At 59.9% G+C, this 115343-nt stretch carries 97 protein-coding genes and 1 tRNA gene (2 of these 98 cut by a window edge); 32 read left to right on the top strand and 66 right to left on the bottom strand.

The window, feature by feature from the left end; all coding sequences use genetic code 11:
* The 8 genes from BUA94_RS00735 to BUA94_RS00700 form a co-directional block, all read right to left on the bottom strand.
* A protein-coding gene (locus BUA94_RS00735; RefSeq protein WP_073007514.1) for an ABC transporter ATP-binding protein crosses the window boundary here: on the bottom strand, nucleotides 1-345 show its start. Its footprint begins 1290 nt before the window's first position; only the first 345 of its 1635 coding nucleotides appear in the window; the start codon lies at nucleotides 343-345; the stop codon falls past the left edge of the window.
* A gap of 18 nt (nucleotides 346-363) precedes the next feature.
* Entirely contained in the window at nucleotides 364-810 is a 447-nt protein-coding gene (locus BUA94_RS00730) for a type II toxin-antitoxin system VapC family toxin (protein ID WP_073007511.1), read from the bottom strand.
* Nucleotides 811-812: 2 nt separating this feature from the next.
* Nucleotides 813-1049 (bottom strand): hypothetical protein, encoded by a 237-nt coding sequence (locus BUA94_RS00725; protein WP_073010586.1) that lies wholly within the window; start codon nucleotides 1047-1049, stop codon nucleotides 813-815.
* 32 nt (nucleotides 1050-1081) lie between these two features.
* The gene (locus BUA94_RS00720; protein WP_073007506.1) at nucleotides 1082-2224 is read right to left on the bottom strand and encodes an ABC transporter permease; all 1143 of its coding nucleotides are present in this window, start codon (nucleotides 2222-2224) and stop codon (nucleotides 1082-1084) included.
* A 2-nt stretch (nucleotides 2225-2226) separates the two neighbouring features.
* Complete coding sequence (locus BUA94_RS00715; protein WP_073007502.1) at nucleotides 2227-3348, bottom strand: microcin C ABC transporter permease YejB; 1122 nt, start codon at nucleotides 3346-3348, stop codon at nucleotides 2227-2229.
* Between the two features lie 36 nt (nucleotides 3349-3384).
* Nucleotides 3385-5262: an extracellular solute-binding protein gene (locus BUA94_RS00710; protein WP_073007499.1), complete on the bottom strand. Its 1878-nt coding sequence runs from the start codon at nucleotides 5260-5262 to the stop codon at nucleotides 3385-3387.
* On the bottom strand, nucleotides 5259-7139 hold the full coding sequence (locus BUA94_RS00705) for an extracellular solute-binding protein (RefSeq protein ID WP_235860436.1): 1881 nt from the start codon (nucleotides 7137-7139) through the stop codon (nucleotides 5259-5261). Before BUA94_RS00705 ends, BUA94_RS00710 begins: the two co-directional genes overlap by 4 nt.
* Nucleotides 7140-7423: 284 nt before the next feature.
* Nucleotides 7424-8110, bottom strand: coding sequence for a c-type cytochrome (locus BUA94_RS00700; protein ID WP_073007491.1), 687 nt, complete (start codon nucleotides 8108-8110; stop codon nucleotides 7424-7426).
* Nucleotides 8111-8306: 196 nt separating this feature from the next.
* Between BUA94_RS00700 and BUA94_RS00695 the strand changes: the two genes are divergently transcribed.
* The 3 genes from BUA94_RS00695 to BUA94_RS00685 are packed head-to-tail and all read left to right on the top strand — an operon-like array spanning nucleotide 8307 to nucleotide 11016.
* Nucleotides 8307-9044, top strand: coding sequence for a 3-deoxy-manno-octulosonate cytidylyltransferase (locus BUA94_RS00695; protein WP_073007487.1), 738 nt, complete (start codon nucleotides 8307-8309; stop codon nucleotides 9042-9044).
* Between the two features lie 42 nt (nucleotides 9045-9086).
* Complete coding sequence (locus BUA94_RS00690) at nucleotides 9087-9977, top strand: prephenate dehydratase (RefSeq protein ID WP_073007484.1); 891 nt, start codon at nucleotides 9087-9089, stop codon at nucleotides 9975-9977.
* A gap of 37 nt (nucleotides 9978-10014) precedes the next feature.
* Nucleotides 10015-11016 carry an adenosine kinase gene (locus BUA94_RS00685; RefSeq protein WP_073007478.1) on the top strand — a complete coding sequence of 334 codons (1002 nt, stop codon included), beginning with the start codon at nucleotides 10015-10017 and terminating at the stop codon, nucleotides 11014-11016.
* A 60-nt stretch (nucleotides 11017-11076) separates the two neighbouring features.
* Here BUA94_RS00685 and BUA94_RS00680 read toward each other — a convergent pair whose 3' ends face one another.
* On the bottom strand, nucleotides 11077-11547 hold the full coding sequence (locus BUA94_RS00680) for an Lrp/AsnC family transcriptional regulator (protein WP_073007475.1): 471 nt from the start codon (nucleotides 11545-11547) through the stop codon (nucleotides 11077-11079).
* A 140-nt stretch (nucleotides 11548-11687) separates the two neighbouring features.
* On the opposite strand from BUA94_RS00680, the gene BUA94_RS00675 reads away from it, so the two are divergent.
* A complete protein-coding gene (locus tag BUA94_RS00675) occupies nucleotides 11688-12101 on the top strand; it encodes a DUF2000 domain-containing protein (protein ID WP_073007470.1) in 414 nt (137 codons plus the stop codon).
* A gap of 57 nt (nucleotides 12102-12158) precedes the next feature.
* On the opposite strand, the gene BUA94_RS00670 is transcribed toward BUA94_RS00675, so the two are convergent.
* From BUA94_RS00670 to pap, 5 genes are all read right to left on the bottom strand, one after another.
* A complete protein-coding gene (locus BUA94_RS00670) occupies nucleotides 12159-12779 on the bottom strand; it encodes a 2,3-bisphosphoglycerate-dependent phosphoglycerate mutase (RefSeq protein WP_073007465.1) in 621 nt (206 codons plus the stop codon).
* Nucleotides 12780-12804: 25 nt separating this feature from the next.
* Nucleotides 12805-13617, bottom strand: coding sequence for a 4-hydroxy-tetrahydrodipicolinate reductase (gene dapB / locus BUA94_RS00665; RefSeq protein WP_073007463.1), 813 nt, complete (start codon nucleotides 13615-13617; stop codon nucleotides 12805-12807).
* Between the two features lie 160 nt (nucleotides 13618-13777).
* Nucleotides 13778-15904 (bottom strand): polyribonucleotide nucleotidyltransferase, encoded by a 2127-nt coding sequence (gene pnp, locus BUA94_RS00660; RefSeq protein WP_073010583.1) that lies wholly within the window; start codon nucleotides 15902-15904, stop codon nucleotides 13778-13780.
* Between the two features lie 245 nt (nucleotides 15905-16149).
* Nucleotides 16150-16419, bottom strand: coding sequence for a 30S ribosomal protein S15 (gene rpsO, locus BUA94_RS00655; RefSeq protein ID WP_073007461.1), 270 nt, complete (start codon nucleotides 16417-16419; stop codon nucleotides 16150-16152).
* A 278-nt stretch (nucleotides 16420-16697) separates the two neighbouring features.
* A complete protein-coding gene (gene pap, locus BUA94_RS00650) occupies nucleotides 16698-18164 on the bottom strand; it encodes a polyphosphate:AMP phosphotransferase (RefSeq protein ID WP_073007459.1) in 1467 nt (488 codons plus the stop codon).
* A gap of 273 nt (nucleotides 18165-18437) precedes the next feature.
* Between pap and BUA94_RS00645 the strand changes: the two genes are divergently transcribed.
* The 9 genes from BUA94_RS00645 to BUA94_RS00605 all read left to right on the top strand — a co-directional run bounded on the left by BUA94_RS00645 (nucleotide 18438) and on the right by BUA94_RS00605 (nucleotide 26720).
* Nucleotides 18438-20489 carry a bifunctional DedA family/phosphatase PAP2 family protein gene (locus tag BUA94_RS00645; protein ID WP_073007457.1) on the top strand — a complete coding sequence of 684 codons (2052 nt, stop codon included), beginning with the start codon at nucleotides 18438-18440 and terminating at the stop codon, nucleotides 20487-20489.
* A 189-nt stretch (nucleotides 20490-20678) separates the two neighbouring features.
* Nucleotides 20679-21107: a YeeE/YedE family protein gene (locus tag BUA94_RS00640; RefSeq protein ID WP_073007456.1), complete on the top strand. Its 429-nt coding sequence runs from the start codon at nucleotides 20679-20681 to the stop codon at nucleotides 21105-21107.
* A 3-nt stretch (nucleotides 21108-21110) separates the two neighbouring features.
* On the top strand, nucleotides 21111-21575 hold the full coding sequence (locus tag BUA94_RS00635; protein WP_073007454.1) for a DUF6691 family protein: 465 nt from the start codon (nucleotides 21111-21113) through the stop codon (nucleotides 21573-21575).
* A gap of 36 nt (nucleotides 21576-21611) precedes the next feature.
* The gene (locus tag BUA94_RS00630) at nucleotides 21612-22505 is read left to right on the top strand and encodes an MBL fold metallo-hydrolase (RefSeq protein WP_073007453.1); all 894 of its coding nucleotides are present in this window, start codon (nucleotides 21612-21614) and stop codon (nucleotides 22503-22505) included.
* 34 nt (nucleotides 22506-22539) lie between these two features.
* Nucleotides 22540-22956 carry a protein tyrosine phosphatase family protein gene (locus tag BUA94_RS00625; RefSeq protein WP_073007451.1) on the top strand — a complete coding sequence of 139 codons (417 nt, stop codon included), beginning with the start codon at nucleotides 22540-22542 and terminating at the stop codon, nucleotides 22954-22956.
* 68 nt (nucleotides 22957-23024) lie between these two features.
* Nucleotides 23025-24809 (top strand): SulP family inorganic anion transporter, encoded by a 1785-nt coding sequence (locus BUA94_RS00620; RefSeq protein ID WP_073007449.1) that lies wholly within the window; start codon nucleotides 23025-23027, stop codon nucleotides 24807-24809.
* A 66-nt stretch (nucleotides 24810-24875) separates the two neighbouring features.
* On the top strand, nucleotides 24876-25946 hold the full coding sequence (locus BUA94_RS00615; RefSeq protein WP_084081639.1) for a hypothetical protein: 1071 nt from the start codon (nucleotides 24876-24878) through the stop codon (nucleotides 25944-25946).
* Nucleotides 25947-26000: 54 nt separating this feature from the next.
* Nucleotides 26001-26510 carry an MmcB family DNA repair protein gene (locus tag BUA94_RS00610; RefSeq protein WP_073007447.1) on the top strand — a complete coding sequence of 170 codons (510 nt, stop codon included), beginning with the start codon at nucleotides 26001-26003 and terminating at the stop codon, nucleotides 26508-26510.
* A 69-nt stretch (nucleotides 26511-26579) separates the two neighbouring features.
* Nucleotides 26580-26720: a DUF2256 domain-containing protein gene (locus BUA94_RS00605; protein WP_073007444.1), complete on the top strand. Its 141-nt coding sequence runs from the start codon at nucleotides 26580-26582 to the stop codon at nucleotides 26718-26720.
* Nucleotides 26721-26723: 3 nt separating this feature from the next.
* Here the strand turns inward: BUA94_RS00605 and truB are convergent, their stop codons facing one another.
* The 27 genes from truB to dnaK all read right to left on the bottom strand — a co-directional run bounded on the left by truB (nucleotide 26724) and on the right by dnaK (nucleotide 55123).
* Nucleotides 26724-27665, bottom strand: a complete 942-nt coding sequence (gene truB / locus BUA94_RS00600) for a tRNA pseudouridine(55) synthase TruB (RefSeq protein WP_073007440.1) — start codon at nucleotides 27663-27665, stop codon at nucleotides 26724-26726.
* Nucleotides 27666-27744: 79 nt separating this feature from the next.
* Nucleotides 27745-28182 carry a 30S ribosome-binding factor RbfA gene (gene rbfA, locus BUA94_RS00595; protein ID WP_073007437.1) on the bottom strand — a complete coding sequence of 146 codons (438 nt, stop codon included), beginning with the start codon at nucleotides 28180-28182 and terminating at the stop codon, nucleotides 27745-27747.
* Between the two features lie 134 nt (nucleotides 28183-28316).
* The gene (gene infB, locus BUA94_RS00590) at nucleotides 28317-30992 is read right to left on the bottom strand and encodes a translation initiation factor IF-2 (RefSeq protein ID WP_073007434.1); all 2676 of its coding nucleotides are present in this window, start codon (nucleotides 30990-30992) and stop codon (nucleotides 28317-28319) included.
* Between the two features lie 7 nt (nucleotides 30993-30999).
* Nucleotides 31000-31653 carry an RNA-binding protein gene (locus BUA94_RS00585; RefSeq protein ID WP_073007432.1) on the bottom strand — a complete coding sequence of 218 codons (654 nt, stop codon included), beginning with the start codon at nucleotides 31651-31653 and terminating at the stop codon, nucleotides 31000-31002.
* 36 nt (nucleotides 31654-31689) lie between these two features.
* Entirely contained in the window at nucleotides 31690-33330 is a 1641-nt protein-coding gene (gene nusA / locus BUA94_RS00580; protein WP_073007429.1) for a transcription termination factor NusA, read from the bottom strand.
* 69 nt (nucleotides 33331-33399) lie between these two features.
* A complete protein-coding gene (gene rimP / locus BUA94_RS00575; protein WP_073007426.1) occupies nucleotides 33400-33990 on the bottom strand; it encodes a ribosome maturation factor RimP in 591 nt (196 codons plus the stop codon).
* Nucleotides 33991-34238: 248 nt separating this feature from the next.
* A complete protein-coding gene (gene trmB, locus BUA94_RS00570; RefSeq protein ID WP_073010577.1) occupies nucleotides 34239-34925 on the bottom strand; it encodes a tRNA (guanine(46)-N(7))-methyltransferase TrmB in 687 nt (228 codons plus the stop codon).
* A 71-nt stretch (nucleotides 34926-34996) separates the two neighbouring features.
* Nucleotides 34997-36169, bottom strand: a complete 1173-nt coding sequence (gene metK, locus BUA94_RS00565) for a methionine adenosyltransferase (RefSeq protein WP_073007423.1) — start codon at nucleotides 36167-36169, stop codon at nucleotides 34997-34999.
* Between the two features lie 111 nt (nucleotides 36170-36280).
* Nucleotides 36281-36685 carry a helix-turn-helix domain-containing protein gene (locus BUA94_RS00560; RefSeq protein WP_073007420.1) on the bottom strand — a complete coding sequence of 135 codons (405 nt, stop codon included), beginning with the start codon at nucleotides 36683-36685 and terminating at the stop codon, nucleotides 36281-36283.
* Nucleotides 36686-37132: 447 nt separating this feature from the next.
* Nucleotides 37133-38641 carry an apolipoprotein N-acyltransferase gene (gene lnt, locus BUA94_RS00555; RefSeq protein WP_208979930.1) on the bottom strand — a complete coding sequence of 503 codons (1509 nt, stop codon included), beginning with the start codon at nucleotides 38639-38641 and terminating at the stop codon, nucleotides 37133-37135.
* Between the two features lie 189 nt (nucleotides 38642-38830).
* Nucleotides 38831-39943, bottom strand: coding sequence for a hemolysin family protein (locus tag BUA94_RS00550; RefSeq protein ID WP_139250971.1), 1113 nt, complete (start codon nucleotides 39941-39943; stop codon nucleotides 38831-38833).
* Nucleotides 39944-40000: 57 nt separating this feature from the next.
* The gene (gene ybeY / locus BUA94_RS00545) at nucleotides 40001-40534 is read right to left on the bottom strand and encodes an rRNA maturation RNase YbeY (RefSeq protein WP_073007412.1); all 534 of its coding nucleotides are present in this window, start codon (nucleotides 40532-40534) and stop codon (nucleotides 40001-40003) included.
* Nucleotides 40531-41661 carry a PhoH family protein gene (locus BUA94_RS00540; RefSeq protein WP_235860435.1) on the bottom strand — a complete coding sequence of 377 codons (1131 nt, stop codon included), beginning with the start codon at nucleotides 41659-41661 and terminating at the stop codon, nucleotides 40531-40533. The genes ybeY and BUA94_RS00540 overlap by 4 nt, the downstream gene beginning before the upstream one ends.
* Nucleotides 41658-43133: a tRNA (N6-isopentenyl adenosine(37)-C2)-methylthiotransferase MiaB gene (gene miaB, locus BUA94_RS00535; RefSeq protein WP_073007410.1), complete on the bottom strand. Its 1476-nt coding sequence runs from the start codon at nucleotides 43131-43133 to the stop codon at nucleotides 41658-41660. The genes BUA94_RS00540 and miaB overlap by 4 nt, the downstream gene beginning before the upstream one ends.
* Nucleotides 43134-43365: 232 nt before the next feature.
* On the bottom strand, nucleotides 43366-44145 hold the full coding sequence (locus tag BUA94_RS00530; RefSeq protein ID WP_328586257.1) for a lyso-ornithine lipid O-acyltransferase: 780 nt from the start codon (nucleotides 44143-44145) through the stop codon (nucleotides 43366-43368).
* Entirely contained in the window at nucleotides 44129-44584 is a 456-nt protein-coding gene (locus BUA94_RS00525; protein ID WP_073007404.1) for a Fur family transcriptional regulator, read from the bottom strand. Before BUA94_RS00525 ends, BUA94_RS00530 begins: the two co-directional genes overlap by 17 nt.
* Nucleotides 44585-44637: 53 nt before the next feature.
* The gene (locus BUA94_RS00520) at nucleotides 44638-45126 is read right to left on the bottom strand and encodes a GNAT family N-acetyltransferase (protein WP_073007402.1); all 489 of its coding nucleotides are present in this window, start codon (nucleotides 45124-45126) and stop codon (nucleotides 44638-44640) included.
* Complete coding sequence (gene tsaB, locus BUA94_RS00515) at nucleotides 45123-45800, bottom strand: tRNA (adenosine(37)-N6)-threonylcarbamoyltransferase complex dimerization subunit type 1 TsaB (protein WP_073010572.1); 678 nt, start codon at nucleotides 45798-45800, stop codon at nucleotides 45123-45125. The genes BUA94_RS00520 and tsaB overlap by 4 nt, the downstream gene beginning before the upstream one ends.
* Nucleotides 45801-45953: 153 nt before the next feature.
* A complete protein-coding gene (locus tag BUA94_RS00510; protein ID WP_073007399.1) occupies nucleotides 45954-46511 on the bottom strand; it encodes a NifU family protein in 558 nt (185 codons plus the stop codon).
* Nucleotides 46512-46748: 237 nt separating this feature from the next.
* Nucleotides 46749-47243, bottom strand: coding sequence for a universal stress protein (locus BUA94_RS00505; RefSeq protein ID WP_073007396.1), 495 nt, complete (start codon nucleotides 47241-47243; stop codon nucleotides 46749-46751).
* A gap of 124 nt (nucleotides 47244-47367) precedes the next feature.
* Entirely contained in the window at nucleotides 47368-48672 is a 1305-nt protein-coding gene (gene hslU, locus BUA94_RS00500; RefSeq protein ID WP_073007393.1) for an ATP-dependent protease ATPase subunit HslU, read from the bottom strand.
* 21 nt (nucleotides 48673-48693) lie between these two features.
* Nucleotides 48694-49779, bottom strand: coding sequence for a hypothetical protein (locus BUA94_RS00495; protein WP_073007389.1), 1086 nt, complete (start codon nucleotides 49777-49779; stop codon nucleotides 48694-48696).
* A 34-nt stretch (nucleotides 49780-49813) separates the two neighbouring features.
* Nucleotides 49814-50371, bottom strand: a complete 558-nt coding sequence (gene hslV, locus BUA94_RS00490) for an ATP-dependent protease subunit HslV (protein ID WP_073007386.1) — start codon at nucleotides 50369-50371, stop codon at nucleotides 49814-49816.
* 133 nt (nucleotides 50372-50504) lie between these two features.
* Nucleotides 50505-51092, bottom strand: a complete 588-nt coding sequence (locus BUA94_RS00485; RefSeq protein WP_073007384.1) for an NADPH-dependent FMN reductase — start codon at nucleotides 51090-51092, stop codon at nucleotides 50505-50507.
* Nucleotides 51093-51144: 52 nt separating this feature from the next.
* On the bottom strand, nucleotides 51145-51774 hold the full coding sequence (locus BUA94_RS00480; RefSeq protein WP_084081638.1) for a class I SAM-dependent methyltransferase: 630 nt from the start codon (nucleotides 51772-51774) through the stop codon (nucleotides 51145-51147).
* Between the two features lie 73 nt (nucleotides 51775-51847).
* A complete protein-coding gene (gene dnaJ / locus BUA94_RS00475) occupies nucleotides 51848-52978 on the bottom strand; it encodes a molecular chaperone DnaJ (protein ID WP_073007381.1) in 1131 nt (376 codons plus the stop codon).
* Nucleotides 52979-53209: 231 nt separating this feature from the next.
* The gene (dnaK, locus tag BUA94_RS00470; protein ID WP_073007379.1) at nucleotides 53210-55123 is read right to left on the bottom strand and encodes a molecular chaperone DnaK; all 1914 of its coding nucleotides are present in this window, start codon (nucleotides 55121-55123) and stop codon (nucleotides 53210-53212) included.
* Between the two features lie 251 nt (nucleotides 55124-55374).
* On the opposite strand from dnaK, the gene BUA94_RS00465 reads away from it, so the two are divergent.
* Nucleotides 55375-55995: an alpha-ketoglutarate-dependent dioxygenase AlkB family protein gene (locus BUA94_RS00465; protein WP_073007376.1), complete on the top strand. Its 621-nt coding sequence runs from the start codon at nucleotides 55375-55377 to the stop codon at nucleotides 55993-55995.
* 205 nt (nucleotides 55996-56200) lie between these two features.
* On the opposite strand, the gene ubiB is transcribed toward BUA94_RS00465, so the two are convergent.
* Together ubiB and ubiE are read right to left on the bottom strand one after the other, a co-directional pair.
* Nucleotides 56201-57784, bottom strand: a complete 1584-nt coding sequence (gene ubiB / locus BUA94_RS00460) for a 2-polyprenylphenol 6-hydroxylase (RefSeq protein WP_073007373.1) — start codon at nucleotides 57782-57784, stop codon at nucleotides 56201-56203.
* Between the two features lie 3 nt (nucleotides 57785-57787).
* Complete coding sequence (gene ubiE, locus BUA94_RS00455) at nucleotides 57788-58591, bottom strand: bifunctional demethylmenaquinone methyltransferase/2-methoxy-6-polyprenyl-1,4-benzoquinol methylase UbiE (protein ID WP_073010566.1); 804 nt, start codon at nucleotides 58589-58591, stop codon at nucleotides 57788-57790.
* 239 nt (nucleotides 58592-58830) lie between these two features.
* On the opposite strand from ubiE, the gene mutM reads away from it, so the two are divergent.
* The 3 genes from mutM (at nucleotide 58831) to BUA94_RS00440 (ending at nucleotide 62921) form a co-directional block, all read left to right on the top strand.
* Nucleotides 58831-59724 carry a bifunctional DNA-formamidopyrimidine glycosylase/DNA-(apurinic or apyrimidinic site) lyase gene (gene mutM, locus BUA94_RS00450; protein ID WP_073007370.1) on the top strand — a complete coding sequence of 298 codons (894 nt, stop codon included), beginning with the start codon at nucleotides 58831-58833 and terminating at the stop codon, nucleotides 59722-59724.
* 114 nt (nucleotides 59725-59838) lie between these two features.
* Entirely contained in the window at nucleotides 59839-60612 is a 774-nt protein-coding gene (locus BUA94_RS00445) for an enoyl-CoA hydratase (RefSeq protein WP_073007368.1), read from the top strand.
* Nucleotides 60613-60902: 290 nt separating this feature from the next.
* Complete coding sequence (locus BUA94_RS00440; RefSeq protein ID WP_073007365.1) at nucleotides 60903-62921, top strand: EAL domain-containing protein; 2019 nt, start codon at nucleotides 60903-60905, stop codon at nucleotides 62919-62921.
* Nucleotides 62922-63003: 82 nt separating this feature from the next.
* On the opposite strand, the gene gyrB is transcribed toward BUA94_RS00440, so the two are convergent.
* Nucleotides 63004-65436 carry a DNA topoisomerase (ATP-hydrolyzing) subunit B gene (gene gyrB / locus BUA94_RS00435; RefSeq protein WP_073007362.1) on the bottom strand — a complete coding sequence of 811 codons (2433 nt, stop codon included), beginning with the start codon at nucleotides 65434-65436 and terminating at the stop codon, nucleotides 63004-63006.
* A 263-nt stretch (nucleotides 65437-65699) separates the two neighbouring features.
* Between gyrB and BUA94_RS00430 the strand changes: the two genes are divergently transcribed.
* Nucleotides 65700-65879 carry a hypothetical protein gene (locus BUA94_RS00430; protein WP_073007359.1) on the top strand — a complete coding sequence of 60 codons (180 nt, stop codon included), beginning with the start codon at nucleotides 65700-65702 and terminating at the stop codon, nucleotides 65877-65879.
* A gap of 16 nt (nucleotides 65880-65895) precedes the next feature.
* Here BUA94_RS00430 and recF read toward each other — a convergent pair whose 3' ends face one another.
* The 5 genes from recF to rpsT form a co-directional block, all read right to left on the bottom strand.
* Nucleotides 65896-67038 carry a DNA replication/repair protein RecF gene (gene recF, locus BUA94_RS00425; RefSeq protein WP_073007355.1) on the bottom strand — a complete coding sequence of 381 codons (1143 nt, stop codon included), beginning with the start codon at nucleotides 67036-67038 and terminating at the stop codon, nucleotides 65896-65898.
* A gap of 94 nt (nucleotides 67039-67132) precedes the next feature.
* Complete coding sequence (gene dnaN, locus BUA94_RS00420) at nucleotides 67133-68251, bottom strand: DNA polymerase III subunit beta (RefSeq protein ID WP_073007352.1); 1119 nt, start codon at nucleotides 68249-68251, stop codon at nucleotides 67133-67135.
* 178 nt (nucleotides 68252-68429) lie between these two features.
* Complete coding sequence (dnaA, locus tag BUA94_RS00415; protein ID WP_073007349.1) at nucleotides 68430-69911, bottom strand: chromosomal replication initiator protein DnaA; 1482 nt, start codon at nucleotides 69909-69911, stop codon at nucleotides 68430-68432.
* Between the two features lie 149 nt (nucleotides 69912-70060).
* On the bottom strand, nucleotides 70061-70501 hold the full coding sequence (locus BUA94_RS00410) for a rhodanese-like domain-containing protein (protein ID WP_073007346.1): 441 nt from the start codon (nucleotides 70499-70501) through the stop codon (nucleotides 70061-70063).
* 644 nt (nucleotides 70502-71145) lie between these two features.
* Nucleotides 71146-71412 (bottom strand): 30S ribosomal protein S20, encoded by a 267-nt coding sequence (rpsT, locus tag BUA94_RS00405; protein ID WP_073007343.1) that lies wholly within the window; start codon nucleotides 71410-71412, stop codon nucleotides 71146-71148.
* A gap of 875 nt (nucleotides 71413-72287) precedes the next feature.
* Here rpsT and BUA94_RS00400 point away from each other — a divergent pair.
* The 6 genes from BUA94_RS00400 to BUA94_RS00375 all read left to right on the top strand — a co-directional run bounded on the left by BUA94_RS00400 (nucleotide 72288) and on the right by BUA94_RS00375 (nucleotide 77288).
* Nucleotides 72288-72364 (top strand) — tRNA-Arg (locus tag BUA94_RS00400).
* 370 nt (nucleotides 72365-72734) lie between these two features.
* Nucleotides 72735-73760: an ABC transporter permease gene (locus BUA94_RS00395; RefSeq protein WP_073007340.1), complete on the top strand. Its 1026-nt coding sequence runs from the start codon at nucleotides 72735-72737 to the stop codon at nucleotides 73758-73760.
* 2 nt (nucleotides 73761-73762) lie between these two features.
* Nucleotides 73763-74665, top strand: a complete 903-nt coding sequence (locus BUA94_RS00390; protein WP_073010563.1) for an ABC transporter permease — start codon at nucleotides 73763-73765, stop codon at nucleotides 74663-74665.
* A 4-nt stretch (nucleotides 74666-74669) separates the two neighbouring features.
* Nucleotides 74670-75527 (top strand): ABC transporter ATP-binding protein, encoded by an 858-nt coding sequence (locus BUA94_RS00385; RefSeq protein ID WP_073007336.1) that lies wholly within the window; start codon nucleotides 74670-74672, stop codon nucleotides 75525-75527.
* Entirely contained in the window at nucleotides 75524-76270 is a 747-nt protein-coding gene (locus BUA94_RS00380; RefSeq protein WP_073007333.1) for an ABC transporter ATP-binding protein, read from the top strand. Before BUA94_RS00385 ends, BUA94_RS00380 begins: the two co-directional genes overlap by 4 nt.
* Nucleotides 76254-77288: a dienelactone hydrolase family protein gene (locus tag BUA94_RS00375; protein WP_139250970.1), complete on the top strand. Its 1035-nt coding sequence runs from the start codon at nucleotides 76254-76256 to the stop codon at nucleotides 77286-77288. The genes BUA94_RS00380 and BUA94_RS00375 overlap by 17 nt, the downstream gene beginning before the upstream one ends.
* Before the next feature lie 628 nt (nucleotides 77289-77916).
* On the opposite strand, the gene BUA94_RS00370 is transcribed toward BUA94_RS00375, so the two are convergent.
* The 4 genes from BUA94_RS00370 to BUA94_RS00355 all read right to left on the bottom strand — a co-directional run bounded on the left by BUA94_RS00370 (nucleotide 77917) and on the right by BUA94_RS00355 (nucleotide 82812).
* Complete coding sequence (locus BUA94_RS00370; RefSeq protein ID WP_073007326.1) at nucleotides 77917-79089, bottom strand: ankyrin repeat domain-containing protein; 1173 nt, start codon at nucleotides 79087-79089, stop codon at nucleotides 77917-77919.
* A 56-nt stretch (nucleotides 79090-79145) separates the two neighbouring features.
* Entirely contained in the window at nucleotides 79146-79445 is a 300-nt protein-coding gene (locus tag BUA94_RS00365) for a hypothetical protein (RefSeq protein ID WP_073007323.1), read from the bottom strand.
* Between the two features lie 507 nt (nucleotides 79446-79952).
* Nucleotides 79953-81560, bottom strand: a complete 1608-nt coding sequence (locus BUA94_RS00360; RefSeq protein WP_073007320.1) for an ABC transporter substrate-binding protein — start codon at nucleotides 81558-81560, stop codon at nucleotides 79953-79955.
* Between the two features lie 103 nt (nucleotides 81561-81663).
* Nucleotides 81664-82812 (bottom strand): mandelate racemase family protein, encoded by a 1149-nt coding sequence (locus BUA94_RS00355; protein WP_073007317.1) that lies wholly within the window; start codon nucleotides 82810-82812, stop codon nucleotides 81664-81666.
* 214 nt (nucleotides 82813-83026) lie between these two features.
* Between BUA94_RS00355 and BUA94_RS00350 the strand changes: the two genes are divergently transcribed.
* The gene (locus tag BUA94_RS00350) at nucleotides 83027-83767 is read left to right on the top strand and encodes a FadR/GntR family transcriptional regulator (protein ID WP_235860434.1); all 741 of its coding nucleotides are present in this window, start codon (nucleotides 83027-83029) and stop codon (nucleotides 83765-83767) included.
* Between the two features lie 302 nt (nucleotides 83768-84069).
* Here BUA94_RS00350 and BUA94_RS00345 read toward each other — a convergent pair whose 3' ends face one another.
* A complete protein-coding gene (locus BUA94_RS00345; protein ID WP_073007313.1) occupies nucleotides 84070-84762 on the bottom strand; it encodes a FadR/GntR family transcriptional regulator in 693 nt (230 codons plus the stop codon).
* Nucleotides 84763-85058: 296 nt separating this feature from the next.
* On the bottom strand, nucleotides 85059-86240 hold the full coding sequence (locus BUA94_RS00340) for an MFS transporter (protein WP_073007310.1): 1182 nt from the start codon (nucleotides 86238-86240) through the stop codon (nucleotides 85059-85061).
* 336 nt (nucleotides 86241-86576) lie between these two features.
* On the opposite strand from BUA94_RS00340, the gene BUA94_RS00335 reads away from it, so the two are divergent.
* Entirely contained in the window at nucleotides 86577-87485 is a 909-nt protein-coding gene (locus BUA94_RS00335) for a LysR family transcriptional regulator (protein WP_073007308.1), read from the top strand.
* 82 nt (nucleotides 87486-87567) lie between these two features.
* Here the strand turns inward: BUA94_RS00335 and BUA94_RS00330 are convergent, their stop codons facing one another.
* From BUA94_RS00330 to BUA94_RS00300, 7 genes are all read right to left on the bottom strand, one after another.
* On the bottom strand, nucleotides 87568-91644 hold the full coding sequence (locus BUA94_RS00330; protein ID WP_073007304.1) for a M10 family metallopeptidase C-terminal domain-containing protein: 4077 nt from the start codon (nucleotides 91642-91644) through the stop codon (nucleotides 87568-87570).
* A 56-nt stretch (nucleotides 91645-91700) separates the two neighbouring features.
* Nucleotides 91701-92201 (bottom strand): hypothetical protein, encoded by a 501-nt coding sequence (locus BUA94_RS00325; protein WP_073007301.1) that lies wholly within the window; start codon nucleotides 92199-92201, stop codon nucleotides 91701-91703.
* A gap of 253 nt (nucleotides 92202-92454) precedes the next feature.
* Entirely contained in the window at nucleotides 92455-93771 is a 1317-nt protein-coding gene (locus BUA94_RS00320; RefSeq protein ID WP_073007299.1) for an HlyD family type I secretion periplasmic adaptor subunit, read from the bottom strand.
* A gap of 2 nt (nucleotides 93772-93773) precedes the next feature.
* On the bottom strand, nucleotides 93774-95480 hold the full coding sequence (locus BUA94_RS00315) for a type I secretion system permease/ATPase (RefSeq protein WP_073007295.1): 1707 nt from the start codon (nucleotides 95478-95480) through the stop codon (nucleotides 93774-93776).
* Between the two features lie 236 nt (nucleotides 95481-95716).
* A complete protein-coding gene (locus BUA94_RS00310) occupies nucleotides 95717-96478 on the bottom strand; it encodes a peptidoglycan-binding domain-containing protein (RefSeq protein ID WP_073007293.1) in 762 nt (253 codons plus the stop codon).
* Nucleotides 96475-101430 carry a CHAT domain-containing protein gene (locus BUA94_RS00305; RefSeq protein ID WP_084081637.1) on the bottom strand — a complete coding sequence of 1652 codons (4956 nt, stop codon included), beginning with the start codon at nucleotides 101428-101430 and terminating at the stop codon, nucleotides 96475-96477. The genes BUA94_RS00310 and BUA94_RS00305 overlap by 4 nt, the downstream gene beginning before the upstream one ends.
* A 32-nt stretch (nucleotides 101431-101462) precedes the next feature.
* The gene (locus BUA94_RS00300; RefSeq protein ID WP_073007288.1) at nucleotides 101463-102092 is read right to left on the bottom strand and encodes an OmpA family protein; all 630 of its coding nucleotides are present in this window, start codon (nucleotides 102090-102092) and stop codon (nucleotides 101463-101465) included.
* A gap of 426 nt (nucleotides 102093-102518) precedes the next feature.
* Here BUA94_RS00300 and BUA94_RS00295 point away from each other — a divergent pair, with 426 nt between their 5' ends.
* The 3 genes from BUA94_RS00295 to BUA94_RS00285 all read left to right on the top strand — a co-directional run bounded on the left by BUA94_RS00295 (nucleotide 102519) and on the right by BUA94_RS00285 (nucleotide 108198).
* Entirely contained in the window at nucleotides 102519-103775 is a 1257-nt protein-coding gene (locus BUA94_RS00295) for a ferredoxin reductase family protein (protein WP_235860433.1), read from the top strand.
* 110 nt (nucleotides 103776-103885) lie between these two features.
* Nucleotides 103886-107059 (top strand): c-type cytochrome, encoded by a 3174-nt coding sequence (locus BUA94_RS00290; RefSeq protein ID WP_139250969.1) that lies wholly within the window; start codon nucleotides 103886-103888, stop codon nucleotides 107057-107059.
* A 167-nt stretch (nucleotides 107060-107226) separates the two neighbouring features.
* Nucleotides 107227-108198, top strand: a complete 972-nt coding sequence (locus tag BUA94_RS00285; protein ID WP_073007282.1) for a siderophore-interacting protein — start codon at nucleotides 107227-107229, stop codon at nucleotides 108196-108198.
* A 70-nt stretch (nucleotides 108199-108268) separates the two neighbouring features.
* Here BUA94_RS00285 and BUA94_RS00280 read toward each other — a convergent pair whose 3' ends face one another.
* Nucleotides 108269-110362, bottom strand: a complete 2094-nt coding sequence (locus BUA94_RS00280; RefSeq protein ID WP_073010555.1) for a TonB-dependent siderophore receptor — start codon at nucleotides 110360-110362, stop codon at nucleotides 108269-108271.
* A gap of 469 nt (nucleotides 110363-110831) precedes the next feature.
* Between BUA94_RS00280 and BUA94_RS00275 the strand changes: the two genes are divergently transcribed.
* Genes BUA94_RS00275 through BUA94_RS00265 form a run of 3 tightly spaced genes read left to right on the top strand, consistent with a single transcriptional unit; the run spans nucleotide 110832 to nucleotide 113151 of the window.
* On the top strand, nucleotides 110832-111029 hold the full coding sequence (locus tag BUA94_RS00275; RefSeq protein WP_073007280.1) for a hypothetical protein: 198 nt from the start codon (nucleotides 110832-110834) through the stop codon (nucleotides 111027-111029).
* A gap of 50 nt (nucleotides 111030-111079) precedes the next feature.
* Entirely contained in the window at nucleotides 111080-112165 is a 1086-nt protein-coding gene (locus BUA94_RS00270; RefSeq protein ID WP_073007277.1) for a glycosyltransferase family 4 protein, read from the top strand.
* 32 nt (nucleotides 112166-112197) lie between these two features.
* Nucleotides 112198-113151 (top strand): glycosyltransferase family 2 protein, encoded by a 954-nt coding sequence (locus tag BUA94_RS00265; RefSeq protein ID WP_073007273.1) that lies wholly within the window; start codon nucleotides 112198-112200, stop codon nucleotides 113149-113151.
* Between the two features lie 18 nt (nucleotides 113152-113169).
* Here the strand turns inward: BUA94_RS00265 and BUA94_RS00260 are convergent, their stop codons facing one another.
* The 3 genes from BUA94_RS00260 to yegS form a co-directional block, all read right to left on the bottom strand.
* A complete protein-coding gene (locus BUA94_RS00260) occupies nucleotides 113170-114057 on the bottom strand; it encodes an alpha-1,2-fucosyltransferase (RefSeq protein ID WP_175557965.1) in 888 nt (295 codons plus the stop codon).
* Nucleotides 114058-114114: 57 nt separating this feature from the next.
* A complete protein-coding gene (locus BUA94_RS00255) occupies nucleotides 114115-115089 on the bottom strand; it encodes a glycosyltransferase family 10 domain-containing protein (protein WP_139250967.1) in 975 nt (324 codons plus the stop codon).
* A 207-nt stretch (nucleotides 115090-115296) separates the two neighbouring features.
* Nucleotides 115297-115343, bottom strand: the final stretch of a protein-coding gene (gene yegS, locus BUA94_RS00250) for a lipid kinase YegS (RefSeq protein ID WP_073007265.1). The gene runs 871 nt beyond the window's last position; 47 of the gene's 918 nt are visible here — the last part of the coding sequence; its start codon lies off the right edge, out of view; the stop codon is at nucleotides 115297-115299.

Raw genomic sequence — 115343 nt, 5'->3', positions numbered from 1 at the left:
CTGCCGCTCGACCGTGTGCAGCGGGTTCAGCGATGTCATCGGCTCCTGGAAGATCATCGAGATCTCGTTGCCGCGCACTTTCCTGAGAGCCGGTTCGGCCGCAGACAGAAGATCCTGGCCCTTGAACAGGATCTTGCCGGACGGGTGGGACGCCGCCGGATAGGGCAGCAGCTTCAGCACCGACAAGGCAGAAACGGACTTGCCCGACCCGCTCTCGCCGACAAGCGCAACGGTTTCGCCCTTGTTGATCGAAAAGGAAATGCCATCGACGGCAAGGCTCGTCCGCTCGCCCTGGGAAAAGGCGACCGAGAGGTTCTGAACATCAAGGAGCGGCGTTTCTTTCATTTGAGAGCTAGGCTCCTTTCAAAGGCCGAACGGAAGCGTTTCCGTGAGGCCACATTTTTCTAGAGGTGCCGGCACGTCGATCATGCGGTCATCCGAAACAAAGTAATCCGCTTTCACACGAATGGCTGTTGCCAGGTGAAGCCGGTCCGGCAGCCTGACCTTCGCAGATTGAGATCCAGAGAGGTCAGCTGCTAGATACATGTCGTCCCTCACCAATGGCACCAGTTCGACCAGATGCCGTGAAACCATCAAGTCCAGATACTGTTCCTTCAAAAGTTGCGGCAACTGACGCTGACTGCCGCCGCCGCTCAGAACTTCTGCAAGTGCCAGTTCACTCGTCACCGCTGAAAGCGTTCCATCCTCAACCGCAAAGAAAAGCCGGCGGGCAGTATCAGCGCGAACATCGTCTGCCGCGCCTTGCAATGCCAGAATGAACACATTCGTATCCAGATACAGGCGCACCATGATCAGTTAGACGGCCAGCTATCGCGCTGCCCCCGAAGGTCCTGTTCGATTTCGCTTGCGGACTTCCTGAAATCTCCTGGAACTGATGCAAAAAGCTCCCGAAGACCGCCAGCTAAAGCGGCCTGTTCCGGGCTGGTTGTTTCCAGCGTCACCTTGACCATCGTGCCGTCAGGAATGCCCGCGCGCAAATCTGCGGGCAGTTTCTCTGCCGGATACTGCTGAATAACGACCTTGTTCATCAGAAGCTCCTTCGGCTCAGATCTGCATTCTATCACGAATAGCTCTTGCGCGGATCGAAGGCGTCGCGGACGGCTTCGCCGATGAAGATGAGCAGGCTCAGCATCAGGGAAATGACGATAAATCCGGTGATGCCCAGCCAGGGAGCCTGAAGGTTGTTCTTGCCCTGTGCCAGAAGCTCGCCAAGGGACGCGGAACCCGGAGGCAGGCCGAAGCCGAGGAAGTCCAGCGCCGTCAGGGTGGACAGCGAGCCATTGAGGATGAAGGGCATGAAGGTGAGCGTCGCCACCATGGCATTTGGCAGGAGATGCCGCCACATGATCACCCGGTTGGAAACCCCAAGCGCCTTGGCCGCAGCGATATATTCGAAATTCCGGCCACGCAGGAATTCCGCGCGCACGACCCCGACGAGCGCCACCCAGGAGAAGGCCAGCAGAATGCTGAACAGCACCCAGAAGCCGGGCGAGAGCACGGAGGAAACGATCAGGATCAGATAGAGCGTCGGCATGGCGGTCCAGATCTCGATGAACCGCTGGAACAGGAGATCCGCCCAGCCGCCATAATAGCCCTGCACGGCGCCAGCAGCGATGCCGATCACGGAGGAGGCGATGGTCATGGCCAGACCGAACAGCACTGAGATGCGGAAGCCGTAGACCAGACGGGCGACCACATCGCGGCCCTGGTCGTCGGTACCGAGCCAGTTCCAGTTGCCCAGAACGCAGTTCGGATCCTCGACCCCGAGCGGATAGCGGGAGCAGCGCTGCTCCTTGTCCATCATCCAGGACGGGGGCGCAGGCGCAGGCACCGGGATCTCGTTATTCACCGTGCGGTAGGAATAGCGGATCAGCGGCCAGATCATCCAGCCATTGGCATTGATCTCTTCCTGAATGAACGGATCGCGATAGTCGGTGACGGCCAGGAAGCCGCCAAACTTCTCTTCCGGGTAGTCCACCAGAACAGGGGCCAGAATCTCGCCCTTGTAGGACACGAGAAGGGGCCGGTCGTTGGTCAGAAGCTCGGCGAACAGGGTCACGAAGAACAGCACAAGGAAGATCCGGAAGGACCAGTATCCACGCCGGTTGGCCTTGAAGTTCGCCAGCCGCCGCTGGTTCACAGGAGACAGGCGGCGCTTGGCCGGCGCGGCGGTTCCTGCGGTCATGGTTGCGTTGTTGTCCATGATCAGACCTCCCGGCTTTCAAAATCGATCCGCGGATCGATCCAGGTGTAGGTCAGGTCGGAAAGAAGGTTCACCAGCAGGCCCATGAGCGAGAAGATATAGAGCGTTGCGAAGACCACCGCATAGTCGCGGTTAATGACAGACTCGAAACCGAGCAGGCCAAGGCCGTCGAGAGAGAAGATCGTTTCGATCAGGAGTGACCCGGCAAAGAAGGAAGAGATGAACGCCCCCGGGAATCCGGCCACAACGATCAGCATGGCATTCCGGAAGACGTGGCCATAGAGCACCTTGCGTTCAGTCAGGCCCTTTGCCCGGGCAGTGATCACATACTGCTTGCGGATCTCGTCCAGGAACGAGTTCTTGGTCAAAAGCGTGGTGGTCGCAAAGGCGGAGAGAACCATCGCGGTCAAGGGCAGGGCCAGGTGCCAGAAATAGTCCAGAATCCGTGCCGGCCAGGAAAGCTGTTCCCAATTCTCGGAAGTCAGGCCCCGCAGCGGGAAGAAATCCCAGAAAGACCCGCCAGCAAAGAGCACGATCAAAAGAATGGCAAAGAGGAAGCTCGGGATGGCATAGGCGACGATGATGACACCGGAACTCCAGACGTCGAACTTAGATCCATCCGAAACGGCCTTGCGAATGCCGAGCGGGATCGAGATCGAATAGGAAATCAGCGTCATCCAGAGCCCGAGCGAGATGGACACAGGCATTTTCTCGCCAATCAGATCGATGATGCTGACATCCCGGAAATAGCTGTTGCCGAAGTCGAACCGCGCATAGTTCCACAGCATCGACAGGAAGCGCTCAACCGGCGGCTTGTCGAAGCCGAACTGCTTTTCCAGCTGGCGGATGAACTCCGGATCAAGTCCCTGGGCGCCGCGATACTTGCTGTTGATGCTGTCCGTTCCCGTACCCATTCCCTGGGATTCGGCCCCGCCGCCTCCGCCGAAATCGGAGCCGCCGCCGCTGATGCGGGCGGTTGCAGAAACATCATTGCCCGAGAGCTGGGCAATCACCCGCTCCACCGGTCCGCCCGGGGCGAACTGGATGACGAAGAAATTGATCGCCATGATCCCGACAAGGGTCGGGATCATCAGGAGCAGTCGGCGGAAAATATAGGCGCCCATGAAGTGTTTTTGCCTTTCTTATCGCCCCGTATCAGATCAACCGGCTTTGCCGGCCTTTTCCGCCTTGGCCTGATCGAACCACCAGGTGGTCTCGATCGGGAAATCGTAATGCGGAGGCTTGTCCGGATACCCGAAGATGTCCCAGATAGCCACGGTGTGGACAGGTTTGTACCACTGAGGAATCCAGTAGTGGCCGGAGCGCAGGACACGGTCGAGCGCATGAGCCGCCGTATTCATCTCCTCGCGGCTCTTGGCGGTGACCGCCTTGTCCACCAGCTCATCGATCACCGGATCCGAAATGCCGGAAAGATTCCGGCTGCCTTTTCGTTCCGCCGCACTTGAAACCCAGGTTTCCCGGGAATCATCGCTCAAGGTCGCCGAGAGCGAATAACGGCGGCTGGTCACGTCAAAATCGAAATCATTCAGTCGGGACTGGAACTGCGCCGCATCAACAACGCGGAAGGTTGCCTGCACTCCGAGAAGCTTCAGATTGTTGATGAAAGGCAGGACGATCCGTTCAAACGACGGGGAATCGCCCAGGATTTCCATCGTGAAGGGCTTGCCCTCCGGATCCAGCAGTCCCGAGCCCTCACGCTTGCAGCCGGCTTCCTGCAGAAGCTGCGAAGCCCGCCGCAGAAGTTTGCGATCTGATCCCGTACCATCAGAGACCGGCTGAAGGATTGCCTCCCCGAACACCGTGTCCGGCACCTTGCCGCGATAGGGTTCAAGCAGCGCCAGTTCCTCTGGCCCAGGAGTGCCTGTGGCCATCATTTCCGAATTCTGGAAATAGGACTGGGTGCGCGAATAGAGCCCGTAGAACAGGGACCGGTTTGACCATTCAAAGTCAAACGCGAACCCAAGCGCCTGACGGATCCTCGGATCGGAGAACCGTTTGCGGCGGGTGTTGAAGAACCAGCCCTGAGCGCCTGACGGCCGGTTGTCCGGGAACTCCTTCTGCACCACACGGCCATCCTGGATGGCCGGAAAATTATACTCGGTTGACCAGATCTTGGAGCTGAACTCTTCCTGGAAGGTGATGTTGCCCTTTTTGAAAGATTCGAAGGACACCTGATAATCGCGGAAGAATTCGAGCCGGATCACATCGAAATTGTTGGAGCCGCGCATGACCGGCAAGTCATTGGCCCAATAGTCCTTGACCCGATCATACTCGACAAACCGCCCGACCTCGTGCTTTCCGACCTTATAGGGACCGGAGGACAGCGGCGGCGTCAGTGTCGACTGCTTGAAATCATAGGCAGTGTAGTAGCGCTTGGACAGGATCGGCAGGCTCGATGCGATGAACATCGGCAGCTGCTTCGTATGCTTGTCGCTGAGGTGGATCGCGACTTGCGTCTCGCTCAAGGCTTCTGCGGAGTTGAACTGGGTGATGGCCTGGGTGATCTGCGGATGGCCATCCGCCTTCAGGGTGTTGAAGCTGAAGGCAACGTCTTCTGCAGTCAGCTTGGAACCGTCATGGAACCGGGCCTCAGGCCGCAGATTGAAGATATAGGTGTTGCCGCCCTCCGCAATCTCGACGCTTTCGGCGACAAGCCCGTAAATCGCATCAGGCTCGTCCAATGCGCGCACCATGAGCGTGTCAAAGCACAGCTCCATTCTGGGCGGCGCATCGCCCTTCAACACGAAACTGTTGAAGGTATTGAAGGTGTTCGGGTTCTGATTGAAGCCCCAGGACGGCGCCTTGAAGCTGAACCTGCCGCCTTTCGGCGCAGCCGGATTGATATAGTCGAAATGCTGGAAGGTCGCAGGATACTTCAGCTCGCCAAAGACTGACAAGCCGTGAACCGGACCGGAGGGCTCGGCCGCAAACAGCTTGCGGGGCAGAGCGACCGCAGCAAGAACGGCTGCGGACCCCAGAAGAACCTGCCGGCGGCTGGCGCGAAACGAACCCGTCATTTTGCGACTCCCGTCTTGGCCGCCTTGGCCTGATCGTACCACCAGATGGTCGGGAACCCGTAGGTGAACTCGGGGATCTTTTCCGGATGACCGAACCGGTCCCACCGGGCAGTCCGGTCCACGTCCAGATACCATTGCGGAATGACGAAGTTATGGGCCAGAAGCACCCGGTCCAGAGCCCGAGTTGCCGCCACCAGCGTCTCGCGGTCTGAAGCATAGACGACTTTCTGGATCAGGGCATCGACGCCCGGATCCTTGATGCCGGCGTAGTTCTGCGACTGTTCCTTTTCGGCAGATTCAGAACCCCAGTAGTTTCTCTGCTCGTTGCCCGGCGACAGGGACTCCGGCCACGCCATGGTGATCATATCGTAATCGCGCGAGCGGACCCGGTTGATATACTGCGGTGTGTCCAGAACCCGGAAGCTCATGTCGATGCCGATCAGCTTCAGATTGTTCGCGAAGGGCAGCACATAGCGTTCCGAGCTCGGATCGGCAGCGATATATTCGATCTTGAACGGTTCGCCCGTCTTCTCGCTCACCAGCTTGCCATTCTGCAGCTTGTAGCCGGCAGAGGTCAGAAGCTTCAGCGCCTCGCGCAGATTGGTCCGCTGCTTTTGGGGATCCCCGCCCACCGGGTTGGTGTACTCGGTGGTAAAGACCTCTGGCGGCACCTGATCACGCACGCTTTCCAGGATCTCCAGCTCCTTGCCCTGAGGCAGACCGGAAGATGCGAGTTCGGTGCCGGAAAAGTACGAGTTGATGCGCTTGTACTGGTCGAAGAAGATCGTCCGGTTCGCGCTTTCAAAGTCGAAGGCATAGTTCAGAGCCAGGCGAACACGCGGGTCCTGGAATTTCTCGCGCCGCAGGTTCGGCACGAAAGCCTGCATGAGGCCAGAGCCGTGATCCGGGAATTTTTCCAGGATGATACGACCCTCCTTCACGGCTGGCACGTCATATCCCGTGGCCCAGTTCTTGGCCGAGTTTTCTGCCCGGAAGTCGAACTGGTCCCCCTTGAAGGCCTCCAGCAGGACCACGCTGTCGCGGAAGGAATCAAAGCGGATCTCGTCGAAATTGTTGGTGCCGACCCGGATCGGCAGATCCGCTCCCCAATAGTCCTTCACCCGCTCATAGGATACACGGCGGCTCGGATCAAAGCTCTTGATCTTGTAGGGGCCGGAGCCAAGCGGCGGCTCAAGGGTCGACTGACCGATGTCGCGCTTCTTGCCTTTCGCATCCGTGCCTTCCCACCAGTGCTTCGGCAGCACCTGGATCTGGCTCATGATATGCGGCAGCTCCCGATTGCCCGGAGCATCGAACTCGAAACGCACAACGCCGTCCGGCAGCGCCTTGGCCGAGGTCACGTTGTGATAGTAGAACTTGTACTGCGGGCTGAGTTCGACGGCCTTTTCAAAGGACCAGACCACGTCCTCCGTGGTCACCGGCTGGCCATCATGCCATTTGGCCTTGGGGTTCATGCGGTACTCGACCCAGGAGAAATCATCCGGGTAGCGCATTGCCTCGGCCAGAGCACCGTAGCTTCCGCTGATGTCATATTCATCCAGCGCCGGTTCCATCAGCTGTTCATAGATCAGGCCGACGCCAGGTGCCGGATCGCCCTTGGGCAGAATGGGATTGAACGTGTCGAAGCCGCCCATCGTGGACAGGCGCACCAGACCACCCTTCGGAGCATCCGGGTTCACATAATCGAAATGGGTCACTTCCGGGCCATAGCGCGGCTCACCGGTCAAGGCCGTCGCGTGCCGCCATTGCGGCTCGTCTGCGAGGCTGGCTTTGCTTTCAAGACAGATTCCGGATCCGGCAAGCAATCCAAATACGAGGGTCGCCGCGATCGGTTTCCGCATCCAGCCTAAAGCCATAGTTACCTCCAAATCGGATCCAGGACTTGAACCGGCACATCCTGCACCAAGCGCAAATCAATTGCGGAATAGTATGGGACACAGAGGTCCCCCGTCACCTGCTCAAAGCCCAGATGACAGAAATTTAACCGTTCACCCAACGGTTTGCCTTCCTTGACCACGCAAAGACGTCAAAGGAAGGGTGAAACATCGGCAATTTTCAGCACACCGCCCCTGGATCAAAAAGAAAAGGGCCGCACCCGAAGGCACGGCCCTTGTTTGTCGTTTTGTGACCGATCAGCTGATCAGTTGGCCGAAGGTGCCGGGGTCGTTTCGGCAGGTGCAGCCTCTGCAGGCGCAGCTTCAGCCGGAGCAGCCTCTGCCGGTGCGGCTTCAGCGGGTGCAGCTTCAGCCGGAGCAGCTTCAGCAGGCGCCTCAGCAGCCGGAAGCGGAGCCGGATTGTCGGACAGAGTGCGGAGATAGGCGATGATGTCAGCGCGCTCTTCCGGCTTACGCAGACCGGCAAAGCCCATGATCGTGCCCTTCACATACTCCTTCGGGGAGGTCAGGAAGTGATCCAGCTCGTCGTAGGTCCATTCTGGATTGGCGGCGCCAAACTCGGTCATAGCGCTGGAATAGGAGAAGCCTTCATGAGAACCGGGCTTGCGGCCGATCAGGCCCCAGAGATCCGGACCGACTCTGTTCTCGCCACCCTTTGTGAAAACATGGCAAGAAGAGCACTTCTTGGCAACCTTTTCACCGGCAGCAGCATCTGCAGATGCCAGACGAACTGCAATCGGCTCGACGGTTGCTTCGGCAGGGGCCTCTCCTGCCCCACCTTCGCCACCGGCGTCTGCGACTACGATTTCATAGCCGGGCTGACCAGGAGGGTTCGTGTCGAAAATAATGTCCGATACAATTCCCACCCCCATCGTCAGGAGGAGAACCATCAGGATCGCACCAGCGATCTTGTTCAGCGTGAAGGAATCCATTCTCTCCGGCTCCAAGCTAATACGCGTCCGGGTCCGCAACGCGTGCCACGGACCCATTAAGCTTCCAGATTTTGGCCGGAACCTACAAATTTTTTGACGTCGCTGTCCATAGGTATAAAAGAGCTGCGGCTAAGACATTTGGACACAGAGGTGAAAAACCTGTGTTTTAGCCGTCCTGAGGTACCGGAGATTTTCCTTGCAGAACGCCCTTGTCGTCATTCCAGCCCGGCTCGAAGCATCTCGCCTTCCTGGCAAGCCGCTCGCGGATATTGGCGGAAAACCAATGATTGTCCGCGTCTTAGAGCAGGCTCAGAACGCCAGGCTCGGCCGCGTCGTGGTGGCTTGCGATCACAAAGACATCGCCCGTGCGGTTGAAAACCACGGCGGCGAAGCGGTGATGACAAGGACGGACCATCAATCCGGCTCAGACCGCATTCATGAGGCGACAAATCTGGTGGATCCCAACAGAAACCATCAGATTGTGCTCAATCTCCAGGGCGACGTGCCCTTGATCGAACCGGAAGCGATTCGCGCGGCCTTCGCACCTCTTGCTGATCCTGCCGTTGAAATTGGCACCATTATGACCGAGATCCGGGATCCCCGGTTCCGCGATGATCCGAGTTTCGTGAAGGCCGTTGCAACACCCAACGGCAATGGCGCGTTCCGCGCCCTCTACTTTACCAGGGCGACGGCCCCCACCGGGGACGGACCGCTCTTCCAGCACATCGGCGTCTATGCTTACCGCCGCAGCGCCCTGGACCGGTTCGTATCCCTTAAGCCGTCGCCGCTTGAGATCCGCGAAAAGCTGGAGCAGCTCCGTGCGCTTGAAGCCGGCATGCGGATCGATATCAGTGCCATCGACAGCGCACCGATGGACGTCAACACTCCGGAAGATCTGGAGCGCGCACGCGCTGCCATCGCCGGACAGTCCTGAAATCAGCAGGCCACAAGCACGCCTGCCAGATCCGAGTTCGATATGACCGACCGCAAGAAAATCGTATTCCAGGGTGAAACCGGGGCCAATTCCCATATGGCCTGCCGCAATGTCTATCCCGACTACCAGGCCATCCCCTGCCCGACCTTTGAAGACTGCTTCCAGGCCCTTGAGTCCGGTGAAGCCGATCTGGGCATGATCCCGGTGGAAAACTCTGTCGCAGGCCGCGTAGCGGACATCCATCACCTGCTCCCGAAGTCCAGCCTGCACATCATCGGCGAATATTTCCTGCCGATCCGCTTTCAGCTGATGGCTCCGAAGGGCGCGACGCTTGAAGGCCTGAAGAGTGTGCAGAGCCACATCATGGCCCTCGGCCAATGCCGCAAGATCATCCGCGAACTGGGTCTGGCTCCGCTCGTCGGCGCTGATACCGCCGGTTCTGCCCGCCAGATCGCTGAAAAGGGCGATCTCAGCGCTGCTGCCCTTGCTCCGGAGATGGCCGCAGACATCTACGGCCTCGACATCCTGCGCCGGAACGTGGAAGACGCGGAGCACAACACCACCCGCTTCCTGATCCTGTCGCCGGAAGATCTTCCGGCCGCCAACGCGGGCCAGCCGATCATCTCGACCTTTGTCTTCCGCGTCCGCAACGTGCCGGCTGCGCTCTACAAGGCGCTTGGCGGCTTCGCCACCAACGGCGTGAACATGACCAAGCTGGAATCCTACCAGCTGGAAGGCCAGTTCTTCGCCTCCATGTTCTACGCGGACATCGAAGGCCACCCGGACGACAAGTCCGTCGCCCTGGCGCTGGAGGAACTGAAGTTCTATTGCGCCGAGTTCAAGATGCTCGGCGTCTATTGCGCCAATCCCTTCCGGGAAAAGATCCGGGAACCGGAGGCCAACCGCGCCCTCCGTCCGACCCCGGCCCTTTGACCGCCTGACACTTGCGTAACGCAGCCAAGAGAGACACATGACCGACATCCGCTTCGACGCCCTTTGCATCGGCAACGCCATCTGTGACGTGTTTGCCCATGTGGAAGAGGACTTCCTTGCCCGGGAAAATCTGGTGAAGGGCGCCATGCGCCTGATCGACACGGATGAAGCCATCCGGCTTTACGACCGGATGGGGCAGACAGTGCGGATCTCTGGCGGCAGCGCAGGCAACACGGCTGCGGGCATCGCCTCTCTTGGCGGTGCCCCAGCCTATTTCGGCAAGGTCGCCGTGGATGAACTGGGCGACAGCTTCGCCCACGACATGCGCAAGACAGGCGTTCACTTCGAAACCTCCCGCCTGATCGACAAGGACCCGACCGCCCGCTCGATGATCCTGATCACTCCGGACGGCGAGCGCACCATGAACACCTATCTGGGGGCCTGCGTGCACCTGGGGCCCGTCGACGTGGATGCGGACGTGGTCAAGGCCTCTGCCGTGACCTACATGGAAGGCTATCTCTGGGATCCGGAAGAAGCCAAGAAGGCCTTTCTTGAAGCGGCGTCCATCGCCCACGCGGCAGGCCGCAAGGTTGCGATTTCCCTATCGGACTCTTTCTGCGTCGACCGGTATCGCAGCGAGTTCCTGAAGCTCATCTCGGACGGCGTCGTCGATATCGTCTTTGCCAACGAACACGAACTGAAGGCGCTTTACCAGACGGCCGACATCGACACTGCCGTTGCCGCCGCAAAGGACAACGGCGCCCTCACCGCGCTGACCCTTGGTGAAAAAGGCGCGATGGCGATTTCAGCAGAAGGCATCTTCAAGGCCGATGCCCAGCAGGTGGATGCTGTCGTCGACCTGACCGGCGCCGGCGACCTCTTTGCCGCAGGCTTCCTCTTCGGCTTTGCCCGGGACTACGATCTGAAGACCTCACTTGAACTCGGCTGCCTGTGCGCCAGCAACGTCATCGGCCACGTGGGCGCCCGCCCGGAAAAGCCGCTGAAGCATCTGGCTTCCCAGCACGGCTTCGAGATCTGAACCGGCCGTACTTGACCTTCAAAGCCGCGTCCGGTGCCCCGGGCGCGGCTTTTTCATGGGCTAACCGCCAAGGCCAACCGGGAAGCCCTGAAACGGCTTCAATTCCTTGAGCACAAAAGTGGTCTGCATCTCCTTGATACCCGGCAAGCGGCGGATCACCGACATGGCAAAATCCGAATAGCTGTCGAGATCCCGAGCCACCACCTGCACCAGAAAATCAGCATCTCCCGCAATGCTATAGCAGGCGACAACCTCTTCAAGCTCCAGGATCTTTCGCGAGAACTCGTCCGCCTCGCTTTCACTGTGGCTATCGATCTTCACCCGTATGAAGGCCAGAACACCAAGGCCGATCTGTTTGCGGTCCAGGCAAGCGCGGTAGTCCTGAATGATGCCTGTCTCTTCCAGCTGGCGAACACGGCGCCAGCAGGGCGATGTAGAAAGACCGACCTTGTCCGCCAAGGCCTGATTGGTCAGACGCCCGTCCTCTTGCAGGGACCTGAGAATACGAAGATCGGAAGCATCAAGCTCCATTTTGGAAGTTCCCACCTATTGAGAAAATCATTGAGGTAGATCCTACCTACAATCGCAGATTAGATGGGTAAATAGGCATGAATGACCATTCACGCTGGAATAGCTTCATCGGGATATCAATCATCCCCGCGAGGTTACATATGACCCAGGATCTGCGCATCGCCATCATCGTCAATCCGGATCTGGCCCTTGGCGCACTGGCTAATACAGCCGCAGCAATTTCTGTTGGCATTGGCGCAAGAATGCCGGAGTTCGGCAACCGACAGCTCACAGACGGCGAAGGCAGAACGATCAGCATTTCATCCAACCACCCCGTCCCCATGTTGCAAGCGGACGAGACCACGCTGACAGAGCTGCTTTTGAAGGCCGTGACCAGCGGCGAGGGCACTGTTGTGCCTTTCCCGCGATTTGCCCGGTCTCTTCATGCCTATAGCGATTATGAAGCACAATTCCCTGCTAAGGACCTTGCCCATGAGCCCTTGGACGGTCTGGGCTTTGCCGGACCGTCCAAATGGGTCCGTTCCCTAACAGGTAGCCTCAAGCTGCTGCGCTGAAACGCAAAAAGGCGCCCATAGAGGCGCCTTTTCAATTCCTTGACCTTTACTGGACGATCAGTCCGCGAGATCCTGAACGCTGATCACGCTGCCGTCTTCGGCAAGGCGGTAGACCACCGGCGCGCCGGTGCCCAGTTCACGCTTGAGGATCTGCTCGGGCGTCAGGTTTTCCAGTTCCATGATCAGGGCGCGCAGGGAGTTGCCATGGGCTGCCACGATGATGCTCTTGCCGCCCAGAACCTGGGGCAGGATTTCCTTATGGTAGTACGGCAGAACGCGCTCAGCGGTCATCTTGAGGCTTTCACCACCCGGAGGCGGAACGTCGAAGGACCGGCGCCAGATATGGACCTGCTCTTCGCCGAACTTCTCGCGCGCCTCGTCCTTGTTCATGCCGGTGATGTCACCATAGTCACGCTCGTTCAGCGCCTGGTTCTTCACCGTCTCGAGACCATCCTGACCGATCTCGGAAAGGATCAGCTCAAGAGTCTTCTGGGCACGCGTCAGATCAGACGTGAAAGCAAGGTCGAACTTCAGCTTGAGATCGCGAAGCTGTTCACCCGCCTTCTTGGCTTCGGCCACGCCCTGTTCAGTCAGGTTGGGGTTCTTCCAGCCCGTGAACAGGTTCTTCAAATTCCATTCACTCTGACCGTGGCGGACGAGCACCAGAATGCGTTCCATGGTCGTACTCCTTGACGATGGGAGGTCAATCACTGAGGCCGAGGACATCGGCCATTGAATAGAAACCGGGCTTCTTCTCGAAGGCCCAGAGCGCGGCCTTGACCGCCCCCTTGGCAAAGAGCTGCCGGTCTTCGGCATGGTGGGACAGCGTCAGCCGTTCGCTGTCGCTGGCAAAGATCACGGAATGCTCACCGATCACGGACCCGCCGCGCAGGGTGGCAAAGCCGATGTCACCTTGCGTGCGGGCACCGGTGATGCCATCGCGCGCGCGAACAGAATGCTCTTCAAGGGAAATGCCGCGCCCCTTGGCTGCGGCCTCTCCCAACATCAGGGCGGTGCCAGATGGAGCGTCAACCTTGTGCTTGTGGTGCATCTCGAGCACTTCGATATCGAAGTCCGCATCAAGAGCCTTCGCCGCCTGCTTGACCAGCGCGGCCAGAAGATTGACGCCAAGGCTCATATTGCCGGACTTGACGATACGGGCGTGGCGGGCGGCAGCAAGAAGCGGTTCATCCTCGCCCTGCGCCCAACCGGTCGTGCCGATGACATGGACAATGCGGGCCTGTGCTGCGAGTTCCGCAAACCAGAGACTTGCCTTGGGCGCTGTAAAGTCCAGAACACCATCGGCTGCCGCAAAGGCGGTCAGGGCGTCGGAAGTGACCGGAACGCCCAGCTCGCCGCATCCGGCGAGTTCACCGGCATCTTTGCCCAGGAATTCGGAACCTTCCCGTTCGATTGCCGCACTCACGCGGGCACCAGAGGATTCGGTCACGGCCCGGACAAGTGCCCGGCCCATCCGGCCTGCTGCTCCCACGACGACAAGGCGCATTTCGCTCATCGGTATTCCTCGTTCCAGTCTGCATCCGGGGTATAGCAGCTTCACCAGCCTTGGCAAATGAACCAATTCGAATGCAGACCGCAACCAACATAAAAACGGGGCGGCCCGCCGTGCGAACCGCCCCATTTCCTATTCAATCATCCGGTCGGGACAGAAGATCTCAGTCTTCTTCCTTTTCCTTCTCGATTTCCTTGCCGGTCTCCTGGTCAACGACCTTCATGGACAGGCGGACCTTGCCGCGCTCGTCGAAGCCCATGAGCTTGACCCAGACCTTGTCGCCTTCCTTGATGACGTCGGTCACCTTGGCAACCTTCTTGGGAGCGAGCTGGGAGATGTGGACCAGACCGTCCTTGGCACCGAAGAAGTTCACGAAGGCGCCGAAATCAACGCACTTCACGACCGTACCTTCGTAGATCATGCCAACTTCCGGCTCGGCTGCGATGGAGTTGATCCAGTTCACAGCGGCCTTGATGGCCTTGCCGTCGGAAGACGCGATCTTGACGGTGCCGTCGTCCTCGATGTTCACCTTGGCGCCGGTCTTTTCCACGATTTCGCGGATGACCTTGCCGCCGGAACCGATGACTTCACGGATCTTGTCGACCGGGATCTTCATCACTTCGATACGCGGAGCGTGTTCGCCAAGCTCGGAACGAGCCGTGGTGATCGCCTTGGCCATTTCACCGAGGATGTGGATACGGCCGTCCTTGGCCTGACCCAGAGCGACCTTCATGATCTCTTCGGTGATACCGTCGATCTTGATGTCCATCTGCAGCGCGGTGATGCCGTTTTCGGAACCAGCCACCTTGAAGTCCATGTCGCCGAGGTGATCTTCATCACCCAGGATGTCGGACAGGACTGCGAACTTGTCGCCTTCCTTGATCAGGCCCATGGCGATACCAGCCACCGGAGCCTTCAGCGGAACGCCTGCATCCATCAGGGACAGGGAGGTGCCGCAAACGGTCGCCATGGAGGACGAACCGTTGGATTCGGTGATTTCGGAGACAACGCGCAGGGTATACGGGAAGTCGTGCTTGGCCGGCAGCATCGGGTTGATGGCGCGCCATGCAAGCTTGCCGTGACCGATTTCGCGGCGTCCCGGGGAGCCCATGCGGCCCGTTTCACCGACCGAGTAGGGCGGGAAGTTGTAGTGCAGCATGAAATGGGACTTGTAGGTGCCTTCCAGCGCATCAACGAACTGCTCGTCTTCGCCGGTGCCGAGGGTGGCAACAACGAGACCCTGGGTTTCACCACGGGTGAACAGGGAAGAGCCGTGCGCGCGCGGCAGGATGCCGACTTCCGACACGATCGGGCGGACGGTGGACAGGTCACGGCCGTCGATACGGGTGCTGGTCTCGATGATAGCGCCGCGAACGATCTCGGCTTCGAGCTTCTTGAACAGCTCGCCAACAACGGTGCCTTCCGGAGCAGCGTCACCAGCGTTGGTGATGACTGCTTCGACAACCTTGGCCTTGGCCGCGTCGACTGCGTTCTTGCGCTCGGTCTTTGCGGTGATCTTGTAGGCAGCCTTCAGATCGTCGGCAGCAATGCCCTTGATCTGCTCGAACAGAGCGGAGTGATCCGGAACGTTCAGCTCGCGCGGTTCCTTGGCAGCGGTTTCAGCCAGCTTGATGATCGCATCGATCACCGGCTGGAAACCACGATGGCCGAACATCACGGCGCCGAGCATGGTGTCTTCGTCGAGTTCCTTTGCTTCGGACTCAACCATCAGAACCGCATCAGCGGTACCGGCAACAACCAGATCCAGAGAGGATTCGGACATGTCGTCGACGAGCGGGTTCAGGACGTATTCGCCGTTGATGAAGCCAACGCGTGCGCCGCCGATCGGGCCCATGAACGGAACGCCGGACAGGGTCAGGGCAGCCGAGGAGGCAACCATGGCGAGGATGTCCGGAGCGTTTTCCATGTCGTGGGACAGAACGGTGATCACCACCTGGGTGTCGTTCTTGTAGCCATCGGCAAACAGCGGGCGGATCGGACGGTCGATCAGACGCGAGGTCAGGGTTTCGTGCTCGCTCGGACGGCCTTCACGCTTGAAGTAGCCACCCGGGATCTTGCCGGCTGCGAAAGCCTTTTCCTGGTAATTCACGGTCAGCGGGAAGAAATCCTGGCCCGGCTTCGGAGCCTTGGCAGACACGACGGTCGCCAGAACCTTGGTTTCCCCGTAGGACGCCATCACGGCGCCATCAGCCTGACGGGCCACCTTGCCCGTTTCCAGCACGAGCGGGCGGCCGCCCCACTCGACTTCAACGCGATGAACATTAAACATCGTCATTCCTTACAGCTTCGTCCCCCAGTTCCGGTCCCCGTTCAGAACGGTTTCCTGTTGGACTGCGGGACAATTATCGGTCGGCCCCGTATGGGCCGGTTACCGATATGACAAGCCACGGGCAAGACGACGAGCTGCTCTCAAGCGAAAGAGCGGCTGGCAATCCTGCCCCATGACCGTCACTTGACTTCCTATAAGCAAACGCGGCGGGCAAATCCACCCACCGCGTTTGTTTGGTTCTGCCGTTAGCGGCGGATGCCGAGGCGCTGGATCAGAGACTGGTAGCGCTCTTCGTTCTTGCCCTTGACGTAGTCGAGCAGGGAACGACGGGAAGCAACCATCTTCAGAAGGCCGCGGCGGGAGTGGTTGTCCTTGCCGTGGGACTTGAAGTGGCCAGTCAGGTTGTTGATCCGCTCGGTCAGGATCGCAACCTGGACTTCCGGAGAACCGGTGTCGCCTTCCTTGGTCGCGTATTCCTTGATGAGCTCAGCCTTACGTTCAGCAGTAATCGACATCGTGTGTCCTTTCAGAATGCGGGCTGCCGGAGCCGCCCATGATTTTAAGTGCCGGAATACCCGGCAGGATCCCCGCCTTGGCCAGAGCCGAGATGTCGGTCAGCAAAGGATGACGGAGACCACTGGGGCCAACAGGTCCCAATGGCGGCGGAATATGACGGAGTTGCTTGCGGATTACCAGCAGAATCTGGCCAATGCATAGCTGCCCGGCCCAGCGCGGGAAGGCATCAGACAGTCATCGGGCAGCCAAAGAGAGAGCAGCCAGCTCCCTTCGGAATTCAGAGGGCTTCCTCGACCTTCTCGCAAATGGTCCGAAGCACGGTCAGCCGCGCATGCCGCTTGTTTTCCGCAGAAACCAGGGTCCAGGGCGCATAGTGGGTCGAGGTGCGGTCGATCATGTCCCCTGCTGCGACGGCATAATCGTCCCATTTCAACCGGTTGCGCCAATCGTCATCCGTGATCTTGTGCTGCTTGTAGACGGTTTCCTCGCGTGCCTTGAACCGCCGGAGCTGCTCTTCAGCACTGATCGCCAGCCAGAACTTGCAGACCACATACCCGAACTTGGTCAGCTCGGCCTCGAAATCGTTGATCTCGTTATAGGCTCTCAGCCAGTCATCGTGGCTGGCATAGCCTTCCACTCGCTCGACCAAAACCCGCTCGTACCAGGACCGGTCAAAGATCGCGATATGCCCGCGCGCCGGCATCCTGCGCCAGAAGCGCCAGAGGTAGGGCCTGGCCTTTTCCTCGTCGCTTGGAGCGGAAATCGGATGGACCCGGTAGATGCGCGGATCAAGCGGACGGATCACCCGGCGGATGGCCCCGCCCTTGCCCGCCGCATCATTGCCCTGAAACACGAGGATCATGCCCTTCTTGGCAAAATCCTTGGTATCGGACAGGTCGGACAGACGCTGCTGCAGCTTCTCGCGCTCTTCCTCGTAGTCGCTCTTGGAGACGGAGGCTGTCAGGTCGATCGCGTCCACGGCAGTGCGGTGAGGAAGTCCGCTGACGACCGCGGGCGCGGATACCGCCTGATGCTGGCCATCCTCCAGCTTCAAGCGGATGGAATCTGCAAGAGTCTGGCCAATGGCTGCATCGCGGTAGTCGGAATTCTGGGACGGAATGACGAACCAGGGCGCGTGGCCCTTGCTGGTCTCCAGAATGATCTGCTCGCCGACGTCCGTGGCCTTGGCATGGTTCTTCAGCGTCGCCCAGTCCGCCAGAACGTGACGCGCAGCATTCTTCTTCTTGATCTGCTTGAGCCGCTTTTCCTGGTCTTCCTTCGGCAAAAGGAACCAGAACTTGAGCAGAAGCACGCCTTCGTTGGCCAGCATCTCCTCGAAGCGGCGGATACGGGCCATCTGATGATTGAACTCGGCGTCATCGATCTTGTCGTAGATCCGGTCGCGCAGGGCCTGCTGGTACCAGCTGCCAAAGACAATTGCCGTCTCTCCCTTGGCAGGCAGATCACGCCAATAGCGCCAGAGCGGCGGGCGCATGCGTGCTTCGTCCATGGGATCGCCATAGGCGTTGCAGGTCAGGTGCCGAGCATCCATCCAGTCGTAGAGACGGGCTACTGCCTCCCCTTTTCCCGCACCATCCAGGCCATCAACGAGGATCATGATCGAGAAGGCTTTCTTTTCGACTGCTTCCAGCTGGGCAGAGAGCAGCGCTTCGCGAAGTTGCGGCTCAAGATCGTGAAAGGACTTCTTGTCCATGTCCTGCGGAAGCTTCGCCGAATCAAACATTCATGTCTCTCCATCACACGCCTGACCGGCGATCTTGTCCGGCACACCAAGTGAACGATTTCCCGCCAACAACGAAGAATTGTCAATTGCCCGCAAACACGCCGGAGACGAGGCGAACGGCGGTGACGCCGCACTTGCGCTCCACACCGGCCACTTTTGCCACTCAGGTGACTTGTTGTGACACCGGCCAGGTGCCTATATCAAGCCCACGAAAGTGACCCGACGGAGCCGTTGGGTGACCCCAGGACAAGCCAAAGACCGAGCGCCAGCCCATTGACCGCCCTATTTGAATATTTAGTCAATTTCATCGGCGACAACCCCGCGCTCGCAGGGGCCATCTGTTTTGCGGCCGCCATGGGCGAGGCGCTTTTCATCATCGGTCTGGTGGTGCCCAGTACTGTCGTGCTGGTCGGCGCCGGAACGCTGATCGGTCTAGGCAAGCTGAATGGTGTCGAGATCTTCATCTGGACCACTCTCGGGGCAACGGCTGGCGATGCGGTGTCCTACTGGTTCGGGCATTTCTACAAGGACAAGGTCCGGAAGATCTGGCCCCTGTCCCGCTACACCCAGCTGGTCGACAAGGGCGAGGAATTCTTCAAGATCCACGGTGGCAAGAGCGTCTTCATCGGCCGCTTTGTTCCGGGTGTGAAATCGGTCGTGCCGGGCATCGCGGGCATGGTGGGAATGAACGCGACCCGCTTCACGGTGATCAACATCACCTCTGCCTTTGCCTGGACAGCGGCCCATCTCGGCCCCGGCATCATCGCCGGAACAGCGCTTTCTGCCATTGGCGAGGTCAGCGGACGCCTGGCTGTCGTGCTTGGCGGTCTCCTCGTCATCGCCTTCGTCATCGTGATGCTGGGACGCTGGATGATCCTGATCATCATGCCGCTCTTTCCCAATGCGCACTCCGCGGTGGTCAACTGGTTCGCCCGGCGCCCCGACCGGGTCTCGCGCTGGATTGCGGAAACCTTCGATCCGCAACATCCCCGCTCAACGGGCATGCTCGTGTCCGCCGTGGTGCTCCTGATCACCATGCCGCTGTTCTTCTGGTTCATGGGCGAGATCGCGCCCGGCGAACCGATGGTGCGGGCTGACGTCGCAATCTTGAACATGTTCACGGATCTGCGGTCGCCAATCGGTGACCAGCTGATGACGACGATCACCATGCTTGGCGACGGCATTGTCGTTGCCGTCGTGGCACTGACCGTGACCGCTTACCTGTTCCTGCGCAAGGCCTGGCGCCGGGCCGTTGGCTTCCTGATCGCCATCGGCGGCACGGCCCTGTTCGTGCCGCTGTTCAAAAGCCTGCTTGAGCGCTCCCGGCCAATGGATCTCTATACCGGGGCGGATGCCTTCAGTTTCCCGAGCGGCCATGCCACGCTCAATACGGTCCTCTTCGGCATCTGCGCGGTGCTGATCGCCCATGACCGCAGCCGCTGGGCCAAGGCCTCCATCTTCACGATCACCGCGACATACGTGATCGCAATCGGTTTCTCCCGCGTCTATCTCGGTGCCCACTGGATGTCGGACGTTCTGGCGGGAACCCTCTTCGGCTTGGGAATGGTCTCCGCCTTCGGCTTCGTCTTCGGCCCCATCCACAACGAGAAGGTCGGACGGCTCACTCTTGCCGGGCTCATCGTGCTGATCCTGGCCGGGTTTGGAAGCTGGCATGTGTCGCGGGACTTCTCCACGGCCATGGAAACCTACAAGCCGCGCCACGACCGCCGCTTGCTGACGGCCTCCGAATGGCAATCCTTCGGCTGGGCCACCCTTCCCGATCACCGCATCGAACTCAGCGGCGAGACAAAGGAACCGCTCGTCATCCAGTATGCCGGGGCACCTGATGGCCTTGCCAAGGCGCTGGAAAGCAACGGCTGGCAGCCCGCGCCGGAATGGACGCTCTCTTCTGCCACCGGCTTTATTGTCGGCGAAACTCCCGCGGACAAGCTGCCCGCCCTGCCCAGAACCCAGAACGGACGCCAGCCTGCGCTGATCCTGATCCGCTCCGATGATGACAAGACCACCGGTGGCAGCCGCTGGATCCTGCGCCTGTGGCCGGGCAACACCGAGGTTCTGCGCAATGGAACCGTTCTGCCGCTCTATTCGGGCAGCATTCTCCACGAGGAGATCCTTCGGCCAATGGGCGAATTCTCCGGCCCCAAGATAGACCGCCAGGCCCCCGCGCTTGAGGACAACCCGGTGCGCAAGCTTCCAGGCGCCCTCGTTCGAACCCGTGACGACGGCACCAGTGTTGTGTTGGCAGTTGATCCGGATGCCTCTGCGCCCCTGTTCTCCCGCCCTGCGCAACCCGCGCCGCAATAAGGCAACCTGGCTGGCTTCAGCCACTCCGGGTCAAAGTTATCAAAGCTCTTTTTTGCAGTCGGCCGGAACCTTAGCGTTCCGGCCGGTTTTCAATGCATGCCATTTTTTCTATATTTTCGTGCGAACCCCTTGAAGAGTCCCCCCACGATCCAGTATATTCATATTATTGAAACTAAGGATCTCACCTTCATGACCGAGTTCACGCCCCTGATGTCGCTGGCCGGCGGCGCGTTGATTGGCCTTGCTGCAGTGGCCCTGATGGGGCTTCTGGGAAGGATTGCCGGCATCAATGGCATTCTCTCCGGACTGATCGCCTTGCCGAACTCGAGTGACTGGGCCTGGCGCGCGGCCTTTGTGCTTGGCCTCCTCGGTTCACCGCTGATCGTCCTGATGATCGCCGGCACGCTGCCAGCGCTAAGCGTGCCGGTGTCTCCCATCATGATCGGCATCGGTGGGGTCCTCGTCGGGATCGGCACTTCGCTTGGCTCGGGCTGCACCAGCGGCCATGGCGTCTGTGGCATAGCCCGTCTTTCCAAGCGCTCCATTGCTGCCACCCTCACCTTCATGGCAACGGCCCTGATCACGGTCTTTGTCATCCGCCACGTGATCGGAGCCTGACCCATGCTGAAAACCTTTGGTGCATTTGCAGCCGGCCTGATCTTCGGTACCGGCATCCTCCTCTCCGGCATGGGAAACCCTGCCAAGGTGCTCAATTTCTTCGACCTTGCCGGAACCTGGGACCCGAGCCTGATGTTCGTCATGGGCGGCGCGCTGGCTGTAACCTTCATCGGTTACCGCCTGGTTTTCCAGATGAAGCGGCCGCTCCTGGCGGCAAGCTTCTCCCTGCCGACAAGCACCGTGCTCGACGCAAGGCTGATTGGCGGCGCGGCCATTTTCGGCATCGGCTGGGGCATTGCCGGGTTTTGCCCGGGAGGGTTGCTGCCAGTCATCGGATATGGCCAGATCGAACCCTTCATCATGCTTGGCGGCATTCTGACCGGCATGATCATCGTCAAGGCCGTAACCGCTTCGGGCAGCAAGACTGCCCCAGCGGGCAAAGCGGCCCCCAGGCCCGCGCAAGGCTGAGCTGCGCCAAACCTTCAGCGCATGAGGAAGACAAAGATGAGCACGACAGATTATCCCGTCGACATGTCGGTCCAGCCGGAGGTCACCGCTTTCTTCGACGCGGCAACCAACACCATCAGCTATGTGGTCAAGGATCCGGCCTCCAGTGCCTGCGCGGTTGTCGACAGCGTCATGGACATCGACTATGCGGCTGGCCGCATCACCTACGACCATGCCGACCAGATCATCCGCTTCATCCAGGACAAGGGCCTGACGCTGGAATGGCTGATCGAGACGCATGTTCACGCCGACCACCTGTCTGCAGCGCCCTACATTCAGGCAAAACTCGGCGGCAAGCTGGGCATTGGCGACAAGATCACCGTGGTTCAGGATACATTCGGCAAGATCTTCAATGAAGGCACCGAGTTCCAGCGCGACGGCAGCCAGTTCGACCGTCTCTTTTCCGATGGCGACAACTACAAGATTGGCAGCATGCCTGCCTTTGCCATGTACACGCCGGGCCACACACCTGCGTGTATGGTCCATGTGATCGGCAATGCCGCCTTTGTCGGTGACACGCTGTTCATGCCGGATGGCGGCTCTGCCCGTGCCGACTTCCCCGGCGGGGACGCCGGTGTTCTCTACGACTCCATTCAGAAGGTTCTCTCTCTTCCGGACGACATGCGCCTGTTCATGTGCCACGACTACGGCCCCAATGGACGGGACATCCATTGGGAGACCACCGTTGGCGAGGAAAAGGCCCACAACATTCATGTCGGCGGCGGAAAGACCAAGGAAGAGTTCGTCAAGTTCCGCACCGAGCGCGATGCGCAGCTGGACATGCCGAAGCTGATCATCCCCTCGCTCCAGGTGAATATGCGGGCCGGACAGCTTCCTCCTGCGGATGAAAGCGGAAAACGCTTCCTCAAAGTGCCCCTGAACGGATTATGATGGCGAAAGCATATTCGCTCTTGGAGACATGATAATGGAAGTCAGACACCTCACCGAGGAGGTCGCCGTCAGCCCGCAGATTTCCGTCGCGGACATTGAAGCCATCGCAGCAAAGGGGTTCCGCTCGGTGATCTGCAACCGGCCGGACGGTGAAAGCCTGGACCAGCCAGACTACGCGGAGATTGAAGCTGCGGCCCGCAAGGCCGGCCTTGAATTCCGCTACCAGCCGATCGTCGGCGGTCAGCTCGGCATCGAGGACGCCGAAGAGTTCGGCAAGTCGCTGGACGAGCTGCCGCGCCCGATCTTCGCCTATTGCCGGTCCGGCACGCGCTGCGCCACTCTCTGGAGCCTGTCGCAGGCAGGTCAACTGCCCGCTGACGACATCCTGCAAAGCGCTCGCAACGCCGGCTATGACATGTCCGCCTTCGCGGATTACCTCCGGAGCCGTTGATCTGGTGTCCCGGCCTTCAGCGGCCGGGACCTCCCCGCCGCGGATCCGACACCAGAAAGTCTTTTTTGATGAAGTCTCTGCGGCGCTATCTGCCGATCCTTTCCTGGGCCCGGATCTATGACCGGGAAACAGCAACCAGCGATCTGGTGGCGGCCATCATCGTCACGATCATGCTGATCCCCCAATCGCTGGCCTACGCCCTGCTGGCAGGACTGCCGCCGGAAGTGGGCCTCTATGCCTCGATCCTGCCGCTTGTTGCCTATGCCATCTTCGGCACCAGCCGGGCGTTGGCCGTCGGGCCAGTGGCGGTTGTCTCACTGATGACGGCGTCCGCTGTCGGAGAGCTCGCCGCTCAAGGCACTGCGGAATATCTCGGCGCGGCCATTACCCTCGCCTTCCTGTCCGGCCTGATGCTGATGGCCATGGGCTTCTTCCGGCTCGGCTTTCTGGCAAATCTTCTGAGCCATCCGGTCATTTCCGGCTTCATCACGGCCTCCGGCCTCTTGATCGCATCCAGCCAGCTCAAGCACATCTTCGGCATTCCGGCGGGCGGGCATACGCTCTACGACATCCTGCTTGCAATCGCTTCCACCATCGGCAGCACCAATCCGATCACCCTTGTGATCGGCGTTTGCGCCACGCTCTTCCTGTTCTGGGTGCGCAAGGGACTCAAACCCCTGCTGCTCCGCCTCGGCTTCAAGCCCTTTCTGGCGGATATCATCACAAAGGCCGGTCCTGTCGCTGCCGTGGCGGTCACGACACTGATTGCTGCCGGTTTTGATCTCGGCGCAAAAGGCGTCAAGCTGGTCGGCGACATTCCCTCCGGCTTGCCCATGCCGCATCTGCCGGCACTCGACAGCGCCCTCTGGCTGGATCTGGCGCCAGCGGCCCTGCTGATTTCGGTCATTGGCTTCGTGGAATCCGTCTCCGTCGCCCAGACATTGGCTGCCAAGAAACGCCAGCGGATCGAGCCGGACCAGGAACTGATCGGCCTTGGCGCTTCCAACATCGCCTCCGCCATCTCCGGCGGTTATCCGGTGACAGGTGGCTTCGCCCGTTCGGTGGTGAATTTCGACGCAGGCGCTGAAACCCCTGCCGCCGGTGCCTATACGGCGGTCGGCATCGCGGTCGCGACCCTGTTCCTGACGCCGCTTCTCACCAACCTGCCTCAGGCAACACTGGCTGCGACCATCATTGTCGCCGTTCTCTCCCTGGTCGACTTCAAGGCGATCCGGCGCACCTACGCCTATTCCCGCAGCGATTTCGCCGCCATGGCCGCAACCATTCTGGTGACCCTGTTCTTCGGCGTTGAGCAAGGGGTCGTAACCGGCGTGATCCTGTCCATCGCTCTGCACCTCTACCGCTCGTCCCGCCCGCACATGGCCGTGGTCGGCATCGTTCCAGGCACGGAGCATTTCCGCAATGTCGATCGGCACTCTGTGGTGACCGGCGAACGCGTCCTCAGCATTCGCGTCGACGAGAGCCTGTTCTTCGCCAACAGCCGCTATCTGGAAGACAAGATCTACGCCCTGATTGCAGAACGCCCCACGATCGAACATGTCGTGCTGATGTGCCCGGCCGTGAATGCCATTGACGCCAGTGCGCTGGAAAGCCTGGAGGAAATCAATCACCGCCTGCAGGACAGCGGTGTTTCCTTCAGCCTGTCAGAGGTGAAGGGGCCGGTAATGGACAAGCTCAAGCGGACGGATTTCCTGGCCCATCTGACCGGCAAGGTCTTTCTCAGCCAGTATGACGCCCTGTGCGAGCTGGATCCCCTCACAGCTCATCGCTCGGAAGCCAGAACGCCCAAGCGTGTCGCCCACTCCGGGCTCTGGAACGGACCGGAGATCTGAGGACAGCGGGCCTTCCGCTTCAGAAGCCTGCTTGCGGACGGTCGCGTGTCCCGGCACTCTCCGGCCATGCAAGACACAGCCGCCCGACGCGCCCAGCTCCTTTCCCGCTTTCACCCAGGCACCAGTGGTGTCCTGGTGATCGTCTATTCCCAGGTTCGGGTTCCGGCGGGCAGGTTCGGTCTCGAGCGCCTCTTTGCCCGAACACGCCACAGCTGCCTGTTTCTGAATGATGCGGCGAGCGGCTGGTATCTGGGTCAGGAACACGCCATCGACCAAGCTGTCGATGAAGCCATCTCTCTTTCGAAGCCTTCCCGCATCATTCACTACGGCTCGTCGATGGGCGGCTACTGCGCCCTGTCGACTGGCCTGCGGCGCAAGGATGGCACCATCCACGCCTATGGCACGGAACTGCGGCCGGGACGGCCTGGCTATCAAAGCACCGCCAACGGCGTGTCGTCACAAGATCCCCGGCTCTTTGATTTCGCAGGAAAGGACACGCCTTTTCCTCTTCATCTCTATTTCGGTTGCCTGGACCCGGTGGATGCCGCCAATGCGGCCTTCGCGGCAGATGTTCTGCCGCAGGCTTGCCTGCACCTTCTGGCCTCCTGCCACGCCAGCCATGACCACCTCTACAGCCTGAACATCATCCGACGGATCACCAGCACCTTTGAACGTGATCCAGACAAGGAGCTTGCCTCCAAGAACCTTCTTTCTGCCGACAGCCTTGCGGACCTTGGCCAATTCGGTGCGCTCGCCGAGGCCATGACCGAAGGACGGGAGGTTTCTCCGCAGCAGATTGAGCAAATCTCCGCCCTTCCCCGCAATCCAGGCATGCTGCGGCTTCTGGGAGAGGCTCAGTGGCGTGCCCGTGCGTCAGATGCGGCGCTTGAAACCCTGGAGCGGGCAGAACGGCTGATCGACAAGGATGCCGTTCTCATGACCCTGCCGAAACGCTGGCGCAAGGAACTGCCCTTGAAGAGAAGCCATTGGCTGATCGCTCTTGGCTGGGAAGATGAGGCGCGTGCGCTTTTGAAACACTGCGCGGATGTCTTCCCCGTTGATGCGACCATGCTGCAACTCGCTGATCAGCTCGGTCTGAAACTTCAGATCCTCGAAAGCAGCATCCATCCGCATTAATGATCAAGCTGGTTTCCGCTTGAAATTTTCGAACAAATGCGGAACAAATAGACCATGGCCTCGACACTGCAGCCTGGAGCGAACCGCATTTCCCTGACCGATCCCCTCGTGGATGGCCGTCAGTCGGACAATGCATTGAAAGTCTGGCGCGGCGCTGCCCGCCTGCTGCGCTCCATGGATTTCGCCTGCCTGCCGGAGGTTACACTGGCCTCTGGCCGCCGCGCCGATCTTCTCGGTCTCGGTCCCAGGCACGAGCTCTGGATCATTGAGGTCAAATCCTCGATCGCCGACTTGCGGGCAGACTGCAAATGGCCCGACTACCGGATGCATTGCGACCGGCTCTATTTCGCCACACACCCGGACGTGCCGCTGGACATTTTCCCTGAGGACGCGGGGCTGATCCTGTCTGACGGTTTTGGCGCGGAGATCATCCGCGAGGCGCCGGAGCACAAACTCCCTGCCGCCACCCGCAAGGCCGTGACCCACCGGTTTGCCCGTCACGGCGCCCTGCGGCTTCATGACCTCACCGACCCTGACCTTCGCGGATCTTTTGCCGGCTACTGACAGAGTAGACTGATCCAGTTCCGACCATCTGCGTAGGCATGGCACTGAAATGAGGTCACGCCTGTGAAGATGCGCAAGAAGAAAGATCTGCCGCAAAAGACTTGCAAAAGCTGCGGGCGACTCTTTGTCTGGCGCCGGAAATGGGCGCGAGACTGGGATGGCGTGCTCTATTGTTCCGAGCGCTGCAAGAAAGCCCCGAAAACCGCCTAACACTCAGAGATGGAACACGCGGCTCGGCTGGAAGCGGCCCTTCTCGATCGCCCCGAGCGCAACCGGCACCCCGGCATGGCTGGCATAGGCTGCATCGCAAGAAAGCGGCGCATCACGGCCCCGCAGCAGCACCGGCATGCCCTGACGGATCTTCGCCGCATCCTCGATGGACACAGGCAATTCGACCAGGGCTTCAAGAGACTCGCGCACCGGCAAAATGAACTCGGCAACGAGATCCTCATAGGTGCCGTCTTCGCCGAGGTTTTCAGCAGCCTCTACCAGTTCGTCGAGGGACACCATGTCCTCTTCGCCGAACGGGCCGACCAGCAGACGGCGAAGCACCGTCACATGGCCACAGGTGTCCAGGCGCCGGGCCAGATCCCGCGCCAGCGCCCGCACATAGGTGCCCTTGCCGCATTCAGCCTCGAATACGGCCCGGTTTACATCCGGCATTTCAACAAGATCCAGCCGGTGCACATCGATCGGACGTGCCTGCAGCTCCACTTCCTCACCCTCACGGGCAAGGTCATAAGCACGCTCGCCATCCACCTTGATCGCGGAAAAGATCGGCGGAACCTGCATGATCGTGCCGACAAACTCCGGCAGAACCTCCCGAATGGCAGGCTCATCAGGACGCACATCGGACGTCGCGACGACCTCACCTTCCGTATCGTCGGTGCTGGTCTCCGCTCCCCAGGTCACCTCAAACCGGTAGACCTTGCGGCCATCCATGACGAAAGGCACGGTCTTTGTCGCTTCGCCGAAGGCAATCGGCAAACAGCCAGAGGCCCGTGGGTCCAGGGTGCCTGCGTGACCAACCTTCTGGGGGTGCAGGATGCGCTTCAGGCGCGACAGGGCATCATTGGAGGTCAGGCCGTAAGGCTTGTCCAGCACCAGCCAGCCGTTGATCGTGTTGCGTTGCCTGCGTACCTGTTGCCGCGCCATGAAATGTCCGTCATGAAATTGGGAATGCGCAACCTGCCGGCATCAGGACACCGGCAGGGATAGACCCGGAAACCTGGTCTTACTCTTCTTCGTCCCGGCCACCGAAATCCTCGCCATCGTCGTCCCGGTCGAGGTCACGGGCAACGTCCGGCGAATGCAGAAGGGTGTCGATCCGCATGTCATCGTCATAGCGGGTGTCGAGCACGAACCGCAGATCCGGCATGTATTTCATGGTCATGCGGCGCGACACCAGTCCGCGCAGATACTTGGCGCTGTGGTTGAGAACCTTCTCGATCTTCTTCCCGTCCCCACCGCCGAGCGGCATGATGAGGCAAGTCGCAAGACGCAGGTCCGGGGTCATCCGGACTTCCGGAATGGTGATGATCACACCGACCAGTTCCGGATCGGAGACTTCGCCGCGCGTCAGAATGTCAGACAGTTCCTTGCGGACGAGTTCGCCCACGCGAAGCTGGCGCTGAGAGGGGCCTTTGGCCGTATGTCCCGTATGTCGTGCCATGGAATTTTATCCCGTTGCGGTCTTCCCGGCCCCCAAGGCTCTGGGAAAATGGCCGGCCTTCAAGCCGCGTAAAATGACAACGCCGGCGCAAACTGATCTCTGCGCCGGCGTTCAAGATGGTTATGCGGCGCGTCTCAGAGCGTCCGAGCAATCTGCTCGACGCGGAAGCACTCGATGATATCGCCCGGACGCATGTCCTGGTAATTCACGAAGTTCATGCCGCATTCCTGACCGGATTCCACGGTCTTGACTTCATCCTTGAAGCGCTTGAGCGTGCCGAGCTTGCCTTCGTGGATGACCACATCGTTGCGGATGAGGCGCACTTCTGCACCGCGTTCCACGATGCCTTCCGTGACCAGACAGCCTGCAACCTTGCCGACCTTGGTGATGTTGAAGATCTCGCGGATCTCCGCATTGCCAAGGAAGGTCTCGCGGCGTTCCGGAGACAGCAGGCCGGACATGGCTGCTTTGATGTCATCCACGAGATCGTAGATGATGTTGTAGTAGCGGATCTCGACGCCTTCGCGGGCCGCAGCTTCACGGGCCTGCTTGTTGGCACGCACGTTGAAGCCGAAGATCGGAGCCTTCGAGGCCATCGCCAGAGTGATGTCGCTTTCCGTGATCCCGCCGACACCGGCCATGAGGATACGGGCAGCCACTTCATCCGTGCCCAGCTCGGCAAGAGCATGGGAGATCGCTTCGACGGAACCCTGCACATCGCCCTTGAGAACGAGCGGGAATTCCTTCCGGCCGTTTTCCTGCAGACGGTTCATCATCTGCTCAAGCGAACCACGGGCACCGCTTGCGACCACAGAGGCCTTTTCGCGGATCTGACGCTGACGGTAGTCAACGATTTCGCGGGCGCGGGCTTCATTCTCGACAACGGCGACCATGTCACCAGCTGCAGGCGTGCCCTGGAACCCGAGAACCTCGACCGGCTTGGAGGGATCTGCCTCCTTCACCTGATTGCCGTCCTCGTCGAGCATGGCGCGCACGCGGCCCCACTCGGCACCTGCCACCAGGATGTCGCCCGGACGCAGGGTCCCCTTCTGCACCAGAACCGTTGCAACCGGGCCGCGGCCACGATCGAGCTGGGCTTCGATGACGATGCCTTCAGCGGTACGGTTCGGGTTGGCCTGAAGTTCGAGAACTTCCGCCTGCAGCAGGATCATTTCCAGCAACTTGTCGAGGTTGGTGCCCTGCTTGGCAGAGACCTCAACGTCGATCACGTCACCGCCCATGGCTTCCACCACGATGGAGTCGTTCAGCAGCTCGGTACGAACCCGGTTCGGATCAGCGGCCGGCTTGTCCATCTTGTTGATGGCAACGATGATCGGCACATCGGCGGCCTTCGCATGGGCGATGGCTTCCTTGGTCTGCGGCTTCACACCATCGTCCGCTGCCACCACGAGGATGACGATATCGGTCGACTTCGCACCACGTGCACGCATCTGCGAGAACGCAGCGTGGCCCGGGGTATCGATGAAGGTGATCTTGTTGCCGTTCTGCTCGATCTGGTAGGCGCCGATATGCTGGGTAATGCCACCAGCTTCACCAGCAACCACCTTCGCATTCCGGATAGCATCCAGAAGCGAGGTCTTGCCGTGGTCGACGTGACCCATGATCGTGACAACCGGCGGACGGGACTGCAGGCTTTCCGGAGCATCAGCTTCAGAGAACAGGCCTTCTTCAACATCCGACTCGGACACGCGCTTTACGGTGTGGCCCATTTCGGAGGCGATCAGCTCGGCGGTATCGGCATCGATCACGTCGTTGATCTTCATCATCTGACCCTGCTTCATCAGCAGCTTGATGACGTCAACAGCGCGCTCGGCCATACGGTTGGCGAGTTCCTGAATGGTGATGGCTTCCGGCAGAATGACTTCACGCGAGATCTTCTCACGCACAGTCTGCTGCATGCCACGCTTCGCCTTTTCCTGGCGGCGGCGCATGGAAGCCAGCGAACGGGAACGGCCTTCATCTCCGCCGGTTGCGGCAGAAATGGTCAGCTTCGAGCGGCGGCGGTCCTCATCGGCACCACGGGTGCGGGCCGGGGTCGGAGCCGGCTTGGCACGCTTGACGGCGCGCGCACCTGTCTTGTTGCGATCGTCTTCGCTTTCAGCTTCGGCAACCGGCTTGCGGCCGAGAACCGGCGGCTTGGCACCTTCCGGACGCGGAGAGGCCGGACGGGCCGCAGCTGCCGGCCGTGCAGGCGCAGCGGCCTGAGGTGCAGGAGCTGCAGCCGGCTTCTCAACCGGAGCTGCTTCAGCAGGGGCCGCAGCAACGCGTTCAGCTGCAAGACGGGCTTCTTCAGCCTCGCGCACCTTGCGGGCTTCTTCTTCAGCCTTCAGACGAACTTCTTCTTCAGCGCGGCGCTTGGCATCTTCTTCCGCCCGGCGCTTGGCTTCGATCTCGGCAAGGCGCTTTTCTTCGACAGCACGTTCCTGAGCCATCTTCAGAGCCGCAGCACGTGCAGCCGCCTCTTCCTTGGTCAGGGTGCGCAGAACCGCTCCACCACTACCCTTTTGCGGGCGCTGGCCGGGGCGCGGCATTTTCACTTCGGGAGCGGGCTTGCGCGGTGCTTCCTCAGGGGTCTCAAGACGCTGGGTCTGAAGAGCTTGCGTCTCGGGCTTTGCTTCCTGACCTGGAAGCACAACACGGCGCTTCTTCTTCTCCACGACGACGGCCTTGGACCGGCCATGCGAGAAGGACTGCCGAACAGTTCCCTGATCGCCACCGCCCCGCTTGAGGCCAAGCGTCTTGCGCTCGACGCTGATTGTCTTGTCGCCTGGATTTTTCGTATCGCTCATATTGCCTTCAGTCCTGCGCAACCGCACCGTCTGCGTTGCCTATGTCTTTTGCGGCGGAATTCGACCGGAAAGCTTCCAGTTCGCGCACTCGCGAGAGGAAGTTTTCGCTCGCCCGGCCCGCAAGCAGTGCAGCATGTATCACATTTGACCGACCCAATGCCAAATCCAATTGAGTCGAATCGAACAAACGGACAATCTGGAGCCCGTTTGCAGTCTCGTTTCGGCCTGCAGCAACACCTGCAAGCTTTCGAATGCCGTCGTCCGCGGCCTCCGAGGCATGGATGAGGCCAGAAACGGGATCCCGCTTCAAAGCAGCCTCAACCTTTGAAAAGCCGGTCACGAGCTCTCCAGCCTTGCGGGTCATGGACAACGCGGACAGCGCCGCTTTCTCCAGAAGGGCATCAACACGCCCCGCAAGTCCGGCATCGACCAGGGCTTCACACTTGAACCCCCGGCCGAAGACCCGTTTCTTCTGCTTTTCCGCTGCCTCGATCGTCTCGGTGGCAGCCGTTACCCAGACACCCCGTCCAGGCAACACCCGTTTAAGGTCCGGGACGACCTGCCCCTGCGGGTCCAGAACGAAGCGGATCAAGTGATCCACCGGCAGAACCGCACGCGTCACAGCACATTGCCGTTCGGTCGGCTCGTTCTTTTTTGGCACCCGTTACCTCCATTCACCCGCCCGAAGGCGGATGGATCAACCGTTCAAGATGACGCCTTCAGCCGTCTCTTCAGCAGCAGCTTCGTCTTCTTCACCGTCTTCGTCTGCAGCTTCTTCGGCAGCAAGCTCTTCCTCGGTGATCCAGCCGGCAGCCAGACGAGCGGCCATGACCATGGCTTCAGCGTCTGCACGCGACAGGTCGCAGCCAGACAGCGCGCCTTCAAAGCGCTTCGTCTCGCCGTCCTTGCGCTCGCTCCAGCCAACGAGATCGTCGGCGGCGCAACCAGCAAGGTCTTCAACAGACTTGATGTCTTCCTTGCCCAGAGCCACCAGCATTGCGGTGGTCAGGCCGTCGATGGACCGCAGGTCGTCGGAAACACCAAGATCGCGGCGCTCCTGATCCAGCTTTGCTTCGAGCTCTTCGAGGTAGTCACGGGCGCGGGCCTGGATTTCCTCGGCAGTGTCGTCGTCAAAGCCTTCGATCATCGAAATTTCGTCAAGATCGACATAGGCCACTTCTTCCACAGAAGCAAAGCCTTCGGTTGCCAGAAGCTGACCAACCATTTCGTCGACATTCAGAGCTTCCATGAACAGCTGCGAGCGTTCCTGGAATTCCTTCTGACGGCGGTCGGATTCTTCCTGCTCGGTCATGATGTCAATGGCCCAGCCGGTCAGCTGGCTTGCCAGACGCACGTTCTGACCGCGGCGGCCGATGGCCAGGGACAGTTGCTCGTCCGGAACAACAACTTCGATGCGCTCTGCATCTTCGTCCAGAACCACCTTGGCAACTTCAGCCGGCTGCAGCGCGTTGACGATGAAGGTCGCCGGATCGTCATTCCACGGAATGATGTCGATCTTTTCGCCTTGCAGTTCGCCGACAACAGCCTGAACGCGGGAGCCGCGCATACCAACGCAGGCGCCGACCGGATCGATCGAGCTGTCCTTGGAGATGACGGCGATCTTCGCGCGCGAACCCGGGTCACGGGCAACTGCACGGATCTCGATGACACCATCATAGATTTCCGGAACTTCCTGGGCAAACAGCTTTGCCATGAACTGCGGATGGGTCCGCGACAGGAAGATCTGCGGGCCGCGCTGTTCGCGGCGCACGTCGTAGATGTAAGCGCGGATGCGGTCACCGGTGCGGAAAGCTTCGCGCGGGATCAGCTCGTCACGGCGGACAATGCCTTCACCGCGGCCCAGATCCACAATCACGTTGCCATATTCGGCCCGCTTGACGACGCCATTGACGACTTCGCCGATGCGATCCTTGAATTCGTCATACTGACGGTCACGCTCGGCTTCGCGCACCTTCTGCACGATGACCTGCTTGGCGGACTGAGCAGCGATACGGCCGAAATCCAGCGGCGGCAGCGGCTCGGCGATGTAGTCGCCAAGGGTCGCTTCCGGGTTCCGGGCCTGCGCATCTTCGATGGCGATCTCGGTGGAGACATTCTCGACCGTCTCGACGACCTGAAGCAGGCGCTGCAGACGGATCTCACCGGTCTTCGCGTTGATCTCGGCTCGGACTTCCGTCTCCGTGCCATAACGGGAGCGGGCAGCCTTCTGGATGGCATCTTCCATTGCCGTGATCACGATGCCCCGGTCGATCGACTTTTCACGGGCGACCGCGTCAGCGATTTGCAGCAGTTCAAGCCGGTTCGCGCTGATTGCCATTCAATCCACTCCTCTCGCGCAGCCTGATATCCATTTCTGCGCGTTTATTGTTGCCCCGGTCGGTACCGTTCAGTTGGGCCGGTTATCCTCTGGCGACTCTCCTGCATCGCGGGCAGCCAGAGCCGCCTTCTCTGCCTGCAGGGCAGCCGTAATCAAATCGTCGGTCAGAACAAGACGGGCCTCACCGATGTGATCCATCGGCAGAGAAACCGTATCTTCCTCGCCCTTCTTCACGTCAGACAGGCGGACCAGAGCCGCACCGTCCTTCGTGCCAAGCAGAAGGCCGCGATACCGCTTGCGGCCATCGATCATGGTGGAGAGTTCCACCTTGAGCTCATGCCCCGACCAGCGGTCAAAATCGGAAACGCGCACCAGCGGGCGGTCAATGCCCGGCGACGAAATCTCGAGGTGATAGGCGCGGTTGATCGGGTCATCCACATCCAGCGCCGGCGAAACCCCGCGGCTGATGGTTTCACAGTCATCCACGGTCATCGTGCCATCGGGACGCTCAGCCATGATCTGCAGCGTGCAACCGTTGGCCGCGCTGATCTTGATGCGAACCAGACGATAGCCCAGATCCTCGATGACCGGCTCCACAATGGCCGATACACGGGCTTCCAGGCCTTCTTCGGTAATGATGCGTGCTTCGATTTCGCTCACGCCTTAGCTCCTGTTCGGGTCCAGCCCTTCGGGCGCCCTCAAATCCGGTCATCCCTGCCGTAAAGCGCTGTGCCTAAGCACTTTCGGAGCGGGTCCCTTCCGGGCCCCACCCTCATACCGCTAACCAGCCGTGTGAGATGAAACACGGACCGTATACAGGCAAACACCCCTCCAACGCAAGGACAAAGGTCCCCAGCGTTGGAAACGGCACAGGAATTCACGATAGGACAGGCTACAGAGCCGCTCGCTCAGGTGCGCAGGAAAGTCAGATAGCGCGGCACGCGTTCTTCCCGGAAGGCCTTGGCCTCATAGCGGGTGCCCGGCCAGTTGGCCCATGGCTTGCGCCAGTCGTCCGGACCTTCTGCAGTCCATTCAAAGGCCGCATGGTCACGGCAATGCTGCAGGGTCCAGTCCACATAGGTGTCGATGTCACTGGCAAAACGGAACTGATGCCCCGGCTTGATCACCCGCGCATAGCGATCCAGGTTCTGGGGATTGATGAAACGGCGCTTCCAGTGACGCTTCTTCGGCCAGGGATCCGGATAGAGCTGATAGGCCAGATCAATCGATGCCTCCGGCAGCCAATCGAGAACATTGACGGCATCATCGTCGTAGAGCCGGATGTTGCGCAGACCTTCTTCGTTCAAGGTGTTCACAACCTTGGCCATGCTGCCGACGAAGGGCTCGACACCGATCAGGCCAACATCCGGATTCTCGCGCGCCCTATGCAGCAGGTGCTCACCGCCACCAAAGCCGACCTCGAGCCAGACTTCGCGCACGGGCACGTCAAACAGGTCGGCCAGGTTCTGCGGCGCAGGCTCTTTGAGATCCAGCGACAGACGCGGCAGCGCCGTCTCCATGAGATGGGTGCGGCGCGGGCTGAGCGGCTTGCCTTTCCGGCGCCCGTAGAACGAGCCTTCGTAACGTTCGGTCATTTTCTTCAAAGCAAACCGCCGGCCCATCTGAGCCGGCGGTCTGTTCCCGTGTTCGGTTGATGCGGCGGGCCTTATCCCGCAATCGTACGGAGCGCGTCAACCAGATCCGTCTTTTCCCAGCTGAAACCGCCATCCGCATCGGGCTCACGGCCAAAATGGCCATAAGCGGAAGTGCGCTCATAAATGGCGTTGTTCAGCTTGAGATGCTCGCGAATGCCGCGCGGGCTCAGGCGCATGACTTCGCGCAGGCCCTTTTCCAACACCGCTTCGTCGCACTGGCCCGTACCATGCAAGTCTACATAGACCGACAGAGGCTCGGAAACGCCGATGGCGTAGGAAAGCTGGATCGTGCAGCGCTCTGCCAGTTCGGCGGCCACGACGTTCTTCGCCAGATAGCGGGCGGCATAAGCTGCGGAACGGTCGACCTTGGTCGGATCCTTGCCGGAGAAGGCTCCGCCACCATGGGGCGCAGCGCCGCCATAGGTGTCAACGATGATCTTGCGGCCGGTCAGACCGGCATCGCCGTCAGGACCACCGATCACGAATGCGCCGGTCGGATTCACGTGCCAGACGGTTTCGCCGGAAATCCAGCCATCCGGCAGGGACTGACGGATGTAAGGCTCGACGATCGCACGCACATCGTGGGAGGTCAGGGACGCATCCAGATGCTGGGTGGACAGAACCAGGGAGGACACACCAACAGGCTGGCCGTTGACATAGCGGATCGTGACCTGGCTCTTGGCGTCCGGGCCGAGCACCGGCTCACGGCCGGACTTGCGGGCTTCCGCCAGGGTCTTGAGGATCTTGTGCGAATAAAGAATCGGGGCCGGCATCAGCTCCGGGGTTTCGCGGCAGGCATAGCCGAACATGATCCCCTGGTCGCCGGCACCTTCGTCCTTGTTGTCAGCCGCATCAACGCCCTGGGCGATATGGGCAGACTGGGCATGAAGGTGAACTGCGACATCGCAGTTTTCCCAGTGGAACCCATCCTGCTCGTAGCCGATATCCTTCACGGCCATGCGGGCGAGATGAGCAATGTAATCCTTGGTCACTTCAGCGGGACCGCGCGTTTCCCCTGCAATCACGATCCGGTTGGTCGTGGCGAGGGTTTCACAGGCCACACGGGCGTCCGGCATCAGCTTGAGATAGGCGTCCACAACCGCGTCGGAAATGCGGTCGCACACCTTGTCCGGATGGCCTTCAGAGACCGATTCAGATGTGAAAAGGTAATCTTGACGTGCCATTGGCGAGCGTCCTTCTGGGAATGAATATGACAGGAGCGGTGACCTAGATCACCGCTCCGGACACATCAATCTAAGAAGAACCCCGCGGCGTCAAGCGCAGAGGTGCGTGAATCAGTCATCACCGGCAAGGGCGCGAACCAGATCCACCACGCGGCGGCGAACCTTAGGGTCCTCGATCCGCACAAAGGCCTTGTTCAGCGACAAGCCTTCCGAAGAAGACAGGAAGTCGACGACATAGGACGTCGGCTGCGTTTCGCCAAAGCCCTCGGCTTCGTCCGGAGTGCCGGGCGCGTCTTCGAAGAAGAATGCAACCGGCACCTTGAGAACGGTTGAAATGTGCTGCAGACGGCTCGCACCAATGCGGTTCGTGCCTTTTTCGTATTTCTGGATCTGCTGGAACGTAATTCCGAGGCTTTCACCAAGCTTCTCCTGGCTCATTCCGAGCATCATGCGGCGCAGGCGTACGCGGCTGCCGACATGAATATCAATGGGATTAGGAGCTTTCTTGCTGGGCATCTGTCTTTTTCTTTCTGCTACATGGCCCGTGGACCAGTGACCCTGTAGTGGCTGCACAGCCGCCACTTATTGTTCGATACCGGGATCCAGACCCTTCGGGCCTGCGCCAGTTACCCCCAACCAGCTCCCCCTGCATCACCCCACCAATTTTGAGGAGCCAGCAAGTTGTACCATACGTTGCATGCAATGCCCAAGAAGATTTATCAATCTTAGCGCGAAGTCGGGTTGTATTCCCAAACGGAAAGCTAATTCAATCACAGAAACTCAACCGTTCAAGCCCTGGAATTAAGCAATTCCTGCGGAATTTGCATAATATTTAGACAAATTCGGGATATACGCAGAAACCCTAGCTTCAGGGCACCGGTCCTTGGGCAAGGCCGGCCGCACTGGCCCGCGACGAACGGTCTCACCTGACCTCCGCCGCAGCCGAAATCCGTTCTTTCGATTTCAGGGAGCGCGTGGCCGGCGGACCAGCACCCAGCCACTCAAGAGGACCAGGACAAGCAAAAGCGGCACATTGCCGGTACGCGCATAGATAGTCAGGGGGCCCGCAGAGGGCAAAGGCGCGTCGAGTACGCCAGAGACGCCCAGGTTCAGCCGTTCGCGGATCCGGCCACGGTCATCGATGATCGCCGAGATACCCGTATTGGCAGCGCGCACAAGCGGCAGTCCCTGCTCAATGGCACGCAAACGTGCCTGAGCGAGATGCTGATAGGGACCCGGTGTCATGCCGAACCAGGCATCGTTCGTCACGTTGAGCAGGAAATCTGGACGCCCGCTTCCAAGCCCGGAATAGGCCGGAAAGATCGCTTCGTAGCAGATCAGAGGCAAGAAACTGGACCCGTCCGGAAGGGTCATCAGCTTATGACGGAAGCCTGGCTCGAAACTTCCCGGAACGTCGACGAGTTTCTCGAATCCTATGGCGTTGAGATAGGAGCGGAGCGGCAGATATTCGCCAAAGGGGACAAGGTGGACCTTGTCATAGGCATCAAGAACGAGGCCCTCGGGATCGAACAGATAGACGCTGTTGTAATAGACCGGCCGCGGCCCGGACCGGTCGACGCGGATCGCCCCGGTCACAAAGCTCATCTTCCCGTCAAGCGCCTGAGAGATCCTGTAAAGCGCATAAGGGGTTTCCGAGAGGACGAAGGGAACGGCTGATTCAGGCCAGACCAGGATCCGCTTCTGACCAACCCGGCCTGCCTTTCCCAGCGGCCGTTCACTCAGGTCGATATATTCCTGAAAGATCGCATCCCTGTTCTCGGGCCGCCATTTTTCCGATTGCTCGATAGCGGGCTGAACGATCCGGATATCCGTGTCGCTGTCGGGAAGCTGGGCCTGCCCTTCCAGGCGCCAGAGACCAAACGCTGCCATGAGCGCAAGACCTGCAAGGCCTCCACCAATGGCACCAATCCGGCGGCGCAGCGGCGCTTCATCGATCAGAACAGCCGGTGACGCGAAGATCAGGATGGCCAGAAGGCCAAGCCCATACATGCCTGTCACGCTCGCCGTCTGGGCCAGCACAAGGTTCGATCCGATGGTCTGGCCAAAGCTGTTCCAGGGAAAACCCGTCAGGATGGAGCCGCGGATCAGATCCGCTGCGACCAGAACAATGGCCAGAACCACGACGCGCAGACCACTGTCCGGCCAGAATCTCGCGGCAATTGAAAGCGCGAGCCCGGTGAACAGGGCAAGACCGACAGGCATTGCCGCCACCGCAAAGGGCATCATCCAGGCAAAGCGGTCACCGTCGACCAGAAAGGCCGAACCAATCCACCACAGGCCTGCCAGGAAATAACCGAAGCCGAACCACCAGCCCGTCACGAACCCGGCACGCAGCCGTGCCCGCGGAGAGTTTTCCGCGCTGACCACACCATCCAGCAGCCAGACGAGTGCCGGCAGGGTCAGGAACAGCACCGGGAACCATCCAAGTGGCGGCAAGGCTGCGGCGGACAAAGCACCCGCCGCGCAAGCGCACAACCACCGCCGCCATCCCCACGCCAGAAGACAGGCGTTTGGAACTGTCAGGGCCAAGGCCCGGAGGAATGGCATGGAAGAAATCCCCTGAGGTGCGAATCGATCAGAGAGTTGCGCCCCCGCCTCCTCAGGTCAAGCCTTGCCGTTAACCCTTCCCGGAGAAAGCCGTCAAGATGCGCCTGTCTCTTCCGGCGAGTTGACCGCGTCACCCCGTTTCGCGCGTCTGCGCAGTTCGGGGGACCGGGTCTCGGGCCGGCGCCGACGGATGCGCAACCGCTTGATCCGCCGCGGATCTGCATCGAGAATTTCAAATTCGAAGCCGGAAATGTCGGGAACCTGCACAAGTTCACCGCGCACCGGCACCCGGCCCGCTGTCACATAGAGAAGGCCACCCAGCGTATCCACATCCTCGCCTGCTTCACTGTTGGCAATTGCTGCGCCAAGCTCGGATTCCAAGTCTTCCAGCGGCATGCGCGGGTCGGCGATCCAGATGCCATCGGCCACCGCCTGCAGCATCGCCTCTTCGTCCTCGTCATGTTCGTCTTCGATGTCGCCGACGACTTCTTCCACAAGGTCTTCCAGCGAAACGAGGCCATCGGTTCCGCCGTATTCGTCGATCACCAGCGCCATCTGGATCCGGTCCGCCTGCATCTTGGCCATCAGGTCCGTTGCCGGCATGGATGGGGGTACGAAAAGCAGGTTCCGGATCAAGCCGGTGGTCTTCAGGGAGAGGGAGAGATCAATCTTGGAGAGATCCAGCTCACGGGCATTGTGGCCAATTCCGGCGATCTCATCTTCCGAAGGGGTTTCGATAGGACCCCCGTTCGCCTTTTCGGCCATCCAGGCCATCAGGTCCTTCTGGTGAACCATTCCCCGCGGGTCGTCGAGGGTTTCCTCATAGACCGGCATGCGCGAATGACCAGATTCCTGGAACAGTTCCATCAGGCGCCCGATGGTGGTGCTGGCCTCGACTGCCTCAATATCCGCACGGGGGATCATCACATCATCGACGCGCAACTCGCGCAGCCGGAGAATGTTCCCCAGCAACATGCGCTCTTCGGGAGAGAAGGTCGCGTCATTGCCCGTTTCCCGGGCCAATTCGTCCTGCAGATTCTCGCGCAGGCTAGAGCCGTTTCTGCGTCCGGAGAAAAATGTCCGCAAGGATTGCCAAAACGCCGCAGACCTCTGCGGCCTTGGCTGCTGAGGCTCTTCGTCGGCATGAGCCTGCGCTTCTGCAGGCATCTTGGCTTCACTACTTCGGGGTTCTGAACCTGTCATCATCATCAATCGCTAAACTGTCTTCAGCTCCAACAACCGCCAGCTCCACAAACGGGCTGTTCAATCATCATCGGCGGTCAGCGGCTTATCCGCATATGGATCGGCAATACCAAGATCCGCCAAAATCAGGCGTTCCAGAGACTCCATCAGCTCGGCCTCATCATCTTCCTGATGATCATAGTCGAACAAATGCAGCATTCCGTGAACGACCAGATGGGTAACATGGTCGGAAAATTCAATTCCCAGATCCACCGCTTCACGCTGAACAGTTTCGCATGCCAGCACGATATCGCCAAGCAGCGGACCGTAGACCTCGTTGTCCGGGTCGCTTCCAGGAAAAGAAAGAACGTTTGTTGCCTTGTCCTTGTCGCGCCAGCGGTGGTTCAGAACCCGGATCGCCTCGTCATTGGTAAAGACAAGCGACACCTCCGACCCCGCAACAGCTTCAAGGCCGGCAACGGAAAATGCCGTATCGAAGGCCTTGCTGCAAAGCGCAAGCAGGCTCGCTTCTTCCGGCCAGCTTCCAGCCTCAATCGAAATGTCGATCTGAAAATCCTCAGGCAGCCCTTGGGCTGCCTGGCCACTTGTGGTCATTCGACTTCTGCCCCACCGGCATCCACCCGCTCTTCCTGGCGGGCCCGGCTGTAGCGGTCCATCATCTCGTGACGGCGCTCGCGCGCCTGCAACTCTTCACGGGATGCATTGTCATAAGCCGTGACAATCCGGGCGACCAGCTCGTGACGGACAACGTCCGCCTCGGTGAACTGGACATGCGCAACGCCTTCAATGCCCTGCAATAGGCCAAGCGCCTCTCGCAGACCGGACTTCTGGCCCATGGGCAAGTCGATCTGGCTGGGGTCACCAGTGACGATCATCTTCGAGCCCTCACCCAGACGGGTCAGGAACATCTTCATCTGCATCGTCGTGGTGTTCTGCGCTTCGTCGAGAAGAACCACAGCGTTGGAAAGGGTACGTCCGCGCATGAAGGCCAGCGGCGCAACTTCGATCATGCCGGAGGTCAGGCCCCGGTCCACCTTCTCGGGCGGCATCATTTCGTAAAGCGCGTCGTAGAGCGGGCGCAGATAAGGATCCACCTTGTCCTTCATGTCGCCGGGCAGGAAGCCAAGCCGTTCGCCAGCTTCAACGGCCGGGCGGGACAGGATCAGGCGGGCCGCATCGCCGCGCTCAAGCAGAGCAGCCGCATAGGCAACCGCGAGGAAGGTCTTGCCGGTACCGGCCGGACCTGTGCCGAAAATCAGATCGGCGCGGTCCATGGAGCGGATATAGGCATCCTGGGTCGGGGTGCGGGCAACAATAGTCTTGCGGCGGGTGGAAACCTGCGCAAAAGCAAGACGAGAGCGGGGTTCCAGAGTAGGCAGGGGAAGTTGAGCATCAGCAGCAGCGGCCATGCGCAGTGCGCCGTCCACATCTCCTGCATGAATTTCATGGCCCTGCTGCAGACGCTGATACAGCGCTTCAAGTGCATTACGGGCCTGGGTACAGGCGCTGTGGCTGCCCTTGAGCGTTACCTGGTTGCCGCGAGCAATGGCATCGATGCCGAGCTTCTGCTCAATGAGAGCGAGGTTTTGATCGAACTGGCCAAAGAGATCGCCAATAAGCCGATTGTCTTCAAACGCAAGAACGATGTGTGTCAGATCGGAAGCCGGAGCTGCTCTGTGATCCGGAGTCCTGCGAGCCGAAGATTGGCTGTCTCGCGTCAAATGCCGCCTCCTTGGTGACCGTCGGCAGTAGAACCGATAAGGTCATGATGCCCCGCAATGAGCCGCCCGAATAGTGAATTGGCAGCGATCCGCGTGATTTCCACCGCTTGTATCGTTCCGATCAGATCTTCGGAGCCATCGATGGCCACTGGCTGGAGCCAGGGAGACTTGCCGACAACCTGACCGGCGTGACGTCCCTTGCGTTCAATCAGCACATTGCAGGTCATGCCCTGCCGTGATGCATTGAAGGCAGTCTGCTGGTTTGCGATCAACTCCTGCAGCTCCAGAAGCCGGGCGCTCTTCACGTCTTCCGGCACCTGATCGCTCATGGTGGCGCCGGGCGTGCCGGGACGCTGGCTGTATTTGAAGGAGAAGGCGGAACCATATTCAACCCGGCGGATCAGATCCATCGTGTCCTGGAAATCCTGATCCGTCTCTCCGGGAAAGCCGACAATGAAGTCACAGGACAGCGCGATGTCCGGCGCAGCTTCCCGGATCCGGTCGACGAGCCTGAAATACTCATCCCGCGTGTGCTTGCGGTTCATCGCCGCCAGAATGCGGTCAGAGCCGGACTGCACAGGCAGATGCAGATAGGGCATCAGCTCTGCCAGATCACGATGAGCCTCGATCAGATCATCGGCCATGTCACGCGGGTGGCTGGTCGTGTAGCGCAGGCGGTCAAGTCCATCGATTTCCGCCAGACGGCGCAGAAGACGGCCAAGACCCCAGGTCTCACCATTGGCACCCAGACCATGCCAGGCATTGACGTTCTGGCCCAGCAGCGTGATTTCCCGCACGCCGGAGGCCGCCATCTGCTTGGCTTCGGTCACGATCTGCTCGACGGAGCGGGAGACTTCGGCGCCACGGGTGTAAGGCACCACACAGAAGGTGCAGAACTTGTCACAGCCTTCCTGAACGGTGAGGAAGGCGGCAGGCGGCCGCTTCAGCACAGGGCGCGCGGCCCGCTCGGACAGGTGCTCGAACTTGGCATCAATGTCGAATTCGGTCTCGACCACCTTGGCACCGCCCGAAGCCTTGGCCAGCAATTCCGGCAGGCGGTGATAGCTCTGCGGACCAAAGACCAGATCCACGACCGGCGCTCGGCGGGAAATCTCGTCGCCCTCGGCCTGGGCCACGCAACCGGCAACGCCGACCATCATGTCCTTGCCAGCCAGCGCCCGCTCTTCCTTGATCTTCCGGATGCGGCCCAGCTCGGAATAGACCTTTTCCGAGGCCTTCTCGCGGATATGGCAGGTGTTGAGGATGACGAGATCCGCATCTTCCATGGAATCAGTGGCGCTGAAGCCTTCCGTGCCAAGCACGTCGTTCATGCGCTCGCTGTCATAGACATTCATCTGGCAGCCATAGGTGCGCATGAACACTTTGCGCGCATTCGGGCGCGCATCCGCCTGGACACCCTGTTGTGCCGGCGTCGTCTGGTCTGCTGCTTCCTGGTGCTGACGATGCGTCATTCAGTCCTCATGGCCCGTTTCGGGGCAATTGATATTTTCAGGTTTTAAAGGGCCTTTGCGGCAGAAATGCTGCCCGGGCTCGCCCTTGCTGCGCGGCCTTGATCAACAAGACCCGCAAACCGTGGGGAGACGCCACGACCCTGTCGATGTTTCCCGGCCAGCTTTAACGGGTTTTCTTCCCATTGAGAATAGGCAGGGGTCAAGCAGTTTTGGCCTGCGGCCCGGGCAAGGCTTATGCACGCAAGGCTGCTGCCGTCATGCCCCGAACCTGGGTTTCCAGATCCCGTGTCAGCACCTTGCGGTTCGTGGCCGCCGAGACGGCAACAGGTTCGCCCCAGGTAACGACCACATCCAGATCCCCTTCCTTGAAGATACCCCAGAGGTGACCGGCAAGCTCCATGTCGCCATACCAGGCAACATGCGGACGGAACTGGCGCCCCATCGGCAGGCCGCTCAAGGAACGATAGGCAACGGACAAGGGCTGAACCCAGACCGTATCCTCTTCGCCCAGCGACCGGGTCGCGGCGCCCAGAAGCGCCGACTTGAACGGCAGAACGCAGTTGCCGTCGTTGGATGTGCCTTCTGCGAACAGCACCATGGCATCCCCCTGCGCCATGCGCTCGGCAATGGCATCAGCCACCTTACCCGTCTCGGTGCGCCGCGTCCGGTTGACGAACACCGTCCGCTGCAGCTTGGCAAAAAGACCGAAGACCGGCCAGCCGCTCACTTCCGACTTGGCTATGAAGGACAGGGGCATCAGGGACCCGACCACGGTGATGTCGACCCAGGACGCATGGTTGGAGGTCACCAGGAGCGGCCGGTCTGCTGAGGGTTTTCCGACCTGGTGAACCCGGATGCCGACCAGACGCGTGGCCGCAAGATGCCAGATGTGAGGCAGACGCCGCTGCAGTTTCCAGCCACGCTTGACCGCCAGCCATTGCGGCGGGATCAGCACCAGCGACACAACCGTCAGGGCACTGATGGCCCAGACGGCCTTAATCTTCGCCATCATCCCCGGACACCTCGGCTGCAGAAAGCGGAACGCCATAAAGCTCCAGACGATGATCAACGAGCTTGTAGCCGAGCTTACGGGCAATGAATTCCTGCAAGGCCTCGATATCCTCGTTCCGGAACTCGATAACCTTGCCCGAACGCAGGTCGATCAGATGGTCATGATGCTCATCGGGAACAGGCTCATAGCGGGACCGGCCATCACGGAAGTCATGCCGCTCGATCATGCCGGCATCCTCGAACAGCTTCACCGTGCGATAGACAGTGGAAATCGAAATCCGCGAGTCGATCGCGACAGCGCGCCGGTAGAGCTCTTCCACATCCGGATGATCATTGGAGGCCGCTTCGATCACCGCGGCGATCACGCGGCGCTGTTCGGTCATGCGCATGCCTTTGGCAACGCATTGTTCCGCCAGCGTCGAGGTCCGCTCGTCCGTCATGAGTTCCGCCGCTCCGTCCGTTGCCGGCCCAAATTCGTTAATGCTCAGCGGCTTTAAAGAAGATCTGCCCGCATGACAAGCGCAGTGCCGTCTCCCTCGCCCGCCCGGTAATAGCCCTTGCGCTCACCCACTTTGCGGAAACCGAGAGACTTGTAAAGACGGAGGGCTGGTTCGTTGGCGGCATCCACCTCCAGGAACAGGCATTCGCACCTGTCACTGTAGAGCTTGAAAGTTGCCGCCTTCATCAAGCGGCCAGCAAGCCCCTTGCCCCGGTGCCGGGGATGAACGGCAATCGTCAGGACTTCCGCCTCGCCCGCGACCGAGCGGATCAGCACAAAGCCCAGGGGATGGCGGGAATTGTTGACGCCGGAGCGGCGCACCACGAGGCAGAAGACGCCGGTCTGACCCAGCAGTCCGGCGATTTCCTCTTCGCTCCAGGCATGGGGAAACGACAGGGCATGGAGATCCGCGAGATCCGCAAAATCACCGTCATCAGCCTCTTCGACCATCGGCTCGGAACTCCAGGGCCACCAAAGGCTCATTGCCGCTCGATCCTTCCCTTCTTCTGCGGCGTCGCATCGGGCGGACGCAGATAGAGCGGAACGGCAGCAGATGTCTTCGGATCGGTGACCAGACCCAGCCGGGCAACATCGGAGATCTGCGGATAGGCCATATCGGACAGAATGTCGTCTTCCGGCCGGCCTGCCGCCAGAGCGATACGGCGGGCAGCAGAGCCGATCAGCCGCACGGACCGGTCGAGAGTGTCCGCAAGCTCCTGGATGGTCCGCACGCAAGGCTCGGACATAGGCTCCAGATCGGGACCGAAGTCCTGACAGTAGACCTCATCGCCCTTGCCATCGAGCGCCACAAGAACCGGTGCGCCGCCCGTTTCAACAGGTATGGAACGGGCGATGGCCGCCAGGGTCGTGACCCCCACCACCGGCTTGGAAAGCACCAGACCAAATCCGCGTGCAACGGAAAGCCCGACGCGCATGCCGGTAAAGCTGCCCGGTCCGGTCGTTACAACGACCCGGTCCAGATCCGTAAACGCGGTCGAGGATTCGGCCATCACGTCGCCGATCATGTCCATCAGCCGCTCCGCATGTCCGCGGCCGATTTCGGCGCTGACTTCGGCAAGGCACGGCGTGTCCGCACCATCGTCCAGGACGGCGGCTGCGCAATTGGCCAAAGCTGTGTCGATCGCAAGAACTCTCATGGTCATTTCGGATTAGCGGCAGGTTGCGTCCATGTCGAGATGCGCTTTGGACTTACCCCAAAGGTTGGGCTTGAAAGATCACAGTTCCTGGAGACCACTCAAAATGAAAAAGCCCGGCACAAGACCGGGCTTTTCGAAGAGCTGGAGCACACCTCAGATCGGGCGCACTTCTTCCACTTCCGGGACGAAATGGCGCAGCAGGTTCTGAATGCCGTGCTGCAGGGTCGCCGTGGACGACGGGCAGCCTGCACAGGCGCCACGCATGGAGAGATAGACAATCCCGTCGCGGAAACCCTTGAAGGTGATGTCTCCGCCGTCCTGGGCCACAGCCGGACGCACGCGGGTTTCCAGGAGATCCTTGATCACGGTGACGGTTTCGGAATCGCCGTCATCGAAAAACTCTCCGTCTTCGGTGTCTTCCGCGCCGCCGCTTGCCATGACCGGCTGACCGGACATGAACTGCTCCATGATCGCGCCCAGAATGGCTGGCTTCATATGCTGCCAGTCGGTGTCGTTCTTGGTCACGGTGATGAAGTCATGACCGAAGAAGACCGCTTCCACGCCCGGAATCTGGAACAGTTTCTCGGCAAGGGGAGATGCTCCGGCATCAGCGGAGGAGCGGAAATCATAGGTTCCCTCGGGCAGGACAACGCGGCCCGGCAGGAATTTCAGGGTCGCCGGATTCGGCGTCGCCTCGGTCTGAATGAACATGATCTGATCCTACGATCGGCTAGGCCGGACTGCAGCGCAATTTATCGTCGCTTTACGATAGAATTTTAGCGCAAGCAGGGGCAGTTTGGAACTGTTAAAATCTAGATAGGTCCGATTGGCTTCAATTCAAGCGTCTCCATGGACGCCTGATGGCTGGTACGGCCTATGCGCTGAGCGCCTTGTTAGCTGCAACGCCACCTGTCTCCAAGGACTTTCTCCTAATCCGAAAGGCAGACCTCAGGCGAGAGCTGCGATCGAATCATCATCGAGATTGCCCGGAACGATGGTCACCGGGATCGGGAACACGCCCGCGGATTTTCCGGCGATGGAGGAAACCAGCGGTCCCGGCCCCTCGTTGCTCGTGCCGGCAGCCAGAACCAGAATGGCAATGTCCGCGTCCGCTTCGATCAACTCGAGGATCATCTCGGACTTGTTGCCCTCCCGGATCACGCATTCCGGCTCGGTCCGGGCAACGTTGCGCACCCGCTCCGCCGCCTTGGCGAGGGTGGTCTCTGCCGTTTCCATCGCCTCGGCGCGCATGATGTCCTCGACCCCCAGCCAGTGCTGGAAGTCGGTCGGGGTCACGACGAAAAGAAGGGTGACGACGCCGCTCGTCCGCGCCGCGCGCTTGGCCGCATAGACGATTGCGCGATCACACTCGGGCGTGTCATCGACCACGACCAGAAACTTCCGGCGGTGACCTTCTTCATTGCTCTTTCGGATTGCTACCATGGGCGCATGCTGCCACTGGCGCAGAGGAACCGCAAGAGGCTAACCGCTGCGCCAAATTGACCTTTCATTTCCCTCTTGAGACCGCTGTCTTTTGTCAGGGATCCCAAGGAGTCTGACCGACAGGTTAGAGGATGAACTTCGACAGGTCGACGTTCTTTGCCAGCTCACCAATGTTCTCGCGGATATGCTCCGCATTGATCTCGATGGTTTCGCCCGACCGGTCGGGAGCGGTGTAGGACACCTCGTCCAGGATCCGCTCCATCACAGTCTGCAGGCGGCGGGCGCCGATATTCTCGACCGACCCGTTGAGATCAACCGCCACAGAGGCAATCTCGTCGATCGCATCCTCGGTGAAGGACAGGGTGACGTTTTCCGTCGCCAGAAGCGCCACATACTGCTTGATGAGGCTTGCCTCCGGTTCGGTCAGGATGGCTCGGAAGTCATCGCGCGTCAGAGCCTTCAACTCGACACGGATCGGCAGACGCCCCTGAAGCTCCGGCAAGAGGTCGGAAGGCTTTGCCACATGGAAAGCGCCCGAAGCAATGAAGAGAATATGGTCCGTCTTCACCGGTCCATGCTTGGTGGAGACCACTGTGCCTTCGATCAGGGGCAGCAGGTCGCGCTGCACGCCTTCGCGCGACACATCCGCGCCGCCACGCCCTTCCCTTGCGCAGATCTTGTCGATTTCGTCCAGAAACACGATGCCGGAATTCTCGACCAGAGACACCGCTTCCTGAACGATCTTGTCCTCGTCGAGAAGCTTGTCGGATTCCTCATTGATCAGGAGCTGATAAGAATCGCGCACGGTGGTGCGCTTCATCTTTGTCTGGCCGCCAAAGGCCTTGCCCAGCATGTCGGAAATGTTCATCACGCCGACGCTGGCACCAGGCATGCCCGGAACATCGAAGCTCGGCATCTGCGGCTGTGCGCGGACCTCCACTTCGATTTCCTTGTCGTCCATCTCCCCTTCCCGCAGCTTCTTGCGGAAGGAATCACGAGTGGCAGGGCTGGCGGTCTTGCCAACGAGCGCGTCGAGAACCCGGTCTTCAGCCATGATATGGGCCTTGGCCTTGACCTCTTCCCGCTTGCCGGTGCGCACCAGGCTGATGCCCGCCTCGACAAGATCGCGGACGATCTGCTCCACGTCGCGGCCGACATAGCCCACTTCTGTGAACTTGGTCGCCTCAACCTTGGTGAAGGGGGCGTTGGCCAGCTTCGCCAGGCGGCGGGCGATCTCCGTCTTGCCGACGCCGGTCGGCCCGATCATGAGAATGTTCTTCGGCAGAACCTCCTCGCGCATCTGCCCCTGCAACTGCTGGCGGCGCCAACGGTTGCGCAGGGCAATGGCGACGGCCCGCTTGGCGTCTTTCTGGCCAACGATGTAGCGGTCCAGTTCTGAAACGATTTCACGAGGGGAAAAGTCGGTCATGTCGATACTTCCATCAGATGATCAGGAGGCCGCCGGGATGAAGCGCATGACCGGCGTTCCGGCCACAGGCGCCACCAGAACCCGGCGGACAATACGCCAGGCCGAGCCCAGCAGAAGAATGAAGCAACCCAGAACCAGAAGGGTTCCGGCAACACCGGCCTCGCCCGAAAGTTCCGCCTCGCTCAACAGCACGCCCAGGGCGACACCGAAATAGCCAAGACCGGAAACCAGCAATGCCCGGCGGTCGACAAGGATGGCGACAAAGGACAGGAGCAGGAACATGGCGATCACGATCGCTGCAGATCCCGTGTCACTGAAATAGTCGCCGCCGGTCGCAAGGTTGAGAATGGAGTGCACGATCAGGGGCGCGGCCATCAGATGAAGCCAGAAGCCTTTGTCGCTGTTGATCGTGGACCGGGTCAGGTCCCGGCTGTCGAACACCATGCCCGCCAGGAAACTGGCAAGGCCGGCCACAAGCGTGAACCAGGCAATATTGTTCTGAACCAGATGCGGAACAGCGGTTTCCACCAGCACGACAGCAAGGAAGAGCACTCCTGCCGTCACCACCGCAAATCCCACTGGAACACGGAACCGCCAGAGATGGAGCGATGCACCGAGTGTCGCGATCAGGGCAGGCAGGATCAGAACCTGAGCTTCGGAATTGTCAAAGGCATTCCCTGCCGAAGCCGCTGTGCTGTTTTCGCCCACGAACAGGCCAAGACAGGCCAGGAAAAAGAACGGGGTGAACAGGATCGTCAGCAGAAAGGATGGCAGCGCAAGCCGCATGCGGCGTGCAAAGATCTCGGAGAGACCCCAGATTGCCGCAGCACCCGCAGCCGCCGTGACGCCCATCGGCACGAGCCCCTTCAGGCCGTAGACCAGACCGACCATAAAGAGGGAAAGGCCAATGGCAATGAAGATATCGTGGAACCCGCGGACGAAGCGGACCTCTTCCGCATCCACACGCGACACCGGATCTGAGGCCTGAGCCTCTACCCCGAGCCGGTCCTGCTCCTGCCAGAAGACCTTCAGACGGCCTGCCAGTCCGGCATCGAGAAGGCCAGCCGACACGGCATCCTGAAGGCGGCGTTCGAGAACCTCAGTCATTGCGTTCTCCCGCTAAGGGTGAGAGCTGACGCACTCACTCCGTCTCCAGGCTTTCGACCGTCAGATTGCCGTTGGTGTAGACGCAGATATCAGCGGCGATTGCCATGGCCTTGCGGGCAATGGCTTCCGCATCCAGATCCGTATCTGCTAGCGCACGGGCCGCAGCCAGCGCATAATTGCCTCCGGACCCGATACCGGCGATACCGCCTTCCGGCTCCAGAACGTCACCCGTGCCCGTCAGGACCAGAGCCACATTCTTATCGGCAACAAGCATCATCGCTTCGAGACGGCGCAGATAGCGGTCCGTCCGCCAGTCCTTCGCCAGCTCCACGCAGGAGCGCATCAGCTGTCCGGGATATTGTTCCAGTTTGGCTTCCAGACGCTCAAAGAGGGTGAAAGCATCCGCTGTCGCCCCGGCAAAGCCGGCGATCACTTCGCCCTTTGCCAGCGGGCGCACCTTGCGGGCGGTGTTCTTGATGACGGTCTGACCGAGGGAAACCTGGCCATCGCCGGCAATCACGACCTTGCCGCCCTTGCGGACCAGCAGAATGGTGGTGCCATGCCAGACGGCGGGTTCTCGTGCTTCGCTCATAGGGTCCTCTTGGCGTTGACGTCACGGGCGGCACCGGTCCTGCATACGACCATCACCGCCTCTCCGGGACCTATGTAGGGGTACCGGGCAGCATTGCCAAGCCACAGGGCTCACGGCTGAGGACCTCCGGTTGTCAGCCCAGTTGAAAACGGGCCTGCCGGATCAGGGCCTGAACCATGGCCTTGAGAAGCGATGCGGACCGCTCATCCGCAAGATCCCCCTTGGCATCAAAGGCAGATGCCGCACTGGAAACGATCACGGTCTGGGGAATGACAAGGGCGCCGAGCCCCATTTCCAGAATGGTGCGCATGGACATGAGACCACGGACACCGCCCATGGCGCCCGGGGAGGCCGAGCCGATGGCGAAAACACGGTTCTGCTTGAAAGCTGCGGAGGCCGGTTCGCCCGGATCGGAAATCCGGCTGACCCAGTCGAGGGTATTCTTAAGCAGAGGTGTCACGCCCGCATTGTATTCCGGGCAGGCGATAAAGACCCCGTCATGAGACTGGATGATCCGCTTCAGCTTGTGCGCAGCCTCAGGCACGCCCTTGGTCTGTTCCAGGTCGCCATCATAGAGCGGCAAGGGAAAATCCGAGAGGGAGATCCGGGTCGCCTGGGCATCGCCCAAAGCCAGTTCGCGCAGGACCGCGCCGGCAAGCTTGCCGTTGAAGGAGCCAGACCGGGTCGAACCGGAGAAAACGAGAATCTTGACTGCCCGCATGACAACACCCCTCTATTGGCAAAGAGATTTCAATTGAGTGCCTGCGGTCCGGTCAATGGACCTTGCGATAGACCCAGACCCGTGCCGGCGGCAGGTTCTTCCAGATCCAGTCGGACTTGCTCAGCGAGAAACGGCCTGGCTGGGCCTTTACCGGCGGAACGAGCGCGTAGGAAAACTGGATGAAAGGCGCGCCCGGCTTCAACAGCTCCAGCGCATCCTCGATCAGCCGCAGCCGCTCATTCTCCGGTTTCGTGAAAAGCGGCAGGCTGGAGACGATCCCGTCCAACGGCTTTGTGCCCTTGAACAGGTCCTGGATGGCATAGGCATCGCCCTGAATGACGGACATGCCCGGGTAACGGCCATGCAGCAACTCGCAGAATTCGTGGCTGTACTCGACGGCGACAAGGTTCTTGCGGAGAATGCCGCGTTCCAGAATGGCGCGGGTTACGACACCGGTGCCCGGTCCGAGCTCGACCACGTGAGCTCCGGGGGCAGCCTCCAGATAGGAGGCCATCTTGGCTGCAAGCAAAGGACCGGAAGGACTGACAGCACCTGTCTTGAGCGGGCTTTCCACCCAAGACCGGAAGAAGCGGACTTCATCCAGGGCCTTTGCCTTTAACGCCTTGACCTGTTCGACTTTTTTGCGAACGGCCTGGGAATGCGGCCCCGTCCTATCCATCATCTGCTCCAGTCCTCCCCCCGCTTGCGAAAATGTAGGGCGTTCAGAAGCATCATTTCAAGATGGCCAATCCGTGTCAGCTGCCAAGATTGTCGATGAAATCCTTCATCCTAGCGAAAAATCCGGAGGATTCCGGGTGATTTTCACCAGAAGCACCCTGTTCGAATTCGGTGAGCAACTCTCTCTGGCGCTTTGTCAGGTTGGTCGGGGTCTCCACAGTTACCTGAATATACATGTCACCATGCTGCGCCGAACGCATCACCGGCATGCCTTTGCCCTTGAGGCGGAACTGTTTTCCGGTCTGCGTTCCTTCCGGAACCTTCACCCGGCTGGTTACGCCTTCCAGGGTCGGCACATCGAACTGGCCGCCAAGGGCAGCCGTCGTCATGGAGATCGGAACCCGGCAATAGAGATCCGCGCCTTCGCGCTGGAAGAACTCATGCGGGCGGATCGACAGAAAGATATAGAGGTCGCCGGACGGCCCCCCGCGCAGCCCGGCCTCGCCTTCGCCCGCAAGACGGATACGGGTTCCGTCCTCGATGCCCGAGGGAATATTGACCGAGAGCGTCCGCTCCTGGGTAGTCCGGCCGACACCGCCGCAAACACCGCAGGGATCAGCAATGACCTGGCCCTTGCCCTGACAGGTCGGGCAGGTGCGTTCGAGCGTGAAGAACCCTTGCGCAGCGCGCACACGGCCAGCCCCACCGCAGGTGCGGCAGGTTGCAGGGCTCGTCCCCGGCTTCGCGCCGGAACCGGTGCAAGCCTCACAGGTTACGCTGGTCGGAACTTCGATCTCGACGGTCTTGCCTTCGAAGGCTTCCTCGAGGGTGATTTCGAGATTGTAGCGCAGGTCAGCGCCGCGCTCGCGGCCGTTCGACCGGCGGCCACCGCCGCCCATGCCGAAAAATTCTTCGAAAATGTCGGACATGGTGGAATGGAAGTCGCCATTGCGACCGGCACCACCGCCGCCAAAGCCGCCGTTTTCGAAAGCAGCATGGCCAAAACGGTCATAGGCCGCGCGCTTCTGCGCGTCCTTCAAAGTGTCATAGGCTTCGTTCACTTCCTTGAAGCTGGCTTCGGCCTCTGCATTCCCCGGATTGCGATCCGGATGGTATTGCATCGCCATCTTGCGATAGGCGCTCTTCAGAGCCTTTTCATCAGCATCCTTGGAGACGCCCAGCACTTCATAGAAATCACGTTTGGCCATGTCTGGTCACTCAATCCTGTCCGGCATGTCCGCACACGCATCCGCGCAGACGCCTTCGGAGGTCATTGGGCCGGCGCTTTCGGATGCAGTCAGCTTGCCTCCCTGACATGACAAGAGCCGGATTTCCATCCGGCACCCAGAAAATGTCGCGGGGAGCGCCAGTCCGCAGCGCCAATGCCACAGAAAGCCAACGGCCTGCAAGTCGCCCTGCAGGCCGCCGGTTGCTTTGGGTTAGGCCGACTTCTTGTCGTCGTCCTTGACTTCCTCGAAGTCTGCGTCGACCACGTCGTCATCAGCAGCGGAAGCTTCCGCACCGGCGTCGGCGCCTTCAGCTTCAGCCTGCGATGCCTTGTACATGGCTTCGCCCAGCTTCATGGACGCTTCGGCAAGAGCCTGGGTCTTGGCCTTGATGTCCTCCAGGTCGGTGCCTTCAAGCGCGGTCTTCAGGCTCTCAAGAGCCGTCTCGATCGCACCCTTTTCGTCGGCGCTGACCTTGTCACCGTAGTCCTTGAGGGACTTGTCGGTGGAGTGCACCAGAGCTTCACCCTGGTTCTTGGCTTCGACCAGTTCCTTCCGCTTCTTGTCCTCATCGGCGTGAGATTCAGCGTCCTTGATCATCTGGTCGATGTCACTGTCGCTGAGGCCGCCGGAGGCCTGGATGCGGATCTGCTGTTCCTTGCCCGTGCCCTTGTCCTTTGCGGACACGTTCACGATGCCGTTGGCGTCGATGTCGAAAGCGACTTCGATCTGCGGCACGCCGCGCGGTGCGGGCGGCAGGCCCACCAGGTCGAACTGGCCGAGGATCTTGTTGTCCGCAGCCATTTCGCGTTCACCCTGGAACACGCGGATGGTCACAGCCGTCTGGTTGTCTTCGGCGGTCGAGAAGGTCTGGCTCTTCTTCGTCGGGATCGTCGTGTTACGGTCGATCAGACGGGTGAAGACACCGCCCAGCGTTTCGATGCCGAGGGACAGCGGCGTCACGTCGAGCAGCAGAACGTCCTTGACGTCGCCCTGCAGAACACCGGCCTGAATGGCAGCGCCCATGGCCACCACTTCGTCCGGGTTCACACCCTTGTGCGGCTCCTTGCCGAAGAAGTTCTTCACGGTTTCCTGGATCTTCGGCATACGGGTCATGCCGCCGACCAGAACCACTTCATCGATTTCACCAGCAGAGATGCCGGCGTCCTTCAGAGCAGCCTTCATCGGCTCGATGGTCCGCTTGACCAGATCGTCCACGAGGGATTCGAACTTCGCGCGGGTCAGCTTGAGCGTCAGGTGCTTGGGACCGGAAGCATCCGCCGTGATGAACGGCAGGTTGATTTCGGTCTGGGACGAGGACGACAGTTCGATCTTCGCCTTTTCCGCAGCTTCCTTCAGACGCTGCAGGGCCAGCTTGTCGTTCTTGAGGTCGATGCCCTGGTCCTTCTTGAACTCGGAAGCCAGATAGTCGACCAGAACCATGTCGAAGTCTTCACCGCCGAGGAACGTGTCCCCGTTCGTGGACTTCACTTCAAAGACGCCGTCACCGATTTCGAGCACGGACACGTCGAAGGTACCGCCGCCAAGGTCATAGACTGCGATGGTCTTGCCATCGTTCTTGTCTAGGCCATAGGCAAGGGCTGCCGCAGTCGGCTCGTTGATGATGCGCAGGACTTCGAGACCGGCGATCTTGCCGGCATCCTTGGTTGCCTGACGCTGAGCATCGTTGAAGTAGGCCGGAACGGTGATGACCGCCTGGGTGACCTTCTCGCCGAGATAGCTCTCGGCGGTTTCCTTCATCTTCTGAAGAATGAAGGCGGAAACCTGCGACGGGGAGTACTTCTCACCGTGGGCTTCGACCCAAGCATCGCCGTTGTCAGCCTTCACGATTTCGAACGGAACGAGCTTCTTGTCCTTGGCCACGGTCGGATCGTCGAACCGGCGGCCGATCAGGCGCTTAACCGCGAACAGGGTGTTGGTCGGGTTGGTAACAGCCTGACGCTTGGCAGGCTGACCGACGAGACGCTCACCGTCGTCGGAAAAGGCGACCATGGACGGAGTCGTCCGTGCACCTTCGGAGTTTTCAATAACCTTGGAATCTTTACCGTCCATGACGGCGACGCACGAGTTGGTCGTGCCGAGGTCGATACCAATGACCTTTGCCATATCTGCCTCTCTTTCTAGCAAACCGGAAAGACCCGTAACGGCATCAATCCGGCTCCTCAGTATGTCTCCGGGATAGCGCCCGGGTTGGCCACGTTTCCGTGGTGTCGAACGCTATATAGGTGGATGAATTCGGCCTCGCAAGGCACCAGACGCGCCGATTTGCGAGGCTTTCTGTATTCTCTATAAATCTTCCCAGTTGGTTACCAGCAGAAGCTGCCCCAAGCCGGCGAAGAAGACGAGGAAGGAATACAGTGACCAAAGCCGCCTCACAACCCGAAGGGTTCCGCCTGCTTCCGGGATATTTCAGCCGGACAGCCCAGGAAGAACTTCTGGAAACCCTGCGCATGGTTCTTGTGGACGCACCGCTGTTCCGCCCCGTGATGCCGCGAACCGGAAAACCTTTCTCCGTTCGCATGAGCAATTGCGGGCCGCTTGGCTGGGTCTCGGACATCAACGGCTACCGCTATCAGTCAGTTCATCCGGCAACCGGTAACCCATGGCCACTGATCCCGAATGCACTCCTGCAGCTCTGGCGCGACGTCGCGCCGGACGCGCGCGAGCCGGAAGCCTGCCTGATCAATTTTTATGAGACATCCGCGAAAATGGGCCTGCATCAGGACCGGGACGAGGAAACCTTCGATGCCCCGGTAATCTCCGTCTCTCTAGGCGACACGGCCACCTTCCGGATCGGCGGCACAAACCGCAAGGACCCGACGACGTCTCTCCGCCTGAGTTCCGGTGACGTCGCCGTACTCGGCGGCCCCTCCCGCCTCGCCTTCCACGGCATCGACCGCATCCTGCCGGGCACCTCAACTTTGCTGAAGAATGGCGGGCGGATCAATCTGACGCTGAGACGGGTGACGAGGGATTAAATGAACAACCCTCACCCGGACCTTCGGTCCGACCTCTCCCAGGCTTGGGAGAGGTGACTGGTGGGCTTTGTTGGCGTTTGGCCAAATTATTCAGTTTGAAAACATGGCCTAGATGCTCGAACTTCAGCTCTAGCTATGCGAGCGGAGCTTACCTCTCCCGAGATCGGGAGAGGTCGGACCGAAGGTCCGGGTGAGGGTTGAACCGTCAGAGGAACTGCTTCACCGCAATCGCCGCCAGAGACAGCGCAATCACCCAAAGCGCCACGCGGCCGGAGCGGGTGTGGCGGGCTTCGGCCTTGCCGATGGCTTCCGCCGTTGCCTTGTCAAAACGCAGGCCGTTCTGGGTCATGCTCTCTAGCTCGTAGGACATGCGGCCGATGCGGTCAGCGAAGATGGGCAGATCGTTGGCAATGCGAAGCATGGAGCCAACCAGATTGCCCGCATCCTTGATCTTGCCGACAGGACCGAGATTGTCGCGAATCCAGGTACCGACGACAGGCTCGGCGGTCTTCCACATGTCGAGATGCGGATTGAGCGTCCGGGCAACGCCCTCCACCACGACCATGGTCTTCTGCAGCATGATGAGCTGGGTCTGTGTGCTCATCTCGAAGAGTTCCGTCACCTCGAACAGCTGGGTCAACAGCCGGGCCATGGAAATCTCGCTGGCATCATGACCGTGGATCGGCTCGCCAATGGCGCGGATCGCCTGGGCGAACATGTCCACGTCCTGATCGGCCGGAACATAGCCCGCCTCGAAGTGAACCTCCGCCACCCGGCGGTAGTTACGCGTGATGAAGCCGAAGAGGATTTCAGCGAGGAACCGGCGCTCGCGCGGGCTGAGCCGCCCGGTGATGCCGAAATCGACAGCGACCAGCGTTCCATCCGCTTCCACGAACAGGTTGCCCTGATGCATGTCCGCATGGAAGAAGCCATCGCGCAGGGTGTGGCGCAGGAAGCTCTGGATCACGTTTGCGCCGAGAGCCTCAAGGTCCAGACCGTCAGACCTCAGCCCTCCGACGTCCGACATCTTGCGTCCGTCGATCCACTCCATGGTGAGAATGCCCTTGGAGGTGCGCAGCCAGTCGACCTCCGGCACACGGAAGCCCGGATCTCCGGCCGTGTTCTCGGCCATCTCCGACAGGCCCGCGGCCTCAAGACGGAAGTCCATTTCCATGGCGACAGACTTGGCGAGCGTATCAACCACGGCCACAGGGCGCAGGCGGCGGGACGGCGGATGGAACCGCTCGGCAATCCGCGCCACCAAGTAGAAGCTTTCCAGGTCCCGTTGGAACCGGCGGGCGACCCCGGGGCGCAACACCTTGACCGCGACCTTGCGCTCCGTTCCATCCCGGGAGCGGACAACCGCCGGATGGACCTGAGCAATAGACGCAGCTGCAACCGCCTGGCCGAACTCGACGAAGATTTCTTCAACAGGCCGCTGAAGCTGTTCGGCCACGGCCTTGCGGGCGGCCTCGTGGGAGAAGGGCGGCAAGCTGTCCTGCAGCGAAGACAGTTCGCGGGCCGCGTCCTTGCCGACCACGTCTTCGCGGGTCGCCAGAAACTGGCCGAGCTTCACATAGGAGGGACCGAGCCGGTTCAGCGCATCTGAAAGGCGCGACTGGGCACTCTTGTCCCGCACGGACCGGCGCTCCAGCATCCGGGCGCAGGCAATCGCGATCCGCGGCCCTGCCGGAAGATCGGGAAGCTGCGCCAATCCGAACACGCCCTCGCGGGCCATGATGTAACCCGCCCGGACAAGGCGGATCAGTGGCATCACGGCAAATCCCATGGATCAGAGTTTCCAGCCAGCGTGAAGGGCGGCAATCCCGCCGGAATAGTTGCGATAGGTGACCCGCTCGAACCCTGCTTCGCGGATCATTTCCGCAAAGCGCTCCTGATGGGGGAACTTGCGGATGGATTCCACGAGATAGCGGTAAGGCTCACCGTCTCCTGTCACCATGCGGCCAATCGGCGGAATGACGTTGAAGGAGAAGGCGTCATAGACCTTGTCGAGCAGCGGCACGTCGACCTCGGAAAACTCAAGGCACAGGAAACGGCCGCCACGCTTGAGCACCCGGTGCGCCTCGCGCAGGGCCTTCGGAATATCCGGCACATTTCGGATGCCAAAGGCGATCGTATAGGCGTCGAAATGCTTGTCCGGGAAAGGAAGCTCCTCGGCGTTGCCCTGGGAGAAGGTGATCAGGTCCGAAAGACCCGCCTTTTCCGCCCGGTCCCGGCCAACAGCCAGCATGGATTCATTGATGTCGCAGACGACCGCATTCACCGTTTCGCCGGAGCGGCGGACGACGCGGGTCGAGATATCACCAGTCCCGCCGGCCACGTCGAGAAGGGTCCAGGGCCGGCCGCCGGACTTTGGCGGGGCCAGAAGGGACACCATCGCATCCTTCCAGACCCGGTGCATGCCGGCAGACATGAGGTCGTTCATGACGTCATAGCGGGCCGCGACCTTGTGGAAGACGTCATCAACCAGCGCCTGCTTCTGCCCTTCGCCGACAGTGGTGAAGCCGAAACTGGTCGGCATGTCCTCGGGGGCGCGGGTGCTGCTGCGCTGGGAAATGGGGGCGTCCTGAGCCATGATGGTCACTCCTTGGCCGTGGCGGATGGGCCGATCTTCCAATCAATGCACCGCGGGCCGATGGTCTTTCGCTCTGCTTTTTCCACGGGAGCCAAGTCAAAGGCAATCCCGTGGTGGTCATTTTGCGGCGGACCATAGTACAAGGTTCCGTTTCGCGCCATTCCCGGCAGGGGATGAAACCTATTTGCCGCATGAGTTCCGGTCTCCGGAAGGCTTATTGCGGAGAGACAGAGGATCGCATGCCAGAACTGCCCGAGGTAGAAACCGTCCGGCGCGGCCTTTCTCCTGCCTTCGAAGGCTCCAGGATCGAGCGGCTGGACCAGAACCGGCCCGATCTGCGTTTTCCCTTTCCGGACAATTTTGCGGGCAAGCTGACAGGGCGGACCGTCAATGCCCTGTCCCGCCGGTCCAAATATCTGCTGGCGGATATTGATACCGGCGACGTGCTCGTCATGCATCTCGGCATGTCCGGCTCCTTCCGCATTGAAGCGGAAGAAGGGGCCCTGGCCCCCGGCGAGTTCGTTCATGCCCGCTCAAAGGACGGCAAGCATGATCATGTCGTCTTTCATCTGGTCCGGCAGGATGGCGCAAGGCTTCGCGTTCTCTACAATGACCCGCGCCGGTTCGGCTTCATGACCCTTATTCCAAGAGCAGAGCTTGCGGGCCATGCGCTCTTCAGTTCCATGGGCATAGAGCCTCTTGGCAACGAACTCGACGGCGGCCTGATCTCGCGCCTGTTCGAAAACAAGAAGGCCCCGCTCAAGGCGGCTCTTCTGGACCAGAAAATGATCGCAGGTCTCGGCAACATCTATGTGTGTGAAGCCCTGTGGCGGACCGGGCTGGATCCGCGGCGGGCGGCGGGCAGCATCGCCGGTAGGGGCGGCAAGGCGACAGCCAAGACCACCGCACTTGCCCACCACATCCGCGAAACCCTGATGGAGGCCATCGAGGCCGGAGGCTCGAGCCTGCGCGATCACACCCAGGCGGATGGAACGCTCGGGTACTTTCAGCACCGGTTTGCTGTCTATGACCGGGAGGGAGCCGCCTGCCGGACGCCGGATTGCAAGGGCATCGTCGAACGGATCGTGCAGTCCAACCGCTCGACCTTCTTCTGTCCGCGCTGTCAGCGCTGAACGCTCTTGCAAGGTGACGTTGGGACATCAGCAAGAAGGTCTGTTGCCAGAGTTGACCGGGCCGGGTACGCGTAGATCAGACGAAGCAACAATTCTGGATTGGGAGCGAACCAGATGGGTTACGAGAATATCCGCGTCGAAACACGAGGCCGCGTCGGTCTTGTCACGCTGAACAGACCTTCTGCCCTGAATGCGCTGAATTCCGCGCTGATCGCCGAGCTGAACACGGCTCTCGGCAGCTTTGAATCCGACGAGAAAATCGGCTGCATCGTGCTGACGGGGTCCGAAAAGGCCTTCGCCGCAGGTGCCGACATCAAGGAAATGGGCTCCCTGACCTACATGGAAGCCTATCTCAACGACTTCATCACCTCCTGGGATCAGGTCTCGCGCGCCCGCAAGCCGATCATTGCGGCGGTTGCCGGCTATGCTCTTGGCGGTGGCTGCGAACTGGCCATGATGTGCGATTTCATCATCGCTGCGGATACGGCCAAGTTCGGCCAGCCGGAGATCACCCTTGGCGTCATGCCGGGCGCAGGCGGCACCCAGAGGCTTACGCGTTTCGTCGGCAAGTCCAAGGCCATGGACATGTGCCTGACCGGCCGCATGATGGACGCACAGGAAGCCGAGCGTTCCGGCCTTGTGAGCCGCGTTGTTCCCGCCGATGAACTGCTTGAGGAAGCTATGAAGGCAGCCGAAAAGATCGCGGGCTTCTCACTCCCCATCGCCATGATGACCAAGGAGAGCGTGAACCGCTCTTATGAGACGACACTTGCCGAAGGCGTGCGTTTCGAGCGCCGGGTTTTCCATTCCATGTTTGCCACGGAAGACCAGAAGGAAGGCATGTCCGCGTTCGTGGACAAGCGCAAGCCGCAGTTCAATAACCGTTGACCGCTCTTTGACTTCGGCCCCCGGCCATTTCGGGGGCCGCTTTAATACTTTCTATCTTCATTACAAAGATTTGAAATCTTTAAGTTAACCATTCATTAACCATCACCAACCTTAGACCTGTGGGCAGTCTTCTGCCCTCCTCTTCTCTCAGTTCGGGCGTGTTAACTTTCGAATCAACAAGTTGGTGCCGGTTTTGTGTTTTGTCGCGGCGCTTGAGAGTTTCAAATTTCTGATGAGAGGGCGGTCTGTTGCAAAACAGTCAACGACCTGCCGCCGGCAACATAGCCCTTTTGGCTTTGCCGGGCGGTGATCTGTTAGCCGGAGCGAGCCGCGCCCTTCTGGAGACGCTGGTTCAGCCGGCGGGACTGGCAAATGCAGATGGAACCCTGTTTGCGGCAAATGCGCCGCTGATGCGTCAGCTCGGCCTCAAGACCAGCGACCTTCCCATCACCCTGCCCAAGGCGCTTTCTCCGGAAAGCTGGATCAAGTGCAAGACGGCCTTTGCGACGGCTGTGAACGGCGCGGCCTGCGAGGTTTTTGGCCTGCTCTATGGTTCGAGCGGACAGGCTCTTGGTCCCGGGCTAGGCTTCTCCTTGCTCACAGGACCTGCCGCGACAAACCAGATCCTGCTGATCCAGGCGCTCGACCTGCCGGAGGAAGCAATGTCTTCCGGCACTTACGCCGCTGCAAATCCCGAAATGTCGCTGGAGCATTTTCCGGAAGACTGGTTCCTGATCAATCCGGAAGACAGTATTGGCGTCATCAATGCCCGCATCACAGGTCTGACCGACTGCCTGGTCTCGCCTGTCCAGCTTGCCGAATGTGTGCAGGAAGCGCGCAGCGGCCGGGCCAGCAACTTGCTGATCCCGATCCGCGCCATCGGCGAGGATGGACTGGTCGCCGCCGGACAGCACGCCATCGAGGTCCGCTTCATGCCAGGCTCACGCGATCAGGATGCGGAAGGCGCCGTTCTGGCGGTTGCCCGCCATGGTGTTCCCTGCCCACGTGGCGACGCCAGAACCGGCAAGGCGGACGATCTCGATCCGCTCACGGGATTGCTCAACCGCAGGGCCTTTCAAGAGCTGCTTGATGCCGGATTGCAGCAGTCCGGCAGTTCCGAGCTCAAGGATGTCGCCGTCTTCTATCTGGACATCGACGGCTTCAAGTCCGTAAACGACCTTGGCGGCCGGGCTGCTGGCGATGCCATGCTGAACCTGGTGGCCGGGGTCATCAAGGATTGCACTCCGGAAAAAGGCGCCGCCGCCCGGATCAATGGCGACGAGTTTGCCCTGTTCTGTCCGATCGAGGGCTATATCGGGGCCCAGGCCATAGCCCTGTCCCTGAGAGATGGTCTCGCCGGACTGCATCTCGACACAGAGGGGCATGCCTTCTCCGTCGCCGGGTCCATTGGCGTCTGCATCGTCCCACCGAGCGCGGCTCTGGAAGGGGCAAAGGCAGCAGATGTCCTGCACCATGCCGATCTCTCCTGCCTGCGCAGCAAGCGCGGCAATGTGGGCTCCGTTCAGGTCGAGATGTTCAACCCTTCGGCAACTGCAGGCCATTCGGCGCTTGGCCCCAAGCTGGCCTTCAGCGCTCGCCCGGTCCTGTCCGAGTTCAGGATGGAAGAGCTTGAGCTGGCCTCTCAGCCCATCCTTCGCCTTGAAACCATGCGCCCCATCGGCCTTGATGTGGTCCTGAAGCCGCGTTCAGAAGAAGACGGCCAGGCCGCCTCCTCTCATCAGGAAGACCAGCGCTCGAACCAGCAGGCTGTTGCCCTGCTCGACGCCTGGATCGTTGACCAGGCGCTGGACGCCGCGACCGTTGACGAAACCAAGGTGTTCCGCAGCCTGACCATTTCCCAGGCTGCTCTCGAAGACCGCCGGTTCTCGGATCTTCTGCGCAATCGTCTGGCCGGCAATCCCCTTCTGGCTGGGCGCCTATGCCTGCAAGTGACCGAGCGGACCTATCTGCGGGCTCCCGGCAGCTCCACTGCCTTCCTGCGCTTTGCAACGGAGCTTGGCTGCCAGACAGCGATCGACGACTTCATGGGCCACTGGCCGGTCCTATCCCGGCTAAGTGGTTTGCGTCTCGACTGGATCCGCCTGTCATCCGACCTGACCAGCTCGGTGGAAGAGAATTACGGCCAGCGGGTTCTGCTCAAGGGCATCGTCGCCTCCGCTCACGATATTGGCCTGCGCATCATCGCCAAGGGACCCGCAACGGAGAGCCGGATCGCGCTCCTCAATGAGCTGGCGGTTGACGCACTGCAAGGCTGCACCCGCCGGCCGGGCATTGCGCTGGAAGACTAGAAAGCCGGTTTTTCAAAGCCAACAAAAAGCCCGCCGGACCATCGTTCCGGCGGGCTTTTTCGTGTTCGTAAGGCTGTCCGGGTCAGACGTCCAGGTTCGCCACGCTGAGGGCATTGTCCTGAATGAACTCGCGGCGCGGTTCGACTTCGTCGCCCATCAGCTTGGTGAAGATGTCATCGGCATCGTCTGCCTCGCGGACCTTCACCTGCAGCAGGGAGCGGACATTCGGGTCCAGCGTGGTTTCCCAGAGCTGCTCCGGGTTCATCTCGCCAAGGCCTTTATACCGCTGCAGCGAAATGCCCTTCTGGCCGAAGCTGAAGATCTGCTGCAGCAGTGCCCGCGGACCGCGGATTTCGCTCGGCACATCCTTGCGGCGCAGAACCGCGGCCTTGCCGTAGATTTCCTGCAGATGGCCGGACTGGGCATCAAGACGGCGGGCATCGGAAGATCCGAGCAGGGCCATGTCGATGACAGCCACTTCGTCCACACCGCGCACGGTGCGGCGGAAGACCAGAGCGCCGTCATCCCGAACTTCGCCGGTCCAGCCACGCTCGAACTCATCCGCAAGGATATCGAGACGGCGGGCGATATAGGCCGCAGCCTCCGCAGCAGCTTCCGGGTTCTGGATCTTCTCGATGTTCAGAGCGCCAGCGATCGCTGCCTGCTCGACAACGTCGCGGTTGTAGCGCGAATGAAGCCCATCGAAGATACCGGCAATGGTGCGGGCCTTTTCGACCACATCCCGCAGATCGCCTGCCATACGGACTTCGCCGCCAGACAGGGTCAGGGACGTGTCTTCAAGACCGGAAGCGATCAGATAGTTTTCAAGGGCTGCCTGGTCCTTGAGATACTGTTCGGACTGGCCGCGCTTGACCTTATAGAGCGGCGGCTGCGCGATATAGACATAGCCGTTTTCGATCAGTTCCGGCATCTGACGGAAGAAGAAGGTCAACAGCAGGGTCCGGATGTGGGCGCCGTCGACGTCAGCATCCGTCATGATGATGATCTTGTGGTAGCGCAGCTTTTCGACGTTGAACTCTTCCTTGCCGATCCCTGTGCCGAGCGCGGTGATCAGCGTTCCGATTTCGTTGGAAGACAACATCTTGTCGAAGCGGGCACGTTCCACGTTAAGGATCTTGCCGCGCAGCGGCAGAACGGCCTGGTTCTCACGGTGACGGCCCTGCTTTGCGGAGCCACCTGCGGAGTCACCCTCGACGAGGAACAGTTCGGCCTTGGAGGCGTCACGCTCCTGACAGTCGGCCAGCTTGCCCGGCAGGGAAGCAATATCGAGCGCGCCCTTGCGGCGGGTCAATTCACGAGCCTTGCGGGCCGCTTCACGGGCGGAAGCGGCTTCCACAACCTTGGACACAACGGCCTTGGCCTTGGCCGGGTTTTCTTCCAGCCAGTCGGAGAGCGCCTGGTTGATGGCGTTTTCCACCACGGGGCGCACTTCGGACGAGACCAGCTTGTCCTTGGTCTGGGACGAGAACTTCGGATCCGGGACCTTCACGGACAGGACACAGGTCAGGCCTTCACGGCAGTCATCGCCGGTCAGCGAGACCTTTTCCTTTTTCATAAGGCCCGAAGTGTCGGCGTAACCGGTGATCTGACGGGTCAGCGCGCCGCGGAAGCCGGCAAGGTGCGTGCCACCATCGCGCTGGGGAATGTTGTTGGTGAAGCAGAGAACCTGCTCGTGGTAACTGTCGTTCCACCAGAGAGACGCTTCAACGGTGATCCCGTCGCGCTCGGCCACCAGGGTGACCGGATCCTCCAGAAGCGGATGCTTGGCACGATCGAGATAGCGCACGAAAGCTTCCAATCCGCCTTCATAGAAGAGCTCGATTTCCTTTTCTTCCACGCCGCGCTTGTCGGTCAGAAGAATACGGACACCGGAGTTGAGGAACGCCAGTTCGCGCAGACGGTGTTCGAGGGTGGTCAGATCGAAGTCGGTCTTGGTGAAGGTCTCGGGCGACGGCATGAAGGTCACTTCCGTGCCCTTGCGGCCGTTGGATTCGCCAACCGCTTCAAGCGGCATTTCCGCATCGCCATGGCGGAAACGCATGAAGTGCTCTTTGCCGGCGCGCCAGATGCGCAGCTCAAGCCAGGTCGACAGCGCGTTCACCACCGAGACGCCCACGCCGTGCAGACCGCCAGACACCTTGTAGGAATTCTGGTCGAACTTACCGCCCGCATGAAGCTGGGTCATGATCACTTCAGCAGCCGAGACGCCTTCTTCCGGATGCAGATCCGTCGGAATGCCGCGGCCGTTATCGGAAACGGTCACGGAGCCGTCTGCATTCAGCGCGACCGTCACCCGGTCGGCATGACCGGCAAGGGCTTCATCGATGGCGTTGTCGACGACTTCATACACCATGTGGTGCAGGCCCGAACCATCGTCCGTGTCACCGATGTACATCCCCGGACGCTTGCGCACCGCGTCGAGACCCTTGAGGACCTTGATCGAGTCCGCGCCATATTCGGCCGGTTGATTATCCGTGTTCGATTGATCGGTCATGCGAATCAGATGCTCATTCTTTTAGAGTTTGTCAGTCCGTTATACGGGGTTCCCGGCAGCATTCAACTCGGCAGGATCACCGGGGGAAAACCTTGGGAACCCTAGGCCTTGCGAGCCTCCCGGCCGCCCGCTTCAAGAGGGCGATTTCTGTTGGATTGGAACAGCCCGCGACGGATCGTTGTTTCAGAAATACGAAAGCATTAATTGCCTGTTAACCAGTCAAAGCGCTTCCTGTCTGCGGGGGCACTTTGAGGACATTGATCATGAATGTCGGAAGTGTTGGAAGTGGGGCAATTGCTCAGAAGGCCAGTCAGGTTTCCTCCCGCGAAATGAGGGAAGGACCTGGACCGGACAAGATCAACGATCATGATGCGGATGACATGGGCGGAACTTCGGCTCCCGCCCCCAGAGGCACCGGCACCCTCGTTGACATAACCGTCTGATTTGCCTCGTAAATCTTCATTCGACCGGATCGCGCATCGCAGTTCCGCCTTGCGCGATCCGGAAGATTTCTCCGCCCTCAGGCAAGCCCTCGAACAGCGCCCTGTCGGTGCCGGTCATGAAGACCTGACCGCCCAGACCCTGCAGCTTGTCGAAGAGCGCCTTGCGCCGGCCCGGATCCAGATGGGCGGCAATTTCGTCCAGAAGCAGAACCGGCTTCATTCCACTGACCTGCGCGGTGAGTTCCGCATGCGCCAGGACCAGGCCGATCAGCAGTGCCTTCTGTTCTCCGGTGGAGGATTGAGAGGCAGGCATGTCCTTTGCCGCGTGCCGGACATGCAGGTCAGAAAGATGTGGACCCGTCAGCGTTCGGCCGGCGGCCCGGTCCCTTCCCCGACCCTCTTCAAGCCATTCCCTGAAGAGATCCTCACGGTCGATGGCGCTGAGGCCCAACGTTCCGGTCTCGAATGCCCCTTCAAGGGCAAGCTTTGCCAGCGGAAACGGCAGTCCGCCCTCTGCTTGAAGCCTGACGGTTTCAGACAGCAGGCTGACGGTTTCGCTCCGGGCGATGGAAACAGCCGTCCCGAGTTCGGCGACCTGCGTTTCGATGGCGGAGAGATAGGACGCGCTGCCGCCCTGATCGAGAAGCCGGTTGCGCTGACGCAGCGCCTTTTCAAAATCCGCGACCCGACGCCCATGGCTCGGATCAAGAGATAAGGTCAAGCGGTCAAGAAACCTGCGCCGGTCCCCGGCCGGTCCGGTAAACAGCCCATCCATGGCCGGCACCAGCCAGAGCACCCGCATATAGTCGAGCAACGCTTCGGAACTACGCGCATCTTCGCCGTCAATGCGCACCCGGCGCCCGGCTTCTCCAGGTGTCAGCCCGGTACCGATCCTGGTGTCGAGATCATCCCGCACCATGCTGGCAGAAACGCTCCAGCCACCAGAACCGCCCAGCCGGGCGATATCGGAAATGGCTGCGCGGCGCAGCCCGCGGCCCGCCGTCAGAAAGGAAATGGCTTCGAGAATGTTTGTCTTGCCGATGCCATTGTCGCCAACAAAGGCGACGAGCTGCCCGGTGAAGACAAGATCCAGGCGCTCATAGTTCCGGAAATCGGTCAATGTCAGGCGGGTCAGCCCCGCCTGTGTCCAATCAGACATGATCCCTCATCCAGATCCGTGCACCGAACCATAGAAACCAGCAGCCGTGTTGTGCCGATGAGGCAAACGGCTGCCGGCCAATTTCGTGGATGCGTCAGACCCGCATCGGCATCAGGACGAAGAGGCAATCATCAATCGTGTTGTCCTGGATCAGCGTCGGGGAGCCAGAATCCGCGAGGCGGAACAGGGCCGTATCACTGGTAAGCTGGTTGGCGATGTCCAGGAGATAACGGGAGTTGAAACCGATCTCGAGCGGCGTGGACTCATATTCCACCGCCAGCTCTTCCGTCGCACTGCCGGAATCCGGATTGTTGACCGCCAGAACCATACGGCCCTCGGACAGCGAAATCTTCACCGCACGTCCGCGTTCGGAGGAAATGGTCGACACACGGTCAACGGCTTCCTTGAACTCGTCCCGGTCGACCCGCATTTCCTTGTCATTGCCTTGCGGAATGACCCGGCCATAGTCCGGGAAAGTGCCATCGATCAGCTTGGACGTGAGAACCACGGCACCGGTGGTGATGCGGATCTTGGTTTCCGACAGCTCGATCTGGACATTCGCGTCCGGGGTTTCCAGCAGCTTCTGGATTTCACCGACAGTCTTGCGCGGAACGATCACACCCGGCATGCCCATGGAGCCGTTCGGCGCCGGAACTTCCGCCTGCGCCAGACGATGCCCGTCGGTGGCAACAGCACGGAACCGCTGGCCCTTCGCGCCATCGACCGAATGCATGTAGATGCCGTTGAGATAATACCGGGTCTCTTCGGTCGAGATTGCAAACTGGGTCGTGTCGATCAGCTTGCGGAATTCGGCAGCCGTGAGCGAGAAGCCATGGCTGAACTCGCCCGCCGTCAGATCCGGGAAGTCGGTTTCCGGCAGCATCTGCAAGGAGAAGCGCGACCGGCCTGCCCGGATTTCCAGCGTTGCATTGTCGCTGGTGGTTTCCAGGACAACCTGGGAGCCATCCGGCAACTTGCGCACAATGTCATAGATCATGTGGGCCGGAACGGTGGTCGCACCGCTCATTTCCACCATTGCCGGCACGGTTTCCACGATTTCCAGATCAAGGTCCGTCGCCTTCAGCTGCAAGGCACCGCCTTCGGCGCGCAGCAGGACGTTCGACAGGATCGGAATGGTGTTACGGCGCTCGACAACCCGGTGCACATGGGTCAGGGACTTGAGGAGGTCGGTCCGCTCGAGGGTCGCTTTCATACGCAATGTCCGTACTTGAGAAGTCCGGGAAGACGTCCCGGTTCATGGAACTCTAGGCGCTTCCACGAAGGGAAGCGGGGCTGAAGACACTGCCCGGAATGGGCTTGAAATGCAAGAGGGGCGCCCCGAAAGACGCCCCTCTCAACCTGTTAAATTCCCGCGGTAAACCTTTGAAGGCTCACGCGTCGAGCATGCGCTTCAGCAGCTCCAGCTCCTGAGCCAGCGCGTTGTCGGCACGGGCCATTTCCTCGATCTTGCGCACGGCATGAAGCACCGTGGTGTGATCGCGATTGCCAAAGCGGCGGCCGATTTCCGGCAGGGACCGCGGCGTCATGACCTTGGCCAGATACATGGCAATCTGACGCGGACGGACGATCGTCCGGGTCCGGCGCGCGGACAGAAGGTCAGCCTTGGTCACATTATAGTGCTTGGACACGACCCGCTGGATATCCTCGATCTTCACACGGCGCGGTTCGCTCGAGCGGATGAGGTCGCGGAGGGTCAACTCCGCCATTTCCTGGGTAATCGGCTGATTGGTCAGCTGATTATGCGCGACGAGGCGGTTCAGCGCGCCTTCCAGATCGCGTCCGGAAGACACGACGTGGCGGGCCACGAAATCCAGCACGCTGTCCGGAACTTCAAAGTTCGGATAGCTGCGCTGCGCCAAGCCGACGCGCGCCGACAGGATGTTGCGGCGAAGCGAGAAGTCCGGCTCATGGATGCCGACAACCAGACCACCGGACAGACGGGAGCGAACCCGGTCATCCAGGGTGTCCAGTTCGGATGGAGCCCGGTCAGCCGCCACGATGACCTGACGGGCACCGTCGATCAAGGCGTTGAGCGTGTGGCAGAATTCCTGCTGCACCTGCTTGCCGTGCAGAAACTGCATGTCGTCGATCAGGAGGAGATCGATCGTCCGCAGGGTTTCCTTGAACGCCAGAGCGGACTGCGCCTTCAGGGCAGACACGAAGCGGTACATGAAATGTTCGGCGGTGAGGTAAAGCACCTTGCGGCCAGACGCCCGCACCTTGGCCGCAACGGCCTGCATCAGGTGGGTCTTGCCCAGTCCGACAGACGCATGAAGATAAAGAGGATTGAAGGTCACGGCACCGCCGGAGGCAACCTGACGGGCAGCCGCCAGAGCCAGACCATTGGACTCGCCTTCAACAAATGTCTCGAACGTGTATTTCGGATCCAGGGCTGCGCCCTGAAGAATGTCGCGGCCAACTTCGGAAACACTTTCACCACGACCAAGAGCGGCCGTTGCAGCCTGCGCTGCGGCAACAGAATTGCTGTTGTCGGAAAACCCATCCAGACGCGGTTCCACGGAGGCAATCTTCGGGCGCTGGGGCGCCGGAATGCCAGCCTTGACCGGAGCGGACACCTGCCGCGGGCGCACTGCGCCACGGACGGTCAGCTCGATCTTGTGAACGTTGTCACATTCACCCTTCCACAGACCCATCAGGCGCTCATTGTAGTGGGATTGAATCCACTGCTTGAGAAACCGGGTCGGGACAGACAGGCGCACAGTGCCTTCTGCATGCTCTTCCAGGTCGACACGTGCGAACCAGCTGGAAAAGACGTCATCACCAAGTTCCGCGCGGAGCCGCTTTTTCACACGGTTCCAGTGTTCGGAGCCGCTTGCCTCCTGAACCTGCATTTCTTCCGCCTCCTGTTTTAAAGAGCGATCCGCCACAGCCGCTCTTTGGCTAAATGCTGAGTGCACAGCTATTATATGTCCCGATTGGGACGGTTATGAGATCGGCGGGCTTTAACACCTGCCGGTAGAACCTGTTCAGAACAGGAAAATCAGGACTGGATCCAAGGCAATCCGGAGGCCTTCCAGCCGGATTGCACGCCTCGATGACCCTCTGGATTCAGAGGCCCTTCGAAACCGCCTGCAATATTGAAGCAATTGACGTAACCGGCTTGCGCCATGGCATTTGCTGCCGCGAGGCTCCTGACGCCGGAGCGGCACAAAAAATAGATTGAGGCCGTCTGGTCAAGTCCTTTCTCGGACATTTTTTTGGCCAGCTGACCAATAAATCCATTGACAGGAGGCGCAGGAGGAAAGCTTTGCCACTCCACGAAGAGAGGCTCGCCATCAAAAGCCCGCAAATCCGGGACGCCAACGAAATTCCACTCGGCCTGAGTGCGCACGTCCACCAGGACAGCCTGGGATGCATGCGACAAATTTTCATAGGCGGCGCGTGGTTCCACATCGCCGGCATAGCGTTCTGAATTTTGCACAGTGCCCCCTTAACAACAGCGAAGGCTGTTGCTGACTATACTTTCAAATTTCTGAGAACTTCAGCCGGAACTAGATATGACCAACCTCAGCAATGAGTACATTTTTGTATTCACTGCCAGTCCATCTTTGGGAAAACTCTGATCTCTTTTTTGCCATTGTGACCATAATTTACCCAGATGGTTTTTATCTTTTTTTTGCTCGCCAGACCTTTCAGCCCGCCGGTGAAACCAACATATACAGCCCCTCCGGGCCGGGCAACAGCCTGTGTCCAACAAATATCCGGGGGGGCAAAAAGCTCCCTTACGTCACCCCGCTTACCCCCCTGGCTGGGCAGCGCACAAATGCTTTTTTCTTCAGGGATTTTCCAAGCCTCGCAGCCCTTGAACCAGCATAAGCTGGGGGTAGGAAAAAAAATGAATCAAGTTCCACCTTGACTCACCCAGAATCGAAGCCACAACCAAGCCCCCACCCCAACCTATCGCTAAGTACTTGTTTTTATTAAAAAATTTATGTCAGCGCGAGATGCGTCCAAAAGCTCCTATTTTGCTGACTCAATTGACAATGGTCAGCACAGAGCCCTTGCCAGGCTAAAAAAAAACCCGGCCTGAAGCCGGGTTTTTGCAACGATGCGCACAATCATTAATTATGCGCTAATCGCCTTTACACGTGCGTTCAGACGGGACACCTTGCGGGCGGCCGTGTTGGCGTGAAGAACGCCCTTGGTCGCTGCGCGCATGATTTCCGGCTGAGCTGCCTTCAGAGCGTCGCTGGCTGCGGCCTGGTCACCGGAAGCGATTGCTTCCTCTACCTTGCGCAAAAACGTCCGCACGCGGCTCCGACGAGCTTTGTTCGTGGCCGTCCGGCGGGCAATCTTGCGGGCCGCCTTCTTGGCCGAGGGTGTATTGGCCATGGGCTCAATCCTGATCCGTAGGTGGAACTAATGTCCAGGTTAAACCGGGCGGATCCCCTTGCCTAAGCGGAAGCGAACCCGATCGAAAACAACGGCGGCGAGTAGTCCCGCCACCGGTTGGGCGCTTGTATAAAGCGGGGACCGGACAACGTCAATGGCTTAGATGAGATTCCTTCCGTCCTTCGCGCATTACCTGCCGGAAGCTTGCCAGCGAACCACTCAAGCATCAATCACGCCGTCCGAAACGGCAGTCCATATATACTATCACTTCCTACCGTGGGCACCTGCTGCAACCTGCCACAGCATCCACTTTCCTGTCTGTGAAAGGACTGCCAGCCCTTCCCCTAAACTTGCCCGCCCTTCGGAAACCAAGCGAAACATCTAATTTCAAATAGTCGAAACTTGACTGAGGACGACAAGATCTTGCATCCGCCTTGTACTTTTTGAGATGCTGATGATGACTCCCTAGGCAATTCAATGTATAAACAATGAGTGGTCGATGGGGCCACGTGCACTAAAACTTGTTTCGCGCGGTCCCTTTGGGTCCGCGCGTTTTTTTTGTTTTCCAGTGACAGCCTTTGCTTTCCAATCCTGCATGACCTCGTAGAGCCCGGCCTCACCACTGCCAAGGAGCCTCCTTCGAAGAGGCGCGCACCTCAGCAAAGAGCCTGCGTTTCTGCCGCGCCCGCCCCCACCTTCTTCATCCCCTTCCCGCAGCCGGCACGTCTTTCCTGAACTGCTCCCCCTCTCGCCGGACGCCCGGATTCCAACAATCCGTTTGATCCTGTCCAAAAGCACAAGAAAGGAATTGATGCCGCCAGTGTGATGGGCTATCAGGAGCTTCTATCCGACCGGCTCGTTCCGGATCGCGGCACGCACCCGTAGCTCAGCTGGATAGAGTACTGCCCTCCGAAGGCAGGGGTCACAGGTTCGAATCCTGTCGGGTGCGCCAATTTTTCCCAGAGATCTATTTATGCCGCGTCCTAAGATGCTGGCAATCGGCTGTCATTTTGATTTTTATTGCCGTGGGAAGGCCCCATCCAACAGGAAAATGTGCCTTCAGCACCCGGCATCCAATGCCTGCAACTTATTTTCAGCAACTGCGGCCGGAGCCATCCTTCTCATCTCTGGGCGTTCAAGCTGGCGCTACTCGGTTATGCGCCCTCTGAAGAGGTGTGGCTCATTTCCCCTCAAGACTCATCCGCCTTCCCAAACGACACCCTCCCCCACCTATCCGCTTGACATTCGCAATCCTGTATAACAGATTTGTCCAACATAATGCGGATGTGAAATCCGGGCCGTCGCAAGAAGGAGGAGCTTGTATGGCGTATCTAGGCCGCCGCCGGTTGGGGGCGATTGCCGGACAGGGCGGCACGATCCTCGTGACGCTGTTTGGACTGCTGATCCTGACTTTCGTGATCGGCCGCGTCATGCCCGTGGACCCGGTGCGGGCCATGGTGGGCGAGGATGCGACCCGCGAGGTCTATGAGCATGTCTACCAACAGCTCGGCTTCGACCGGCCCATGTGGCAGCAGTTCCTCTATTATCTGAAGGACGTTGCCACCTTCAATTTCGGCACCTCCATCCGCACGGGCAAACCGGTGCTGGAGGACATTCTCTATGTGCTGCCGGCCACCATCGAGCTGGCCACCTTCGCCATTCTCATTGGCGCCACGCTTGGCGTGTCCATGGGTGTGCTGGCCGCCGTCAACAAGGACCGCTGGCCCGATCACGTGGTTCGCGTCCTGAGCCTTGCAGGCCATTCCATGCCGATCTTCTGGACCGGCATGATCGCCCTCCTGATCTTCTATGCCCATTTCGGCTGGGTCGGCGGCTCGGGCCGCATGGACCAGTTCTATATCGGGCTGGTGCCCGAACAGACCGGCTTCCTCCTGATCGACAGCGCCATGGCCGGTGAGTGGGAGATCTTCCGCAGCGCGGTCAACCACATCATCCTGCCGGCCGCGCTCCTGGGCTATTCCTCTTCGGCCTATATCACCCGCATGACCCGCAGCTTCATGCTGGATCAGATCAATCAGGAATATATCACCACCGCGCGCGTCAAAGGCCTGTCCAACCGCCAGACCATCTGGCGCCATGCCTTCGGCAACATCCGGGTGCAGCTCGTCACCATCGTGGCGCTGGCCTATGGGGCGCTGCTGGAAGGCGCCGTGCTGATCGAGACCGTCTTCGCCTGGCCGGGCTTCGGCCAATATCTCACCAGCAATCTCCTGATCGGCGACATGAACGCGGTGATGACCTGCGTCCTGATCGTGGGAGTGATCTTCATCACCCTCAACCTTCTGTCCGATCTTCTCTACCGCGTGTTTGACCCGAGGACCCGATGACCATGACCGACGCCTCGCAACGGCCGGCCCGGGAGACCGTGAAACGGGTTCCCCAGTCCCTCATTGCCTTGCGCAACATCCTGACTTTTCTTCTGAAAAGCCCTACATCCGCCTTCGGCCTGCTGGTGCTGGCCGTGCTCTTGTCGGGGGCGGCGCTGGCGCCGCTGCTGGCCACCCATGACCCCTATGCCCAGGACCTGCAGAGCGCCCTTCAGGCGCCGAGCATGGCGCATTTCTTCGGCACCGATGAACTGGGCCGGGACATCTACAGCCGCATTCTCTACGGCTCGCGCATCACCTTGACCTTCATCACCCTGGTCTCGGTCATCGTTGGCCCCATCGGCCTGCTGGTGGGCACCGTTGCCGGCTATTTCGGCGGCCGGATCGACACGGTGCTGATGCGGATCACGGACATCTTCCTGTCCTTCCCCTCGCTGATCCTGTCGCTGGCCTTTGTCGCCGCCCTCGGGCCAAGCCTCAACAACGCCATCATCGCCATCTCGCTCACCGCCTGGCCGCCGATTGCCCGCCTGGCCCGGGCCGAGACCCTCACCTTCCGCTCCGCCGACTATATTGCCGCGGCGCGCCTGCAAGGGGCCTCGTCCGGCCGCATCATCTGGCGCTCGATCGTGCCCATGTGCCTGCCCTCGGTGCTGATCCGCCTGACCCTCAACATGGCGACCGTGATCCTGACCGCTGCCGGCCTCGGCTTCCTGGGCCTCGGGGCGCAGCCGCCCCTGCCCGAATGGGGCGCGATGATCGCCACCGGCCGCCGCTACATGATCGACAGCTGGTGGACGGTGACCTTTCCGGGCCTTGCCATTCTCTGTGTCAGCCTCGCCTTCAACCTTCTGGGCGACGGCCTGCGCGATGCGCTCGATCCCAAGCAGATGAACCGGAGGTAGAGCCATGACCGACCATCCCTCCGATCCGATCCTGAGCGTCGAGAACCTCTCGATCCATTATCGCGGCACTCCCCGGCCCGCCGTGCGCAATGTCTCCTTCACCCTGGGTCGGGAACGGCTGGGCATCGTGGGCGAAAGCGGCTCGGGCAAGTCCACCGTCGGCCGCGCCTTGCTGCGCCTGTTGCCGACGGCGGAGATCACCGCCGACCGGATGAGTTTCAAGGGCATCGACCTTTTGCGCGCCAGCGAGAAGGACATGCTGCATGTGCGCGGGGCGCAGATGTCGATGATCCTGCAGGATCCGAAATTCTCGCTGAACCCGATCCAGCGCTGCGGCGACCAGATCACGGAAGCCTATCTGACCCACAACAAATGCCCGAAACGGGAAGCGCGTGCCCGCACGCTGGACATGCTGGAGGCGGTGCAGATCCGCGATCCGGAGCGGGTCTACGGGCTTTACCCGCATGAGGTCTCCGGCGGCATGGGCCAGCGCATCATGATTGCCATGATGCTCCTGACCAATCCGTCTCTTGTCATTGCCGATGAGCCGACCTCGGCGCTGGACGTAACCGTGCGCCTGCAGGTGCTGGGCATTCTGGATGCGCTGGTGCGCGACAAGGGCATCGGCCTGATCATGATTTCCCATGACCTCAATCTGGTGCGCAATTTCTGCGACCGGGTGCTGATCATGTATGCCGGCCAGGTGGTGGAAAGCCTGAAGGCCAGCGAGCTGGACAACGCCCAGCATCCCTATTCCCGCGGGCTTCTGGCCGCCCAGCCGCGCATTGGCGGGGGCCGCGGCACGCTGCCGGTGCTGCAGCGCCGCCCGGAATGGTCCGAGCCGGTGGAGGCAAGTTCATGAAGTCCGTCAATGTGCGCAACATGGAAATCGCCTTTGGCGAAACCCGGGTGCTGAAGGACGTCTGTTTCGACGTGGAGCCCGGCGAATGCTTCGGCCTGGTCGGCGAAAGCGGATCGGGCAAGTCGACGGTGCTGCGCTGCCTGTCGCTGCTGTTGTCCGTCTGGGGCGGCGAGGTGAAGATCGGCGGAACCTCCGTTCGGGACATGGCAACGCCGGAGCGCTGCCGCACCTTGCAGATGGTGTTTCAGGACCCCTATGGCTCGTTGCATCCACGCCATTCGGTCCGCACCACCTTGAGCGAGTCGCTGATCGTCAACCGGCTGGACAATCACCAGGAGCGGATGGAGCAGGTCTTGACCGACGTGGGTCTGCCGATCGATTTCCTCGACCGCTATCCCCATCAGCTCTCCGGTGGCCAGCGGCAGCGTGTCGCCATTGCCCGGGCGCTCATCCTGGAGCCGGACGTGTTGCTGCTGGACGAGCCTACCTCGGCGCTGGATGTGTCGGTGCAGGCGGAAATCCTCAATCTTCTGGCCCGGCTGCGCGCAGAAAAGGGCTTCACCTACATCATGGTGAGCCACGATCTGGCGGTGGTCGACCACATGTGCGAGCGCTTTGCGGTGATGCAGGCCGGACGGATCGTCGAAATCCTGCCGCGCGAGGCGATCCCCGGCAATGGCGCAACGGATCCCTATGCACGCGAACTGATCGGGGCGTCGCTTGAGTATGAACGCGCCGTCTGATCCGGCCACCACGCCCCAGCCCCAACTTCAGCCCCTGCCCCTGCCGGATTTTCTGGAGGCGCGACGGCACGCGCTACCGATGGATCTCGGCTTTGGCGGCAGCGGGTTCGAGGACTGGCGCCGCCGCCTGCTTGCGCTTTGGCAGGACAGCCTGCCGCCAAGCGGCGGGATGCCGGAGGCAGAACGGGACGGCACGCGCCTGACCCTGCGCTTTGCCACGGGGGCGAAGACCGAAGGTTGCCTGATGCTGCCCAAGGGCAAGCCGCCCTTTCCCGCCGTCTTGCTGCTGCATGACCACGGCGGTGCCTTCGAGCTCGGCTGGCAGAAACTGTTCGACCTGCCCGCCTCTGAGACCGGCCGCGCCCGCCATTATGACGGGAGGGCCCCCGCTTCCGCCTTGCTGGAGGCGGGCTTTGCCGTTCTCTGTCTTGATGCTCTGGGCTGGGGCAGCCGCTTTGCCGGTGGCTACAGCCATCAGCAGGCGCTGGCCGCCAATGCCCTCGGCCTCGGCTGGAGCCTTGCCGGCTTGGTGGCCGCAGAAGACATTCAGGCCGCCCGCTGGCTGGCCTCGCTTGCCGAGATAGATCCGCAAAGGATCTCCGCCTTCGGCTTTTCCTTCGGCGGCTTCCGCGCCTGGCAGGTGGCAGCCCTCAGTTCAGACGTTGGCGCTGCGGCTTCTGTCGGCTGGATGGCGGAACGAGCGGATCTGATGCAGCCGGGTGCCCCCCTGCTCAAGGGCCAATCCGCCTTCTATTTCCTCCATCCCGCGCTGGCAGCCCTTGCGGATTTTCCCGATCTGGCAGGCCTTGCTGCCGGAAAGCCGCTGTTCTTCCGCTCCGGCCGCGGCGACCCGCATATGCCGGAGGAAAGCGCCGCCCGCGCCTTTGCCCGGATTACCAGCATCTGCACGGCGGCAAAGGCCCCTGCCCCCGACACCGGCTTTCACGATTACGCCCACACCTGCCCTGCCCCCGTCCTGGCAGAAGCAGTGGCCTTTCTGGGCAAGACGGCTGGGTGACAGTCGGAAGCCTTGGATGACATCGCAAAACAGAGTTGGTGACCTCCGACGCTCACCTCCCGGTCACCCCGGGTGAGCAACGCGAGACCCGGGGCCCACTCGCACGGCGTCTTTCGAGGGATGTGCGAAGGGGTCCCGCCTGAAGATCAACTGACCAAGCGAGGGCCTGGTCCTGAAGCCGTGCTCAATGTGATCGCTTTGCAAATGAGTAGGCCCCGGGTCGCGCTGCGCTTGCCCGGGGTGATCTCAGACGCTTCCGCCCCGGTCCACCCCGGGCGCAGGCAGAGCCGGAGACCCGGTGGCCACTCGTTCGCAGAGGGCTGCTGATCAAGTTCTGTGGCAAGGGATCTCAAGCCTGACGCGTTTTCGCGGTTTTCCGCGTGTTTGAGCGAAGTTCTGGCAATGAGTAGGCCCCGGCTCTCCGGTTTTGCCTGCGGCCCGGGTGACATCTGTATATGTCAACGCCGTCACCCTGGACGTAGCGCAGCGAAGATCCGGGGCCCACTCATTTCCAGAGCAGCGCGATGGCTTTTCCAGTGTGCAGACCGCCGCGAAGTCAGAATTCGGAAGACGATGGGGAATTGCCGGAAGGCCGTGGAAGCCAAGGCGTTCCGGCGAGATTTATTCCCTAGCCGTTGAGGCAGGCCTGCTTTGCGCCTTTCACAAAGGCCTTGTAAATTCTGTCGGCTTGGGCCGCGCCGCCCTTGTCACCGAAGGTCTCCAGACGCCCGGCAATCTCCTTGATGTCCTTGTCCAGCTTCCGGGTCTGGGTGCAGCCGGGATCCGGCGCGTTGTTGACGGAAGAAACAGCCTTCTCCATCTCCGCCAGTTCCCGGTTGTTGCGCTGCAGGATCTGTGAGGCCGCACCGAAGGGCTTCAGCACCTCATAGGCCGTGTAGCCGGTCTTTTTGCCCTTCAGTTCAAACTCCAGCAGCCTGACGACCTTGTTCATTTTCTTGTGGCGGGCCCAGTCCAGCGGGCTGCTGCCACGCCAGTCGACAATGGTTACGTCCGCGCCCTCCTCGACAAGGGCGAGGATCACATCCTCATGCTCTTTCTGGATGGCATCGATCAGAGGCGTATTGAGGTTCTTGCCGTTCGGGCGGTCAAAGTCCGCACCATGCTTGATGAGCCGGCGTGCCGCATCAGCATGGCCATTCTTCGCAGCTTCACTCAAGGGCGAAGACGTCCAGGTCACCCAGTCGAAATCCGCGCCCTTTTCGGCCAGCAGGTCGATGATACCGGTCTTGCCACGCTTGGCCGCCTCCAGCAGGGCTGTCTGGTTCTGGTAATGCGCATCCGGCCGGCCGGTTCTGTCGATCTCTGCCCGGATGGCGTTGAGATCCCCGCCCGGAACCAGCTGAACCAGCTTCGGGAAATCCGCTTCGCCAAGGTTCTTGCTCTCCTGAGCGGCAAGCTGCTTTTTCAAGTCCGTACGCAGGATCTCGTTCAACTCTTCCAGACCAGCGGCGGCCTGGGACTTGATATCAGCCGCCTTGGCCGTCTCGCCGGTCAAGGGATCCTTGACCACATAGTCCGGGTTCTTGGCCAGAACCACCTCAATCGCGGTCAGGGCTTTTCCCGCGCCAGCGCGGGCGTATTGCAGGGATTCGATTTCATAGTCGGAGTTTGAGGTTCCCACCTTCATCATCGCAACGCCATCGGTCATCTGTTCCAGGCCGGTTAGGGCGTCAATTGCCACAAAATCGATGTGTTGAGCCAAGGCTCCCGGATGGGGAGCGGCGAGAACCAGAAGGCTCCCGAGAATGGAAGCACAGAAACAACGGAAATGCGAAAACACGGGTGTTCTCCCCAAAATGGCCACCAAAATGGCCGGCAAATGCACGAGAGGCCGCTTTATGCGGCAGCCCTGCGGCGGCGTGTCTGCTTGATGAGCAGGAAGCTCACCAGGGCGACGACAAGGGCCGCAATGCCAGAGGCAATGGCGAGCGGCTGCAGGATCCAGGTCGCCGGAATGCCGGCGGGCAGCATCGGTCTGAACATGAAGAACAAAAGGGTCACCGTTGCGATGAACCCGGCCCCTGCCAGCGCAATCGCATTGACCGCAGGCGGATAGCTGTTCTTCGCCAACTGACGCGCAATCATGCTCGCCACCCCAAGCCACATGATCAGAATCCCGACCGCAATCATTTCCATCGATACATCTCCCCTCAAAATGAAGGGTATCTTATCCTATCCCCTCAGCCCGCTAAATCCCCCAAATGGGGACTGCCAAGCGCAAAAAGAGGCGAAACCCTGAAACTCAACTTCAATGCCCCAGGGAAAAAACTCTCAATTAAGGCAAATATTTATGCAGATCACACGTGCCAGCCCACCAGACACCCCGCCATGCCCCCAATTTGCCCTCCTGAACTAGGAGAGGCGTCTTGAAGCATTCCTTGATCCGCGGCTGCAACCTGAAGCTATAGGGAAAACTGATCCGGCAACCGGACGCGCTGCGCTTGGCCGGGGTGACCGTAGAGAGCTTGGATGTCACCCCGGGCGAGCATCGCAAGACCCGGGGCCTACTCACTTGCAGAGCAGCGCGATGACTTTCCCAGTGTGCCGTGCTCCGTAGGGCAAGTATGTGGGGAGAATAGGTCTCTCCCGAACAAAAAAGCGCGCCCTTGTTGGGGCGCGCTTGGGGAGGCTGAGGGAGGAGGATCAGCGCTCCTTGGTAACACCTTCGAAGCGGGTTACCCACGGATCGACGATGATGCCGTGGACCTTGCCCTGATAGGCGGCGGTGACGACGCGCTCGGAGAAGGGCTGGATCGAGATCACCAGGTCATCCATCGTGTGCTGGATGTCCTCATACATCTTGGTCTGCTTGGCCTGATCCGGCTCGATGAGCGCGGCTTCGATCATCTTGTTCAGGTCTTCATCGAAGAAGGACGTGCGCCAGCCCTGATAGTTGGTCAGCCCGGCTTCCTGGGAATTATCCGGATTGTAGACCATGGCGCGCAGGTTGCTGTCCGGGTGGGGCTGCTGGCCGCCGCCGCCACGGCCGACGAGAAGCTCGAACTCACGCTCGCGCATGGCGCCATAGATCTGGCCACCGCTGCCGGTGATGATCTTGGCGTTGATGCCGGCCTTCGCCAGGGTGCCCTGAATGGCGGTGGCCGAATCCAGGAATTCCTGGGTCGAGATCACCCGGAGCGTTGTCTCGAAGCCGTTCGGATAGCCCGCTTCCGCCAGCAGCGTCTTGGCCTTTTCCGGGTCGAAGGCATAATCCGTGTCCGGCAGGACGGCAAAGGCGTTGGAGTTGATCGGCCGCTGATGCTTGACGCCGAAATAGGGCATGATGGCCGAGTTGATGCCGTCATAATCGATCAGGTAGCGCAGGGCCTCGCGGACCTTCTTGTTGGCGAAGCGCTCGTCCTTCATGGACACGGCGAGATAGTAGAAGCCGGCGCTCGGCACGGATTCCACCTTCAGATCCTTGTTCTCTTCCAGTGCGCGCAGGTCCGCGGCCGCCAGGGAGAAGCCGACGTCGATATCGCCCTTTTCAAGGCCCAGACGCTGGGTCTGGGACTCCGGCAGATGGCGCATCAGGACGCGCTTCATTTCCGGCGCCTTGCCCCAGAAATTGTCGTTGCGGGTCAGGATGACATATTCGTTCGCCCGCCAGTTGGTCAGCGCATAGGCGCCCGAACCTGCAGAATTGTTGGTCAGGAAGGCCTGGCCAAGGTCGCCATCCTTCTCGTTCTCCTTGACCAGCTTGCTGTCGAGGATGGAGCCGCGGCCCGCTTCCGCCAGCACCATCATCAGGAGCTTGGGATCGTCCGGGTTGGCCAGGTTCAGCACGAAGGTATGGGCGTCCTTGGCAACGAAATATTTGTCCGCGTCCTCGACCTTGAAACCGCGGCTCGTCAGGCTGGAGGCCTGGGCCTGGCTGAGTTTCAATAGACGCGTCAGGGTGAAGGCAACATCTTCAGCGGTCAGCGGATTGCCGGAGGCGAATCTCGCGTCCTTGCGCAGGTGGAAGGTCACGGACATGTTGTCCGGGGCAATCTCCCAGCTCTCGGCAAGGCGCGGCTCCAGCGCCAGGGTTTCCGGGTTGAGCGAGACCAGCGCGTCATAGACGTTGTTAAGGATCTGGACGGTTTCCCCGCCGGTGATCGCAGCCGGATCCATGGTCAGCACGTTGGTCATGTTGAAGGCGACAACCAGCTGATCTGCCGGAGTTTCCGCGAAGGACGCAGACTTGAGACCGGGGGCAGCGGCAAGAAGCAGCGCGCCAAGCGCTGCGGATGCAAATAGATGTTTCATGGTTCCTCCCAAGGGGTTTTGCGGACCAATGCCGGATCTCACCGGCCTTGCCGCCTTTGGCCGGCTGGCGTTTGGGTCTCCTCACCCGCGCCAGCCGGCAAACTCAGCTTTCGCGGTTGTTCTCGATGTGCTCGAAATTGATGTCCTCACCAAGACCGGGACGGTTGGGCACGTGGACAAAGCCCTGTTCATCCATCGGATCGGACAGGCTGTTCAGGTAGTCGAAGCCATCGTCATATTCGAGGAACGGGTGCAGCAGGCCGCGCTCGTACCAGCGGCAGTTCTTGGCCGCTGCCACCACCTGCAGGTTCATGGCCGTGTTGCCGTGGACCTCGCAATCCATGCCGAAGCTTTCTGCCATGCGCATGGTCTTGAGGGCCGGGGTAATGCCGCCCACATCGTTGACGCCCGTGCGCAGGATGTCGCAAGCGCCCGCCTTCACCCATTCGGCCCGGTGCCAATGCTTGCCCGCCGCGCTTTCCGGCCCGATGACCGGAATGTCGAGGTTTGCCGCCAGCCACTGGTAGGAAGACATGGACTGCTCGTCCAGCGGCTCCTCGATCCAGTCGAAGTCCAGCTTTTCCAGGCCCCGGCCCAGGGCCAAGGCGTCGACGCGGGAATACCAGTGGAAGGCGTCGATCATCAACCGGATATCCGGGCCGACCGCCTCGCGCACGGCGGCGCAGGCCTTCAGGTCCATCTTCACATCCGGCGCCCAGCTAACCGGCGGCATCCAGGTGTGCAGCTTGATGCCCTTGTAGCCGCGCTTGACCAGCGTTTCGGCAAAACGGCCGTAATCCTCCGGGGTCGCCAGACCGCCCTCGACCTCATCGCCGCACATAATCGAACCATAGGCGAGAACCTTGTCCCGGTAGGCGCCGATCAGCTTGTAGACAGGCTGATTAAGGGTGCGGCCTGCCAGATCCCACAGGGCGCAGTCCACCACCGCGAGGGTACGGTCAGTGAGCTGGGCGGCGGAGCCGCGCTGCCAGTGGGCCAGATCCTGCCACAGACGCTCCCGGTCCCGGTGGTCCTGGCCGATGAGAACCTTCTTCACGAACTTGTCGATCACATGAGGGCGGACCACTTCCGGCGGGCAGAAACTGTGACCCTCGACCCCATCCTCCGTGCGGATGGTCAGCATGGCCTGCTTCACCTCGTGCTCGGGGCCCGGATGCGCATGACCGGCGCTGTCGGAATGCCGGCGGGTTTTGTGCCTGAAAACGCGGACGGACACGTCGGTGATGATCACGGTGGTTTCTCCTCCCCCGGTCTTCTGATGGAGACCTTGAAAATCTGTATAACAGAAATGTATTTCACATTACCGGAAGTGGTCAACAGGTTTTCCGCACAAAACGGGCCTTGCCTGCGCGGCATCCGGACAGGTTGGCGTATCTGATGCTTCCAACTTGGGATACGGTGGGGTATCTGTCTTACAGAAACGCGCGATTGGAGAGGTGGCCGGTTTGAATGCTTCCGTTGAGTCTTCCCTTGAAGGCAGCCCGGCCCGCACCCGGGCGGTGATGATTGCCGACAGCCTCCGAAGCGAGATCAACGCCGGGCGCTTCCGCCCTGGCGACCGTTTGCCGAGCGAATCCGAACTGACCCGCACCCATTCCGTCAGCCGCACGGTGGTGCGCGAGGCCATTTCCCTGCTGCGGTCCGAGGGCCTGGTGGAGGCCAGAAAGGGATCAGGTGTCTTTGCGCTCGACCCGGCCAAGGCCCGATTGACCCAGCCCTTCGCCGATCTGGACATGGACCGGCTGTCTGCAGTGATCGAATTGTTCGAGCTGCGCTCCGCTTTCGAGACCAGGGCCGCAAGCCTTGCCGCCGCCCGCCGCTCGCCCCAGCAGATCGATGCAATCCTGAAGGCCAACGAGGCGATGGCCGCGGCCTTTGCAGCCGGAGAAAGCACCCGGGAGGCGGATTTCGCCTTTCACTATGCCATCGCGCAAGCCACCCAAAACAAGCGGTTTCCCGAGCTTCTGGCGCTGATCCGCTCCGGCATCGTGCCGCGTGTGGAGCTGGAACGGCGCAATGGCCCGCCGCGCAAATACCGCCCGAACCCGGATATCGTCGCCGAACACACCCGCATTGCGGATGCCATCATCGACGGCAACCCGGAACAGGCGGAAGCGGCGATGAAAGCCCATCTGGAAGGCAGCCTCGCCCGCTACCGCGACCTTCTGCGCAAAGGGGTGGCGTGAGGGGACATTGCTGTCCCCCGAACCTCTGCAGTGCCTGGCCGGGGTGACCTGTGGAGGCAAGCTTCAGATGTCACCCCGGGCGAGCAAAGCGAGACCCGGGGCCTACTCGCAGACCCTCCAGGGACGAAGCCCTTTTTTCGCGCGCTGCGGTTCTGTCCACACTCAGTCTTGGTTGCGGCACCAGGAAGCCGTTTGCGGGCTTCCTGCAACTCTCTGCAAATGAGTGGGCCCCGGGTCTCCGCTTCGCTGCGCCCGGGGTGACGGTGGATGGAAGGGGATGGTCCTTCGAAGCTTCCCCGCCTTTAGCGAGCAAGAAGCCGGTAGCGTTTCTGGCTGGCCATGAGATGCGCCCGCATGGCGGCGCGGGCCGCCTCCGGGTTCTGGTCGGCGATTGCATCCAGGATCTGCTCGTGCTCGCTCAGCACATTGCGCAAGTACTGAACATCCTGGGCACTCGGCAGGTTGGGAAACTGGCCGCGGGGGATCGAGCCAGGGCCGAAGCGGGACAGGGCCTCGGGGAAGAACCGGTTGCTGGTGGCCTCTGCCACGGCCATGTGAAAGGCAAAATCCGCCTCCACCGCTGGTTCTCCGGCCGAAATCGCCTCTGCCATGCGGGCATTGGCAGCACGGATCGCGTCTTCCTGGGTGGCCGACCGCCGGTAGGCGGCAACGGCTGCGGCCTCCGTCTCGATCGCGATCCGGAATTCAATCATTTCAAGGGTCTGCGGAATGCTGCTGACTTCGACCGGGGTCAGTCCGGCGGCGGAAAACACCGGCGCATCGACCACGAACATGCCCTTGCCCTGGATCGGCGTGACGAGACCTGCGGCCCGCAGCTCGGCAATCGCCTCGCGCACCACCGTGCGGCTGACGGCAAACTGCTCTTCCAGCTTGGGCTCCGTCGGCAATTGCGCCCCTGCGGAAAGACTGCCGCATTCGATCTGCCGCTTCAGTTCATCAATTACCGCCTGCGCCAGACGTGGTCTGCGTGCCATTTCTTTCTGCTTCTCCCCTGAGCCGCGTATTCGACGCGGCGCAGCACATCATAGCGCTTGAACCTGTCGCGAGGAAAGGGAATTCATCATATGACAATGGAGAGAGGTTCCTTTCGCTCTGGCAATGAGTGGGCCCCGGGTCTCCGGCTTCGCCTGCGCCCGGGGTGACCGTTGGGGCAAGTCTCTGATGTAAACCCGGACGCAGCGCAACGCGAGACCCGGGGCCTACTCGTTCGCAGAGGGCTCATGAGATCCGCTGCAGTAACGGATCTCATGCCTCACTCACGTCTGCCGCCTTACGCCTCACAGGCAACCGGTTGCTGGAAGCTGCCCTTGCGGCCGAGCCACACGAGGCCGAGGCCAGCTGCGGCCATGATGGCCCCGGCGACCGGAACCGCCGCATAGCCCAGACCGGCGCTGATCACCGCGCCGCCAAGAGCTGCGCCGATGGCATTGCCCAGGTTGAAGGCGCCGATGTTGATGGAGGAGGCGAGGCCTGGCGCGTCGGAAGCCGCCTGCATGACCCGGATCTGCACCGGCGGCACGATGGCGAAGGCGGCCGCGCCCCAGACAAACAGAATGGCGATGCTGGAGACGGTGGAGCCAAAGAACAGCGGCGAGACCAGCATGATCACGCTCAAGGCCGCAAGAAAGATCGCCGCAGCGCCGTCCAGCGACCAGTCGGCCACCTTGCCGCCCAGCCAGTTGCCGGCGGTAAAGCCCAGCCCGACCGCGATCAGCGCCAGGGTCACCCCTTCATTGGAAGCACCCGCCAGGGTTTCCAGCACCGGCGCGATATAGGTGTAGAGCGCGAACATGGCGCTGGAGCCCATGACGGTGGTGAGCAATGCAACCAGAACCGGCGTGCGTGTCAGGACCTTCAGCTCGCGGCCCACATGCGGGCGGGTGCCGCTCGTGCCACGAGGCAACGCCAGAGCCAGCGCCGCGATGGTGACGAGCCCCAGAACCGCCGTTCCGGCGAAGGCTTCCCGCCAGCCGATCTGCTGGCCGACCCAGGTTGCCACTGGCACGCCGCCAACATTGGCGATCGTCAGCCCCATGAACACGGTTGCCACTGCGCTGGCGCGCTTTTCCGGCGCAACGACGCTGGCCGCCACGATGGCGCCGAGGCCGAAGAAGGCCCCATGGTTAAGACTGGTGATCACCCGGGAGGCAAGCAGCGTCCAGTAGTCCGGCGACAGGGCAGACAGGATATTGCCCAGGGTGAAGATCGCCATCAGGGCCATCAGCGAGGTGCGCTTGCCGAAGCGGGAGAACAATAGCGTCATCACCGGCGCACCGATCATCACCCCAAGCGCATAGGCGCTGACCAGCAGACCTGCGGAGGGAATGGAAACGCCAACCCCGTCGGCAATGACGGGCAACATGCCCATGGGTGAAAACTCGGTCACCCCGATGCCGAAGGCACCGATGGCAAGGGCCAGAAGCGGCCAGTTGAGCGTACTGCGGGCGTCCATGCAGGATTTCCTTTTCGAAGGGCCATGCCCGGCCGTCCTGCTCAGGCAGGCAAGACGGACAGGTCCCCGGCTTGAGCGGTCCGGGAGGGAACCGGAAAGCCGGTGCAAGAAGTCAGGTGATCAAGCACTCGCCAGTGCACGGGAAGATGCACCGGAGCGCCTGCGGGAATTAAGGGTTTCAGCAAAGCGGCAACAGGCTGGAAGGCGCCGCAGGGGAACACGCCAGGGATTATTCAGCGCGCTTTCACAGACCAACAGATAAAGCCTGCTGGCTGCCTTGATAATCCAGCGGCAGGGCACTTCATTTGTGAAACTGTTTCATGTATCAACGATAAGATGGACAACAGAGCTGGCGAAATGCAGGTCTTCGTGCGGGTCGTGGAAACCGGCAGTTTCTCGAAGGCCGCACGGCAATTGCTGATGACACCCTCAAGCGTTTCGAAGCTGATCGGACGCATCGAGGCGCGCATGGGCGTGCAACTGCTCAAGCGCTCGACCCGGCATCTGGCACTGACCGGCGAGGGCCGGACCTATTACGAGCGCAGCCAAGCGCTCCTGGCCGAACTTGACGCGATTGAGCGGGACCTGAGCGAAGGGGCGGCCCGTATCACCGGTACGGTCCGGGTCACCGCCTCGGTCGGCTTCGGCATTGTCGCGGTGGAGCCGCTGTTGCCCGCCTTCTGGCAGGCCTTTCCGGGCATCACCGTGGATCTGTCGATCTCGGACGAAGTGGTGGACCTCTATCTTGACCGGACGGATGTGGCCTTCCGGGTCGGTACCCTGTCCAACTCCAGCCTGATGGCTCGCAAGCTCGGCACTGCACAGCGCAAGATCGTCGCCTCTCCGGATTATCTCGCCCGAAGGGGCACGCCGCAGGTGATCGAAGATCTGACGGCCCACGCCTGCCTGAGCGTGAATTTCCGCCGCGCGTCACCCGTCTGGCCCCTGCGCGATGGCAGCAACAGCCGGGTCGTGGACAATGCGGTCACCGGCCCGCTCTTGGCGAACAACGGCGAGACCCTCCGCCGCATGGCGATTGCCGGCATCGGCCTTGCCCATATCGGCGAGTTTCATGTCCGCGAAGACCTGCGCCAGGGCCGCCTGGTCGAAGTGCTGGCAGATGCGGTCGCCGGTGACACGGAAGACGTCCACGCCCTCTATCTCGGCGGCCCCCACCTCCCCCACCGCCTCCGCGCCTTCCTGGACTTCATGGTCCCGAGGCTCCAGCGGTTCATGGAGGGGTGAGGGAGCTCTTGAGCAGACTGGAACAGAGGATTGAGCCAACTGGCATCCCCTGTTCCAGTATCTTGTTCACGCCCATCTGCAATCAGACAAACCTGAAGTCATCCGTTGTCAGTAGCGTGTGGTCAAAGTTCTGCAGCAGTATGGAATTGCCACCAAAGCTGATGAGCGTGTCCACGTTGCCTGCCCCGGTTTCAGAAATGGCCAGCTGGGACAAGGAAGTCGCCCCCCAGTTGATGGACAGAAGATCAATACCGTCCTCGAAGTCGGTGACCGTGTCTGTTGCTCCGTCAGCAATGAAGTGGAAAGTGTCTTTGCCGGTTCCACCGGTCAAAGTGTCTGTGCCCAACTCGCCCCACAGAATGTCGTCGCCACCGTTGCCGACGAGGGTGTCATTGCCGTTGAACCCTCTGAGGAAGTTCGCATTGTTATCCCCGGTGATGGAATCGTCATAAAGGGAACCGAGCACGCGTTCGATCCCGATCAACGTGTCTCCTTCCGCATGACCACCATGTTCTGAAAGGCCATCCAGGAGATTGACGATAATCGCAGCGTCGGACTTTTGGTAGTAAGCCCAATCGTTTCCAGTGCCGCCATTCAAGACATCACTGCCGGCATCTCCGCGCAGGACGTCATCACCCGCTTCGCCCCACAAGATGTCATCGCCACCATTGCCGACGAGACTGTCGTTGCCCAGGTGACCACGAAGATGGTTTGCGCCTGAGTTCCCTATGATGGAATCGTCATGCACGGATCCAAGCACATGCTCGATGGCAATCAGCGTATCGCCTTCTGCGTGGCCGCCATGCTGAACCGCACCTTGAGTGAGATCAACGGAAACCGCGGCATCCGAGAGGTGGTAATAGGCCCAGTCATAGCCCTCTCCTCCATTCAGAACGTCGGCTCCGGCATCACCTCGCAGAATGTCGTTTCCTTGCTCACCCCAGAGGATATCGTTACCCGCGTTGCCAATCAGCATGTCACCTGAATTGAACCCGCGCAGGAAGTTCGCTCCCGCATTTCCTGCGATTGTATCCGCAAAGAAGGAGCCGAGGACGTTTTCAATATTGCTGAGAACATCTCCTTGCGCATGCCCCCCGGTCTCCGCTGCCCGGTCGGCCATATTCACATTAATTGCGGCATTGGAGTTCTGATAATAGGCCCAGTCGCTGCCAGCCCCGCCGTCAAGAGTGTCCGCCCCGGCATCGCCTCGCAGAATGTCATTCCCGGCTTCGCCCCAAAGCACATCATCGCCGGCATTGCCAATCAGGTTGTCGTTGCCATCGAACCCTCTCAGGAAGTTTGCACCTGCATTTCCAGTGATCGAGTCACCAAACGTCGACCCAAGGACCCTCTCGATGCTGATCAGCGTATCCCCTTGCGCATGCCCGCCTTGTTCAGTTGCGCCATCGGAGAGATCAACTACCACGGCGGCATCTGACTTCTGATAGTAGGCCCAGTCATCTCCGCTACCACCGTCCAGGACATCAGCCCCGGCATCACCGCGAAGCACGTCATTCCCAGCTTCTCCCCAAAGCGTATCATCTCCCTCGTTGCCGATCAGACTGTCATTTCCCAGGTGACCGCGAAGATGATTTGCCCCGGTGTTCCCCGTGATGATGTCGTCATGCACCGACCCGAGGATATTCTCTATCCCGATGAGCGTATCTCCTTCGGCATGCCCTCCATGCTGGACAGCGCCGCCTGCAAGATCGATCCTGACCGCTGCATCCGAAAGGTGATAGTAGGCCCAGTCGAAACCAGCCCCGCCGTTCAAGATATCCGCACCGGCATCACCGCGCAGAATATCATTGCCTTGCTCACCCCAGAGCGTGTCATTGCCCGCGTTGCCGATAAGTGTGTCGCCGGAATTTCCCCCGCGAAGGAAATTTGCAGATCCGTTGCCAGCAATTGTATCGCTGAAGCGCGTACCGAGAATATTCTCGATATTGGAGATTACATCGCCTTGGGCGTATCCACCGGAAGCTGCGGCACGGCTGGATAGATCAACGCGGATAGCAGACGTCGAGTTCTGATAATAGACCCAGTCAGACCCTGCACCGCCGTCAAGTTTATCGCTTCCCAGATCGCCGACCAGGATGTCGTTTCCATCCCCGCCGTTCAACTCGTCATTTCCGAAGCCCGAAGTTGTCCCGACATCATCACCATAGAGAGTGTCATCACCCTGGTTTCCGTCGATCTTGTCCGAACCTGTCCCGCCGCGTAGGACGTCCTTCCCGGATCCTCCGATGACCGTGTCATCACCGGAATCTCCCGAGAGGTCATCATCACCTGACCCGCCGTCGAGCTTGTCATTTCCGCCCAGGCCGCGAATTGAATCGTCACCCGCCATCCCGAAAATATAGTCGGAAAACCCTTCTTTCCCCGTCAGAATGTCATTCGAGGAAGTTCCCAGCTCCGTGACTTCACCGCTCAATTCAGCAAGACCATATCGAATGGAATCGGCGAAATCGCTGCTGTCATACTGGATGGTCACGACAATGCCGGCGCCAATTTGATCTACCAGACCTTGGTAGGTCCCGACTTGACTGGACGTGACCGCGAAAATTGGAATGATGTCCTTTTCCGCAAAAGTAGCCGCGATCGTCTCGATACTTTCGTACGAATGAAACGAGGCATCTGTCGCGAGAACAAAAACACGCGATACACCCACTCTGTAAGAAAGCGTCGTATCGTTGGCGGCGCTCAACAGCGCGGTTAGCTGCGCTTCCGCACTATCACCACCCCCGCTAGCACTAAGACCAGCATATGTACTCGACAGGCTTGCTGTTGACGTCGTGAAATTTGCTTCTACGGCATAAGTATATTCGTCATAAATATCCTTGAATGACGTGACCGCAAATCGTGACCCCGAAAAGCTCAGCTCAATGGATTCAGCAATGTCATCGACAGAATTCTGCATATATGGAAGATCGTCATCGAAAGACCCGGTCAAGTCCTGAAGGAAGACCACATCCAACGGACCTGTCAGCTTATCGAGGACAATGCGTTCGTCCGCAAATTGAGCAGCCTCGACATCATAAAGGGTATCTACACCATCAAGACGAGTGCCCCCGGTATGTGCGATGGTAATCGAGCCATCATCGTTATGCGTTATCGTATATTCGGAAGAATTATAGTTATAGACAGCGACGTCACTACCAGTTCCGCCGTAGATCTTGTCGTTACCGCGGTTCCCCGTCAGAGTGTCGTTCCCGCCATTGCCTCTCAGAACGTTGTTGGCGGCATTCCCGACAAGAGTGTCATTTCCTGAACCCGATGTCGCGAACTCGATCACCACACCTTGAGCGATCGTGTAACCGCCATGAATTCCGCTTGCATAGGAAATGAACCCGCCGCCACCAACTTCGTAGTTCAAAGTGGCTGGCCGAAGATCGATAGTTACGTCAAGGCTTCCAGTGTAGGAAATCTCATCGTTCCCGCCGGTATCCCAAATCGAGGAATAATAGGTTCCAACTCCATTGCTCCCGGGAAGGACATAGGTGTTGTTTCCCGACGCAAATGTCGTATTCGCACCATACTTGTCTTGGAGCACAGCGATATCGAGGGCCATCATGGTCCCCTCATAGCCATAGCTATAGCTCGGGGAAGCACCGTGGGGAGCCGTCTGCCAGCCGTCATTGTATGACATGGCAGTATAAACACCCTGGTTCAGATCGAAGTCACCATAGTCGCCGAACGATGCTGTTACGCCCGACATGATCGACGAACTTCCGCCTGTATCATGCGGGTGAGCAAGGCCCATCCCATGTCCGAATTCATGGATCAGGGTTATGTAGCCATAACCTCCAACTTCCAGCCCGCCATATGTGTTCCATCCGGTGCCGTCAGTCGCAAAAACCCCAATGCCAGCGCCGGAGGTTCCCGGAGGATTCATGTAGCCCAGATTGCCACCAATGCTTGAGCTGGAAGTGGCAACGAGATTGAAAGTCGCTTCGGAAGAGGAATAAACTCTGTTGAATGTAATATTCAGGAAATTCGAGTAGCTGGAAAAGGCAAGCATCGCCTGCTGGATTTCATAGCTGCTCCATCCCTGCGAAGTCTGACCGTCAAAAACTTCGCCTGATTCAGCAAAATAGACGTTGATCACACCGCCGGACGCAGCAACCTGAGTACCCCAATCAATAGAATTCTTGACCACAGCTCACCCCTTCTAAACAGAAATGAAAATTACCAAATATCGTTACGGTAATTGAATTATTTTCCAGGCTCTTCATCAAGGCACGACACGCCCTTGGCCTGCATCTCCGCCAGGGTCTCAAACTCCCTGACAGCTTTCATGACAGCTTTGCCATCAACCTCGTAGGTCGCAGGAAAAACCACCTCCCAGTTCAACCTGACCAGTGAAAACAGTGTACCTCCCGGCAACCTCTCACACATTTGCCTCTTGAACTGAGAGGGATTTGCATCGCTCCTGGCAACAACAACGATCTGCCGCCCTTTCTTTGTTTGCTCGATGAAGACTCTCGAGCGGCAAAAGTACCGGGTGTATGCCTCCAGCCCCGCTTTTGTGTACCGCGCAGTTTGAAGTCGGCGATTTATCTGGGCCCGATCCGTCTCGGGCAGCAGGCAATACCTTAGATCGTTTTTCAAATAGAAGCCGACCGGCACTGCTATCAATTTGTCCTGATCGAAACTTTGCGACGTCAGTTCGGCTGCAATACCGGCAGAAATTTCAGATGCGAACGAAGAAGTCATGAGAATACACTTCAAGCAAAGACCAAGAACAATCAAAGATGACACATAATTATGTCTCACAGTTCAAATACCCTCAACAGGAAACGAGAACACATTGTAAGCTTGCAGATTTCATAACTAACATTCCGTGACCTTTGCCATAGATTGAAAAATCCTAAGGTCCATCTGCGTGAATTTCAATATTTATTCAATTCCAAATGTTTCTCATTCCATTCAGAATGAAATCCCATCGTAGTAGACGACGTTCACGACCCTATCGTTCCCGCATTGCATGCACGACCTGATCCATGAGCGGCTTCGCCAGATAGGAAAGAACCGAACGCTCCTGTGTCGTCAGAAACACTTCTGCCGGCATCCCCGGGACCAGGACTTTTCCCTTCAACTTTTCCAGTTCAGAAGCGTCTATCAAAACCCGGACGGAATAGAAGTTCACGCCGGTGCGCTGGTCTTCGGCGGTATCGGCGGAAACCGTGAGCACCTGCCCCTCGAGCTCCGGCGTTGTCCGGTGATCGAACCCGGGAAATCTAATTCTGGCAACCTGCCGTGAGCCAAGTTGATCGATGTCGATCGGCCTGACTTTGGCCTCGACAATCAATTGATCTGCCTGAGGCACAATCAGCATTACCGTTTCCCCCGGTGCAATGACCCCATGCACCGTGTGAACCGAGAGCTGGTGCACATAACCTGTCTGAGGCGCACGGATGTCCATCCTTGTCAGCATGTCGGCTGCCGCAATCTTCTGTTCCTCCAATTGCGCCAATCTGGAGCGGACTTCCTGAAGCTGCTCCAGAACTTCCGCCCGGAATCCCTCATCGAGCTGCAGGCTCAATATCCGCCTCTCACTGATTGCCTCCTTGGCCTGCGCAATCTGACTGACAAAGCTGCCATACTCGCCTTGCAGCCGCGCGCTTTCCCTCTTCAAGGCGGTCACTCGGCTCTTTGACACCAGCTGCTTGTCCAGAAGTCCCCCAAGGTCGTTGAGCTCGACGGCAACGAGATCAATCTCCTGCGCCTTCGCCGAAAGCTGAGCTGTCAGACCTTCGATCTGCTTCTCGAACTGGAGTATCTGTTCTTCAAATTGTTGCTTGCGGCCTGCAAGGCTGGCCCTTCGAGCATCGAACAGGAGGCGCTGGACACCAGTCAGTTCAGCGACAGAGGAACCTCCGCGGACTGAATTCGAGAACGAAATCTCGGCCAGGCCGTCTCGCTCGGCCGCCAGTCTCGCCTCCTGGGCTGTCAGCTCAGAGATCTGCTTGTTCACGACGGCAAGATTGGCTTTTGTGACCGTGTCATCCAGCTTCAACACGAGATTCCCGGCCTCTACGACATCGCCATCCTGTACATAGATCTCCTTGACGATACCTCCCTCACGATGCTGAACTTGCTTGATATTGCTTTCAACGGCCACTTTTCCCGAAGCGACGACAGCTCCGGAAATATTCTGCGTAGACGCCCAGACGATACCTCCTCCGAACAAGGCAACACACAGAACAAAAGAGATGAGGAAATGCCTGCGCAAACTGGCCCGTAGCGTCGTATCCCCCTCTTCTGGCACATGGGAAGCTGACATCGTCACATCACCTCCTGCTTTGCAGGGACAGGGGCGAGTACTTTTTTCAAGACTTCTTCCTTCAGACCGAAGGCTGTCATTCGGCCGTCCTGAAGGCACAGGATCTTGTCCGCAGCAACGATCGCGCTTGGCCGGTGGGCGATTACAATGACGACGCTTCCTTTGTCTTTCATCGTCTTGATCGCCTGAGTAAGCGCGACTTCACCTCCGGAATCCAAATTCGAGTTCGGCTCATCCAGAACCAGAAGAAAAGGCGTGCCGAACAAGGCTCTTGCCAGTGCAATTCTCTGTCTTTGGCCTGCTGATAGAATACGGCCCGATCTTCCAATTATCGTGTCATAGCCCTCAGGCAGGGACACGATGAGATCATGTATATCCGCGATCTGTGCAGCCTCAATAATCTCTACCGGGTCAGCATCTTTCCGGAAACGGCCAATGTTTTCTGCAATTGAACCGTCAAAAAGCTGCACATCCTGAGGCAAGTAGCCGATGATTTCGCCCCTCCGGTCCTCTGACCACTGGCTCAGTTCTGCACCATCAAAGCGCACAGCCCCCTTCAAAGGAGCCAGAGCACCTACAAGTGCACGCGCAAGCGTCGTCTTTCCTGCTCCCGAGCTTCCAATAACCCCAAGCCCCTCACCGGCGGACAGCGCAAATGAAATGCCTTGAAGAGTTGGATTAGGCTCGCCAAACGGCCCGCAGTACAAGGCCTCAACCGTCACGGTCTTGTTGGGCAAAGGCAAGGGGAGTGAGTAGGATTTTTCGAGATTCGGTCTCTCGAGAAGCTTTGTAAGCCGGGAAACCGATTGCCGGCATGCAACAAATCCGCGCCAATTTGCGACAGCTTGTTCTATCGGCGACAATGCCCGGGAAGTCATGATGGAAGCTGCAATCATGACACCTGCAGAAATCTCGTGCTCGATCGCGAGCCAGGCACCGGTTCCCAATATTGCTGACTGAAGAACGAAACGAAGGGTTTTCGTCAGATTCCCATAGAATCCTGCCCAGTCCAATGCCACACGTTGCGACCTCTGAAAGAGCACATTTGCGGCTTCCCACCTCGATGAAAGAGCCGGCTGCATGCCCATTGCATGGATGACTTCGGAGTTCCTCTGACCGGCTTCAACGTCGGAAGACCGCAGGGCATTGTACTTCACGGCCTCTTCGACCGGCCGTCTTGAGACAGCCTCGTTGAGAGCAATCAGGAGACAGATCAACAATCCTCCGCCCGCGGCAACCAGGCCAAGGACCGGATGGAACAGATAAACAATCACAAGGTAGAACGGCAGCCACGGCAGATCGAATATTGCGGTGGGACCTGGCCCCGACAAAAACTGTCTTATCGTATCCAATTCAACGACCGGGCGAACATGAGCTGCACGGCGCCCGATTGTGACGGGCAGCTCGTTGGAAATGCCGTAGACCAATCTGGACAGCTGCGCATCGACCCGCTGCGCCAGCCGGGCCAAAATCCGGCCGCGAATTGCCTCGAGCAATCCATAAAAGCAGTAGAGAGCCGCAACAAGTGAGCCGAGAACAAGGAGGGTGGGGATTGAGCCGCTCGCCAGGACACGGTCATACACCTGCATCATGAACAGGGGGCCGGTCAACATCAGGATATTGATTACTAGGCTGATCATGGCAACACCGACAAAGCCGAGGCGAAGTGCCACGAAAGCGCGGTGAACCGGTGAATTCTTAGACTTCATTCAACATAGCCGTCATGCTGGCGAGCTCGTCCAAAACTCGCATTTCAATACAAATCTCAGATGCCCCTGAGGTAACTCCATTCAAACTCAGGAGTCAGAATATCATGGAAGCATTAGGAAAAATTAGAAAATCCAAGAAAGGTTTACCAACCGACACGTGACCAGGTCAAACGTTTCTAGTTATTTCCAGCCAGAAAACTTGCCTTCCGTTTCGCATCCGAAAATCGGCACCAAGCTCAACAGCCGCCCAGATTGGTCAGGGAGATACTTTCGATCGCGCGGGCGGTAGGTTCGTCCACGATGCCCGTGTCTGGAAGACGGTATTGGACCTGGAAGGACTTCACCGCCGCGCTGGTGACTTCGTCGAAGACCTCGTCCGGGAACTCGAGCAAATGGCCGAGCTGGTTCAGTTTCGCTTCCAGAATGGCGACCCGGGGCGACAGGTCGCCGGCCTGCAGCGCGACAAAGGTGGTCTGCGGATCAAAGTTGCAGCTTGAATCCGCCGGTCCCGTCCGCTCCAGTGCGAAGATATTATTGAGCACCAGCCCATCGGCACCGTTGTAGTCGGGAAGCAGGCTCTTGGAAGCCTCATGGGCATCGGTTCGAAGGCCTATGGCCTCGGCCAGAAGACGCCCGTCCTCCGCCAGTTGCAGCCGCAGGCGTCCGCCATCGCATTCGATCCCGCAGATGATCTCCCGGCCATTCGACGAGCAATTCGCCGTCATGCCATAGGTTTCATTCGGCACATCCCAGTAGGAATAATTCAGATCGACATAGATCTCCTGCCCCGGCTCCTTGGAAACCGAGCGCTCAAAGAAGATCCGGATGTCTCTGACATCGCCTCTCTCGGCCTTGTAGGAAGCCCTGAAACACTGCCCGGCAGCGGACATGATGTCCTTGTCTTCCTGGGCCTGCGCTCCATGCAAGGGCAGTAGAATGGCTGCGAGAGCTCCAAGGCCGGTCAAGGCCCTGACCAGAGATGCGGAAGAGCAGTTCATCGCCAGTTTCCTGTCAGGACAAAGGGAGCCCAGAAATAGGGATGGGCAAAGCCCGGGTTCATGCCATCAGCTGCCACGGGCACGGCTTCGCCGAATTTGCGGGCGGTTTCGAACACGACACTGCGGGTGGCCAGGTTCTGCTCGTCGCCGACCTTGCCGGTGATGAACTCCCGCTGGACGATGGCCAACGCCCTGGCCTTGCTCATGTTGCCGAATTCGCGCAGCTCATAGAAGCGCTGCATCATGATGGCGGTTGACGCATCAGCGACCTGCCAGAGGCTGGCAATGGTGGATTGCGCACCCCGGTCGCCAGTGATCTTGGCAAGGCTTTCGATCTCTCGGCCATCCCGGTCCGGATGGACACGCCCGGTCTCGCAGGCGGACAGCGTCAGAAGCTCCACATGCTTGAAGTCGAAGTCCTTGGGATCGTTCTTGATCTCGGCGAGGCTGAGATGCTCGCCCGTGCCGAGCAGCAGGAACGAATCCTTGTCACTCTCTCCAAGATAGAAATGCGACGAGATATGGACCACGCCCAGATCGCTTGGGCTTGCCTCGCCAATCTTGAGGGAGTGCACCAGCGCAGGCTTGTCGAAGGCCTTATCCATGTAGATCTGCCCGTCGAACAGGCCGAAACCATCCTGCCCCTTGACGATGCCATCCAGTTCCACGGCCACCCCCGGAAGCGCTGAAAAGAGCTCCGTCTCCTGGGTCATGCCCAGCGCCGCAAAGGGAATCCCCGTCGCGCGTTTGCCTGTGATCTCGCTTTCGCTGCTGGTCAGCAGGGACAAGGCAAACCGCTCGATCAGGTAGCGCTGGCCATCATAGAGCGCCTGATAAGGCAGATAGCGCAGGCGCTTGTCGAGGGACACCAGCACCAGATCGGGCGCGGCAGCCGCAAGATCCGCATCGACCGGCTTCACCAGAAGATCATAGAGGTCCCGGCTCAGGGGCTTGTCGTCCAGTCGCGCGTCGGTGATGACTTCATGGAAATTGGCCAGCGCCGCATTCAGGCGCTCTTCTGTGAAGGGCTCGCCGCGCCACTCGGAAATGGTGACACTCTTGCGTTCGGACTTGGTGGTGACGAGGATGTTCAGCCGGTCCGGCATCACCAGATAATGGATGGCCACGGCCTTTTCATCCAGCGGCGCCAGGATGGTCTTCTGTACCGAGTCTTCCGCAGCAATCGCCTCGCGGGCCTTCGGTGCGTCGCTCAAACCCTTGGCCGCCGCCAGGATCCGCTTCAGGCCCGCGTCATAGGCAGCCCCCGCTTCTTCCAGCTGCTGGTTCAGCTGATCCAGCTCGGCTTTTTCACGCGCTGTCAGTGCTTGCATGGACTGGCGGGCAAGCAGCTGATCGCGGCGGTGCACGGCGCTGACGGTTGGCAGCCTCAAGGCATCCAGCGCATCCTTCAGTTCCTGTTCCTCCGCAGAATAGGGCAGCTGCCGGAAGGCATCGCCTTCAAAGGCCCTGTCCCGGCCGGAGAACTGGAACGCCTCGAAGTCCTTGAGAAGGGAAAGAACGAATTCGGCTTCGCTCAAGCGGTCCTGCCGCACCAGGAGATCGGCTAGCCAGCGGTAATTGTCGGCGACCAGATCGCGGAAGCAGCCTTGCAGCCGTTCAGGTATGGCACTGAGGTCCCTGCGCACGCGCTGCAGCTCGTTGATCACGTCCTTGGCAAGCACCAGGGCGATATCGTCCGCCCCGAAGGCAAAGATCCGCTCACTGGCCTTGGACATGTGGCAAACGGTGGTGAGGCTCGCCTGAAGGGCGCCGGAGCCAAAACCAATCACCTGATCCAGCTGGCGCTCGGCGGCAAGGGCCGTCAGTTCAAGTTCAAGCGCCTGCGTCCTGTTGCCTTCACCGTCCAGTGCACTGGAATAGATGCGGGCGGCCGTCACCAGGGACAGGTTCAGGCCGCCGCGGGCCTTGACCGTCTCGAAGGTCTCCCGCGCCTTGCCAAGGTCGGTCTGAACCGGAACCGGTGCCGCCAATGGTGCCGACAGAAGCTTCAGGTAGTTCCGGGCTCCTGTGTCCCCATTTCGCGCAAGAAGCGCCAGATATTCGCCAAAGCCCTTGGGCAGAGACTTCAGATTGTCCGGATCCCGCTGGGCAATGAGCCGGCGCAGCGTGGGCGAACGCAGCCGGTCGATATCAAGAAACAGGCTGCCCTCCCGGATACCACCTGGCCAGATAAGAGCAGCCCTGTCGAGCAGCTCCTCCTGCTCGGCCTTCAGGCCGCGCTCAACCGCACCGGTAAAATCCCCATAGGCAGCCAGAACATCCACGAGGGCGATGGACTGGCGTTTTTCCAGAAGCTCCAGCCCCACCGCAACGAGATCGGCGCCCAGCGCTCCCGAGGCCAAGATCTTTGCCCCATCCTCGCAATAGTGCTCCGGGTTCTTGGGCTCAGCGCAAATCTGGTTCAGCACCTCAGCCATGAAACCGGGAAGCTCCCCGGTTTTCACCTTGTTCCGGGCAAGCTCAGCCTTGTAGACAACATAGGAGGAAAGGTCGGTTTCCCAACCCAGAACGCCATTTTCGATGTGCACACGCTTAGCCAGCCCATCCAGCGCCTCAGACTTGGACTTGGCCAGCTCCGGATGCTGGGTCAGAAGCCGGTAGAGCACCACATTCGCATAATCCAGCTTCCCATCGCGCATGACCCGGAGCCACTTTGCGCCCTCGGCAAAGTCAAGCGAACCACCGCATTCCGCGCAAAGATACATGCGGGCCATTTCCTGGGCGAAGAACACATCCTCCTGGGCCAGCTTTTCAATGCCCTGTTGAGTTGAAGGATTAGAGAGAGCAAGACTGCCGGACATGATGCGGTTGACGATGAGGCTGATACCGGCAACGGACCGGCCATCCTTGCCATTCAAGGCAATCAGCTTGTCATACCATTTGACCGCCTGCTGAATGTCGGAGGGATTTTCCCGCTCTGCCAGCCGCGCCAGCTGATAGGCCGCAAAGGGATCTCCCTTGCCAACGGCAAACTGCAAAAGGCGTCCGATTTCCTCGCGATTGGCCGCTGCTCCATTGCCGTAAGTCATCATGAAGGCGAGATGCGAGGCCGCGTAAGGCGCCCCCTGTTCCGCAGACCGGCGCAACAAGGCCACGGCCTGAGACGTTCCCTTGCCAAGAATGCTTGCCCCATCCAGAAGCCGTTCGGCCAGGGAATATTGCAGCTCCTTGCTGCCTTCCAGAAGGACAAGCTCCAGCATCCGGGAGCTTTTCATGACAATATGACCAAGACGCGCAAGCTCCAGCCGGTTGTCCAGCGACAACTCGAGCGCGGAAATGTAGAGCATGGGGCCGCTGACGATCGGTGTTTGAAAGTTACTCTCGTAATCTGATTGCCAGCCGGACAGGCTCCGGGTCACGGCTTCCAGCCCCTCACCGGTGCGCACAGCCACCAGATAGCGCTCGAAGCTGCTCGGTTTCTCCGAGGCCTTGCCGCGCCAGAACCGGGCCGCCTGCAGATCAGGTGTCACCCCGATGCCATCCTCGAAGATATTGGCGAGCAATGTCGCGGCCACATCGCTTTTCGGCTCATAGCCTTCATAGACGAGACGACGGACCAGCATCTGCTGAAAGGCGGACCAGCGCCCTTCCCGCCCCAGGGACTCCAGCTTTTGGCGAAGGGCAGGCGTCCGCTTTGCGAGCCAGCCACCGGACGTGTAGGCATCATCGGTCGGGAACAGGAACGGCAGGATCTGATCTCCGCCGGGAGCTGCGGTCTGAACGCTGCCGCCAGCACAGACCGGCGCATTGACCGGAACAGATGCAGCCTTTGCCAGATCACTCAACGTCGGCGTGAAGGCTCCGCTGACCGGAGTAAGGCCCAGGCCTTCCAGCATGGTGTTCCAGTTTGCCCGGCTGCCGCCTCCGAAAGCGCCATCAATGGTGCCGCTCCCGCAATTATGGAGCTGGACCAGCGTCTGGGCAGCCTTCAGATAGTCATGAAAGACGGAATTGAACCCGTCCTGGGCAGAGCTGAGATTGTTCAGGGTGTCCTTGAGGGAAAAGGCAATGATGCCGCAAAGGGCAGCGCCATAAGTCTGGGCATCGGCTTCGATCCTTTGAACCGCACCGTCATGTGCCGCAACAATCCGCTCCAGCGACCGGAGATATGGACCCTTGTTGTTGCCCCAGTCCGAGTCATAAATGATCTGTGACAGGTCCGCTCCACCCGCCCGGCGGGCAAGATCTTTGGCCTTGGTGCCCGTCCATGCGGACAGAAGAATGACTGCATCCTCTCCCCGCTTCACTTCCTCTTTGCCAATAGCCGAGCATTTCAGCGGGTCCAGTGCACGATAGATGCGTGCTATGGCTCCGCCTTCGGACGATGCCGAGCTTTGAGGCAATTGTTGCGGCAGGGATCGAACTTCTGCGGCCTGTGCCGGGGATTTGGAGGAAGCCTGTGCCGGGGTCTGTGCAACTGGCGCAGCCCCTCGCGAGGCAATGGCAGGTCCAGCCGCCCCCCGGTTGTTGGTGCGGACACTGGAAACAATCGACGGCGCATAGGCTTCGAAATCCGGCCGTGCCTGTTCGAGATAGCGGAAATGCAGGGCGGAATAGCAGGCACAGGCATCGATGCGGATATAGAAGGAGCTTACGCTTTCACGGCTGTTGCTGTTGTGAATGCTGATGGAGCATTCATTCGGGCTGACATACCGGTCAAAGGCCTGATCGAAGCCGTATTTAACCCAGTTTCTCTGCCGCTCGTCGACAAGGCTTTCGCATTCCGAATAGCTGTCCTGAATGAGCCGGAGGTTGCCCGCAACACCACCGACATCGAACTTCCGGTCGACGCCTTCTTCCCGGAAGAAGAAGCCTGACGGCAGGGACGCCGCCACGTCATAGGGCTTGCTGTTGCGGTAGATTTCGATGGCGGATGCCGAGGCTGCCGAAAGAACCAGCGCCATCAGGCACAGAAGGACCCTGCTTACCATTTCGCCTCCGCGCCCTCCCGCGCTTTTCCAGATCAGCCGTTCAGATTGACCACTTCAACCCTTCGGTTCTCAGCTGCCTCCGGATCATGCCGGTTCTTCAGGCGCTCTTCGCCAAAGCCGATGGCGATCAGCCGGTCAGGCTCGATCCCGAACCTGGAGATCAGATAGTCCCGCACCGCATCGGCCCGCTTTTCGGACAGCCCCATATTGAACTGCTGGCTGCCGGCCGCATCTGTGTGGCCATTGAGCAGGATGCGTGCGCCGGACAGTTCGTGGCTCAGAAGGGCCGTGCCCAGCGCATTCAGATCCGGAACCGACCCCGGTTTGATCTTGGCGGAATTATAGTCGAACTGGATCTCGATATTGATCTGCGGCAAGTCATAGGTGTCCATGATCACCGCCACTTCCTTCTTCATCTCGACCTTGAGGCCGCGGGTCGGAAGCGATTTCAGATAGGTTTTCTGATCCGAGGACATTTCCGGCGCAGTGGCCGCAGACTTCAGGCCACGGGTCGCGAACTTCTTCTTCGGCGCAAGTTGCTGGACGATGCTGTCGCTGTTCAGTTCCTGCGCGACCACTGCGGGTGTGCTCACCGCAAGTCCGAGCCCTGCTGCCAGGATCAGGCGGGCAGAGAACCGGACGAGAATGCCATTTTTCCGCATTTTCCGAGTTTCCTACGTAGCTGCAAAATCGGTCCGGGACGTATCACCGTCTCTCTATTCGAGACTATTAATCGGCAATGAAATATCCGGAGGGTTGAAAAATTCTTGATTTCAATAGAGCATGACAAGTCGAGTTTTTCTAGTGGACTTTTCAGGCAGTCTCTTCGAAAGATTAAGGAAATTGAATTCAAATTGTTTCGCGACGACTGCCTCTAGCAAAAGTTGTTCTTGAGTTTGACGCAACATTTCAGGCGGACGCATGAACCTGAAGCGTTCCATTCGGAACATAGGTACTAGAGCGACAGCAAAAGGTTCATTTGAGATTTTTCCAGGCCAGGGCCGACCTTGGCGAACTGACTGGAAAACTGACGGAGCGCCGGTAAGACCATCCAGAGGATTGGCCGGCAAGACGTTTGAGGGGGTAAATTGGGACAGTTTCTGATGGCCGCAGCCGTGCTTGTGGCGTTTTTTCTGTCAGTTCCGGCAGCAAGCCACACCGGCCTTGCAACCTGGGCCTCGATCGCCGCAGCCTCCATGTCCTTCGTGGCCATGGCGCTCAATCAGTTCCTGGCCACCCGTCCCCGCTATCTTGAAGGTCTGTTTGGCGGCCTCGACCGCATCTACCACACCCACCGCCAGCTTGGCATCGCGGCGCTGGTGCTGTTCCTGATCCACTACATCGTGACGCCGAACTTCAAGGGCCTGGTCCTGACCTCCGGCCTGAATGAGATGGCAGGAACCGCGGGAGAGATCGGGTTCTATGGCCTTGTCGTGCTTGCGGGCATCAGCCTGGTGAAACGGCTACCGAAAACCCGCATCGAGGTTCCGTATAATCTGTGGCGCCAGTCACACCGCTTCATCGGCTTCTTCTTCATTCTGATTGCCGTGCATCTGAATTTCATCAAGCGGCCGTTTGATGGCACCGCCCTTCTGGCCGTCTACCTGAACATCTTTGCCGCCATCGGAGTGATCAGCTTCATCGTGACCCAGATCCGCCCCTTCATTGCCCGCAAGCGCTATCAGGTGAGCGACATTATCGCTCTGCCCAGCGCGACGCTGGTGACCGCACGGGCTGTCGGCCGCCCGATCGCGGCGCGGCCCGGTCATTTTGCATTCCTGAAGTCAGACCGGTCAGGTCTTGGCGAGCCTCACCCCTTCACCATTGCCCGGCATGATCCGGCCACTTCCTCGATTTCCTTTGCGATCAAGCCGCTCGGCGACTTCACCCGGCGCCTGCGCGATACCTTGCAGGTCGGAGACATTCTGCATCTGGAAGGTGGCTACGGCCGGTTCGAGGTTCACAAAGGCAGTCAGAGCCAGGTCTGGCTGGCAGGCGGCATCGGGATCACCCCTTTCCTGGCGCAGGTGGAAACCCTGCGCGCAACGCCGGACAAGAAGGTGCACCTGTTCCACAGCGTCCGCTCCGAAGTCGAAGCCGTGCAACGGGACTATCTGGAAGGGCTGAGCGCCAGCCTGCCGAACTTCACGTTCACGCTCCATGCAAGCAAGACGAACGGCCGCCTCGGTGCGGCTCAACTGATTGAAAAATCACAGGTTCCCCCGAAGGGCGCCGACTTCTGGTTCTGCGGTCCGGAAGCCATGCGCCTTGCCATCGTGAAAGACCTGAAACTGTCGGGCAATGCCCCCGGCAAAGTAAAATTTGAAAAATTCGAATTCCGGTAAGCGAAATCGGCCTTTCGCGAGGGAAGAGGAGACGGGCTGTGACATTGCAAGACAAAGAGAATTGGAAAGGCCGGACAGCTGCTTTTCCGGTGAAGGCTGCAGGAGGCCTGATGCTTCTGGCGGCCAGCCTTGCCACCCATGGGGCCATTGCTGCCGACGTTTTTGACGACAATGCCTTTGCCACCTATCAGGGCGACGTCAAGAATGGCGCCTATCTGGCAAATGCGGCTGGCTGCATCGGCTGTCATGCGTCCGGGGAAGACACCTCGCTTCTGTCCGGCGGCCGCAAGCTGGAAAGCCATATCGGCACGTTCTTCGTGCCCAACATCACCGCCAGCTCCCAAGGCACAGGCGGTTGGACCAATGCCCAATATCTCAATGCCGTCATCAATGGTCTTGCACCGGATGGGCGCAATTATTACCCGACCTTCCCCTATGCGGCCTATGCCGGGATGAAGCCGGAGGACGTGCTCGACATCAAGGCCTATATCGAGACCCTTGCCCAGTCCGATACGCCCTCCGAGCGTCACGAAGTTTCCTTCCCCTATAACCTCGACACAACCGTCTCCCTCTGGAAGCGCCAGAACTTCGAGACACCCGCCTTCCAGCCAGGCGATGGCTCGCAGATGAGCCGCGGCCGGTATCTGGTCGAAAACGTCGGGGCCTGCGGCGAGTGCCACACCCCGCGCACACTCACCTATGGCCTTGATCAGGACCTCAGCCTGACCGGGGAAAAGACCATCAACGGCGAACTGGCTCCGGACATCTCGACCGCCCGCATGTCCGGTCTGGCCCATCCGGAGGTCTTCACCCGCGACTTCATCGACAAGGGAATGAAGCTCTCCGGCAGCGGCATCAGCTCGCCGTTGAAGCGCAATCTGGCCAAGGGTCTCTCGGTTCTGACCGACGAGGACCGGCTGGCGATGCTCGCCTATCTGACCGGACGGGAACAGAAGGTCGAAAAGGTGGAGATGAGTAGCGAGGCAAGCTGCCGCGCCACCGGCGACACGACCGCAGTGCCCACGGACAATCTGGCGCTCCAGGCAGATGAATTCGTGGGCCGCTACTGCCGCAACTGTCATGGTCTGGGAGAAAGCGCCCAGGGCAGCTTCCCTGCAGGCGAACTTGCCTCGATTGCCCGCAATCCAGCGTTCGTTACGCCTGGCGACCGGTCCAAGTCCCTGCTCTATACCAGCGTTTCCAGTGGCCGCATGCCCTATGGCAACAGCCCTTCCGATGCCGAACTGGAGGCTCTGGGCGCATGGATCGATAATCTCAACAGCACGGCGGTTGCTGCCGAACCTGCGCCGCCCGCCCGCTCGCGCCCGATGCGCCACTGGCGCAAGGAAGCCGAGCTCGCCCTGCGCGATCTCGCCGAGGTGGATGAGCGCGACCGCCCCTTCACCCGCTACTATAGCTTCATGAATCTCTACAATGGCGTGAACCCCTGCGAGGAGGAAGACGCCTTCGCCCGGCGGCTGGATCTGTTCCAGGCCGGGTTCCGCAAGCTGATCAACTCCGTGTCCCAGGGCCCGCGCCTCGTCATGCCGACCGTCGTTGACGGCAGCGACAATCTGCTGGTCCGGGTCGACATCCGCGACCTGAAGTGGGATCCGGAGCGCTGGCAGACCCTTTCGGCAACCTACCCCTACGGCTATGCGCCGGGGAACGATCCCTCGCTCGAGGCTCTTGCCAACGGCACCCGCGCCGATCTGCCGATCATGCGTGCCGACTGGTTCATGGCCAATGCCAGCCGTCCGGAGATGTATCACATGCTCCTGAGCCTGCCCGAGAACATTGAGGATCTCGAACAGGCCATGGGTGTGGACGTCAACCGGAACATCGAACGGCTGGATGTCGCCCGCGCCGCTTTCCTGGAAGGATCATCCGGCGTTTCCGATCACAACCGGATGCTGGAACGGCACGACCTGCCCGGCGGCGGCTACTACTGGAAGTCCTATGACTTCGCCGGTAGCCGCGGTGTGCAGAGCCTGAAGCTGCATCCCCACGGCCCCGACGCTGTATCTCCCCTGCACGACGGACTGGAGCCCTTCGAGCATGATGGCGGCGAAATGCTGTTCACCCTGCCCAACGGCATGCAGGGCTATTACCTGTCCACCGCCGCCGGGGACCGTCTGGACCGAGGACCGACCTCCATCGTGTCCTTCCGCCAGCGCCCGATCGGCAAGGGGATCGACATCATCAATGGCCGCTCCTGCATGAGCTGCCACTATGACGGCATCATCGCCAAGCGCGACCAGCTGCGCAGCCATCTGGAAACCTCTGCCCTGTTCAGCCTGGACCAGCGCGACACGCTGCTGCGCATGTATGTCGAGCAGAAGGAGCTGGATGCCCTTTATGCGAAGGACCGGGCCTTCTTCATCGATGCCTTGACAAAGATCGATGCGGTTGAAACCGCGCCAGACGGCACGATCAGAAGCCGCAGCGGTCCGGGCAAGGAAGAGGTGATGACCTGGTTTGCCGACTTCTATGAAGCCGACATGGATGCGGAAATGCTGGCAGCCGAGTTCGAAATGACGCTCGACGAGTTCCAGCAGGCCATCCAGCGCGTTCAGGACCCCATGGCCCGCGGCCTTGCCATTGACTGGATCAACCAGTTGCAGGCCGGTGTCCGCGTCCCCCGGTTCGAGATGGAGGAACAGTTCTCCCGCCTGATTAAACCCGTGCTGAACCTCGATCCGATGGATCACCACGCAGGTTCTGCAAGCCACGCCAACGCGCTTCCGCCCAGCTACAAGGACGCAAGCTACCGGGACGACGGCTACAAGCCTGCCGGTGATCCGCAGAGCGCCTTGAAGCTCCGGGTTCATATCGACCGGACGGATGTCGCTGTCGGCGAGGAACTCACCTTCAGCGTCACCGCCAACAATGCCTGTGAGCTGCAGATCTTCTATGTGGAGGCAGATGGCAATGTCGAGGTGATCCCGGATGAGATGATCGGCGATCCATTCCTGCAGCCGGGAGAACCACGCCTCATCCCGGACAAGTCTGTCGGCGCCCTGATCTTCGACACCCCAGCCAACGATGAGACCCTGGTGCTGAACTGCCGGGAAGGCGGGCTTCGGGATCAGCGCCTGAGCGCACATGAAGCGCGAAGCGTGGTGCGTGCGTCCCGCCAGCCACCCTCGCGAGGCCTGGCGGTGAAGCTGTTCGAAAAGAACAAGGCCCAGGCTGCCTCGGCTGCAAAGACGACGTCTCATAGCCAGCCTGCCCGCCAGACCTCCGCGGTTCACATGGTAACCTTCAACGTGCTGGACCACTGACAGCGGACGTGCTGCGGTAAAAATGCTTGGGCCCGGTTTTCCCGCAGACTTGCGCGAAAGCCGGGCCCTTGCGTGTTAAGGGGCTTCATTCTGCCGCGCTGCTTATACTTGACTATAAAACTCATGAATGTCATCTGACGTCATCACTGAGACGGATGAGGACAGCCATGAGTTCACCGGAGATCCACACGACCGAAGGCCACATCCCGAAAGGCGCGAAGGCAGCCTTCTCGGCCCTCCGTCAGCTCACCTCGGAACGGAACATTCCGCTGGAAGATAGCGCCGGCCGTTTGAGCACCACGATCTGGGAAACCAGGCTGACCCTGGATGCACGCGGCGAAGATGCCCTGATCTCTCTGGCAGGCCAGGACCAGAGGCTCCTGCAAGTGCTGCAGGACACGGTTTCCACGATGCAGGAAGAACTCGGGCTCCGGGTGAACTGGTCGAACGTTGCCGAAGGCGCGCTTGCTCCCGGCTTGTCCCTGATGACAGTCTCCTCCGTGATCGAACGCTCTCCCGGATATCTGAGGGTGCGCGTCAGCCATCCCGAAGCTTCCCGGTTTAACGAAGGCGGACTGCATTTCCGGCTGCTGATTCCGCCGCATGACCGTGAGCCGAAGTGGCCAACGATCTCCGCCTCCGGCCGCACCCTTTGGCCTGAAGGCGACGACAAGATTCACAAGCCGGTCTATACGGTCATTGAAACGGGCGACGGATGGCTGGATTTCGATGTCTTCAACCATGAGGGCAGCCCAACCTGCGACTATTTCAGGGGAAACCCGATTGGGGAAACGGTCGGGATCATGGGCCCTGGCGGCGGCATGTGCCCGGAGGGATCGCCCCTGCTGCTCTTTGGCGATGAAACCTCCTGGCCAGCCATCCTGCGAATGCTTGCTCTGGCGAAAGGCGAAGTCCGTGCCTTTGTCACCGTCTGCGCACAGGACCTCGGCCCCTACGCCGATGATCCGCGTGTGAACCGCGTCGAAAGCCTGCTTGATGCCCTTTCGGACTGCAGTCTTCCGGAGGGGGGCTTTGTCTGGGTTGCCGGACACAAGGACACCGCCCAGGCCGCTCGGGCCCAACTCCTGAAGCAAGGCCTGCCCAAGACCGCTTTCGTAGCCGCCGCCTACTGGACCTGACCGCTCAGCGTCCCCTTAAATCAGCTCAGCCTCCCGGTTGGCCCGGGAGGCTGAGGAAAACGATCCCGGATTACCAGGTGTATTTCAACGTTGCCCGGACAGCCCGGCCATCTCCATAGAAGGCCGTGTTGTCGTAGATGCTGACATAGGAGAGGTACTCCGTGTCGAACAGGTTGGTGGCATTCACCGCAAGCGCAACATTGTCCCGGATCTGATAGTTCACGGCGGCATCAACCAGCGTATGCGGCTTGATCTTGAGGGTGTTCTCGTTGTCCGCAAAACTTGCGCCCGTATACCGCACGCCAAGCCCAAGCGTCAGGTCGCCGAAGATCCCTTCGCCCGGCAGGGTGTAGTCAGCCCAGATCGAGGCCATCTGCTGAGGAATGAGCTGAGGCTTGTTGCCCTGATTGCCTGTGATGCCATCCTCGACAATCTCCGCATCCCAATAGGAATAGGCAACGGTCAGGTTGAACTGGTCGGTGAGTGCGAACTTGCCTTCCAGCTCCACTCCCTTGACGTTCGTCTCCCCGATCTGGCTCTGGGTGGTGGTGCTGATGTTGTAGGGCACGTTCGTCTGGGTCAGATCGAACAGGGCCAGCGTGAAAAGGGCATCATAGTTGGCCGGACGGTATTTCAGCCCGACCTCGTACTGGGTGCCCTCCTGCGGCTTGGGTGTTCCAACCAGCGACGTCCTGTCCGCAGAAATCGGCTGGAAGGATTCCGAGTAGTTGCCATAGACCGAAAGGCCATCAGTCACCTTGTAGGTCAGGCCGATGCGCTTGGTGAAGGCTTCATCATCAGCCTTGTAGGACAGGCCTGAATCCGGGAAGGCGGACTCTGTTGTCACACTGTCGAAACGGCCGCCAAGGGTCAGGATCCAGCGGTCGTCAAAGGTCAGCTCTTCCTGGAGATAGAAACCGCGTGCCGTTTCCTGCTGGTTCCAGTCGTATCCCGCCGGCAGCGTGAGACAGGACAAACCGCAGTAAACCGGATTGTAGATGTTGATGCCGGACGCCGAGCCAAAGACGCGATGCTCGTCCGTATCATTGTAGCTGAAATCCATACCGGCAAGCGAGCGGCTGTCGAACCGGCCAAAGCTGACGTCATATTGCAGCTGGTTGTCGATCACGAAACGGCGGGAGTTGCCATAGACCGCCCAGGCACTGCGGGAGACCGACGGATCGGCCGTGGCTCCATACACAGACTCATAGGTCAGATCGAGATCGGTGTAGCGGGCGTTCTGACGGAACTGCAGCCCATTGCCGAAGTCATGGCTAAAGGCATAGCCGATGTTCTTCTCGATCGTATCCATCGCCTCGAACTCGGGCTCGCCAAGATAGGTCTTCGGATCAATCCCCGATCCATAGGGAATGCCATGCGCAGTATTGCCGTCCCGCTTGTTGTAGCTCGGCAAAAGGGTCAGAGAGGTCGCATCCGTCGGCGCCCAGGTCAAAGCCGGGGCAATATAGAAGCGGTCGTCTTCGGTATGGTCCGCACCGTTGTTCCCATCCTGCCATTTGGATGTGATCCGATAGGACCAGATCCCCTGGTCATCAATCGGCCCGCCAAAATCCGTCCCGAACTCCACATGCTCGTCACCCAGCGTAGTGTAGACCTCACCATGCTTCACCGCCTGCGGCCGTTTGGAGATGGAGTTTATGAGGCCTCCCGGCGCATTGAGACCGAAGAGCGTTGACGTCGACCCCTTGAGAACTTCCACCCGCTGCAGTCCATAGGGCTCGACCCTGCTGCCCGTAAATCCGGAAATCCGCATGGGCAGACCATCAAGATAGGAGCCGGTGCTGGTCTGATAGAAGCCACGGATGCGCACCCAGTCGTAGCGGTCATCAGAGCCATATTCATCGGCAGAAACGCTGGACGTGTAAGCCAGAACCTCATCCAGATTTTGCGTTCCCCGTCGCTCCATCTCGGCCTGAGTGATAACGGAAACCGACGCAGATATGTCCTCCACGGCCGTGTCCGTCTTGCTGCCGGCAAGCGTTCTGCCCGCAACGATGGACTTGTCCGGTCCGCTTGCGCTGTCAGTGGCACCTTCCACAACGATTTCCGTCAGCTCCGTAGCTTCCGCCCCAGCATTGGCCTGCTGGGCATGAACCTGAACCGGAAACAGAAGGGCGGAGCTGGAAAGAAGCGCCAGAACCAGCGGGCTGCGGCGGATACCAGTCTGCCGGGAAAATGCACATGACACAGGTGAAAACGGGAACGGGACAGTGGCCAATTCAGGCATCCTCTCATCACATTAAAATGACGCCTGGGACACCTATCACTCTGGTTCGAAAGAGATTTTCAGAAACAATCCGGTCAGCCCCCCGGCTGTTCCGGTCTCTACCAGTCCAAAAATATGATTTATATATTCAAGTTTAATTCATGAACCTTTTTCGTCTCTATGTTGCAGTGAGACCACGGCTTTTGGACCGAAACTGCTTTTTGCTCCACATGTCCGGGCAATTGTTTCTGCATAAGCTTTGGCAAATGCACCGGGATATGCGGACAGGTTCCCATCTTGTGGTCGGTCGTGTAGGGTCCAAAGCAACATCGGAGGTCCTCCTCCTCCGGTCCAGATCCTGATTTCTAGGGGCAAAACGCCCCTTACAGATGCACGACGGACTTAAATGATACTGACACGCTTTCTGCTGCTGGCTTGCCTCTGCCTCCTGACCGCCAATTGCGCCGTGGTCTCGGTGGGCGGTGCAGTCGTGGGCACCACAGCCTCCGTTGTCGGCACCACCGTGTCGACGACGACGAAGGTCGCCGGCGGTGCTGTCAGCCTCGCCATTCCGGATGGAGACAACGATGAGGAAGCGCAGTAATCTGCGCGATCGCATCTCTGTTCCTGGTTCAAACTGGAAAATCCGCTGCCATGAAAGTCGGTATCGTCCTGCCGCGCGGGATGCACTTTTCCCCGCAAGGGGCAACATCCATCGATATCGTCGCCCATGAACTCCTGTCCGGCAGCCGGTTCAAGACACAGAGCTATGTACTTGGCACTCCCGTGGCACAGCCTTATGCCGGGGTAGACTTCCGGCCCGTCAGCGCCTCCGGCCAGCGCCTGCTCACCGCAGAATACATACGCGCCCTCAAGAGCGACCGACCGGACGTCGTCGTCGTTCATCAGCACCCGGAAACGGCAGCCCGAATTGCCAGAGCATTGGCGCCCACGCCGGTGATCTTGCATCGGCACGGATTACTTAAGGAACAGCGCTCTTGGTTTTCTGCCTGGAGAAAAGAACGTCTGTTCAAGTCTCTTGCCCGGATCGTGTTCGTCTCTGCCTTTATCCGGGAGCGCTTTCTAAGCCAGTTTCCACGGCTGTCGAACCGCTGCACGGTCGTTTTCAACGGCCTGCGCACTCAGGAATGGCTGCCTGCGGAGAAAAAGAACGAAATCGTATTCGTTGGCAGGGCAAGACCCGACAAGGGTTTGCTGCCGCTTCTGGAGGCCTATACCGGTCTCCTTGACCACCCGCAGGCAAAGTCATGGACCCTCAAACTGGTCCTTGGCATTCAAACCGGCGCGGAGCGCGCTTTCGCGCAGAGCCTGCGGGATTTGGCCGCGAGCACGAGCCGGATCGAATTCCTTGAAAACCTTACTTCCCATGAGGTGAAGGCGCATTTGTCCGCCGCCGCAATCGCCGTCATGCCTTCCATTGTACGTGAAGGCTTCGGACGGGCGATGGTGGAAGCCATGGCCTGCGGCTGTGCGACGATTGCGACCAACCAGGGCGGCATGCCGGAGGCAGCAGGCGATGGCGCCCTATTGCTGGACTCCCCGGAGGCTGCAGACTTTCCGGAGCGGCTTCGCGAAGCGCTGCTGACATTGATGACCGACACGGACCGGCGGCAAGAGCTGGCACAAGCCGGGCGGAAGCACGTCGTTTCCGCGTTGGAACTGGAAGGGATCGTCCGGCAATACGATCAAATGCTGGAAAACACAGTCCATCAGCGATAGACCCGCTCCAAATACCTCTCGAAAGCTTCCATATGTCGGCCTCTCCTCTCTCCATTGGCATTCTTGTGTGCACCGCCGGAAGACCGGAGATGCTGAAAGACTGCCTCGCGGCACTGATTGCCCAGACATGCGAGATCAACTGGAAACTGGAGATCGGTGTCATCGACAATGACACGTCCCAAAGTGCACGGCGCAACGTCGAAAGCATTGCGCAAGCCAGCTCTGTACCCGTTCACTACGCCCATCAGCCGAAGAGGGGCATCCCATTTGCCCGCAACGCAGCCCTGGACCTGGCTCGTTCGAGAGGCTGGAGCTGGATTGCCCTAATCGACGATGACGAGGTTGCGTCGCCCGATTGGCTGGCCCAGCACATTCGGACAGCTTCCGAACATCAGGCCCAGGTTTCCTACGGTGCCGTCGTGCAGATTCACGATGCGCCGCCGCCTGTCTGGTGGAAGGTCGATACGCCCTCGCTGGATCCCGAGGGGACCGTTCTTCGGCGTGCATCCACCAACAACGTGCTCTTTGCCGCAAGCCTGATCGCCGACGATGGCAACCGGCTGCGGTTCGACGAGGATCTGCTTCATGGATATGAAGACCTGGATTTCTTCGAGCGGGCGCATGCAAGTGGAAACAAGATCGTCTGGGCGCCCAAGGCCCTCGTAAGCGAACGCGTGCCGGTGTCCCGGTCCCAGCCCCAGCGGCTGATCAACATGGTCCGCTCCCACGCAGCAGCCCATGCGCAGATTGACTGCAAAAGAAGAGGTTTTCCTGCCGCATTCATGAAGTTCGGACTGAAGGGCCTGCGCAGGATCGTCGCCGGCAGCGCAATCTCGGGCATGAGCTGGCTGCTCTGGAAGGCGGGTCTCCCCAAATACGAAAGCCGCTACTACAAAGGACGCCTGCGCCTCGCCAGAGGTGTCGGAAACTGGTACGGACTGACCCGTGTCAAAAGCGGATACTACGACCAGATCGACGGCCGATAGTATGTGGACCCGGTTGGGTTAAAGCAGGACCCAATCGTCCGGGATGAGATCCAGTACATATTTTTTGCGCAGCGTTTGCGGAGAAAACCAATAGCGCGGCGCAATCACCGTCTGCCCCTCGCGCCGCCCGAGCCACGCGCCCCACCAGCTGAAGCTACTGTTTGCAATGATGTGGTGGTGGCAAAGGCTCATCAGGGCCAAATCCTGCTCCTGAGGTCTCGGCTCCATGAAAACCACTTTTGGCAAGTGTCCCAGAGCCTCCCGCGCCAGATCGGGACTGTCGGAAAAAACGAGGTATCTGTCCGGCGCGTGCAGCTCTTCCATCATCCGGTGCCCGCGTTCGTAATAGTCCGGCTCGATCAAGCCATGAACTTCAAGCGCAGAAGGCTCCTTCAAATAATCGCCACGGCGGATATGGATGCAGACCGTTGTTCCTTCGCGAATTCCGGAGACAACGGATGGTTCGATACGGTTCAAGACAGCATTCATTGCCATGATGCTCGCCGGGGGCGTTTTCAGTTCGGAGAAATATTTCGGACTTTGCCAATAGCCGGATAGCAAACAACCTGACTTCAGGTCGAAAAATCCGGGCCAATAGTGGAATTGCGGTTCTCGGACCGGCATCAGCGGCCAACGGCCAAGACCGGTCCGCAGAAAATCGGTCAAGGAGCGATCGCGCTTTTTTCCTGCCCGCTTGATCATAAAGGCCGGAACCGAAACATAGCTTGGTTCAATGCCCACCAATTCGAGGGCCGAGCCATGACCGATGCCTTCACCGGCAACGCAGTGATGCGGCACATTGAGATGATCCGCGAGTGACTGCCCGGCCATATACTGGAACAACAGGTTGCCAAGGCCTCCCTGAAGCCGCGTGACAACCGCATTTTTCAAGTCAGCTGTCTGCACGGCTTGCATCTCCCAGGTTTGGTCCACGACATTTCGTTCACTGACGGCGAAACAGCGTCAGCCTCTTTCCGCCACCGTGAGGTAGAGATCCCGCAGAACGGGCCGGAGCGGACGCGGGACGGAGGCAATCTTCTTCCACTTGGGCTTGGCTGCCGTGCGGAAAGCCGCCGGCGTTTCCAATTGAACGGGAGCGACTGCCTCCTGGGCCTCCAAAGTCCGGATGACATTGACGGCAATCGGAAAGAACTGATGCTGCATCATCAGGCGGCGCTTGTTATCCGCCATTGCCACTTGAGCGCTAGGAAAAGGATCTTCATCCAAGATCTTAAGCACTGCCTCGACCGCCGCTCGCGGCTTCCGCGTATCTATAAGACGGAATCCTGCAGGGTCGAAATACTCCGCCAGGTTTTCACCACCAGAGACAATCGGGAAGGCTCCGCCGAGGATCGGATCGGCCAGTTTTTCGGTCCACCCATTGTCGATCAGGTTGTTTTCCAGCACCAGATGATAGCGGAAGGAATTGATCGCGTCGGACTTGTCCTCGATCGGATTGGACCCGCGTCCGAAAAATGTCAGCCGGTCGCCCAGCGCCTCCTTCAGCATGCCGAGAAAACGCAAGCGGCGGTGCTGGTTGAGGTTCATCTTCTTGGTCGAACAGACCACTGAAATCTCGCCCGTTTTGGCAACCTGAGATCCAGCAACAAGTCTTTGCCACGGCATAGGAACAGGCTTCTGATAAAGCCCATACATCCATGGCAGACCGCAGCTGCTGATCGTCGCAGGTCCCTCTGCTGTTGACGGCACAACGGAACAGACCAGATGCCCGAACTGCTTCAGAAAGTGGCGAGGATAGTACTTGATCGTGGGCGGTTCCGTCAGAAACAGGATCCGCCTTTCCAGGGGCACCTTGGTTTTGCAGTCTCGCGCGGTCTCATCGAACCCAATAAACCAGTCCGCCTGAAGGTCCGGATCTTCCGCGACAAAGCGCACTCCGTCCCAAACGCCATCTCCCGCCGGGGTTTGCCGGAACATCGAAAGGACTTCATTATTGGAAGAGATATGAACGAGCATGTTATCCGTTAGGCGGGTTGGAAGCACTCCGCTGAAGCCCCTCGTTTAAGGCTCGAAGCAACAGCGATAGCAGGGAATTCAACGCCACACCTATCTCTCTTTCCAAACGAAGCCAACACATAAACGATGCGGTGTGGTCCTCAACCTCCAAGGATCAGGTGCTATCCCTCACGGCCGGCGAAACTTGATCGCACCCGGCAGGGTCTTGAGACTGA

The organism is Roseibium suaedae (assembly GCF_900142725.1).
GTDB lineage: Bacteria > Pseudomonadota > Alphaproteobacteria > Rhizobiales > Stappiaceae > Roseibium > Roseibium suaedae.
Note: the sequence above shows the minus strand (reverse complement) of the source record. Positions and strands in the feature narration are given on the sequence as shown.

Coding starts and splice junctions, on each gene's coding strand:
- BUA94_RS00290 (WP_139250969.1), top strand. CDS start 103,886: ATGCTTCTGGCGGCCAGCCTTGCCACCCATGGGGCCATTGCTGCCGAC.
- BUA94_RS00720 (WP_073007506.1), bottom strand. CDS start 2,224: ATGGACAACAACGCAACCATGACCGCAGGAACCGCCGCGCCGGCCAAG.
- BUA94_RS00255 (WP_139250967.1), bottom strand. CDS start 115,089: ATGTTCCGGCAAACCCCGGCGGGAGATGGCGTTTGGGACGGAGTGCGC.
- BUA94_RS00305 (WP_084081637.1), bottom strand. CDS start 101,430: ATGGTAAGCAGGGTCCTTCTGTGCCTGATGGCGCTGGTTCTTTCGGCA.
- BUA94_RS00505 (WP_073007396.1), bottom strand. CDS start 47,243: ATGGTAGCAATCCGAAAGAGCAATGAAGAAGGTCACCGCCGGAAGTTT.
- BUA94_RS00390 (WP_073010563.1), top strand. CDS start 73,763: ATGACCGACGCCTCGCAACGGCCGGCCCGGGAGACCGTGAAACGGGTT.
- BUA94_RS00510 (WP_073007399.1), bottom strand. CDS start 46,511: ATGTTCATTCAGACCGAGGCGACGCCGAATCCGGCGACCCTGAAATTC.
- BUA94_RS00630 (WP_073007453.1), top strand. CDS start 21,612: ATGAGCACGACAGATTATCCCGTCGACATGTCGGTCCAGCCGGAGGTC.
- dnaJ (WP_073007381.1), bottom strand. CDS start 52,978: ATGGCCAAACGTGATTTCTATGAAGTGCTGGGCGTCTCCAAGGATGCT.
- dapB (WP_073007463.1), bottom strand. CDS start 13,617: ATGAGCGAAATGCGCCTTGTCGTCGTGGGAGCAGCAGGCCGGATGGGC.
- pap (WP_073007459.1), bottom strand. CDS start 18,164: ATGTTTGATTCGGCGAAGCTTCCGCAGGACATGGACAAGAAGTCCTTT.
- BUA94_RS00725 (WP_073010586.1), bottom strand. CDS start 1,049: ATGAACAAGGTCGTTATTCAGCAGTATCCGGCAGAGAAACTGCCCGCA.
- BUA94_RS00520 (WP_073007402.1), bottom strand. CDS start 45,126: ATGAGCCTTTGGTGGCCCTGGAGTTCCGAGCCGATGGTCGAAGAGGCT.
- BUA94_RS00445 (WP_073007368.1), top strand. CDS start 59,839: ATGGGTTACGAGAATATCCGCGTCGAAACACGAGGCCGCGTCGGTCTT.
- BUA94_RS00310 (WP_073007293.1), bottom strand. CDS start 96,478: ATGAACTGCTCTTCCGCATCTCTGGTCAGGGCCTTGACCGGCCTTGGA.
- hslU (WP_073007393.1), bottom strand. CDS start 48,672: ATGACCGACTTTTCCCCTCGTGAAATCGTTTCAGAACTGGACCGCTAC.
- BUA94_RS00265 (WP_073007273.1), top strand. CDS start 112,198: ATGTCGGCCTCTCCTCTCTCCATTGGCATTCTTGTGTGCACCGCCGGA.
- BUA94_RS00485 (WP_073007384.1), bottom strand. CDS start 51,092: ATGCGGGCAGTCAAGATTCTCGTTTTCTCCGGTTCGACCCGGTCTGGC.
- BUA94_RS00700 (WP_073007491.1), bottom strand. CDS start 8,110: ATGGATTCCTTCACGCTGAACAAGATCGCTGGTGCGATCCTGATGGTT.
- BUA94_RS00550 (WP_139250971.1), bottom strand. CDS start 39,943: ATGATGACAGGTTCAGAACCCCGAAGTAGTGAAGCCAAGATGCCTGCA.
- ubiE (WP_073010566.1), bottom strand. CDS start 58,591: ATGGCTCAGGACGCCCCCATTTCCCAGCGCAGCAGCACCCGCGCCCCC.
- BUA94_RS00275 (WP_073007280.1), top strand. CDS start 110,832: ATGATACTGACACGCTTTCTGCTGCTGGCTTGCCTCTGCCTCCTGACC.
- nusA (WP_073007429.1), bottom strand. CDS start 33,330: ATGGCAATCAGCGCGAACCGGCTTGAACTGCTGCAAATCGCTGACGCG.
- BUA94_RS00610 (WP_073007447.1), top strand. CDS start 26,001: ATGGCCTCGACACTGCAGCCTGGAGCGAACCGCATTTCCCTGACCGAT.
- BUA94_RS00270 (WP_073007277.1), top strand. CDS start 111,080: ATGAAAGTCGGTATCGTCCTGCCGCGCGGGATGCACTTTTCCCCGCAA.
- BUA94_RS00620 (WP_073007449.1), top strand. CDS start 23,025: ATGAAGTCTCTGCGGCGCTATCTGCCGATCCTTTCCTGGGCCCGGATC.
- BUA94_RS00690 (WP_073007484.1), top strand. CDS start 9,087: ATGACCGACCGCAAGAAAATCGTATTCCAGGGTGAAACCGGGGCCAAT.
- miaB (WP_073007410.1), bottom strand. CDS start 43,133: ATGACGCATCGTCAGCACCAGGAAGCAGCAGACCAGACGACGCCGGCA.
- BUA94_RS00640 (WP_073007456.1), top strand. CDS start 20,679: ATGACCGAGTTCACGCCCCTGATGTCGCTGGCCGGCGGCGCGTTGATT.
- BUA94_RS00430 (WP_073007359.1), top strand. CDS start 65,700: ATGAATGTCGGAAGTGTTGGAAGTGGGGCAATTGCTCAGAAGGCCAGT.
- BUA94_RS00385 (WP_073007336.1), top strand. CDS start 74,670: ATGACCGACCATCCCTCCGATCCGATCCTGAGCGTCGAGAACCTCTCG.
- metK (WP_073007423.1), bottom strand. CDS start 36,169: ATGGCACGTCAAGATTACCTTTTCACATCTGAATCGGTCTCTGAAGGC.
- BUA94_RS00315 (WP_073007295.1), bottom strand. CDS start 95,480: ATGAAGTCTAAGAATTCACCGGTTCACCGCGCTTTCGTGGCACTTCGC.
- rbfA (WP_073007437.1), bottom strand. CDS start 28,182: ATGGCACGACATACGGGACATACGGCCAAAGGCCCCTCTCAGCGCCAG.
- BUA94_RS00605 (WP_073007444.1), top strand. CDS start 26,580: ATGCGCAAGAAGAAAGATCTGCCGCAAAAGACTTGCAAAAGCTGCGGG.
- ubiB (WP_073007373.1), bottom strand. CDS start 57,784: ATGGGATTTGCCGTGATGCCACTGATCCGCCTTGTCCGGGCGGGTTAC.
- rpsT (WP_073007343.1), bottom strand. CDS start 71,412: ATGGCCAATACACCCTCGGCCAAGAAGGCGGCCCGCAAGATTGCCCGC.
- trmB (WP_073010577.1), bottom strand. CDS start 34,925: ATGACCGAACGTTACGAAGGCTCGTTCTACGGGCGCCGGAAAGGCAAG.
- BUA94_RS00345 (WP_073007313.1), bottom strand. CDS start 84,762: ATGGCACGCAGACCACGTCTGGCGCAGGCGGTAATTGATGAACTGAAG.
- BUA94_RS00480 (WP_084081638.1), bottom strand. CDS start 51,774: ATGATGGATAGGACGGGGCCGCATTCCCAGGCCGTTCGCAAAAAAGTC.
- dnaN (WP_073007352.1), bottom strand. CDS start 68,251: ATGAAAGCGACCCTCGAGCGGACCGACCTCCTCAAGTCCCTGACCCAT.
- BUA94_RS00335 (WP_073007308.1), top strand. CDS start 86,577: ATGGACAACAGAGCTGGCGAAATGCAGGTCTTCGTGCGGGTCGTGGAA.
- BUA94_RS00670 (WP_073007465.1), bottom strand. CDS start 12,779: ATGGAACGCATTCTGGTGCTCGTCCGCCACGGTCAGAGTGAATGGAAT.
- dnaA (WP_073007349.1), bottom strand. CDS start 69,911: ATGCAGGTTCAGGAGGCAAGCGGCTCCGAACACTGGAACCGTGTGAAA.
- BUA94_RS00300 (WP_073007288.1), bottom strand. CDS start 102,092: ATGCGGAAAAATGGCATTCTCGTCCGGTTCTCTGCCCGCCTGATCCTG.
- BUA94_RS00560 (WP_073007420.1), bottom strand. CDS start 36,685: ATGCCCAGCAAGAAAGCTCCTAATCCCATTGATATTCATGTCGGCAGC.
- BUA94_RS00395 (WP_073007340.1), top strand. CDS start 72,735: ATGGCGTATCTAGGCCGCCGCCGGTTGGGGGCGATTGCCGGACAGGGC.
- BUA94_RS00340 (WP_073007310.1), bottom strand. CDS start 86,240: ATGGACGCCCGCAGTACGCTCAACTGGCCGCTTCTGGCCCTTGCCATC.
- ybeY (WP_073007412.1), bottom strand. CDS start 40,534: ATGACCACAAGTGGCCAGGCAGCCCAAGGGCTGCCTGAGGATTTTCAG.
- BUA94_RS00685 (WP_073007478.1), top strand. CDS start 10,015: ATGACCGACATCCGCTTCGACGCCCTTTGCATCGGCAACGCCATCTGT.
- BUA94_RS00525 (WP_073007404.1), bottom strand. CDS start 44,584: ATGACGGACGAGCGGACCTCGACGCTGGCGGAACAATGCGTTGCCAAA.
- recF (WP_073007355.1), bottom strand. CDS start 67,038: ATGTCTGATTGGACACAGGCGGGGCTGACCCGCCTGACATTGACCGAT.
- BUA94_RS00325 (WP_073007301.1), bottom strand. CDS start 92,201: ATGACTTCTTCGTTCGCATCTGAAATTTCTGCCGGTATTGCAGCCGAA.
- gyrB (WP_073007362.1), bottom strand. CDS start 65,436: ATGACCGATCAATCGAACACGGATAATCAACCGGCCGAATATGGCGCG.
- tsaB (WP_073010572.1), bottom strand. CDS start 45,800: ATGAGAGTTCTTGCGATCGACACAGCTTTGGCCAATTGCGCAGCCGCC.
- BUA94_RS00380 (WP_073007333.1), top strand. CDS start 75,524: ATGAAGTCCGTCAATGTGCGCAACATGGAAATCGCCTTTGGCGAAACC.
- dnaK (WP_073007379.1), bottom strand. CDS start 55,123: ATGGCAAAGGTCATTGGTATCGACCTCGGCACGACCAACTCGTGCGTC.
- BUA94_RS00375 (WP_139250970.1), top strand. CDS start 76,254: ATGAACGCGCCGTCTGATCCGGCCACCACGCCCCAGCCCCAACTTCAG.
- BUA94_RS00705 (WP_235860436.1), bottom strand. CDS start 7,139: ATGGCTTTAGGCTGGATGCGGAAACCGATCGCGGCGACCCTCGTATTT.
- mutM (WP_073007370.1), top strand. CDS start 58,831: ATGCCAGAACTGCCCGAGGTAGAAACCGTCCGGCGCGGCCTTTCTCCT.
- pnp (WP_073010583.1), bottom strand. CDS start 15,904: ATGTTTAATGTTCATCGCGTTGAAGTCGAGTGGGGCGGCCGCCCGCTC.
- rpsO (WP_073007461.1), bottom strand. CDS start 16,419: ATGTCGATTACTGCTGAACGTAAGGCTGAGCTCATCAAGGAATACGCG.
- BUA94_RS00635 (WP_073007454.1), top strand. CDS start 21,111: ATGCTGAAAACCTTTGGTGCATTTGCAGCCGGCCTGATCTTCGGTACC.
- BUA94_RS00715 (WP_073007502.1), bottom strand. CDS start 3,348: ATGGGCGCCTATATTTTCCGCCGACTGCTCCTGATGATCCCGACCCTT.
- BUA94_RS00710 (WP_073007499.1), bottom strand. CDS start 5,262: ATGACGGGTTCGTTTCGCGCCAGCCGCCGGCAGGTTCTTCTGGGGTCC.
- BUA94_RS00495 (WP_073007389.1), bottom strand. CDS start 49,779: ATGACTGAGGTTCTCGAACGCCGCCTTCAGGATGCCGTGTCGGCTGGC.
- BUA94_RS00730 (WP_073007511.1), bottom strand. CDS start 810: ATGGTGCGCCTGTATCTGGATACGAATGTGTTCATTCTGGCATTGCAA.
- BUA94_RS00615 (WP_084081639.1), top strand. CDS start 24,876: ATGCAAGACACAGCCGCCCGACGCGCCCAGCTCCTTTCCCGCTTTCAC.
- BUA94_RS00320 (WP_073007299.1), bottom strand. CDS start 93,771: ATGTCAGCTTCCCATGTGCCAGAAGAGGGGGATACGACGCTACGGGCC.
- BUA94_RS00285 (WP_073007282.1), top strand. CDS start 107,227: ATGAGTTCACCGGAGATCCACACGACCGAAGGCCACATCCCGAAAGGC.
- BUA94_RS00530 (WP_328586257.1), bottom strand. CDS start 44,145: ATGATGGCGAAGATTAAGGCCGTCTGGGCCATCAGTGCCCTGACGGTT.
- BUA94_RS00680 (WP_073007475.1), bottom strand. CDS start 11,547: ATGGAGCTTGATGCTTCCGATCTTCGTATTCTCAGGTCCCTGCAAGAG.
- BUA94_RS00675 (WP_073007470.1), top strand. CDS start 11,688: ATGACCCAGGATCTGCGCATCGCCATCATCGTCAATCCGGATCTGGCC.
- BUA94_RS00360 (WP_073007320.1), bottom strand. CDS start 81,560: ATGAAACATCTATTTGCATCCGCAGCGCTTGGCGCGCTGCTTCTTGCC.
- hslV (WP_073007386.1), bottom strand. CDS start 50,371: ATGAGCGAAGCACGAGAACCCGCCGTCTGGCATGGCACCACCATTCTG.
- infB (WP_073007434.1), bottom strand. CDS start 30,992: ATGAGCGATACGAAAAATCCAGGCGACAAGACAATCAGCGTCGAGCGC.
- BUA94_RS00365 (WP_073007323.1), bottom strand. CDS start 79,445: ATGGAAATGATTGCGGTCGGGATTCTGATCATGTGGCTTGGGGTGGCG.
- truB (WP_073007440.1), bottom strand. CDS start 27,665: ATGGCGCGGCAACAGGTACGCAGGCAACGCAACACGATCAACGGCTGG.
- BUA94_RS00625 (WP_073007451.1), top strand. CDS start 22,540: ATGGAAGTCAGACACCTCACCGAGGAGGTCGCCGTCAGCCCGCAGATT.